Genomic DNA, 113584 nt, shown 5'->3' with positions numbered 1-113584 from the left:
CAATGTGATCCTATACCGCCCTCGCGCGGCCCGGCTCCTTTCGCCCGGCCCGGACGGTCCTGCTCCCCTGCTGCGGCATGAGGCACGGCATGCCAGCCAATATGCGGGCCTCGGGCTGGCGTTCCTGCCCCTGTACTTTGCCGCCGCAGGCCTGTCCGTGCTGCGGACCGGGGATCCTGCGTCGGGCAACGTCTTCGAGCGGCTCGCCGGTCTGGCAGACGGCGGTTACCGCTAACCACCTTCTCGCTGTTTAGAACATGTGTTCTAATGGTGGTCATGAGATGGGAAGCGCAGGAACCCAAGGCGGCGGGCTCGCAGGACGCCCTGCTGGCCCTGCAGGGCGTGGTCCGCAGCGTAAAGACCCCGGAATTTGCCGGCATCACTTTCCATGAGGTGATTTCCAAATCCGCCCTCAATAAAGTCGGCAAAACTTCAGGCATGCCCTTTGGGTGGACCATCAATCCCTACCGGGGCTGCAGCCACGCCTGCGTCTACTGCTTTGCGCGGAAGACACACACCTACCTTGATTTGGACAGCGGTTTGGATTTCGACAGCCAGCTCGTTGTCAAGACCAATATTGCCGAGGTCCTGCGCCGGGAACTGGCACGTCCGTCCTGGCAGCACGAGCACGTGGCCATGGGGACCAACACCGATCCCTATCAGCGGGCCGAGGGCCGGTATCGGCTGATGCCGGACATTATCAAGGCGCTGGCGGCCTCCGGCACACCGTTTTCCATCCTGACCAAGGGCACCCTGCTGGCCAGGGACATTCCCCTGCTGAAAAGTGCCGGACAGGACACCGAGATTGGCATGGGCATTTCCCTAGCCCTGCTGGATCCGGAGTTGGCGCACCGTGTGGAGCCGGGCACTCCTGCACCCAAAGCACGCCTGGAACTGATCAGCAGGCTCCGCGAGGCAGGGCTTCCCTGTTCCGTCATGGCCATGCCCATCCTGCCCTGGCTGACCGACGGGGATGAGTCCCTTGACGCCCTCTTTGGTGCATTGGCCGCTGCCGGAGCCACCGGAGTTACTGCTGGAGCGCTGCATCTTCGGCCCGGAGCCCGGGAGTGGTTTCTCGCGTTCATTGCCCGTGACTACCCGCATTTGTCCGGCAAGTACGCCCGGCTTTACGGAGGCGGAACCTATGCCTCCAAGGAATACCGGCAATGGCTCGCCGGACGGGTGCAGTTCTTCAAGAAGAAGCATGGCTTCACCTCGCGGGCCCAGTTTCTGCCGTCCCGGAGCAACGCGGGTGCCCACCCGGAGAAGCCAACCCGCATCATGGGAACGTCCCCGGCCGCTGACGGCCTGGCGCATGCGGGCACGGCTGCCCAAACGCTGTTCTGAGTCTGCCGCTGTTTCTGGGTCTGCTGCTGTTTCTGGGCTGCTGCGCGGTTCTTACCTGTTGCCTTACGGTCGGAGGGCAGTGTCCAGCATGGCTTCGACAATCGGAAGGTCAGCGGGGATCCAGGAAAGAGACTTCAATTCCCGGGGATCAAGGGCCACCCACCGCAGCTCATCGTGATCCTCGAGCGGGGCCGGAATTCCCTCGGTGACCTCGGCAAGCCACACCCGCATGGCAGCCTTCGCGTTCAGCGGCCACCCCTGGATGCCCGGTCCCGGCACCTCGGCGCCGAGCCGAACCCGGACACCGAGCTCTTCATGCAGTTCCCGGTGCAGCCCTTCCTCGCAGGTCTCCCCGGGTTCCACCTTGCCGCCGGGGAATTCCCACATGCCCGCGTACTGTTCGGGTGCGGTGCGCCGGGCGGCCAGCAGTTTCGTGGGGGCAGCCAAGCTGTCCACGAGCGCGGCACCAACAACTTGCTTCAATTCGGAAATAGACACGGAAAGAGTCTACGGGCCGCCCTGGACTAAGCTTGTCCTGACAGCGCTGTTGCGGTGAACCGCCCAGCTCCCGGAGATCATCAACCCGGGGCCCTGCGCGTCCTTCCCTGCATTCTTTGTTTCGGTCCACGCACCCGGGCGCCGTCCATCCGCTCAACCGCATCCTTTCCGAAAGAGTTCCATGTCTCTAGCACCCGCGCTCAATGCCAAGCGGGCTTCCCTTGCCATCTTCGCCCTCGCGGTTGGCGGTTTTGCCATCGGCACCACCGAGTTCGCGATCATGGGCCTGCTGCAGGAAATGGTCACCGATCTGGGCATTTCCGTGCCTGCCGGCGGCCACGTCATTTCTGCTTACGCCCTGGGCGTGGTGGTCGGGGCCCCCGTCCTCGCAGCACTGGGCGCACGCATGCCCCGTAAAAAGCTGGCCGTGGGGCTGATGATGCTCTTTGCCGTCGGAAACCTGTCCTCGTTTTTTGCTCCCGACTACCAGTGGCTCCTGGTCACCCGCTTTGTTTCCGGGCTTCCGCACGGAGCCTTCTTTGGCGTCGCCGCCGTCATCGCCGCCTCACTGGTCGCTCCCACGCGCCGCGCACGGGCCATCTCCATGGTGATGCTCGGCCTGAGCATTGCCAACGTCGTCGGCGTTCCCTTCGCCACCTGGCTGGGACAGCAGGCCGGATGGCGCTGGATGTTCGTCCTCGTGGGATTGATCGGACTGCTCACAGTCATCCTGATGGTGCGCTTCGTACCGCACCAGGCGACCCTTCCCGGCGCCAGTATCCGCCGCGAACTGGGAGCCCTGCGGCGGGTACAGGTGTGGCTGGCCCTGTTGGTGGGCACGGTGGGCTTCGGCGGGTTCTTCGCCGTGTATGCGTATATTTCCCCGACCATGACCCATGTCGCCGGCTTCAGTACCGACCTCCTGCCCCTGATCGTTGGACTCTACGGTCTCGGCAACGTGGTGGGGAACATCGCCGGCGGACGCCTGGCGGACCGCAGCGTCATGCGGAGCATCTACGGGATCCTGGCCGGCACGGTCGTGATTCTGGCCTCGTATGCCTGGCTGGTCCAGTACAAGGCCGGAGCCCTGGCGCTGGTGTTCCTGGTGGGAGCCATCGGTTCCATGCTGGTTCCGCCGCTGCAGACGCGCCTGCTGGATGTGTCCCCCGACGCGCAGTCCCTGGCGTCATCCCTGACCCACTCCGCATTGAACATGGCCAACGCCCTCGGCGCGCTGCTGGGCGGATTGGTCATTGCCTGGGGCTGGGGCTACCGCTCCCCCGCCGTCGTCGGTGCCGTCCTGGCCCTGATGGGACTGGGCATCGCCCTGATCAGCGGCCGGCTGGACCGGAAGGATCCCCGGCAGCCTGCTGTGGCTGAGGCTGCACGTACACATCCGGTTCCAGGTAAATCACCCGCGCAATAGGAACTGCCTCCCGGATCCGACTTTCGGCTCCGTTAATGGCTTCGGCGATGTGCTCACCCGTTTCACACCTGTCCACGGAAATTTTCGCGGCTACCAGCAGTTCCTCGGGGCCCAGGTGCAGGGTCTTGAGGTGAATGATCCGGGTTCCGTCCGCGGTGATGGCCTCTTCGATGCGGCGAACGTCGCTTGCGGTGGCCGATTCACCCAGCAGCAGTGATTTGGTTTCCACTGCCAGCACTGCCGCGATGGCCACGAGCAAAAGTCCGATCATGGCTGTTCCGGCGGCATCCCAGACACCGTTTCCTGTGACGAGGGTCAGGCTCACGCCGAACAGTGCAAAGAGCAGTCCCAGCAGTGCACCGAAGTCCTCGAGCAGCACCACGGGAAGTTCCGGAGCCTTTGCGGTGCGGACAAAGTCGATCCAGGACTTCTTGCCGCGTGTCCGGTTGGATTCGCGCATGGCTGTCCGGAAGGAGAAACCCTCGGCCAGGATCGCACCCACCAAAACCGCCAGCGGCACCCACCACCACTGTCCCTCGATCGGATGCGGGTCCTGCCACTTGGAGTACGCCTCATATAGGGCAAACAGGCCACCCACACTGAACAGGACTATGGAGACGATGAATGCGTAGATGTACCGCTCGCGGCCGTAGCCGAAAGGATGTTCCGGGCTGGCCTGACGGGCGGCACGCTTGCCGCCCACCAGAAGGAGAACCTGGTTGCCGGAATCCGCCACCGAGTGAATTGCTTCGGCGAGCATCGACGAGGAGCGCGTCAGGGCGAACGCAAGGAACTTCAGGAACGCAATGACGAGGTTGGCAGACAGCGCCGCAACCACCGCCTTATTACCGCCGCTGGCAGACATGATGGAAACCCGCTTCGCAAGTATGGTCTCCCCGCTCTCCGGGGATTTGTCCTGCGGTTACTTTAGCGGTTAGGAAGGGTACTTATCAGTTGCGGACGGCCGCAGCGGGGCTCGAGTCACGCAATGGATTCAGGCAGTGGTTCAGCGGTTTTGCGCACGCGCCGAAGCGTACAGGCAAACGGTGGCCGCGGTTCCCACGTTCAGGCTTTCGGCCCGCCCGTAGACAGGAACGGCCACGCGGTAATCGGCGTCGGCAAGCTGGCCCTCGGACAGCCCCTGGGCCTCATTGCCAAACAGCCAGGCCGTGGAGTTTTCCAGGCGGGGCTGAGCCGGGCCCGCAGAAGCCGCGGAAGCGCCGTCGTCGGCCCCGGCCTGCTGGGGAGCCAGACGGCGGAGGGCGCTTTCGTCCTGCAGCCGGTCAAGGTCCACGCTGCCGTAGCCATCCGCTGCCAAAACGGTCAGGCCGTGGGCGCGGAAGGCTGACATGAGGAAATCGAATTCCACGCCGGTAACCACCGGCAGGTGAAACAGGGAGCCGGCAGTGGAGCGCACGGCTTTGGGGTTGTGGATATCCACGCTTGAGGCCGTCAGCACCACGGCGTCGGCACCGGCGGAATCAGCGGCGCGAAGGATTGTTCCGGCGTTTCCGGGGTCTCGGACTTCACACAAAACAGCAATCAGCCGGGCTCCGGAAGCCAGTACTTCATCCAGGTCGTAGTCCTGGATGCGGCACACGGCCACGATGCCCTGCGGGGAGATGGTGGTGGCCATCGCGCCGATGACTTCATCCGTGGCCAGGCGCAGCGACACGTCACCGGCCAGATCCGCCAGTTCGGGCAGCCGGTCAAGGCACGTTTGGGTGGCGAAGACTTCTAGCACGACGCCGGCGCCGCCGCTTTGGACGTCGTCCCGGTGGGACAGCAGCGCCTCGCGGACGGCCTGCGGTCCTTCGGCGACAAAGCGGCCGGTCTTTAAACGCGCTGGGCGCCCGGCCAGCTTCGCAACATCCCTGACCCGATCTGCTCGGGGGTTGGACATTAACGGAGCCGGCGGGCGCCCATCGATACTCATGATCGGCTAATAACCGATTTCTAGCCCTGGAACTTCTGGCGGGATTCTCCGCCAGCAGGCTCCAGGCCGGCAGCCTTAGCTGCTTCCACGGAGTTGAACCAGTACTCAGCAACGGTCTGCTCGTACCAGGTGGAACCCGGAACGTGGTACTTGCCGGAGCCCAGGTTGCCCTTGATGACAAAGCCCTCGGGAGCGTCGCCCTCGGAAGCCTTGAAGCCACCCTGAGCGTCGGCAACAGCAGCGGCCGGCTTGGCAGCCTTGGCCGGAGCGGCCTTGGCGGCGGGAGCCGGAGCAGCGGCAACGGCCGGAGCCGAGGTGTCGGACGGCAGAGCGTTCTTGGCGATCTGGACCAGCGTGGCGAACGCGGCGGCGTCGTTGACGGCCAGTTCGGCCAGCATGCGGCGGTCAACCTGGATCTCAGCGGCCTTCAGGCCCTGGATCAGACGGTTGTAGGTCAGGCCGTTGGCGCGGGATGCAGCATTGATGCGCTGGATCCACAGGCGGCGGAAGTCACCCTTGCGCTTGCGGCGGTCGCCGTAGCTGTACACAAACGAGTGCAGCAGCTGCTCTTTGGCCTTGCGGACCAGGCGTGAACGCTGTCCGCGGTAACCCTTGGCGCGCTCGAGAATAACCCGGCGCTTCTTGTGGGCGTTTACCGCCCGCTTCACACGTGCCACGTGCGTACTCCTTCAGATAAATCTTCCGTGCACCGCGAGGTGCTCTTGCCTGGTACTCAGGCCCGGAAAAGCTTGGTGTGGTGACGGCGGCCCGGACGGGCCGCCTGTCGAGGGGGAAAGACTAGATGCCCAGCATCTTCTTGATGACCTTGGCATCTGCCGGGGCAACAAGCTTGTCACTGGCGAGGCGGCGCGTCAGCGTGGACGGCTTGTGCTCGAGGTAGTGGCGGCGGTTGGCCTGCTGGCGCTTGAGCTTGCCGGTTCCGGTCAGCTTGAAGCGCTTCTTGGCGCCACTGTGGGTCTTCATCTTCGGCATGACTACCGATCTCCTTTAGGTTTCCGCGGGCCTGGACCCGCGGGGCTTTGGGCACCTTTACAGATGCCAGGGGTTGTTACTGGACGCCGGGACGTCCTGCAGGAAAAGCTGAGACTTACTCGGCAGTTCCGGGCTTGTTCTGGCTTGCTGCACCCCGTGAAGGAGCAGCCTTGCCAGCAGGTTTGGGCGCAGCAGCCGGCTTGGGCCGGGCAGCGGGCTTCGGTGCAGGCTTCATTGCCGTGGGCTTGGGCACTGCGGCCGGCTTCGGGGCGGCTGCAGGCTTAGCTTCAGCGGGTGCAGCCGGAGCTGCCGGCGTTTCAGCGGCCGGCTGCGGAGCCGGAGCCTTGGCAGCCTGAGCTGCGCGGCGTGCGTCGGATGCGGCCTTCTCGGCTGCTGCCTGTGCCCGCTTCTCGGCCATTTCCTTGTCAGCATTTTCCTTCTCTGCGCGCGCCTTATCGGCCTCCGCAGCGGAGGAACCCAGCCGCAGGCCGTCCGGCAGAAGATCTGCCAGACTCTGCGTCAGGGGCGCCTTGTTCTCGGCGGAAGTATCCACCCGAGCAGGAGCCTCGCCGTTCTTGGCGGCCTCGTTGGCTGCCTTGGCGTCAGCGCGCTGCGTTGCACGGCGTGCTTCGGCCTTGGCCTCGGCCTTGTTCTTCAGCGGGCCGATAACCATGACCATATTGCGGCCGTCGATGCGCGGAGTGGACTCAACCACACCCACCTCGGCGACGTCGGCTGCGAACTTGTTCAGCAGCTTCATGCCCATTTCCGGACGCTGCTGTTCGCGGCCGCGGAACTGGATCATGGCCTTGACCTTGTCACCTGCTGCAAGGAAGCGCATGGCATGCCCGCGCTTGGTTTCGTAGTCGTGGGTGTCAATCTTCAGACGGAACCGGATTTCCTTCAGGACGGTGTTCGTCTGGTTCTTGCGTGCCTCACGGGCCTTGACGGCGGCTTCGTACTTGTACTTGCCGAAGTCCATTAGTTTGCACACCGGAGGCTTAGCCTGCGGTGCCACCTCAACAAGATCCAGGTCGGATTCGGCAGCGAGACGCAGGGCGTCTTCGATACGGACAACCCCAACTTGCTCTCCAGCCGGTCCTACCAGCCGCACCTCAGGGACGCGGATTCGATCATTGATTCTTGGCTCGCTAATGTTGCAGCTCCTGTTTTATTCAAAACGGCTACCGCCTGCAACTGAAGAAGGCCCCCAATTGCACGCGCAATCGGAGGCCTCGAGGGGTCGGCGGGTGCCGCATCAGCAGCAACCTCCCGGGTTGGTTGGCCAGGCAATGCCTGGCACCCACCGGGGGCCGACCATACCCGGCAACTCTGCTTCTGCACAGGCGCCCTAGGGCACGTGGACTGAAGATCAGGCTGACGCGGGTGGGAGGAGTCTCCGCTTGCATACTGGCTGATGTGAAACTCTCAACATCCGCCCGGTGAAGGGCGGTGCCTGCAAAAGGCGCTGAAAGTAACGACAACCAGTCGGTCTGTGACAAGCTTACCAGTATGAGTACCCCACAGAGCAACCCGGCGGGCGAGCACACCCGCCATTCTTTCCCCGGAACCACGGAAGAGGTGCACGCCCCGTCCGCTGAAGAGCAGGAAGTGGCGGCCCAGATGCGCGATATCGCCGAGGTTCCCGCTATTGAAGTTATCACCACCGCTGCCGTTCACCTGATGAGCGCTGCGGCCGTCAAGTGCGGTTTGGCCGACGGCGAGGACGCCGAGGAGCTGAAGGACCTGGATGAGGCCCGCAAGCTGATTACGGCTCTGGCCGGTTTCGTGACTGCGGCCGCACCTGAGATTGGCAGCCAGCATGCCGGACCGTTGCGTGACGGACTGCGTTCGCTCCAGCTGGCTTTCCGCGAGGCCTCCGAAATTCAGGACGCTCCGGGCAAGGGCCCGGGCGAGAAGTTCACCGGTCCCGTCAACTAGTTCCTCCGTTTTCCCCTGAGCCCGGTGGGCCCGCCGTTTCCGGCAGGCCCGCCGGGCTTTTCTGTGCCCGTGCCGGTTGAGTAACCTGAACGGGACGTTCATTGGGACGCATAACGGGAGGCGGTGACGCGCAATGGCCGGCGGCGGTGCGGCAGGTTACCGGAAGCGATTGGAACAGGCGGCACGGCTCAAAGCCGCCGGAACAGCCGAAGCAGCCGGATACAAGCTGCCCGAGGGCCTGGGCGCCTCGGAATCCGGGGAAGCACTCGAGAAACGCCGGAAGTTCAGTGAGGCACAGAAGGCGGATTACCTCATCAGGGACGCCATGGGACGCGGCGAGTTCGACAATCTGCAGTACGCCGGCAAGCCGATTCCCGGCCTTGATGATCCCGACCCGGATTGGTGGATCAAGCGGCTGATCAAACGCGAGAATATCAGCGGACTGGGGCCGCCGGCTCTGCTGCTGCGCGTGGAGGACGAGAAATTCGAGGAGCGGCTGGATGAGCTGCCGTCCGAACGCCAGGTGCGCGACGCCGTAGAGGACTTCAACGTCCGCGTCATCGAGGCACGCCGCCAGTTGCAGGGCGGGCCTCCCGTCATCACCAAGCTCCGGAACGTTGACGAAGAGATGCTCGGCTGGCGGGCACGGCGCGGACTGCGGGCAGGCTCGGCCGAGGAGAGCCCCGTAGCCCGATTTGTAGAACCCGGCGGAAGCGGAGTCGCGGGCAAGGCGCAGCAGCCCGGCTTCCGCGGCTGGGTGCACCGTATGGGTGGACGGTTGCGCGGCCGGTTGCGCGGCCCGCAGGGCAATGCCTGACCTCTGAACGCACCGAAAGGGCGCCGCTGGATTCGCTCAAGCCGGCAGTGGACACGCTAGGGAAATGTCCGCTCCGTCCGCCGGCCGACGCGGCAGGATGTACCTCATGCAATTTATCCATGACATCGGCGGCGGCTTTTCCCTAGGACTGCGCACCCTGGACACGGCCGAGGAGATGCATCAGCTGACGCTTCGAAACCTGGACCGGCTCCAGCCCTGGGAACCCTGGGCTCATGAGGAACAGACCCTGTCAGGGTCGGTGGATTTCACCCGCGCACAGCTTGCGGACTTCGTTGCCGGAACCGTACTTCCCGCCGTAATTATTTGTGGGGACTCGCTGATCGGCGCCGCGTCCGTGCGGCTCAACTCCTACCTGAAAACCGCGGAGCTGGGCTATTGGATCCACGCGGACCATGAAGGCAGGGGCGCCGTGACCCGTTCCTGCCGGGCACTGCTGGAGCACGCCCGGAAAGCCGGCATGCTCCGGGTGGAAATCCGAACGGTTGCCGACAACCAGCGGAGTACGGCAGTGGCCAAGCGGCTGGGCTTCGCCCTGGACGGTGTCCTGCGCGCCGCACTGCCGGTGGGGAATCGGCGCATGGACGTGGCTGTCTATTCGCGTCTGAACACCGGCGGTTAACTGCACCCGCCCGAAAGTTTGATGACCCGCCGGGTACTGGGGATTTGCTTCCGAGGCTGCCGTGCAGCTCCCCCGAAGGTCACACCGCTGAGAGCCGCTCGCCGCGCCGGCTGAACTTTCGTACGGTCAGGGTGACCAGCACCAGCAGCGACGCAGAGACCCCGGCGAAGGCAAAGCCTGCCCACGGACCCACAATGTCAATGGCCGCGCCGGCCAGCGGGGCGCCGAGAGCCGTGCCGGACGTCAGCGCGGATCCATACCAGCCCATGGCTTCACCCCGGCGCTCTTCAGAAACCAGATCGGCCACACGTTCGGACGCGGAGGACAGCACCGGAGCGCAGAGCAGCCCGGCCGGAATGGACAGCAGCGCCAAACTGATCGTGTCCGTGGCCAGGGCCATGGGAAGAGTCAGAACGGCCATCGCCAGCAGGAGCAGCATCGGCGAGATCCGCCGGCGCATTCCCCCGTAGATCAGCCCGCCCACCACGGATGCGGCGCACCAGGCGGCAAAGACGATTCCCACTTCCTGCGGGTTGCCGGAGGATTCCACCAGGGCCACGATGCCGACGTCGGAGCTGGACAGCAGCAGTCCCGCGCCCACCGCCACGGCAAAAACCACGGCCACGCTGAGCGTGAACCAGGAGAAACCCGAGCGCAGCCGCGCCCGCCGGCTCAGCACCGCCAGCGGCTGAAGCTCCGAAGAGGCCTCTGCCAGGTGCGCGGGAGCGGCAGCCACGACGGCAGCGTTGGCGGCTTCCCGCTCCTGGACCTCGGTGGCGGCCTTCTGCGGATTCTCGGACCGGGTGGGCGGGTTGAACCAGATCAGGAGCAGGCCGGCGAGCGACGTCGAAATTCCCACCAGGGTCAGTCCCACCACGGAGGAGAGCGAGGTGGCCAGGATGGCGCCCAGTGCCGGTCCGCCCATGAAGACAAGCTCGGTGGCGATGGAGTCCAGGGCAAAGGCCGTTCGGCGCTGCTCTCCCGTTGCCATCACGCCCAGGGACTGCCGCACCACGCTGAAGACCGGAAGCGTGAAGACGCCGCCGATCAGTGCCAGCACCAGCAGCCACTCATAGCTGGCGTGCGGAGCGATGGACCAGATGACCGCCTCGGAAATGACGGAGGGAATCAGGGCCCGGCGCAGGCCCACATTGTCCACCCGGCGGCCGCGCCACGGGGCGCCGAAGGCGATGCCCACCGTGACCACGGCAGCTACGGCGCCGGCCTTGGCATATCCCATGTCCATGGTCATGACCACGTGCAGGGTCAGCAGCACTCCGGCCGCCGAGTGCGGGAACCGGGCAATCATTCCAACCAGCAGCAGCCGGCGGATCGGGGCGACACGGAGCAGCTCCCCGTAGGAGGCAAAATTCACAGCACTTCTCTTCCGGCGGTCCCCCGCCCAACGGGTCAGCGCGTGATCTTGAGTTCCAGGGAATCCACGCGCTCAACAAACAAAGGATCGGCAGCGAGCCGTTGCTGCAGCAATCCGGCGATGCCCTGCACCGCCTGCGCATCCAGTCCCGGTGCCAGGTGAAGAACCATTCTAAGCTCAGGACCGGCACCGCCTCCGGCGATGACCGTTCCGCGCGCCGACCGGGTCGCCGTTGCCGGGGCCTGGACAAGCTCAACTCCGGTAACGGACGGTTCGACGTCGACCGCAGCAGACACGGCCCGGGCGACTTCCTGGTCCGCGTAGGACGGAGTCCAGTCCCGCTGCCGGGCCAGGGCCCACATGGCCGGGCGGCGCACCACGAAGGTAATGTCCGCGCCGGGGTCCACCACCAGCAGCTGCGCCTCCTCCGATACGGCTGAGAGCGCCGCACGGGCGGCATACACAGCAACAGGACGGGCCTTCGGATGCCAGTTCTGCAGCGCGGGAACGGACGTGAACACCGGCAGGGCCTTGCGTCCGTCCGGCGCCGTCAGCGTGACCAAAGCCATGTCTGCTTCCTTGTCCGCAACCAGGCCGTGATCGGATTCCGCTTCCTCGGCCAGGCTGGCGACAATGGGGACAAACACCCGGGCGGTGGCCAGCGTGGCCACCACCTGTGCTTCGGTGCCGCTGCCGTCCTCCAGCGCAGCCAGCGCTGCGAGGTAGCCGGCATCGGCGCTGCCGTCGTCGGCGTCGAAATTATGGAGCGGGTTGCCGTCGCCGGAGAGGTCCCGGCCGGCCCAGGACTGCCCGGCGGAATCGGCCGGACCGCCTGCCCCGGCGAGGGCGGCGGCAATGTGGCCGGGAAGGGCGCGCTCAGCCATGGGTCCTAGCGCTCCGGATGGCCGGCGATGTCGAAGGCCTGCGGCAGGGTGAAGGCGCCTGCATAGAGGGCCTTGCCCACAATCGTGCCTTCCAGGCCCAGGGGAACAAGTTCGCGCAGAGCGGCCAGGTCATCCAGGGACGAGATGCCACCTGAGGCGACCACGGGGCGGTCGGTGCGCTGCAGCACCTCGCGCAGGAGTTCAAGGTTCGGTCCGCGCAGGGTTCCGTCCTTGGTGACGTCGGTGACTACGTAGCGCGGGCAGCCGGCGTCTTCCAGACGGGCCAGGACCTCCCACAGGTCGCCGCCTTCCTTGGTCCAGCCGCGGGCTGCCAGGGTGGTGCCGCGGACATCGAGGCCGACGGCGATGGCCTCGCCGTAGCGGGCAATGGCACTGGCGGTCCACTCCGGGTTTTCCAGTGCGGCGGTGCCCAGATTGACGCGGCTGGCGCCCAGTTCCAGGGCCATGTCCAGGGACGCGTCGTCGCGGATGCCGCCGGACAGCTCCACCTTGATGTCCAGCTGGTCAACAACGCGTTTGAGCAGGGGCAGGTTGGAGCCGCGGCCGAAGGCTGCGTCGAGGTCCACCAAATGAACCCAGGCGGCGCCGTCGTTCTGCCAGGCCATGGCCGCATCGAGCGGATCACCGTAGCTGGTTTCGCTGCCGGCTTCACCCTGAACCAGGCGGACGGCCTGGCCGTCAGCTACGTCAACGGCGGGCAGAAGTTCAAGGACGGGTGTTTCAACAAGTGACATGTTTTGCTTTCCGTGGGAATTCCGGCAGCGGCGATTGGTCAGACGCTGCTGTCGATCAGGAGGTAGGCGCCGAGCAGGGACATTCCCGCAAGGACCCAGAAACTAATGGTGATGATTTTGGACATGCCCTGGCGGCGGAAGGAAATGGCGCCGCCGATCAGAATTCCGGCAAGGCCCATCAGGATGACGCTCCACATAGCCCTAACCCAGCGTCTTCAGCCAGTTTTCCAGCAGCGCCGCACCGGCGTCACCGGACTTTTCCGGATGGAACTGTGTTGCGGTCAGCGGACCGTTCTCCACAGCGGCAATGAAGCGGCTGCCGTGCTCGGACCAGGTGACCTGGGGTGCGCGCATGGCGGGCTGGGTCACGTCGAAGTCCCACTTCTGCACGCCGTAGCTGTGCACAAAGTAGAAACGCTCATCCTCGATGCCGGCGAAAAGCTCGGAACCAGCCGGCGGCTCCACGGTGTTCCACCCCATGTGCGGCACCACTTCGGCGTCCAGGCGTTCCACGACTCCGGGCCACTCCCCCATTCCGGGAGTCCGCACGCCGTGCTCCACGCCCTCGTCGAAGAGGACCTGAAGGCCTACGCAGATGCCCATCACGGGACGTCCGCCGGCAATGCGGCGACCAATCAGGCGCAGCGCGTCAACCTCTTTCAGGCCCTGCATCACCGCGGCAAAGGCGCCGACGCCGGGCACCAGCAGCCCGTCGGCGTTCAGGACGTCGGCGGATTTGGAGCTCAGGGTGACATTGGCTCCCACATGTTCCAGGGCGCGGACAGCTGACCGGATGTTTCCGGAGCCATAGTCCAGGACTGTGACATTGCGGCTCACAGGGCACCCTTGGTGGAGGGGATGCCCTCGACGCGGGGATCCGATTCCACGGCAGCACGCAGCGCCCGGGCGAAGGCCTTGAACTGGGCCTCCACGATGTGGTGGGGGTCGCGTCCTCCGAGGACGGTCATGTGCAGGCAGATCTGGGCGTGCAGGGTGATCGCTTCAAAGACATGGCGGGTAAGCGAGCCGGTGAAGTGCCCGCCGATCAGGTGGTATTCCTGTCCTGCCGGCTCCCCCGTGTGCACGAGATAGGGCCGACCGGAGATGTCCACCACTGCATTGGCCAGTGCCTCATCCAGTGGAACCGTTGCTTCGCCGAAGCGCCGGATCCCAGCCTTGTTGCCCAGCGCCGTCTTCAGCGCCTCGCCGATGCTGATGGCGATGTCCTCGACGGTGTGGTGGACATCAATGTGAGTGTCCCCGGTCGCCTGGACCGTGAGATCCATCAGGGAATGCTTGGCCAGGGCTGTCAGCATGTGGTCATAGAACGGCACGGACGTGCTGATGTTGGACTGGCCGGTTCCATCCAGGTCCAGCTCCACTACCACTGACGATTCACTGGTAACCCGTTCGAGGCGGGCTGTGCGGCCGGTGGTGGTTTCCACGGTCATGGTTTTCCTTTGAAAGAAGATGGTCTCTGCTAACAGTTTAGTGTCTGCCGGCCGGTGCTGTTCCGGCCGCGGCAGCGCGGGCGCCCGGCCCAGTTACCGGATGCCGGCGGCCAGCAGTTCGCGGAGGCGGGCGAGGAAGGCGCTGGTCTCCGGTTCCGTGCCGGCGGTGACACGCAGATGGCCGGGGATCCCGACGTCGCGCACCAGGACGCCTGCCTCCAGCAGGCCTTCCCAGACGGCCCGGGGATCCTCCATTCCGCCGAAAAAGACGAAGTTCGCGTCTGAGGGGGCGGGCTTCAGACCCAGATCCTGCAGCTCGGAGACAATGCGGTCGCGCTGAACCTTGATGTCCTCAACGTTGGCCAGCAAAGCATCTGCGTGTTCCAGCGCAGCGTTGGCGGTGGCCTGCGTGATGGCGGACAGGTGGTACGGCAGCCGCACCAGGCGGAGGGCATCGGTAACCTCGGGGGCGGCTGCCATGTAGCCGATCCGGGCTCCGGCGAGCGCAAAGGCTTTGCTCATGGTGCGTGAGACGATCAGGCGCTCGCGTCCCGGCAGCAGTTCCAGGGCGCTCGGAGTGCCGGCATGGAAGAACTCGCCGTAGGCCTCATCCACGATCACGATGGCCTCTGACGCGGCCCCCGCCTCGTAGACGGCCTCCACAACATCCAGTGAAAGTGCTGTGCCGGTGGGGTTGTTCGGAGTGCAAAGGAAGACGATGTTCGGCGCCTCGGCGCGAACCTGTTCTGCAGCTGACTCAGCCGTAAGCCCGAAGTCGTCGCTTCGGTGTCCCGTGACGTAGCGGGTGCCGGTGCCGCTGGCGAGCAGCGGATACATGGAATAAGTGGGAGGGAAACTCATGGCCGTCCGTCCGGGACCGCCGAACGCCTGGAGAATCTGCTGCAGGACCTCGTTCGAGCCGTTCCCGGCCCAGATATTTTCGGAGGTCAGTCCGTGGCCGAGGTAAGCGGCAAGCCGGTCCCGCAGTTCCGTGAATTCCCGGTCCGGGTAGCGGTTCAGTCCGGCCACGGCCCGCTCCACAGAGATCGCAATCGCCTCCCGCACGGATTTCGGCAGGCCATGCGTATTCTCGTTGACATTCAGCAGGATGGGCACATCCAACTGGGGTGCGCCATAGGGCGTCAGTCCGCGGAGGTCATCGCGCAGAGGAAGTCGGTTGAGTCTCGCCAGCTGTTCAGTCACCTGTACAGCTTAAGACTCGAAGGCGGAGCGGGAAGAATCTGCGGGCTGCACGCCCTGCCTTGTTACGTCCCGCGTTGTTGAGCACTGACTTGTTTGGCTCTGGGTGTTTCGTCCTGAGGTGTTGCGGCTCAGCGTTGTTGCCGGCTCAGCGTTCAACGGGGATGTAAAGCTGAGCACCAACGATGAGGCGGGATTCAGTCAGGTTGTTGAGTTCCATGATGTCTTCCATGACATCCCGCGGGTCACGCTCAGGAGCGAACTCCTGCGCCAGGCCCCACAGGGACTCACCCGCAGCCACACTGACCTGGACGGTTCTTGTCACGTCCGGCCCCCCGCTGGAGGCCATGGCGGGAGCAGTGAAGAAACCCAGCACAATGAGCGCAGCCGCTGCGGCGAGCATCAGCGGGAGGCCGATGAAAACCAGACGGCCCCTGCGAGTCAGGTGCAGCGAGTTCGCCTTGACCGGCAGGGAAGGATTTGAAGGCCGGGAATCGAGGTGCTGTGAGGGAGATGTGTTTGACGCAGCTGTTTTTGACGCAGCTGTATGGATTGAAGCAGCTGTATGACTCGAATCAGCTGTTCGAGCTGTCGGGACTGTTTGGGTTGTCATTGCAACGCCTTTCCGGTTCGATGGCTGCAGGAAATACCCGAAGCCATATTCGAACGATTGGAAGCTGATCGACTTACCCGAACCTCCGCTGAGGGCGGCTGTCGAAAGTATGTTCGATTTCTGCTGAGTTATTTCTAGCACTTATCTACTAATAAAGTCGAGACTCGCTCGAACAAATGTTTGAAAACACCGCACTGCTCGCTTAACGTTGAGGACAAGAGGGAACCTTCAACGGGTTCTGCGGATCGACTCGAAGCCCAGGCGTCGGAGCGGTTCCTCAGGATCACTGAATCAGCTGCCTCTGACATAACCGCCGGAACGGCTTGCACGGCCAATACGTCCCGGCTTGTACCGATTAGACATTTACCGACCAGCCCCGGCATTGCCGGGACCAGCTGACCCGAAGGGAACCCGACGTGGCCCGCAGGACTGCTTCCGAAGACAGCACCAACAAACCAGCTGCCACAGGCACCCGTGCGCGCGCCAAAGGGCTCACCCCCAGGCAGAAGACCGTCCTGGAGATGATTCAGCGGTCCGTGAGCACCAACGGCTATCCGCCCACCATGCGCGAAATCGGCGACACGGTTGGCCTGGCCAGCCTGTCCAGCGTGACCCACCAGCTCATGCAGCTGGAGAAGCTCGGCTACATCCGCCGTGATCCGAAGCGCCCCCGCGCCATGGAAATCCTCATTCCCCTGATGCTCCGTGACGGGTCCTCCGGTACGGCAGCCGAAGAGGGGCCGGGACGCCCCGGCTCCGGCACGGACAACAGCCCTTCAGCCGGCGCTGCGGGGCGCACCGGAGACCAGCATGAAGAGGGCGCAGGCTCAACCCCGGCGCTGGCCTCGGTAACCGAGCTTGCCACCTCCGTTGATACCGCCATGGTGCCGCTGGTCGGCCGCATCGCCGCCGGCGGACCCATCCTTGCGGAGCAGGTGGTGGAGGACATCATGCCGCTGCCCCGTCAGCTGGTGGGACACGGTGACCTTTTCATGCTGAAGGTTTCGGGAGACTCCATGGTTGATGCCGCCATCTGCGACGGTGACTGGGTGGTTGTGCGCCGCCAGCCGACAGCTGAGAACGGTGACATTGTGGCTGCCCTCCTCGACGATGAAGCCACGGTCAAGACCTTCCGGCAGCGCAACGGCCACACCTGGCTGCTGCCGCAGAACACGCGGTACGAGCCCATTGTGGGCGATCACGCCGTCATCATGGGCAAAGTTGTCTCGGTGATGCGCGCTCTTTAGCCGATGTCCCGGCGGGATCCCTGCAGCGGAAAGCACGCAAATGGCGGCCGGAAATATTCCGGCCGCCATTTGCATGTCCATGTCTTTGCTGCCCGGCCTCACTGGGCCGCAGAGTGCCGCGGTTGCCCCCGCAGCCCGCCTATCCCGCCGACAGCTCCTCGGCTGCCGACTGCTCTGCGAGCCGGCCCAAAACGGAGAGCACCACGGAGCGGTCCGTGGTGGACCAGAACGGCGGCAGCGCTGCGCGCAGGAAGCCCCCATACCGGGCCGTGGCCAGCCGGGAGTCCAGGACAGCCACCACACCGCGGTCCCCCGCCGCACGAATCAGGCGCCCGGCGCCCTGTGCCAGACGCACGGCGGCATGGGTCGCCGCCACGGACATGAACCCGTTGCCTCCGGCCTTGGCCACTGCTCGGGTGCGGGCGGTCATCAGCGGGTCATCGGGACGGGGAAACGGGATGCGGTCGATGAGGACAAGCCGGCACGCGGCTCCGGGAACGTCCACGCCCTGCCATAGCGACATGGTGCCGAAGAGGCAGGTGTCCGGCTCTTCAGAGAACTGCTTGACCAGTGAAGACATGGAAGATTCCCCCTGGCACAGGATGGGGAAATCCACCCGGGTGCGCATGGCATCGGCGGCATCTTCGGCCGCTCGCCGGGAGGAGAATAAGCCCAGCGCGCCGCCGTTGGAGGCCTTAAGCAGCGCTTCGATTTCATTCAGCTGAGCCTCGGAGGTACCCCGCTCCGGCTTGGGCAGGTCCTTGGCCACATACAGAATCCCCTGGCGCGGGTAATCGAAGGGACTGCCGACGTCGGTTCCGGTCCAGGACGGTGCACCCGGACCCAACAGGCCCAGGGCACCGGCCACCGGCCCGAACTCGGAGCCGATCGCCAGGGTTGCCGAGGTCAGGACAACGGTGTGCCCGTCAAACAATCCTTCACGCAGCCGTCCCGCTACTGACAGCGGAGCAACGTTCAGGGTGGCGGGGGCGGTCTCGTCGGGCGGTGAAAAACCTCCCGACGGGGAGAAGGAACTGGGCCGGGACGCCCAAATCACCTCGCCGGCCGCCGGTGCCGAGATCAGCCGCTCGCAGACAGTCAGCACGGCCATAAGCCGTGAACGGGCCGTCTGCCGGCCGCCGTCTGCGGTTTCCCCGGGCTCGGGCTTGGAATCAGAGAGCGCCACTCGGCAGGCCTCGCGAACGCGCCCCACGGCCTGTTCCTGCTCTTCGTTCAGCCCGCTGGCCAGCAGGCCGGAGGGAACACCCTCCATGGACTGCTCAAAGGCACGTGCCGCCTGCGCCAGCTCCTCCACGCTGGCAGAGGTGTGTTTGCGCGCTGCGGTAACAGCGGCAGTAATCACCGTGCCGGAGAGCTGGCCGGTGACAGCACCGGTGACGCGGTCCTGCAGTTCGTGCGCCTCGTCAATGACCACCACGTCATAGTCCGGCAGCACGGCCAGGCCTTCGAAGGCAGCAATCGCCAGCATCGCATGGTTGGTGATCACGACGTCGGCCACGGCGGCCTGTGCACGGGCACGCTCGCTGAAGCACTCAGCGGCGACCGGACACTTCTGTGCTCCCAGGCACTCCATGGAAGTCACCGATACCTGCCGCCAGGCCCGGTCACTCACACCCGGGACCAGATCATCCCGGTCGCCGGTGTCCGTTTCCTCCGCCCATTCACGCAGCCGCACCACTTCCCGGCCCATGGCCGAGGTGGGAGCCGGTGAAGGGTGGGCGACGCCATGGTCATCTCCCAGCGTGAACAGGGCACCGGCGGGATCTTCCTCTTCAGGAAATCCCCCGCCGGTCTTGTGCAGGCAGACATAATTGCTGCGGCCCTTGAGCAGTGCCACGTCCACTTCGCGGGGGAGCTGCGGCTGAAGGGTCTTGAGCAGCCGAGGCAGGTCCCGGCCCACAATCTGGGACTGCAGGGCCAGCGTTGCAGTGGACACCAGCGTCGGCTTGGTGCTCTCCAGCGAGTGATGGATCAGCGGCACCAGATAGGCCAGCGATTTGCCGGTTCCGGTGCCCGCCTGAACCAGCAGGTGCTTTCCTTCGTCTATGGCCTGCGTGACCTGTCGGGCCATTTCATGCTGGCCCGGGCGGTTTTGTCCGCCCATGCCGGCAACGGCGGTGTCCAGAAGTTCCAGGACTTCGCCGGTGGTGTCTTTACTCATGGGTGACGAACGGCTCCAGTTCAGCAGCAAGGCCTTCGCGGACCATGACATGCAGCCGGGTTCCGGTTTCGGAGTGGTCCACGGACAGGATTTCAGTGTCCGGGCTGTGCAGCCGGGAGACCACGTCTCCGCGGTCGTAGGGAACCATCAGCGTCAGGTCCACCGCGGGGCGGGGAATCCCTTCGGAGATCGCCTGCAGCAGCTCGTCGATGCCTTCACCGGTACGGGCGGAGACCACCACGTGGCGGCGTTCCTTCTGCCGGAGGCGTTCCAGGACAAACGGATCGGCGGCATCGGCCTTGTTCAGGACGATGATTTCCGGAATCTTGCGGGCATCAACATCCGTCAGCACAGTGCGGACGGCGGCAATCTGGCCCTCCGGGTCAGGATGGGAGGCATCCACGACGTGCAGGATCAGGTCAGCGTCCGCCACTTCCTCCAGCGTGGAGCGGAAGGCTTCCACCAGCTGGGTCGGCAGCGACCTGACAAATCCGACGGTGTCCGCCAGGGTGTAGCCGATCCCGTCTTCGGTCTGGGCCTTGCGGATGGTGGGGTCCAGGGTGGCGAACAGGGCGTTCTCGACGAGGACACCGGCATCCGTCAGCCGGTTCAGGAGCGACGACTTGCCCGCGTTGGTGTACCCGGCGATAGCCACCGAAGGAACCTGGTTGCGCTGGCGGTTGGCCCGCTTGGTTTCGCGTGCAGGTTTCATGCCCGCGATTTCGCGCCGCAGTTTCGCCATCCGGGTACGGATCTTCCGCCGGTCCAGCTCAATCTTGGTTTCACCGGGACCACGTGAACCCATGCCGGCGCTTGCGCTGCCCACCTGGCCGCCGGCCTGCCGGGACATGGATTCGCCCCAGCCGCGCAGTCGCGGCAGCAGGTACTCGAGCTGGGCCAGTTCCACCTGGGCCTTGCCCTCGCGGGACTTGGCATGCTGGGCGAAGATGTCCAGGATGAGGGCCGTCCGGTCGATGACCTTGACCTTGACGATGTCTTCCAGTCCGCGGCGCTGGGACGGGGCCAGTTCGCTGTCCACGATGACCGTGTCAGCGCCGGTGGCGGCCACGATGTCCTTGAGTTCCTGGGCCTTGCCGGATCCCAAGAAGGTGCCCGGATCGGGCTTCAGGCGGCGCTGGATGACGCCGTCGAGCACCTCGGAGCCTGCCGTTTCGGCGAGGGCTGCCAGTTCCTGCAGGGAATTCTCGGCGTCGGCCGCCGTTCCTTCGCTCCACAGTCCGGCCAGTACCACCCGCTCCAGGCGAAGCTGGCGGTACTCGACTTCGGTTACGTCTTCGAGTTCGGTGGACAGGCCGGCCACGCGCCGCAGTGCGTGCCGCTCGCGAAGGTCTTCCTGGTCGCCGTCGTGCACTGAATGCCCGGCGTCCTCGGAAGAGAGAGCCTGGGCTCTGCCGCGCGGGACGTCCCGGGCGGGAGCTTTGGCCTCCGCAGCGCTTTCCTTGGCGAGGATCCTGTCAATGACCCCCTGGATGTCTTCGGGGCTCAGCTCCGGTGTGGGCTGAGCGGAACCGGACGTGCCAGGACGGGAATTGTTGATCGTCATATTCTCCTTATAAGCCGTGTTCTCCATGGTAAGTCAGGGCACGGACATTTGGGGGCGCGATTTGCCCGCCGCTGAATCCGGTTTCCGCTGCCTGCCGCAGACCCACTAATCTGGTTTGTTATGGGTTCAGACCATTACTTCAGTTCACAGCCGTCCGGGCCCGAGGTCCGCCGGCCGCTCCATGTCACGCTCGATGGCCGGGAGCGTACCCTCGTTACCTCCGGCGGCATCTTCAGCCCCGACGGCATCGACAAAGGCACTGTGATTCTGCTGGACGAAGTTCCGTCCCCCTCCCCGGAGGGGAATTTGCTGGACATTGGCTGCGGCTGGGGGCCGGTGGCGCTGACCATGGCCCTGAAATCCCCGGCAGCCCGCGTGTACGCCGTGGATGTGAACGAGCGGTGCCTGGCCCTGACCCGTGACAATGCCGCCGCACTGGGCCTGGACAATGTCACTGCCAGCCGGCCCGAGGACGTCGATCCGCAGCTGCGGTTCGACACCATCTGGTCCAATCCGCCCATCCGCATCGGCAAGGACGAGTTGCATGCGCTCCTGCTTCTGTGGCTGCCGCGGCTGGCGCCGGAAGGAACCGCGTGGCTGGTGGTGCAGAAAAACCTGGGAGCGGATTCACTGCAGAAATGGATGACCGAGCAGCTGGGGTCCGGATACTCGGTGTCCCGGCACAGCACCGCCAAATCCTTCCGGATCCTCAAAATTACCCGCAGTCCCGAAGACAGCTGACTGCTCAGCGGCGGGCCGCACTAACACCGGTTTTGAATTCCATGACAGCTTCAACCGCCCGTCGCAGGGGTTTATTCCGGCCGTTCCTAGAGTAGGGTTCCGCGCGCCACAATGACGGCGGGGCCGCTGAGTTCCACGTGCTCGCGGCCGTCTTCAGCAGTCAGGAAACGGACCCCGACGACGCCGCCGGGCACCGTGACCGCCCAATCGTTCGGGGCATCCCGGCCGGCCCAGAAACGGATGGCAACGGCTGCTGCGCAGGCGCCGGTGCCACAGGAAAGGGTCTCCCCCACACCGCGCTCATGCACGCGCATGGTCAGCAGACCCACGCCGTTTTCCACCAGAGGCTCGGCGGGGACCACAAATTCCACGTTGGTGCCGTTCTCCGGCTCCGGCTGCACCGTGGGCGGCGCCGTCAGTTGAGTGGCTGCGAGTTCGGACAGTTCGGCCAGGGCCACCACTGTGTGCGGGTTTCCCATGCTGACGGACAGCCCGGGGCGCGGAACTTCCAGGCCGTCGGCGTTGACGACGGCGTCCATGGCCTTCGCGGCGGCATGGTCGGGGTAGATGAACTCCCAGGGACCCATGTCCACGGCGTAGCCGCTGTCCACCCGGGTGATTGTTTTGATGCCGGCGCGGGTGCCGATGGTCAGGGTTTCCCCTTCGGCCAGGTTCACCAGCCCCTCGGCGAGCAGGAAGTGCACGAAGACCCGCACCCCGTTGCCGCACATCTCGGAGATGCTGCCGTCCGCATTGCGGTAGTCCATGAACCACTCCGCAGCGGGATCACTTTGCAGCAGGGCCTGGCCTTCAGGCAGGTGCTCGGAACGCACGGCCCTGATGAATCCGTCTGCGCCTATGCCGCGGTGCCGGTCGCATACCGCCGCCACTTCGGCAGGCGTCACTTCGCGTCCCCCGTCGGGGTCGGCCACCAGCACAAAGTCGTTGCCGGTGCCGTGGCCTTTGGCGAAGGGCAAACCGGCAAGAGAAGCGGGTAAGCCGGAAGCGGACAGAGCAGAAGAGAGAGTTGTGTTCACTGTTCAAGGATAGCGGCGGCAGCCTTGCCGGTCAGTTCGGGGTCGTCCCAGTCCAGCCAGGTGATCCGCGGATCTGCGCGGAACCAGGTGAGCTGGCGGCGCGCGAACTGCCGGGTAGCCACCACTGTCTGTTCGACTGCCTCGGCCACTGACGATTCGCCGTCCAGCACGCGCAGGAACTGGGAATACCCCAGGGCGCGGCCGGCAGTCCGGCCCTCGCGCAGGCCGCGGCCGGCGAGGTCTTCCACTTCGGCGAGCAGGCCTCGGTCCACCATCCGGTCCACGCGTGCTGCCAGCCGCTGATGCAGCAGGCTGCGCTCCACGCTCAGGCCGATCTGGACTGCCGGCTGGAAGTACTCCCGGACGGGCATGAAGGAACTGAACGGCCTGCCCGTCAGCTGGTGGACTTCCAGGGCCCGCACCACCCGGCGGCCGTCGCCAAGCCGGTCCGCGGACACCGGGTCCACTGCACGCAGCCGCCCGCGCAGAGCCTCCAGTCCCTGTTCGTCCAGTTGACGTTCCATGGCAGACCGCACTGCCGGATCAGTGCCCGGGAAGTCCAGCACATCCAGGGCCGCACGGACGTAAAGCCCGGACCCGCCCACGAGGATCGGATACTTTCCCCGTCCCTGGATCTCCGTGATGAGACTGCGGGCGGATGCCTGGAACGCCGAAACGCTGGCTTCCTCCCGGACATCCATGATGTCCAGCAGGTGATGTGGAACGCCGCGCCGCTCCGCCTCGCTGATCTTGGCGGTACCGATGTCCATGCCCCGGTAGAACTGCATAGCGTCGGCATTGATGACTTCTCCGCCCAGCTGCAGGGCCAGTGAAACGCCCAGATCCGATTTGCCGGAGCCGGTGGGGCCGACGACGGCGATGACCGGGCGGGCGCGCGCAGCCTCGGCGGCAGTCACCGGACGCACCCGGGAGACGGGGACAGCACTAGGAGCGCGGGGGCAGTGCCGGCATGCCCAGGGAGACACCGGCTTTGCCGCCGGAAGCACCCGGAGCGGGGACTCCGCACGATTCCGCCTGTGAACGGTCCCAGGCGTCACCGGCGCGTGAACGGCGCAGCGAGTAATCCGCTGCCGTCGCAGGGTCCGAGACGAGGTGGAAAGCAGCTGCGGACGTCACGGGCACGGTGACGAGGTCTCCGGGCCGGGGTACCTCGCAGCCCTCGGGCACCGAGAAGTGCACCAGGCGCTGATCACGGGAACGGCCGGAAAGGCGACCTGTTTCTTCGGACTTGCGGCCGGAACCGGCGGTAACCAGAACTTCCACTGTGGTGCCCACCTGTTTGGCATTCTCTTCGGCCGCGATGCGGTCCTGCAGGGCGGTGAGGCGTTCAAAGCGTTCCTGGACCACTGCCTTGGGCAGCTGGTCCGGCAGCTCTGCGGCGGGGGTGCCCGGGCGCTTGGAGTACTGGAAGGTGAAGGCCGTGGCGAAACGGGACTTCTCCACGACATCGAGCGTGGCGGCGAAGTCCTCTTCGGTCTCGCCCGGGAAACCCACAATGATGTCGGTGGAGATGGCGGCGTGCGGCATCCGCTCACGGACACTGTCCAGGATGCCGAGAAACTTCTTGGACCGGTAGGACCGGCGCATGTCTTTGAGGACCTTGTCGGAACCGGACTGCAGCGGCATGTGCAGCTGCGGCATCACGTTGGGGGTTTCCGCCATGGCGTCGATGACGTCCTGGGTGAACGCAGCCGGATGCGGGCTGGTGAAGCGCACACGCTCCAGGCCTTCGATGGTGCCGCAGGCCCGCAGCAGCTTGGCGAAGGCGCCCCGGTCTCCAAACTCCACGCCGTACGAGTTAACATTCTGGCCCAGCAGCGTAACCTCAATCGCGCCGTCGTCCACCAGCGCCTGGATTTCAGCGAGGATCTCGCCCGGGCGGCGGTCCCGTTCCTTGCCGCGCAGGGAAGGGACAATGCAGAACGTGCAGGTGTTGTTGCAGCCCACGGAAATGGAGACCCAGCCTGCGTAGACGGAGTCGCGCTTGGTGGGCAGTGTGGAGGGGAAAACATCCAGGGATTCCAGGATTTCCAGCTGCGCTTCATCGTTGTGCCGGGCGCGGTCCAGCAGGGCCGGCAACGAGCCGATGTTGTGCGTGCCAAACACGGCATCCACCCACGGCGCCTTGCGCTGGATGGTGTCGCGGTCCTTCTGCGCCAGGCACCCGCCCACGGCAATCTGCATGCCCGGACGAGTTTCCTTGACGTGGGCGAGCATGCCCAGGTTCCCGTACAGCTTGTTGTCCGCGTTCTCCCGCACCGCGCAGGTGTTGAAGACGACGACGTCGGCCTCGTCGCCTTCCGCGGGAACATAACCGGCGTTCTCCAGCAGGCCGGAAATGCGCTCGGAATCGTGGACGTTCATTTGGCACCCGAAGGTCCGCACCTGATAGGTGCGGTGATGCTGCTCGGACGGGGTCGGGGAAGATGTCGGGGAAGATACTGTCAAACTCACAGTCCTAGGGTACCTGCCGCGGACCGCCGGAGGAGGCGCCGGCTGATAGCCGGGTTTAGTACCAGTTGTTGGCGTAGTGGAAGTTCAGTGCCGAGCAGGGGCTGCCGTACCGGGATTCGATATAGCCCAGGCCCCAGTTGATCTGGGTCTTGGGATTGGTGAGGTAATCAGGTCCCGATGATGCCATTTTTTCGGCGGGCAGTGACTGGACAATGCCGTAGGCACCGCTGCTGGCGTTGGTGGCGCTGGTCATCCAGTTGGATTCCTTCTCCCACAGGGTGTTCAGGCAGGTCATTTCCGAGGCTGCCCATCCATGGCCGGCGAGGGCAGAGGCAGCGTACGCTTTCGCCCCGGCGGGATCATCCATGGGAACAGACGCTGCTGCGGCGGCCTCTTCCGCGGCGCGGTCCGCGGCAGCCTGGGCTTCAGCTGCTGCCTTGGCTGCAGCTTCCTGCTCGGCTGCAACCCTGGCCTGCTCGGCCGCGGCAGCCTGAGCTGCTTCTTCGGCTTTCAGCTCTTCGGCAGCTCGAGCTTCCTCCGCTGACTTTTCTTCAGCGGCCTTTTGTTCAGCAGCCTTTTCTTCAGCGGCCTTTTGTTCAGCAGCCCTGGCCTCCTCTGCTTTGGCGTCGGCCGCCTTCTTGGCATCATCGGCGGCAGCGGTGTCAGCTGCCTTCTGCTGCTCGTCGCCGTCGGTATCTCCCGCGGCGCCGGCCTCATCAGCCGGACCGGTCTCAGCGGTGTCCGGGGCGGCGGTGGGAGAAGTCAGACTGACGAGGCTGGCCCGCAGTTGGTCATTTTGTACGGAGGCGCCGGCGATTCCGAAGAAGGCCAGTCCGCCGGCAACCGCCACGGCCCCGATGCGGAGCTTGCGGGTCCGGCTGGCCTGCCGGCGTTCCTGGGTAAGGCCGCGCCGGCCGGGACCGTCGTTGGATTTGTGGCTGTCGCTCTGGGTGTCTTCGTTGCCGAGGGCATCTTTTTGGAGGGAAGTCATAGAACCGAGACGGTAACGACCGTCCCTGAGCAGCTATCTCAATTGCATAACGATCCACTTGACATGCGTGTCGCTAACGGGTTCAATACCACCCTTTGTCTTCGGAGTGCTGCCAAGCGGCACAGGGGCTGCCGTACCGGGAGCTGATGTACCCCAGACCCCACTCGATCTGGGTCCGATAGTTGGTGCGCCAGTCTGCACCAACGCTGGCCATCTTGTCTCCGGGCAGTGACTGGGGAATCCCGTAAGCCCCGCTGTAGGGGTTATTTGCGCTGGTCCGCCAGCCGGACTCCCGCTGCCACAGGTTCACCAGACACCGAAACTGATCCTGTCCCCAGCCATAGCCAGGCAGCCGTCCGGCGGCGTAGGCCTGGGCGGCGACCGGGTCGTCAACCGGCCCGGGAGAGGGCACGGGCAGCGGATCCGGTGCGGGAGCAGGCTGTGGGACTGGAGGAGCAGATGGTGCAGGAGGTGGCAGCGGTGCTGGTTGGGGTGCTGGGACCTGGGGCAGCGGAGTGGGATTAATCACCGGATCGGGCTCAGTTTTACCGGGCGGCGGAGCCGGATTCCTGCCGCTGCTGCCTCCGGCGTCGTTTTCTTCAGCCTCCCTGGCGGCTTCTTCGGCGGCCCGCGCTTCCTGTTGCGCTCGATAGGTCTCTTCGGCCTGAAGCCCCCTTAGCCGCTGCGCTTCGGCCTGCACACTGCTGTCCCGCAGCTCGGCGAGCTGCTCGAGCAGCACGGTGCTGCGCTCCTGGGCATCTTGTACTGCTTTGTCAGCTGCAGCCGCAGCTGTTTGCGCCTCAGCAGCCAGCTGCAGGGACGCGGCAACTGATTCTTCCCGACTGTCCAGGGCGGCAGCTTCACGCTCTTCAAGGCTGCCCAGCACCTGCGCAGCCGAGGCGGCCTGCAGCTGGAGGCTGTCAGTGCGGCCGGAAATGCTCTGCAGCGTGGTGAGCCGGTCCATGGCCCCCACCGCGGCATCGGCATCCAGCAGCAAGAGCAGGCTGGAATCCATTCCGCCCGTCTTGTACGTCTGCGCCGCCAGTGCGCCCATCTGTCCGGTCAGCTCCGAAGCAGTCCGGGACGCTTCCAGCCGCTGGGCAGAAAATACTTCGACGGCCCGGCTGTTGATCTCTGCCTCGTCCACGGCACGCTGATGATTTGCCGAGGCCTGTACGGCTTTTGTTCCCAGGCTTCCCGCCTCGGCCGACAGTTTGCCCAGGAGAGCTTCAATTTCAGCGGCCTGCGCTGCTTTGGATTCAACGCTGCGCTTGGCCTGCTCCACCTGCTCCCACGAGGGAAACTCTGTACCGGAGGCAGGCACAGCACTGAAGGCCGAGGCGGCAAGCACCCCGACCAGCACGGCGGAACCCAGGGAAAGACGAGTGAACTTCTTGCCCGGCAGCAACAGAGTCAACATCGTGGCCCAGCATACGGCACCGCCTCAGGATTCCCGCAGGTTTCCTACCACTCGTCCTCGGGGCGCTCTTCAAGGACGTCACCGATGATCTCGTTGACCACGCGGTATCCCACCGACGGCGAGTACCCCTTGCGGGCGAGCATGGAGACCAGCCGCTTTGCCTGCTTGTCCCGGGCTGCCCGATCCGTCAGGTCCACTGACGGCTGCAGCTTCCTGCGCGCCAGCGTCCGGGCAGCTTCCAACTCATCCTCATCGCTGACCTGCTCCAGCGCTTCCGCTGCCAGCTCCCCCGAAATGCCCTTCTCGGCTAGTTCACGCTTCAGCGCACCACGTGCGAGGGACTTGGAACGCGACCGGCTGTCCACCCACATGCGGGCAAACTCAGCGTCGTCCACGAGCCGAACTTCCTCAAAACGGTCCAGTACCGCCTGTGCAACGTCCTGGGGAATGTCCTTTTCGGCCAGCTTCACCGCAAGCTGGTGCCGGCTCTTCGGGGCACTGGTCAGCTGCCGAAGGACAATGGTGCGGGCAGCACCGTACGGGTCACGCGGTTGCTCCCGCGGCTTCGCGTCCGGCTCCCCCGGCGAACCGCCTGCCGGGGGAAATCCACTGGTTTGCTGCTGCACGAATGCCTAGGAGTTCTTCGGAACGGCCTTGAGCTTCGCTTCCGCCGCAGGAGCTTCCTCGGTAGCCGGTCCGTCAATGCCCAGCTTTTCACGCAGGCGGCGTTCCAGCTCATCGGTCAGTTCCGGGTTGTCGCGCAGGAACTTGCGGGCATTTTCCTTACCCTGGCCCAGCTGATCACCGTCGTACGTGAACCAGGCACCGGACTTCTTCACGAAGCCGTGCTCCACGCCCATGTCGATCAGTCCGCCCTCACGGGAAATTCCCGTGCCGTAGATGATGTCGAACTCAGCCTGTTTGAACGGCGGGGCCATTTTGTTCTTGACGATCTTGGCGCGGGTTCGGTTACCCACCGGAACCGTACCTTCCTTGAGCGTCTCGATGCGCCGGACATCGATGCGCACGGAGGCATAGAACTTCAGCGCCTTGCCACCCGTGGTGGTTTCCGGGCTTCCGAACATGACACCGATTTTTTCGCGGAGCTGGTTGATGAAGATGGCGGTGGTATTCGTGTGGCTCAGGCGGCCGGCGATCTTGCGCAGTGCCTGGCTCATGAGCCGGGCCTGCAGGCCCACGTGGCTGTCGCCCATGTCGCCCTCAATTTCCGCACGCGGAACCAGTGCGGCCACGGAGTCGATAACCACCACGTCAACCGAACCGGAACCGATCAGCATGTCCATGATTTCCAGTGCCTGCTCACCGGTGTCCGGCTGGGACACCAGCAGCGAGTCCGTATCCACGCCGAGCCGTGCAGCGTAGATGGGATCCAAGGCATGCTCGGCATCGATGAACGCGGCAATGCCGCCGTTCTTCTGTGCGTTGGCAACAACGTGCAGCGCCAGGGTTGTCTTACCCGAGGATTCCGGGCCGTAGATCTCCACGACGCGGCCGCGGGGAAGCCCGCCTATGCCAAGTGCCAGGTCCAAGGCGATCGAACTGGTGGAGATGGTCTCTGCCGGAGCGCGGACCTCGTCTCCAAGCCGCATGATCGAGCCCTTGCCGTACTGCTTATCGATTTGGGCCAGCGCTGCTTCAAGTGCCTTTGCGCGGTCGACTGCTGCTGCCATTCTTCACCTCGGTTGTTGTGGTTTTACGTGGCCCGGAGGCCGGTTGTCCTGCTCACCTACGACCATAAGCGGCGGCACTGACAAAACAGCGGAGCGGACTGCCGTGGGGATATCAGGGGCAGTTTTGCGGTCGTGTCGCCCCTGTGTAGGAGCTTATCCTCATCCGAACAGGTATTCGAATATCCGCTTCGGCGTGTCCCGCCTTTAACACGGCCAGCCTCATTTTTTGGGCTGGATGTCCCGCCCCAGACGTCGTTCCGCCGGGACATCCTGGACATCACAGACCGCCAGCCAGACAGCCTTCGGTTCGATACCCCCGCTGAGGGCTTCCGTTGCCGTCCTGCCGCCAAGGGAGCCGAGCACGAGGTCCGCGGCAAGCACCCTGGAGTAGGCCGGCCCAAACTCATCATCCATGAGCCGCCAGAAATCACTGAGTCGCATCGCTTAATCTTCTCATGTCCATGCCCCTCTAGAATGGAGACCATGACCGAGCAGGAATCTTCCCCAGAAGCACGGCACCATGAAGCGGCCATCGACACCTTGGAGCAGGCCCTCTCGGTGCTGTGGCGCCGGGCACGGTCCAACTCCTACAAGGTGGCCCGCGAGGTGCATCCGGATATGGAACCGGCAGCCTACGGGCTGTTGGTCCTGCTGCAGAAGCAGCAGGACATGCGGCTAACGGACATTGCCGCCAGCATCGGCATCGGCAAGCCGTCCGTGAGCCGCCAGATTGTCATGCTGGAATCGCTTGGCCTGGTCCAGAAGCACGCAGACCCGCTGGACGGCCGCGCCCAGTCCATCTCCCTCACCCCAGCAGGCTCAGAGGCGCTGGCCAAGACACAGTCGGCCCGCAAAGAGTTGTTCCGGACACTGCTGGAGGATTGGGATGATGAGGAGCTGGAGCAGCTGGGGTCACTGCTGACCAAGCTCAACCACTCCTACGCCCGCGAACGGTAATGGCTGCCCGGAAACCGAGCCAGTGCTGGCTCAACGGCCGCTGAACGGCAAAAAAGACCCCGCCAAAACGGCGGGGTCTTTTTCTTGGCACTGGGCAGGCTGCCCGATGGAGCGGCAGCACTGCGGATGTAGGTCTACGGAGTGCGGGCCAGGTCCCGAGCCATGTCCTCCGGGAAATCGCGGGCAAACTCGCGCGAGAATTCCGACGGCACGGTATCGGGTATGGCGACGCCTTCTGCAGTCGCCACCCGGTCACTGACCTCACGAAGCATCAGGGACAAAGGCACATCAAGCGCGGTGCAAATAGAGGACAGAAGCTCTGATGATGCTTCCTTTTGGCCCCGCTCCACCTCGCTGAGGTAACCAAGTGAAACGCGTGCGCTGTGTGACACCTCGCGCAGGGTACGGCCCTGACGCTGGCGGACATCGCGCAGTACGTCGCCAATTTCATGACGAAGAACAACCATTTTGCGCTCCTTTGGTTCCCGGTGTGCATCTTCCGCCAACCCTACATCCCGCCAGCGAATAACGCCGTTCACGGATACGGGTTGCTTAACCATCTGTATCGTCCTGCTCCCTATGTGTGGTCCGACTGCGGGTGTACCGCAGATATCTAAAGATCGTAATCGGGAAACCTTGGTGGTTCCTGATACTAACAACTCAGCTCCCCCGGGTTTTGTTCCCGGCACCGATTGCCCTGTGTCAGATCCCCATCATGGCCGGTCCGACAGAACCCGGGCAAGCAGTAACAGTGCTTCGTCACGTGTTTGCCGTCGGATGGCTGCTCTGTCGCCTAAAAACAAATATTCTTCAACCAGGGTCCGTTCAGCGGATACGACGGCGATGAACACACAGCCCACAGGCTTCCCGTCGTGCGGTTCGGGCCCCGCAACTCCAGTGGTGGACACTGCCACGTCCGCCTCCAGGGCGCGTCGCACGCCGTCGGCCATTTGGCGGGCAACCTCGGCGTCGACCGAACCTGCGGCAGCCAAAAGCTCAGCGTCGACCCCCAGGGCTTTGTGCTTCACGGCGTTCGAGTAAGCCACCACTCCGCCGGCCAGAACGGCGGACACCCCCGGGACGGTGCCGAGTTCGGCGGCCACCATGCCGGCAGTCAGTGACTCGGCGGTGGCCAGGGTCAGGTCTGCCGCCGAGGCGGCGCGCACCACCGCTGCAGCATCGGCGGTTCCAGCCGTGCCGCCGGGCAGCGTCACCGGCCGCCCGGGTTCTGCAGCGCACTCCGGCGCAGCTGGACTGCCTTGATGACGTAATCGATGCCCGTGACCACTGTGACCACCAGAGCGGCGGCCATCACCACGGCGCTGATCCACCAGGCCCAGCTGCCAAGCCACGTTGTCAGCGGCAGCAGGTACAGGAAGATCGCGAGAGTCTGGATCACGGTTTTCAGCTTGCCTCCGCGCGACGCCGCCATAACTCCGTAACGGATCACCACGAACCGCATCAGCGTGATGCCGATTTCGCGGACCAGGATCACAATGGTGACCCACCACCAGAGCTCACCCAGCGCCGACAACATGACCAGGGCCGAGCCGATCAGCAGTTTGTCCGCAATCGGGTCTGCGATCTTGCCGAAGTCGGTGATCAGGCCCCGGCTGCGGGCGAGATCGCCGTCCAGCTTGTCGGTATAGATGGCGACGGCGAATGTGGCCACCGCCAGCCAGCGGTACAGACCATGGCGGCCGTCATCGGCCAGCAGCAGCCAGATGAAAAGCGGAACCATCAGGATCCGCACGACCGTCAGTACGTTGGCGATGTTCAGAAGGGGGGCGTTCCCGGTAGAAGAGTTGCTCACGCTTCCAGCCTAGCGGGGATTCAGCGCCCGGTCAGACTCCACGCGTCCTCGGATCCGCCGTCTTCGTCGCCGCCTTCCCCGTCGTAATACTCGGTGGCCTGCTGCCGGCCCTCCAGATCCTGGGCCACCAGGTCAACCGGGCCGTCCGCAGAGCCTGGTTCGAAGCCGTGGTTGACGTTGGCGTTTTCCGCCAGCGCTGCGGTTTCAGCGGCCCCGGGGCCGCCGGCGGCCTCTCCCCCGCTGATGGCTGCCAGCGTGGCGGCCAGATCATCGGGCTTGACCAGCACGTCGCGGGCCTTGGAGCCCTCGGAGGGCCCGACGACGCCGCGCGACTCCAGCAGGTCCATCAGGCGCCCGGCCTTGGCGAAACCGACACGCAGCTTGCGCTGAAGCATGGAGGTTGAACCGAACTGCGTGGTGACCACCAGTTCCGTGGCCTGGAGCAGCACATCCATGTCGTCGCCAATGTCGTCTTCGATCTGCTTCTTGGGCGCGCTGACGGTGACGTCTTCGCGGTAGACGGCACCGAGCTGGCCCTTGACGTGCTCCACGACGCGGTGGATTTCCGATTCGGTGACCCAGGCGCCCTGGACACGGATGGGCTTGTTGGCGCCCATCGGAAGGAACAGGGCGTCACCCTGCCCCAGCAGCTTTTCGGCGCCGGGCTGGTCCAGGACCACCCGGGAGTCGGTAACCGACGACGTGGCAAAGGCCATGCGCGAAGGTACGTTCGCCTTGATCAGTCCGGTGACCACGTCCACGGACGGGCGCTGCGTTGCGAGCACCAGGTGGATGCCGGCTGCACGGGCAAGCTGGGTGATGCGCACAATGGAATCTTCAACGTCGCGCGGGGCAACCATCATCAGGTCTGCGAGCTCGTCCACGATCACCAGCAGGTACGGGTAAGCCTTGACCACACGCTTGGACCCGGCCGGCGGAATGACCTTCCCGAGCTTGACGGCCTTGTTGAAGTCATCAATGTGCTTGAAGCCGAAGTTGGCAAGGTCGTCATAACGGGTGTCCATTTCCCGGACCACCCACTGCAGTGCCTCGGCGGCCTTCTTGGGATTGGTGATGATCGGAGTGATCAGGTGCGGCACGCCCTCGTAGGCGGTCAGTTCCACGCGCTTGGGGTCCACCATAACCATTCGCACTTCGTCCGGGGTGGAGCGCATGAGAATGGAGGTGATCATGGAGTTCACGAAGGAGGACTTACCGGCACCGGTGGCACCGGCCACCAGCAGGTGCGGCATCTTCGCGAGGTTGGCAACCACGAAGCCGCCCTCCACGTCCTTGCCCACACCCATGACCATCGGGTGTTCGGTCTTGCGGGCGGCATTGGAGCGCAGCACGTCGCCCAGGGCCACCACTTCCTTGTCCGCGTTCGGGATTTCGATGCCGATGGCGGACTTGCCGGGAATCGGAGACAGGATGCGCACGTCGGAGGACGCCACGGCGTAGGAAATATTCTTGGACAGGGCGGTGACCCGCTCCACCTTGGTGCCCGGGGACAGCTCGATTTCGTAGCGGGTGACCGTGGGTCCGCGGCTGAAACCGGTAACGTGCGCTTCGACCTTGAACTGGTCCAGCGTGTTGGTCAGGGCGTCGACGACGGCGTCATTGGCTTCGGAGCGCTCCTTCGCCGGCGGACCGGCGGGCAGGAACTCGGACGGCGGAAGCGTGTAGGTCACGTCACCCGAGAGCTGCAGCTGTTCAGTGCGCTGCGGAATGGGCGTGGCCGGGGTGAGGTTCCGGACCGTGCGTGCCGGAACCGGCGGCACCGCGGACAGTACGGGGGCGGCAAGGGTCTCGGCAGCTTCGGGGACCATGGCAATGGCTTCGGTGGGCGGCTCGGCGCCGTCGAACACGTTGTCCACGGGGAGTCCCTGCTCGCGGCGGATCTTCTGCGTGGCCAGTTCGGACCGGGTGGGGCGGCGGACTCCCGGCGGGACGGCAGGCTCGGCTTTGGCCGCTGCTGCCGCTTCCTCGTCTTCGTCGGCCAGGACGGCACGTTCGAATGCCTCGTCCCCGGCAAAGCCTTCCACGGGGATCTCTTCACCGGCTTCGGCATTGCGGCCGAACATCCGTGACTTCTTTTTCGGTGCCTTCGCCGGGCGGCGGTCCCGTTCGTAGAGGTAGCTCTGGTCGTGTGCCTCGGGATCATCCGGGGCGAGGTCCTGACCCATGAGGTGCTCATACAGGCCCCGCAGGCGCAGCGGAATATGCCGGAAGGGCGTGGCTGTGATGATGAGCAGGCCCACGAACACCAGGAAGCCGAGCAGGATCGCCACCGGCCAGGCAGTCAGCGCTGCAGAGAGCGGTCCGGCCACCAGGAAGCCGACAATGCCGCCCGAAGCCCACAGCCGGTCAAATCCGTCCGAAAGCGCGGGAGAACCGCCCACAATGTGAGTGATGCCGGAGCCGGCGAAAAGAATAAGGGTCAAACCGATGCTGATCCGGCTGTTGGCGCGGTGGCGTTCCGGGTAGCGGAAGAGCCTGACGGCACCGGTAAGGAGCAGGAAGGGCACGACGACGGCCATCCAGCCGAAGGTGCCGGCCGCGCCGGCATGGATGATGTCGGCCACCGGACCGCGCAGGGCCCACCACTCAACCGTGGCAACGGCCAGCGCCGTGAGGATCAGGAAGAATCCGGTGCCGTCGCGGCGGATGTCGCGGTCAGGACTGACGTCGGCACCGAGTTTGCGGATGCCCGCACCGGCGAGCCTGGCCACTGCCATCCAGGCGCCCTGAACGGCGCGCAGCGGAAGCGGCACCTGTTCGGCGTCGGCCTGCGCTTTGCCGGCGGTTCCGGAGCGGCCGGTCGCCTTGCCCCGGGGCTGGGTTTTGCCGGAGCTTTTTCCTGAGGTGCCCCCGGTGTTCCGGCTGGTGGTCCGGCCGGAAGCACCGCCGCGCGCGGCAGGGGAAGTACGAGTGGCCATACGCTCCACCGTACCCGATGGGGCCGGGCAATCCGCGGATTTGCGCGTCTGCCCGACCCCGTCGAAGTTGATCCCGGCTGCATTCCGGGACGATTCGGAGCTTAGGCTTCCAGGACCACCGGAACGATCATCGGGCGCCGGCGCAGGCGCCGGTTGACCCAGGTGCCCACCACGCGGCGGACCACCTGCTGCAGCTGGTACGTGGTGTGGTCCTTGTTGGAGGTCACCGCTTCTTCCAGCGCCTGGCTGATCTTGGGCTTGATTTCGTCGAACACCGCGTCGCCTTCCGCGAAGCCCCGGGCGTGGATCTCCGGACCGGAGACAATGGTGCCGGTGCTGCGGTTGACCACGGTGATAACGGAGATGAAGCCTTCCTCGCCGAGGATGACACGGTCCTTGATGTCGGTGTCGGTGATCTCGCCGACGCTGGAGCCGTCCACATAGACGAAGCCGCACTCCACGGCGCCCACCACGCTGGCTTTCCCGTCGCGCAGGTCCACCACTGTTCCGTCATCGGCCAGGATCACGTTCTCCGCCGGCACGCCCGTTGCTTCGGCGAGCTTGCCGTTGGCGATCAGGTGCCGGGTCTCCCCGTGGACGGGCATGGCGTTTTTCGGCTTGAGAATGTTGTAGGTGTACAGCAGTTCGCCGGCCGAGGCGTGTCCTGAAACGTGGATCTTGGCGTTGCCCTTGTGCACCACGTCGGCGCCGAGCTTCATCAGGCCGTTGATGACCCGGAAGACGGCATTCTCGTTGCCGGGAATCAGGGACGAGGCCAGGATGACGGTGTCTCCCCTTCCCACCCGGATCCGGTGATCGCCGTTGGCCATGCGGGACAGGGCAGCCATCGGCTCCCCCTGGGATCCGGTGGACATCAGCACGAGCCGGTCATCGGGCAAGTCATCAACATTCTTGAGATCCACCAGGATGCCGTCCGGGACGTTGAGGTACCCGAGTTTCTCGGCGATGGCCATGTTGCGCACCATGGACCGCCCCACGAAGCAGACTTTGCGGTTATGCACGGCTGCCGCGTCCAGGACCTGCTGGACCCGGTGGATATGCGAAGAGAAGGACGCAACAATGATGCGTTTCTTCACCTTGCCGAACAGGGCCTCCAGCACCGGGCCGATTTCCCGCTCAGCCGTGGTGAACCCCGGAACATCGGCGTTGGTGGAGTCCGCCATGTAAAGGTCCACGCCCTCCTGTCCCAGCCGGGCAAAGGCCCGCAGGTCAGTGATGCGGCCGTCCAGCGGCAGCTGGTCCATCTTGAAGTCGCCGGTGTGCAGGACCGTTCCGCCGGCGGTGCGGATGAACACGGCCAGGGCATCCGGAATGGAGTGGTTCACGGCCACGAATTCGCACTCGAACGGCCCGAACTGTTCCACCTGCCCCTCGGTAACCGTGAAGCTGAACGGCTTGATGCGGTGTTCCTGCAGCTTTGCCTCCACCAGGGCCAGGGTCAGCTGGGAACCAATGAGCGGAATGTCCTGCTTCAGCCGCAGCAGGTACGGAACCGCACCGATGTGGTCCTCGTGGCCGTGGGTAAGAACCACGCCCACGACGTCGTCCAGCCGGTCTTCTATGTAGGAGAAGTCCGGCAGGATCAGGTCCACGCCCGGCTGGTTCTCTTCCGGAAAGAGGACGCCGCAGTCCACGATCAGCAGCTTGCCGTTGATCTCAAAGACGGCCATGTTGCGGCCGATCTCGCCAAGGCCGCCCAGCGGAACGATCCGCAGGGTGTCCTCTGCCAGGGCCGGCGGGGTTCTCAGGACGGAATCCGCTGTTTCGATCATGGTGCCCTATGCCTTGCTCTCGGAGCGGGCACGGGAGAAGTCCCAGCCGGCTTCGGCCAGGTCTGTCAGGATCGTCTCCATTTCGACGGCGTCCGGGCCCACGAGCGGCAGCCGGACGGTTGCATTGGGAATGACTCCCTGCATTTTCAGGATCTGCTTGGCGGACACGGCGCCGGGAATGTGGGTCATGACAGCGCGGATCACGGGATCCAGTTCGAAATGGATCCGCCGGGCGGTGGCGAAATCCCCCGCGGCGGCGGCATCCACGAGTGCGCGGAACTGGGCGGTAGCCACGTGGGCGCTCACGCTGACCACGCCCACGGCTCCGGCGGCCATCCACGGCAGGGTCAGGCCGTCGTCGCCGGCGTAGACATCGAGGGTGGTGTTGGCCAGGACGCGGGTGACGGCGGCGAAGTCCGCCTTTGCGTCCTTCAGTGCCAGGACCGAGGGGATGTTGGCGAGCCGGACCAGTGTGTCCGTGGAAAGCGCGATGCCGGCACGGCCGGGAATGTCGTAGATCATGATCGGCAGGTCGGTGGCGGCGGCAACCGCTTCGAAATGCGCGACGACGCCGGCCTGGGTGGGCTTGTTGTAATACGGCGTCACGACAAGCTGGCCGTCGGCCCCTGCCCGGAGCGCCCGCCGGGCCATTTCCACGGAGTGGGATGTGTGGTTGGTTCCGGTTCCGGCAATAACCTTCGCGCGGCCGCCCACGGTTTCGGCGACGACCCGGAACAGGTCTTCCTTTTCGCTGTCCTCCAGGGTGGAGGTTTCACCCGTGGTTCCGGAAACCACCAGGCCGTCACAGCCGTCTTCCACCAGCTTGTTGGCAAGTTGGGCCGTGGCGTCGAAGTCCACGGCTCCGTCCTCGGTGAACGGTGTCACCATTGCGGTGACGAGGGTTCCAAACGGAAGTGCACGAATATCAGAGTCAGCCATGGGTAAAACGTTACCCGGTGCACGCATCCTTGGGACAATGCGCACCCTGTTCGCGGCGCCCGTGAAGCCATCCCGGCGGCGCTGCGGAAGTTGAGGGCCGTTGTGAGACGATCGGATCATGATCGGACGGCGCCTTACGGGCATCGACGCGGCCCGGGGCGTTGCGCTTCTGGGCATGATGGCGACCCACATCTTTTCCCTGTACAACGAGCAGACCGGTGAGCCGAGCTGGACGGGACTGGTGTTTTCCGGCCGTTCCTCGGCCCTGTTTGCGGTAGTGGCCGGGATTGGCCTGGCGCTGCTCACCGGGGGCAGCCAGCCGCGCTCCGGCCGGGCATTGTCAGCGGACCGCCGCGGCATCGCCATGCGTGCCCTGATCATCGCCCTGGTCGGATTGACGCTCGGCGGGCTGGACACCTCCATCGCCGTCATCCTGTTCCATTACGGCGTCCTGTTCCTGCTGGCCCTGCCCTTTGTAGGCATGCGCGCCCCGAAGCTGGCGCTGTGGGCCGGCGGCTGGCTGCTGCTCTCCCCCGCCGTCGCCTATCTGGTCCGGCCCTGGATCTACACCCATGTTTCTCCCGCCACGCTGGGCAGCAATATCGGCTGGGAGGCGTTCCTGGAGCCGGGAACGCTGGCCGCGGATGTCTTCTTCACCGGTTTTTATCCGGTGTTCCAGTGGTTGAGCTACCTATTGATCGGACTGCTCATCGGCCGGTTGAAGCTGGCGGAACTGACAGTTCAGGCGGGTCTGGTTGCGGCCGGGATTGTTGCCGCCGCCGGAGCGAAGTTCCTCAGCTATTACCTGCTGCTGGAGCAGGGCGGGCTGGACGCCATCCTGGACACCAATTCCGGACGCATCTGGCCCCTGGCGCGGATGATGGAAGTCAACCTGGCGGGTGTGGAACAGACCGGATCCTGGTGGTGGCTCGCGGTCAGCGGCCCCCACTCGGGAACACCGCTGGACCTGCTTCACACAGCCGGGACCTCGGCCGCCGTCGTCGGTGTCTGCCTGCTGCTGACCCGGGCCCGGCCCAACCTGCTGCTGCCGCTGTCCGCCGCCGGGGCCATGACACTGACCCTGTACAGCCTGCATGTGTGGGTCATGTCCGTCACCGATGCCTCTCCAACGCCGCCGGATCCGGTGCTGCTGTTCTGGCTTTCAGCCGTCGCGGCTGCCGGCATCGGTATTGGTTTTCTCAAACTCGGTTCCCGCGGACCCCTGGAATTGGTGACCCACGGTGCCTCACAGCTGGTCCGGCAGGGCTCCCGGACCGGCACATAGCCGTATCCCGCGCCGGAGGAAGCGTTCCGGAACCGCTATTTATAAAGGCTTCCGGCGCGGCGCATGGCACTGCGGGCGCGTTTACGGTCCCCGGCGGCGTCGTACGCGCAGGACAGCCGGAACCACGCGCGCCAGGAGGCGGGCTGAGCCTCGACCTCGGCCTGGTATTTCGGGAATTCGGCGTCGGCAGCCTCCCGGATGATCCGGCCGCCGGGCGTGCGCGGAAGATTGTCCACCGGCAACCCGCCCTCGTCAGCGAGAACGTGCGCCATTTTTTCGGTCTTGGCACCGAACTGGAGTTCGCGGATCAGTGCCCAGGCTCCCACGATGGGGAGCACCAAATAGGCTGCACCAAGTGCCTTGGCACTGAGTTCGTCAGCGGTAAGCAGCGTCCAGCCGCGCTGGAACGCGACCACCATGTAAAACACCAGCAGGAGGGTGACCAGCAAAACGCCGATCTTGGCTTTGTTCGTGAAAAGCCCGGAGAAGAAAGACAACGTGTTCCTTAAGCGATCAGGGGTGCGGCGTTCAGGAGTTGGACGCGCTGAGATTGAGATAGCCGTCAAGGCCGACGGTCAGTCCCGGGTGGGCTGCGGCTTCGCGAACGCCCAGCAGGACTCCGGGCATGAAGGATGCCCGGTCGAAGGAATCGTGGCGGATGGTGAGCTGCTCCCCTGCGCCTCCAAACAGCACTTCCTGGTGTGCCACCAGTCCGCGCAGCCGGACGGAGTGCACACGGACGCCGTCAATATCCGCGCCGCGCGCGCCGGGAACCTCCTTGGTGGTGGCATCCGGTGACGGTTCCACTCCCGCGTCGGCACGCGCCTGCGCAATCAGCGCTGCGGTGCGCACCGCTGTTCCGGACGGCGCGTCGATCTTGTCCGGGTGATGCAGCTCAATGACTTCCACCGACTCGAAGTACCGGGCAGCCTGGGCCGCAAACGCCGTGGCCAGGACTGAGCCAAGGGCAAAGTTCGGAGCAATCAGGACGGCAGTGCCGGGATGCTCCTCCAAGAGAGCGGAGAGGCGTTCCAGCCGGTCCGCGTCCCAGCCGGTGGTGCCGACCACGGTATGCATGCCGTGCTCGACGGCGAAGCGTACGTTGGCTTCGGTGCTGTCCGGAACAGTGAGGTCAATGACGTACTGCGCACCGGAGGAGACGAGGGTGTCCAGCGAATCCCCGCGGCCCAGTGCCGCCACCAGCTTGAGGTCCGGTGCAGCTTCAACGGCTTTCACGGCTTCGGATCCCATGCGGCCGGCGGCCCCGAGGACGGCTACGGCTAGTTGCTCAGTCATGCCTCCAGATTACCGGTCACAGCGAAGCCCCCGTGACACCGGCCGGGTCAGCCGCTGACGCCCACCCACTCGGTTGTTCCGTCCTGGAATCCCTGCTCCTTCCAGATAGGCACCCGTTCCTTGACGGTGTCCACCAGTTCGGAGCAGGCGGCGAACGCCACGCCCCGGTGCGCGGAGGCGACGGCGGCCACCAGGGCGGCGTCACCGATCTGCAGCGGACCGGTCCGGTGCCCCACCCAAATCCGGACGCCGTCATATTTCGCCGCAATGTCGGCTGCCACCGCGGCAATGACCTCTTCGGCGCTGGGATGCGCACTGTAGGACAGGCTGGCGACGCCTCGGCCGCCGTCGTGGTTGCGGACGATTCCGCTGAACCCCACCACGGCGCCACAGGCCGGCGACCAGGCTGCGCCGTTTGCATGCTCGGCGTCCAGGGGCAGGTCCGAGACCGTGGCGTTGATGACCTCGGAGGCACTTTCCGTCCCGTTGCCGCCTGTGCTGTCAGTGCTCATTGTGTCCTTCCAGCTGTCCGCAGATATGGCCGATGACCGGTTCCAGCACGGCCAGGCCGTCCGCCACGGCCCCGGGCGAGCCGGGCAGGTTCACGATGAACGTCCGTCCGGCGGTTCCGGCGTGGCCGCGGCTGATGGCGGCCATAGGGGTTTTGGTGCGGCCGTCCGCACGCAACGCTTCCATGATCCCGGGTACTTCCCGGTCCAGCAGCGGGAGCGTCTGTTCAGGGGTGCGGTCGTCGGGGCTGAGCCCGGTCCCGCCGCTGGTGAGGATCACTGCCGGCTCCAGCGCGAGCATCCGCTGCAGCGCCTCCCCCACCGCGTCGCCGTCGGGCACCACCTCGGCGAGCACAACATCGAACCCGAGGGCATAGAGCCAGTCCGCAGCCAGGGGACCGCATTCATCCTCATAGATGCCGCGGGCGGCGCGGGTGGAAGCAATGAGAACGGCCGCGGTGCGGCGCGGCTGCTGATGCGGGTGCTGCGGGACGTTGGGCAGGGTGCTCACAGGCTCCAGTCTCCGCTCTTGCCGCCGGATTTGGCGAGCACCCGGATGTCGCTGATGGAGGCGTGCTTGTCCACCGCTTTGATCATGTCGTAAAGGGTCAGGGCCGCCACCGTCGCCGCGGTCAGCGCTTCCATTTCTACGCCGGTGAGGGCCTTGGTCTTCGCTGTGGCACGGATGACGACGTCGGCTTCCCCGGCTTCGAAGTCCACGGTCACCTTCGTCAGGGGCAGCGGATGGCACAGCGGGATCAGGGTGGAGGTCTGTTTGGCGCCCATGATTCCGGCGATGCGGGACACGGCCAGGGCGTCCCCCTTGGGCAGTCCGCCCTCGGACACCAGCTGCACCACCTCGGCGGTGGTGCGCAGCCGGGCCTGCGCCGTGGCCTCGCGCGTGGTTTCGGACTTGGCGGAGACATCCACCATGTGGGCGGAGCCGTCTTCGCGGACATGGGTGAGCCCGAGCTGCTGCTCGTCGCTGCCGGCCATGAGTATTTCCCTTCGTGTGTGGAGCTGGGCTCCACGCCTGGTTTTGGTGCTGGTATATACAGTCTTGGTTGGTCTTGGAGTCTTGGTGTTGGTCGGAATCCGGGTTTGGGCTAGCGGTCCAACAGCCATACTGTCACTTCGGTGCCGGCGGGGAAGGAATCCCGCCCCGCCGGCAGATGAACCAGGGCATTGGATGAGGCCAGGGCGTGGACGAGATGAGAGCTGGCTCCGCCCAGCAGTTCCACCTGCCCGGTGCCGCCGGGTTCGGCGGGCGGCCGGTACCGGCCGCGCCGGACTTGGTGCTTGCCTGCGGGGCTGTGAACGTCGCCGGTCAGCAGCGCGGACAGTTCCGGGCGCGGACGGGGCAGGCCGGTCACCGAGCCCAGCGCCGGGCGCAGGAACATTTCAAAGGACACCACACAGCTGACCGGGTTGCCGGGAAACGCCAGAAACGGAATGCCCGCAACCCTGCCGATCCCCTGCGGGCCGCCGGGCTGCATCGCCACCGACAGGAACCGCACATCCTGGTCGGCCAGCCCCTGCTTGACCACTTCGTAGGCACCCTTGCTGATGCCGCCGGAGGTGATGACGAGATCAGGCTGCATGGAGGTGAGGTCCTCCTGCAGCCGGGTCCGGAACTCCTCCGGCGAGTCGGCCAGTACCCGGGTGAGCAGCACTGTGGTTCCGGCTTCCTCCAGCAGTGCCCGCAGCAGGGTGGTGTTGGCATCGTGGATCTGTCCCGGCTGCAGCGGCCGGCCCGGTTCCACCACCTCGTCACCTGTGGTCAGCAGGAGGATCCGGGGCCGGGTCCGCACCGCCACCCGCGCCAGACCCAGCGCTGCCAGCAGGCCCAGCTGCCCGGGCCCCAGGACTGTCCCGGCCGGCAGGGCCGCAGCTCCGGCGCGGATGTCGCTGCCGGCGCCGCGCACATACTGTCCGGCGGGAACTTCGGCCGGGAGCGCAACGGTGGGCCGGGCCTCCGCTTCGGCCGTGGTGCCGGCTGCAGGGCTTACTGCAGCGGGCGGAAACGAGTCCGGCACCGCCTGCTCAATGGGCACGACGGCGTCCGCCCCGGACGGGAGCATGGCCCCGGTCATGATGGGTGCGGCTGTGCCCGGTGCCAGGGCAGCCGGCTCGGAGCCGGCAGGAATGGCTGCCGCCACCGCCAGTTCAACGCGCTTCCCCGGCCCGGCCAGATCCGCGGAGGAAACGGCGTAGCCGTCCATCTGCGAGTTCGCGAAGGGCGGCAGGTTTCCGGGGGCAGCGACGTCAGCTGCCAGGATCCGTCCCCGGGCGCTGATCAGGTCAGTGTCTTCCTGGCCCGGCGGGCGCTCGCGGAATCCGGCCGCGAGCAGATCAAGCACGGCCTCCTGGTGCCCGGCCACGCTGCGCGGCGCGCCCGGACCGGCTGGACGAGCCCCCGGCTCATCGGCTGGCGTGGTGGTGGGTGTGGACACCGGACTCCTAGGGGCGGGCGGATTTAACGAGACGGGGACAGCGGGTGTTACTTGGCATTCACTCGAATTGTATGCAGGCCGGTGGCACCGTCGGGTACAACCGGCCGCTGTGTTTCATCCTGTTCGGTGCCGTTGGAGTCGATGGCCCGGACGGTGACTGTGTGTTCGCCCGGGCTCAGATCAACGCCGGCGGACCACTGCACCCAGGTGTCGGCCGAGATCGCGGGAGCCAGGTCAGCGTCCTGCCAGCCGCCGTCGTCGACCCTTACCTGCACCCCGCGGATGCCGGTGTGCTGAGCCCAGGCCATGCCGGCCACAGTGGTTTTTCCGGCGTCCGGAGAAGCACCCCGGGAGGGTGTGTCGATGCGGGAGGACAGCTTGACCGGCCCGCGTTCGGTCCAGCCGCGCTGGGTCCAGTAGGCCACTTCGTCGCTGAACCGGGTGACCTTCAGTTCCGTGACCCACTTGGTCGCCGACACGTACCCGTACAGTCCCGGCACCACCAGGCGCACCGGAAAGCCGTGTTCCAGCGGCAGCGGTTCACCGTTCATGCCGACAGCCAACAGAGCGTCACGGTTGTCCGTCAGGGCTTCGAGCGGGGTGGAAGCTGTCCACCCGTCCCGGCTGGTGGACAGCACCATGTCGGCGCCGTTCTGAACACCGGCTTCGGCAAGCAGGTTCCGGACCGGCCAGCCCAGCCACTTGGCGTTGCCGACCAGGCTTCCGCCCACTTCGTTGGAAACGCACGCGAGCGTGACATAGCTTTCCTGCAGCGGCTTGGCGAGCAACTCGGCAAAGCTGATCTCCACCTCCCGGTCCACCAGGCCCGTGACCTTGAGGGTCCATTCGCCGGCATCGACCAGCGGAACGCTCAGCGCGGTGTCGATGCGGTAAAAATCTGCGGCCGGTGTAATCACGGGGTCCAGCCCGGTGATCCCGAGATCCGCTCCGGCGGGGACCGGCGCTGCCGGGGTCACCGCAGCGGGCAGGACCACACCGTCGCGCAGAGCCACCGCGTTCACCTGTCCCGCGCGTGAACCGCCGGCCAGTGCGCCCGCCACCACGCCCACCGCTGCCCCTCCGCCGATGGTCATTAGAACATCGCGCCGCCTGGCACCGGCTTCTTCGGGGAGCGAATCGCGCCACCGCCCGAGTCGGGTGGTCAGCGCCCGCAGCACCAGGATTCCCACCGCGGCGGCCAGGAGCGGGGGCAGCAGGGACAGCACGCTCATCTGTGCCCGGGTCAGTACGGCGGCCAGGCCGGCCGCACCCAAAAGACCGATCACGACGGCGCCCGCCGGGGGGCGGCGCAGCTGCAGGACACCGGCAGCCGCACCGCACAGCGCGATGACCGCAGACATGGCCACCAGGAACGCCGCCTTGTCCGCCGTTCCGAACAGGCCGATGGCCCAGTCCTTAACCGGCCCGGGCATCCCGTCGATGACCACGGAACCCACCGCGCTCACCGGCGAAAGCGACGGGCTCATCAGCGCTGCCGAAAGCTCCCCGGCAACCACGCCGAGGCCCGCCGCCACGATGCCCCCAGCGGCGGCCCACAGGGAGAGTTTCGAGGCCGTGCGTATCATGCCGCTCGCTTCTGTTGATGTTCCGCCGCCGACGGGTTGTCCATCGCGGTTTTGATTTTTTTCCGCTGGTCTCCTGCTGGTCTGTTCTATCGGTACCGGCTGGGCGGATGCTGAGAAGCCCGGTGCGGCCGGTCAGCGCGGCAGCAGCAGTGCCACCCCGAAGCGTGCCAGCGCCAGCAGCACCAGGTAGAGCGAGATCAGGATCAGGCAGATCCCCAGCGCGATTTCCGGCTGGTTGGAGTTGAGGCTGAGCTCGATCTGCAGCGGCAGGGTCCGGGTGCGGCCCTCGATGCTGCCGGCGAAGGTGATGGTGGCGCCGTACTCGCCCAGGGAACGGGCGAAAGCGAGCAGCGCTCCGACAATGATGCCGGGCAGTGCCAGCGGCACGGTGATGTAGCGCAGGATTGCGGTGGGCCCGGCTCCGGAGGTGGCGGCGGCCATTTCCAGGTCATGGTCAACGGCCCGCAGGCTGCTCAGCGATGCCACCACAAAGAACGGAAGCGAGACAAACACCTGCACAATCAGGACCGCGGCCGGCGAGTAACCCACGCCCAGGCCTGCGGATTCCAGCAACCGGCCGGCGATTCCCTGCCGTCCCCAGAAGTACAGCAGGGCAATACCGGACACCACCGGGGACAGCACCAGCGGAATGAGCAGGATGCCGCGCAGCAACTGCATCCACGGCCCGGACAGCTTGCTGAAGAGCACCGCGAGCGGCAGGCCCAGCGCTACGCAGATCAGTGTGGAGCCCACAGACGTGGCCAGGGACAGTCCCAGCGCGGTGCGGGCTTCGGAGGCGGTCAGCAGTGAGCCCAGCGACGTCCAGGGGACGTTGAGCAGGAGCGCCGCCACCGGGCCGGCGCAGAACAGCAGCGCCAGCGATGCAGGAACCCATAGCCATGCCGGCGTGGTGGCTCGTGCTTCACGGTTCATTGCGCTGCCCCGTTCCGGCTCACGGTCATTGCCTCTCCCACTGCCCCGGTCACTGCCCCGGAGGAAGGAAGCCTGCCTCGCGGAAGATCCGGGCGGCGTCCTCACCTGTAAGCCACTCATAGAATCGGACAGCTGCCTCATGCTTCGCTCCCTCCGCAGTCAGCGCCGCGGGGTACTGGTTCGGTTCGGGATCATTCAGTTCAACATACGTCACCCCTTGGCTCGCAGCCGAGAGCGCGTCGGTTTGGTACACCAGCCCGGCATCCGCCTGTCCCGTTGTCACCTTGGTCAGGACCGCCCGGGCGCTGTCCTCCCGGCTTTCCCCGTCCAGCGCCACGCCGGCACTTTCCAGCACGCGCGCCGCAGCCCGGCCGCACGGCACTGAGGCTGCGCAGACGGCCGTCTGCACTTCTTCCGAAGACAAATCGGCAAGGGACCTCACCTTCCCTGGATTCCCCGGGGCCAGCGCCAGGACAGTGGCATTTCCGGCGACTACCCGGCCGGACGCAGTCAGCCCCTCCTCCCGGACCGCGTCCATGGCCTCCAGATCCGCAGTGATGACGATGTCGGCCTTAGCACCGGACAAAAGCTGTCCACTGAGCTGGGCGCTTGAGCCGAGGTTGATGCGCAGCCGGCCACCGCCGTCGTAGGCTTCATCCATGGCTTCGATCACGTCGGTGAGGGAAGCAGCGGCGAATACCGTGATGTCGGGTGCCTGCGTCCCCGCGCCGCTGTCCGCGGGCGCGGAACAGCCGGCCGCAACAGCCAGCAGGGCAGCGGAGGCAGCCAGAAGCGGCCGGTTATGACGGATAAAACGCATTGATAGAGCCTAACCGTGAAAGGGCGTAACCTCGACCCATGGGTATCCAGCTGGGAATGCCGTCCATCGGCTCGCCTCCAAGCGCGGCCGGCTCCGCCGGGTGCGCCCCCGTTTCGAGTGACTCCGTCGTTCCTGACGGCGGACCCGTTGCCTACGGCTCGGCGGCGGCAGCCGGCATCCGCAGCGCCGACGGGCTCCTGGACCGGTACGGACGCCGGGCCACCGATATGCGGCTTTCCCTAACAGACAAGTGCAATCTGCGCTGCACCTACTGCATGCCCGCCGAGGGTTTGGACTGGCTGGCCAAGGACAGGGTCCTCAGCGCCGGGGAGATTATCCGGCTGGTGCGGATCGGCGTCGACGTGCTCGGAGTCCGGGAACTGCGCCTGACCGGTGGCGAACCCCTCGTGCGCGCCGATCTGGTGGACATTGTCGCGGGAATCCGCAGTAACCATCCGGACCTTCCCATCTCGCTGACCACCAACGGCCTGGGCCTGGACAAAAAAGCGCAGGCGCTCAAGGACGCCGGTCTGACCCGTATCAATGTGTCGCTGGATTCGCTGCATCCGGATACCTTCGCCCAGCTGACCCGCCGGCCGTTCCTGCCCCGGGTGCTGGCCGGAGTGGAGGAAGCGGCGCGCGTGGGGCTGGGACTGATCAAGATCAATGCGGTCCTGATGCGCGGCATCAACGACGTCGAATCACCGGACCTGCTCGAATGGGCCGTCAGCCACGGCTTTGAGCTGCGGTTTATTGAGCAGATGCCCCTGGACGCAGACCACGGCTGGACCCGGGAGGGAATGATTTCCGCGGCGGAGATCCGCGGCTGGCTGGAACGGGACTTCATCCTCACTCCTGATCCGCGGCAGCGCGACGGCGCGCCCGCCGAACGCTGGGAAGTCCGGCGACGCAGCGCTCCCGATGTTGTTGCCGGCATCGTGGGCATCATTGCCTCGGTCACCGAACCGTTCTGTGCGGACTGTCGGCGAACGCGGATCACGGCCGAGGGCAAGGTGCGCAGTTGCCTGTTTTCGCACGAGGAAACCGATCTGATGGAACTTCTCCGGACCGGAACCGGCGATGACGAGGTGGCGGCCCGCTGGCAGGACGCCATGTGGGGCAAGCCCAAAGCCCACGGAATGGACCATGCCGGTCTGGGAGACGCTGACTACGTGCAGCCGGACCGGACCATGAGCGCGATAGGCGGCTAAGTGCAGATTCGATATTTTGGAGCCGCGAAGGCGGCGGCCGGCGTGGAAGAAGAAATCCTGGCCGGTTTGGAGCCCGGCGTGGACGGCGTTGCCGAGGGTGCCCCGCTGAGTGACCTGCTGGACTTTCTGGCCACCCGGCATGATTCGGCCCCCGGGGGCACTCCCCCGCTGAAGAGTGTGATTTCGCGCAGCACGTTCCTGGTCAACGGGTTTGCTTCCCGGGACCGGTCCCTGCCGCTGGCTGCGTCAGACACTGTGGACATTCTGCCGCCCTTCGCCGGCGGCTGAGCCTGCACCTGCCACAACACCACGCGGCAGCACAACAGGAGCACGTCCCCTTCTAGGGAACGTGCTCCTGTTGTGCTGCTGGGGAAAGCCTAGAAGCCCAGTTCCGCCGCGGACTTGAACGGGCCCACCACGGTGATAGTGCGCGGAGCGGCGGCCAGTTCGGCTGCCAGCGCCTGCACTTCCTCCGCAGTGACGGCACCGATCCGCGCGAGGGATTCGTCGATGTCGATGAACTCTCCGCTGACCAATTCCGCCCGGCCCAGGCGTGACATGCGCGAGCTGGAGTCTTCCAGCGCCATGACCATGCCGCCGGCGATCTGGCCGCGGGCTTTCTTCAGCTCGGCTTCGTCCACGCCCTCAGCCGCCAGTCGTTCCAGCTCGCTGCCCATCAGGTCGATGACCTGGCGGGTTTTGGCCGGTGAGCAGCCTGCGTACATGCCGAAGTAACCGGCGTCGGCGTAGGACGCGGAGAAGGAGTACGTGGAGTACACGAGACCGCGCTTTTCACGGATCTCCTGGAACAGGCGCGAGGACATGCCCCCGCCCAGAATGGTGTTCAGGACGCTCATGGCAAAGCGGCGGTCGTCGGTGGCCGTCAGCGACGGGCAGCCCATGACCACGTTCGCCTGTTCAACCGGGCGGTTGATGACCTGGACACCGGCGGTGCCGGTAATGACGGCAGGTTCGGTGTTCCGCCGGGGAGCCGGAACGGCGTCCTCGGACAGATCCCAGCCTGCCTTCTTCAGGGCGTAGAGCACCATGGCGCAGACGTCGTCGTGCTCCAGTCCGCCGGCGGCGGTGACCACCAGCTCGGAGGGGCGATAGTAGCGCCGGTAGTGTTCCAGCACGGCTTCGCGCGGAACACTCTTAATGGCTTCGGGGGTGCCGCCGATGGGCCGGCCCAGGGCGTGGTCGCCCAGCACGGCTTCGGCAAACTTTTCGTGGCACAGGTCGGCGGGGTCATCGGCATCCATGGCGATTTCTTCCAGGATGACGTCGCGTTCCTGTTCCAGTTCCTCCGGGTCCAGGACCGCGGAGGTGATCATGTCCGTGATGACGTCAATGGCCATCGGCAGATCGGTGTCCAGCACCCGTGCGTAATAGCAGGTGCTTTCCTTGGCCGTGGCCGCGTTGGATTCTCCGCCAACCTCGTCAAAGGCCAGCGCAATGTCCAGCGCGGAACGGCGCGTGGTGCCCTTGAACAGCAGGTGTTCAAGGAAGTGGGTTGAGCCGTGCCGGCCCGCGGCTTCATCCCGCGAGCCGACACCAACCCAAAAACCGATGGTTGCACTTCGCTGGCCGGGCATGGCCTCGGTCAGTACGCGCACGCCGCCCGGAAGGACGGAACGGTGCACGACGGCACCTCCCGGAGTTCCCATCACCAGGGACGGTTCGCCGGGAAGAGTGGTCAGCGGAAGGCGGACAACCGTCCCGGATGCCGGAGCATGTCCGGCATCGGGACGGTTTCCATCAGCAAGGTGTGACATTTACTCTGCGGACTCGGCTTCCGCTGCTTCTTCGCCTTCGGCGTCGTCAGCAACAACCGGAGACAGGGAGAGCTTTCCGCGGTCGTCGATCTTGGTGATTTCCACCTGGATCTTCTGGCCGACGGAGACAACCTCGTCAACATTGTCAACGCGCTTGCCGCCGGCGAGCTTGCGCAGCTCGGAGATGTGCAGCAGTCCGTCCTTGCCCGGGGTCAGGGAAACGAAGGCACCGAACGTGGTGGTCTTCACAACCGTACCCAGGTAACGCTCGCCGATCTCGGGGACCTGCGGGTTGGCGATCGCGTTGACCGCCGCACGGGCAGCCTCGGCGGAAGTGCCGTCGGTTGCACCGATCAGGACCGTGCCGTCATCTTCGATGGAGATGTCAGCGCCGGTGTCTTCCTGGATCTGGTTGATCATCTTGCCCTTCGGGCCAATGACCTCGCCGATCTTGTCCACGGGGATCTTCACCGAGATGATGCGCGGGGCGAACTCGGAGAGTTCGTCCGGTGTGTCGATCGCAGCGTCCATGACGCCCAGGATGTGCAGGCGGGCTTCGCGGGCCTGCTTCAGCGCTGCTGCCAGCACGGAAGCGGGGATGCCGTCGAGCTTCGTGTCCAGCTGGATGGCCGTGACGAACTCGGAGGTACCGGCAACCTTGAAGTCCATGTCGCCGAAAGCATCTTCGGCGCCGAGGATATCGGTCAGGGCGGCGTAGCGGGTTTCGCCGTCAACCTGGTCGGAGACCAGGCCCATGGCGATGCCGGCAACCGGAGCGCGCAGCGGAACACCGGCGTTGAGCATGGACAGCGTCGAGGCGCAGACCGAACCCATGGAGGTGGAACCGTTGGAGCTCAGGGCTTCGGAGACCTGGCGGATGGCGTACGGGAATTCTTCACGCGACGGCAGCACCGGCATGAGCGCACGCTCAGCCAGGGCACCGTGGCCGATTTCGCGGCGCTTGGGCGAACCCACACGGCCGGTTTCACCGGTGGAGTACGGCGGGAAGTTGTAGTTGTGCATGTAGCGCTTGCGCGTTACCGGCGACAGCGAGTCGATCTGCTGTTCCATCTTCAGCATGTTCAGCGTGGTGACGCCCAGGATCTGGGTTTCGCCGCGCTCGAAGATGGCCGAACCGTGCACGCGGGGCAGAACCTCAACCTCGGCCGTGAGCTGGCGGATGTCCGTCAGGCCGCGGCCGTCAATGCGGACCTGGTCCTTCAGGATGCGCTGGCGCACAACCTGCTTGGTGACGGAGCGGAATGCTGCGGAGATTTCCTTCTCGCGGCCTTCGAACTGCTCGGAGAGCGAAGCAACAACTTCGTCCTTGAGCTCGTCGGCGGCAATGTCGCGCTCCTGCTTGTCAGCGATCGAGAAGACCTTGGCCAGCTTGTCAGCGGCTGCGGCTTCCACGGCTTCGTAGACATCGTCCTGGTAGTCCAGGAAGATCGGGAATTCGACGGTGGGCTTGGCGGCGCGGGCAGCCAGGTCCGACTGTGCCTCGCACAGAACCTTAATGAAGGGCTTGGCAGCTTCCAGGCCCTCGGCAACAACCTCTTCGGTCGGGGCGGTGGCGCCCTCTTCCTTGATGAGGTTCCAGGCGGCGTCGGTGGCTTCGGCTTCCACCATCATGATGGCAACGTCGTCACCGGCGATGCGGCCGGCAACCACCATGGAGAAGACTGCGCGCTCCAGTTCGGAGTGCTTCGGGAAGGCAACCCACTGGTCATCGATCAGGGCAACGCGGACGCCGCCGATCGGACCGGAGAACGGCAGGCCGCTCAGCTGGGTGGACATGGAGGAGGCGTTGATCGCGACGACGTCGTACAGCACGTCCGGGTTGATCGCCAGGACGGTGACCACAATCTGGACCTCGTTGCGCAGGCCCTTGACGAAGGCGGGGCGCAGCGGGCGGTCCATCAGGCGGCAGGCCAGGATGGCTTCGGTGGACGGGCGGCCTTCGCGGCGGAAGAACGAGCCCGGGATGCGGCCGGCGGCGTACATGCGCTCTTCCACGTCCACGGTCAGCGGGAAGAAGTCAAAGCCTTCACGCGGGGACTTGCCGGCGGACGTTGCCGACAGCAGGACGGTGTCATCGTCGATGTACACAGTGGCTGCACCTGCAGCCTGCTGGGCCAGACGGCCGGTTTCGAAGCGGATGACGCGCTGGCCGTATTTGCCGTTATCAATGACGGCTTCTGAGAACTGAATTTCGGGACCCTCCATAGAGAGTCACCTCCGTTTCTTCGTTGGCGGAGGCATCCAGCATCGTCCCAATAAACGCGTGCACCGCTCATGAAGCGGGTCGGTTCAACACCCGGTCTTCGATCGAGGTCCACGGGCGAAAACTCCCGGAGACCACTACCGAGGACCGCGAATGCTGCGATGCTGGCTGACTCCTGTTGATGTGACTGTTACTGCCGTGGTGCTGTTACTGCTGTAGTGCCTGGATCATTCGAGGGCAGGTGCGCTTCCGGTCGGGCCGGTGTCCATGCCTGCCTGAAAAAGGGCGGCTCCCACGAAACGCAGGGGCCGCCCTCTCCAAAGACTACTTGCGCAGGCCGAGGCGCTCGATGAGCGCACGGTAGCGGGTGATGTCCGTATCCTTGAGGTACGAAAGCATACGACGACGGCGACCAACCATGGCCATCAGGCCGCGGCGGGTGTGGTGGTCGTGCTTGTGCGTCTTCAGGTGTTCAGTCAAGTCGAGGATGCGGCGCGACAGCACTGCAACCTGAACCTCGGGCGAACCGGTGTCGCCTTCGGCCCGAGCGTATTCCTTGATGATTTCCTGCTTGACTACGGGATCAAGTGCCAATGTAACTCTCCTAGAGTTGTGCCGTGAGGCCCGAGTCAGCACTGCGCTGCCGGGGATCTTGGCGCCTTAGGATAAATCCTGAAAGACACAAAGAAATTCAGCCGCCACGGACCGCAGCCGAATTTGATTCCAGTTTACCTGTCCCCGCTGCTATCTGTCGAAAGCACCGCTCTGGTGCGCGCCACGTCAAGGCGCATCTGCTCAATCAGTGCTTCGGGGCCGGTATATGCCACCATGCCGCGGAGCCGTTCCACGAATTCCACCACCACATGCTGTCCGTACAGATCAAAATCAGTGATCTTTTCGTCGGGGCGGTCGATCACGTGGGCTTCCACCTGCCGGCTCACCCCGTCGAAGGTGGGGTTGGACCCAACGGAGATGGCTGCGGGCCAGCGCGTGCCCGCTTCGTCCACCAGCCACCCGGCATAGATGCCGTCTGCAGGAATGAGACCGGTGGATTCAGGAGCCAGGTTTGCGGTCGGGAACCCGAGTTCGCGGCCGCGGGCAGCGCCGTGGACTACTTCGCCGCGCATGCGGTGGGTGCGGCCGAGCAGGCGGGACGCCGTGCGCACGTCGCCGCTGCGCAGGGCTTCACGGATCCAGGTGGAGGAGCAGCGCCGGCCGCCGGACGCTGCAGGACCGTCGGGCAGGGCACCGAAGTCCTCCACGGCCTGAACGTCAAAGCCCAGTTCCTTCCCCAGCCGGCGCATCGTCTCGAGGTCACCGGAATTGCCGCGCCCAAAGCGTACGTCGTGGCCAATGACGACGGCACACACCTGCAGTCCGTCCACAAAGACCTGCCGGACAAATTCCTCGGGGGTCAGGGAAGCCAGCTGCAGGTTGTAATGCAGCATCAGCAGCCCGTCCAGGCCGGTGGCTGCCAGCGCCTCGCGGCGGTCCAGCGGGCCCATGATCAGTTCGGGAGCCGTTTCGGGGCGATGCACCTGTGCCGGATGCGGATCAAAGGAGATGGCCACAGCTGCGGCACCCTTTTCGCGGGCCACCTTCACCAGCCGGTCCAGGACATGCTGATGCCCTAAGTGGACGCCGTCGAAGTTGCCGATGGTGACTACTGTCGGACCGATCCCGGCAGGAACCTCGGCCAGGCCATTCCAGTAGTGCACGCAAACTCCTTTTTAAACTGACGGATCGGGGCGCGGCAGCAGCCGCGAAAAACGTCCGGCACAACTCTTCGCCGCACCGGACGTCTCCATTATTGCTGAAAAAGAATCAGCTCTGCGCCCCGCCGGCGGACGCCGCGCTCCCGCGGGCTGCTCCGCCTTCGCTGTACTCGCGCTTGAGCTCGCTCGTCTTGGCGATGAAACGGTGCCAAACCAGCAGTGCAGGCGGGAAGGCCAGTTCCAGGATCATCAGGATGATCATGGTGAAGTGCGGGGTTCCGCTGAACGCCCAGGACAGCACACGCCCAATGCCGCCGAGGAAGACCATCAGGCAGACCAGCCACAGCATGTTGGCCCACTGGAACTTTACGGCTATGGCGATGAAGGCGGCACCAACGCCCACCATCATGGCCGAGAAGAAGCGGAACTGGGACTCCAGGGAGGCATTGACCTCTCCCCCGCCGGTGTCCGCTACGCCGGCTGTTCCCGTGACCAGGTAATAGACGCCGACGCCGGCAACGAGGATCCCGACCCCAATCACCACGGCCCGGAAAACACCCCAGTCGTCACTGCTTTTGTACGGCTTGTTCTTGGACTTGGCCGCGTCCCGCCCACCGGAAGCGGAGGAGGTCCCCGTGCGCTTTCCGGCAGGCGGAACCTGCAGCTTCTCGGTGGGCCGCGCCGTCTGGCCGGTGGCCGGCACATGGGGCTTCCGTCCCGCCGCGGCGGGCTGAACCGGGGACTGCTGGCCGGCCGGCTGGGCTGCAGGAGCCTGAGCAGGTTGTGAGGGGCCGTTTCCCTCTTGGCGGTCGCCTGGTGTCGAAGCCGGGTTGCTCATTTTTCCCCCTGAAGGAATGGAAAAGGTGAAGGAACACATTCTCCTGCCATCGTCTCACGCATCACCCCGCGTCAGCGGGCACCCGGCCTGCGGGTTTCAGCCGGACCCGGATCAGGGGCGGACGGCGGCATCCGCACGGTGGCGGTACAGCCACCAAAGGCCCAGCACGGGAAGGATCAGCGGAACGTAGCCGTAACCCGCACCGAAGCCGGACCAGACAGTGTCATCGGGCAGTGCGGCCGGGTCCACCAGTCCGAAGATGCCTACGGCCAGCACCCCCACCATTTCAATGCCCACGGCGGCAACGGAAACCTTGTAGGAGCCGGATCCGGATTTCGCCAGCCCCACCGTTGCGACGATGTAGACAACGGCAGCGAAGGCGGACAGGAGGTACGCCACCGGCGCCTGGTCAAACTTGGTGGCAATCTGAAAGACGGCGCGTGCGGTGGAGGACAGCGCAAAGACAGCGTAAACGGCTACCAGCAGGCGGCCGGGTCCGGCGTTGCGGGCACCCGGCTGTTCTGTTTCCGCTGCAGCGCTGCCGTTCTCGGGCTTGTTCGTTTTCATGCGGGGATTACTCCGTCCCAAATCTGTTCCATCCGGAACAGCATGACAAATACGGTGATGCCCACGGCACCAAGGACCAGGTTGGACCAGCGGCTGCGGTCCATGAGTGACCACCACACTGCTCCCACGGGAATAAGCAGGGCGGTGAAGAGGTATCCCCAGAATTCCCACACCTCTCCGGCTACGCCCTCCCCGCCGACCTGACGGATGATGGCAGCCACTCCGTAGACAAGCAGGAACAGCTCCACGGCTGCGGCGGACAGAATGGTGAGGTCGTTGGGGCCGTGTTTGAGAATTGCTGCACCTATGCACAGCACTACGGACACCAGGCACACGATGGTGCCCACAATGAACAGCGGATCGACAACCACTTAGACTGCCTCGTTCCCCGGTGCGAAAACCAGCAGTGCCTTGGCATAAGCTGCCGGGAAGGCTGCGCCCGCCTGACCCCTGTTTTCCAGCAGGCCAACAAGGGTCCCGGACGGCGCAAACGCCGCGACCGGGGTGCCGGCATCGATTCCTGCGATCTCAGACGGCGGGATCCGGCGTCCGTGGGACAGGTCAAGGGCCTCTTCGGCACTCAGCTCACGGACCGGGAACAGTGCCCGGGCGGCGTCGTCGAGGTCCAGTACCTGCAGATCAGAGGCCAGCTGCTCCAGCGTGGCGGCCTGGTCCAGGCTGTACGGGCCCACGCAGGTGCGGCGCAGTGCGGTCAGATGCCCACCGACGCCGAGTGCGGCGCCAAGGTCGCGTGCCAGGGCGCGGATGTAGGTGCCGGAGGAACAATCAACGGTGACGTCGACGTCGCGCAGCCGTCCGCCGCTTTCCCGCCGGATGTCGTGGACCTCAAAGCGGGACACGGTCACCGGCCGGGCCGGCAGGTTCACTTCCCCGCCCGCACGCACTTTGGCGTAGGAACGCTCTCCGTTGACCTTGATGGCGCTGACGCTGCTGGGAACCTGCTGGATATCCCCGGTCAGGTCCGCGACGGCTGCCATGATGTCTTGGTCAGTGACCGCGGCGGCAATGGTCTCCGCGGTAATCTCGCCCTCGGCATCGTCCGTAACGGTGGACTGGCCCAGGCGGATCGTGGCTTCATAGGTCTTGGAGGTGCCCACGATGTAGGTCAGCAGCCGGGTGGCCTTATTGATGCCCACCACCAGTACTCCGGTAGCCATGGGGTCCAGTGTCCCCGCATGCCCCACTTTTCGGGTTCCCGCTAGTTTCCGCAGGCGGCCAACCACATCGTGGCTGGTCCATCCCTGCGGCTTGTCCACAATAATCAGCCCTGAACGGACCTGCCCGGAATTCACGCCTTTCAGTATATGCGGCCTTGGCCTGCGGTTCCTGACCGTGCTCCGCCCGGAAGCGGCTCCCCGGAGGTCAAGGGAACGATACGATGCGGATATGCCTGAGCTCTCGCCCCACGTCCGCAACGCTCCGCCCAACCAGATCCGTGAGATCACGCAGTCAGCCTGGGCCCAGCCGAATTCGATTGTGCTGAGCATCGGTGAGCCGGGTTTCCCCACTCCCGCACACATCCTCGAAGCTGCCGGGGCCACCCTGGCCCGGGACGAGACCGGTTATACGCCCAATGCCGGCATCATGCCCCTGCGTGCAGCGTTTGCCGAGCGGGCCGGCCGGCAGAACGGGGTGGAGGTAGCCCCCGGGCGGGCCTTCGTGACGTCCGGGGCGCAGCAGGGCCTGCATTTGGCGATGAGCATGCTTCTGGACGCCGGGGATGAGATCCTGATTCCCAATCCCGGTTACCCGACCTTCGCTATGACCGCAGAGCTGCTGCACGCCGTTCCGGTGGAGTATCCGCTCTATCCCGAGCATGACTTCCAGCCGCGGATCGCGGACATTGAGGCACTGATTACCCCGCGGACCCGGGTCCTGCTGCTGAACTCACCGTCCAATCCGCTGGGCGCCGTCTTTAGCGAGGATCTGGTGCAGGAACTGGTCCTGCTGGCCCGGCGGCGGGACCTGTGGATCCTTTCCGACGAGTGCTACGAGGCCTTCACCTACGACGTGCCGCACGTCAGCCCGCTGAAGTACGACGGCGGCGGGGCTGGTTCCCCGGCCATCGCCGGCGGAGAACGCGTCATTGTGTCCGTGACGCTCTCCAAGACCTACGGCCTGACCGGACTGCGGATCGGCGCCCTGATCACGCCGGCCGGCCTGGAGAAGCAGATGAGCACGGTCATGGAGTCGATCGTGTCCTGCGTGGCCTCGCCGTCGCAGTACGCAGCGCTCTCCGCGCTCACCGGCCCGCAGGACTACGTCACGGAGGCAGCGGCGCACTACCGGGCCAACCGTGACGCCGCCGCGGCAGTGCTGGACGGCAAGGGAATTCCCTACCTGAAGGCACAGGGTGCGTTCTACCTCTGGGCCGACGTCTCCCACGCCACCGGCGGCGACGTGCGGTCCTGGACGCAGAAGTTTCTCGCCGGGCGGGGTGTTGCCGTGGCACCGGGCACAGCGTTTGGTTCCATCGGCGAGGGCTGGATCCGGATTGCGCTGTGCGGCGACAGCGGTGAGCTGGTCGCCGGACTCGAACGCCTTCCATCCCGTCCGCTGGAGTAACGGCCGCCGCTTTTACGGACCAAATACTCGTCTCCGTCCGGAGGGGTAAAATCCCTTCATCCTGATGTTTACCTGCCAACCAGCCGGACTTAGGCTGTGAATGCCTCGGCCGGGGGCGTGGCTGGGAACCGCGGAGGCCTCGGGGAAAGTCTCGCATTGCACCTGACCAATGCTGAGGAGATCACCGTGAAGAAATCATCGCCCGCCCTTGCCTCCCTGGCCGCAATAGCGGCCCTGGGACTCGTTGCCTCACCGGCTTCCGCCGGAGGAGGGCACCACCCCAAACCGCCGGCCCCGGCCGCTCCCGTCGCCGGAGAGGTCACAACCGTCGCCGAAGGACTGCTCACTCCCCTGAGCTTTGCCGTCGGTAAGAGAGGAACACTGGATGTAACCCAGGATTTCGCCGGGCTGCTCACCCGAATCATGCCTGACGGCACCGCCGAAATCCTTGATGCCGCGGAGCCCGGCTCCGGCTATTCTCTCGGGGCAGTATCCAAGTCATCGAAGCAGCGCGGCATCACCTACTACACCACGGTCATCGGCGCCGCCACGAACGATCCTGCACAGAACATGTCCGCGCTGAAGTCGATCGATCGGAACGGCAACATTAGGACCGTCGCGGACATCGCCGGCTATGAGTTTTCGCAGAACCCTGACAGCGTCAACCACTACGGATTCGACAGCATCGATGCGGCTTGCGCTGAACAGATACCCGCAGGCATTCCGGTGTCCTATACAGGGCTGGAGGATTCCAACCCTTACGCTTCCCTCCCGGTGCGCCGCGGTGTGATCGTTGCTGACGCCGGCATGAACTCCCTGATTCGGGTGGACCGCAACGGCGGCATCTCAACGGTTGCAGTGTTGCCTCCGATTCCCCTCGACCTGACCGCGGAGATAGCGGAAGGACTCGGCCTGCCGCAGTGCACCGCGGGACTCACCTACAACTTGGAACCGGTACCGACCGACGTCGAACGGGGTCCGGACGGCTATCTGTATGTGACATCGCTGCCCGGGGGCGGCGGGCTGAACAACGGGTCCGTGTTCAGGGTGAACGAACGCAACGGCGAGTCAGAACTGGTAGCCACCGGATTCGCAGGGGCAACGGGACTGGCAGTGAACAACCAGGGCGATCTTTTCGTCGCCGAGCTGCTGGGTAACCGGATTTCGGTGGTGCCCGCAGGATCCGACACTCCGGAGCTCTTCTATGAAGTGAACCAGCCCGCAGCCCTGGAGCTCCACGACGGCGCTCTCTACGCCTCGGTGGATGCGCTTCCCCCCGGCGGGGTTCAGGAGCCGGACGCTGAGGAGCCGCCTGTCGTTGAACCGCCCGTTGACCCGGGTCCCCCGGCTGGACGAATAATCCGCATTGGCTTCGAGGACAACTGCGGCGGCGGTCGCGGCCACCACGGCCACCACGGCCAGCACGGATCCGTTGCTGACTCACTGGACGCTGACACTCTGGACGAGGAGCAGGAAGACCAGTAGAACCGCAGACAGACACGAACAGGGCGGTTCCCCCGCAGGGGAACCGCCCTCTTCACTTCATTTCACTGCAAAGAACTACTTGGCGTCGGAGCCGGCCGGAGTTTCCTCGTCGGCTTCGTCCTCTTCCTCGTCGAAGTCCTCGTCCTTGCGGTACGGATCAGCGTCACCGGCGTAGGTGGCGCCCTTCTTGAGGGCTTCGAGCTCTGCATCGCGGGCCTTGGCGGCACGGATCAGTTCTTCCAGGTGGCTGGCATTCACAGGAATCTCGTCGGGGACGAATTCCAGCGTGGGCGTCAGGCGCACCGTGATGTTCTTGCCAACCTCGGCGCGCAGGACGCCGCGGGCGGACTCCAGTGCTGCCTTGGTATCGGCCTGCTGCGCTTCGTCACCGAAAACGGTGTAGTACAACGTTGCATGCTGCAGGTCATTGGTGACGCGGGCGTCGGTGAGGGTCACAAACCCCAGCCGGGGATCCTTGATCCGCCGTTCCAGCGCCTGGGCAACCACAACCTTGATTCGGTCAGCGAGCTTTGCAGCGCGTGCTGGATCTGCCATTACCTCTCCTTAACTCTGATTCTTGGGATCGCACACGACGACGGCGCAGGCCGGCTCATCGTGTACGTCAGGTGTCGGTCAGGGCGCCGGGATACCAGCGGGCCGGGCCGACAGGCCTCAGCGGAGGCCGGCACCGTGGTGCCGGCCCAACCGCCGGGGGCGGGGCCGCCGGAATACCGACGGCCCCACCGGGTTACTGCTAGACGCGCGGCTTCTCCCGCATTTCGAAGGTTTCGATGATGTCGCCTTCCTTGACGTCGTTGAACGAGCCGAGGCCGATACCACACTCGAAGTCCGTGCGGACCTCAGTGGCGTCGTCCTTGAACCGCTTGAGCGAGTCAACGGTGAGGTTGTCACCGATAACCTTGCCGTCGCGGGTGACCCGTGCCTTGGCGTTGCGCCGGATAACACCGGAGCGGACGATCGAGCCGGCAATGTTTCCGAACTTGGAGGAACGGAACACTTCGCGGACCTCGGCGGTACCGAGCTGAACCTCTTCGTACTCCGGCTTGAGCATGCCCTTGAGTGCAAGCTCAATGTCATCGATTGCTGCGTAGATGACGGAGTAGAAGCGCATGTCCACGCCTTCACGCTCGGCCAGGTCGGCAACGCGCTCGGCCGGCTTGACGTTGAAGCCAATGATGACGGCGTTGTCCACCGTCGCCAGGTTGACGTCGTTCTGCGTGATGGCACCGACGCCGCGGTGGATGACGCGCAGCTGCACGCCTTCGCCAACGTCGATCTTGAGCAGCGAGTCTTCCAGGGCTTCCACGGCACCGGAAACGTCACCCTTGAGGATGAGGTTAAGGGTGTCAACCTTGCCGTCGGCGACGGCCTGGTCGAAGTCCTCGAGGCTGATGCGCTTGCGGCGCTTGGCCAGCGCGGCGTTGCGGTCCGCAGCTTCACGCTTCTCAGCGATCTGGCGGGCGGTGCGCTCGTCGTCGGTAACGAAGAACGTGTCACCGGCGCGGGGAACGTTGGACAGACCCAGCACCTGGACCGGACGGGAAGGTCCGGCTTCGGTAACGTTTGCGCCGTTCTCGTCGAACATGGCGCGGACGCGGCCGTGGGCCGTTCCGGCAACGATCGTGTCGCCGACCTTCAGTGTTCCGGACTGGACCAGGACGGTTGCAACTGCACCGCGGCCCTTGTCCAGGTTGGCTTCGATCGCGATACCGCGGGCGTCCTTGTTCGGGTTGGCGCGCATGTCCAGGGCAGCGTCCGCGGTGAGCAGCACGGCCTCGAGCAGGGCGTCAATGTTGAGGTTCTGGCGTGCAGAGACCTCCACGAACATGGTGTCGCCACCGTATTCTTCGGGAACCAGTCCGTATTCGGTCAGCTGGCCGCGGACCTTCTCCGGGTTGGCGCCTTCCTTGTCGATCTTGTTCACTGCGACCACGATCGGCACATCTGCTGCCTGGGCGTGGTTCAGCGCTTCAATCGTCTGCGGCATGACGCCGTCATCGGCTGCGACAACCAGGACCGCGATGTCGGTTACCTTGGCACCTCGTGCACGCATGGCGGTGAACGCCTCGTGGCCCGGGGTGTCAATGAAGGTGATCGGACGCGTGGTGCCCTCGTGATCGAACTGGATCTGGTAGGCACCGATGTGCTGGGTGATGCCGCCGGCTTCACCTTCAACAACCTTGGTGTTGCGGATGGCATCCAGCAGGCGGGTCTTACCGTGGTCAACGTGACCCATGATGGTGACTACCGGAGGACGTGCTTCCAGCTGGTCGTCGCCTTCGGCTTCAAGCTCGGCGTCGAAGTCGATGTCGAACGTGCTCAGCAGTTCGCGCTCTTCGTCTTCCGGCGAGACAACCTGGATCTTGTAGCCCAGTTCCGAACCCAGGACACCGAAGGTCTCCTCGTCCAGGGACTGCGTGGCCGTTGCCATTTCACCGAGGTGGAACAGTACGGTCACGAGTGCTGCCGGGTTGGCCTCAATCTTGTCGGCGAAGTCCGTGATGGACGCGCCGCGGCGCAGACGGACAACAGTGTTGCCGTCACCGCGGGGTACTGAAACGCCGCCCAGCGACGGAGCTGACATCTGCTCCAGTTCCTGCCGCTTTGCCCGCTTCGACTTGCGCTGCTTGCCGCGACCTGCGCCGCCCTTGCCGAAAGCACCGGCAGTGCCGCCGCGTCCGCGGCCGCCCTTACCGAAGCCGCCGCCAACGGGTGCGCCGCCGCCTGCACCGGGAGCTCCGCCCGGAGCGCCGCCCGGTCCCCTGCGGGGTCCGCCACCGGCACCGCCGCGTGCCGGGGCTGCCGGACGCTCGGTGCGGTTGGGCATCATGCCCGGAGTGGGACGGGGGCCGCCGGGGCCTGCAGGACGTGCCGATGCCGGACGCGGGGCGCCCGGACGGGGTGCACCCGGACGCGGTGCGCCCGGACGGGGACCACCGGAACCGGCTGCGGGACGGGGACCGCCGGCGCCTGCTGCTGCAGGACGCTCGGTGTTCTCGTCACGGCGGCCCGGACGGGGCATGCCCTGGGACGGAGCAAACGGGTTGTTACCCGGACGCGGTGCGCCCGAACCACGCTCGTTCTCGCCGCGGCCACGGGGGCGCGGCATGCCCTGGGAGGTTGCAAACGGGTTGTTGCCCGGCCGTGCTGCCGGACGCGGAGCGCCCGGACGGGGCGCGTTGCTGCGTCCGCTGTCGCTGGAAGCGGCAGGCTTTTCAGCCTCCGGAGCCTTGGGGCCCGGACGTGCACCGGGCTTGGCGCCCGGCGACGGAGCGGCAGCGGTGTCTGCTGCCGGAGCTGATGCTGCCGGAGCGGCCGGTGCCGGGGCTGCGGGAGCAGCTGTTTCGGCGGGGGCTGGTGCAGCGGGAGCCGGAGCAGCCGGTGCGGATGCAGCAGGTGCAGGCGCAGAGGGTGCCGGTGCGGGTGCGGCCGGTGCCGGAGCAGCGGGTGCTGCTGACGGGCGGGGGCCGGGTGTTCCGGCCTTCTCGGCCGGCTTGGATTCGGGCTTTGATGCGGACGCCGGGAAAGCGCCGCGAAGCTTCTTGACTACGGGTGCCTCAATCGTTGATGAGGCGGAACGGACGAATTCGCCCAGTTCCTGCAGTTTTGCAACTGCGTCCTTCGAGGTGATGCCGAGCTCTTTGGCGAGCTCGTGTACGCGGACCTTGGCCACATTTCTCCTGTCTCGGTCCGCACCGAGCCAGGTACGAACCGTCTATTTCCTGCGGGCTTCCACTGCAGGTGCAGCAAAGCCCATCACAGAGCACAACAAAGCACTCATCGCTGGGTACTCATCGGGTTTCCATCAGATTTCTGACCCGCTTTCAGGTTGGACGGTTTCGAGTCCACTCCCGGTCGGAGCGTCCTCAAGAGCCTTGAACCAAGCTTCCGCATCTGCCGTGTCAGCCGGCCCCCGAAAGGCCCGGTTGAACGCATGCCGCCGAAGCGCTGCTGCAAAGCATGCTGATCCGCGGTGCACCCAGGCCCCGCGGCCAGACATACGACGGCGTTCGTCAACCCGGACGGCAATCCTGCCGTCCGTGCCAACTGCTGCCAGTCGCACCAGAACAGCCTGGTCATCCGTTTTCCTGCACCCTATGCATGTCCTTTTCGGGACGTGCGCTGCAGCGCCTGAGGCTGCAGGGGACAAAAAGAAAGCGGACGGTGACCCGGCCTTGTCCATTCTAACGCGTTTCTCTCCCTGTGCCGCATCCACGCGCAAGACCCTCGCGCTTAGGCGCTCTTGGCGTCGGAAACGATGTCGATTCGCCAGCCGGTCAGCTTGGCTGCCAGGCGGGCATTCTGTCCTTCTTTACCGATGGCCAGGGACAGCTGGTAGTCGGGAACAACAACCCGCGCCGAACGCGTGTCTTCGTCGGTGATGGTGACGGAGTTCACGCGCGACGGCGAGAGGGAGTTGGCGATGAAGGTCGCCGGATCTTCATCGAAGTCCACAATGTCGATCTTCTCGTCATGCAGTTCGGTCATGACCGCGCGGACCCGCGAACCCATCTCGCCGATGCAGGCACCCTTGGCGTTAATGCCCGGGACGTGTCCCTTGACGGCGATCTTGGTCCGGTGGCCTGCTTCGCGGGCCAGGGCAACAATCTCGACGCTGCCGTCTGCGATCTCGGGGACCTCCAGCTCAAAGAGCTTGCGCACCAGACCCGGGTGGGAACGGGAAAGCGTAATGGACGGACCCTTGAAGCCGCGGCGCACGTCCACAACAAAGGCACGCAGCCGGGAACCATGGGTGTATTTCTCGCCCGGAACCTGCTCCGTGGGAGGCAGCAGCGCCTCAACGGAACCCAGGTTGACCTGGATCATGTGCGGGTTGTTGCCCTGCTGGATCTGGCCGGAGACGATTTCTCCCTCGCGGCCCTTGAACTCGCCCACGATGGCGTCGTCTTCGACGTCGCGCAGCCGCTGCAGGATGATCTGCCGTGCGGTGCTTGCGGCGATGCGGCCGAACCCGGTGGGAGTGTCATCGAACTCACCCACGGCCTCGCCGTCGTCGTCCAGCTCCGTGGCCCAAATGGTGACGTGCCCATTCTTGCGGTCCAGCTCTGCGCGGGCTTTGTCCTGCGCCCCGGCTGTCTTGTGGTAAGCCACCAAAAGCGCCTGCTCGATGGTCGGAATCAGCAGATCCAGGGGGATCTCCCGTTCGCGTTCCAGCAGCCTCAGCGCACTCATATCAATATCCATTTAGGCCTCCTCAGCTGTGGTTTCTTCATCGCTGTCGGCATTGCCGTCCAGCGGTACGTCGTCTATGTGCGCAAATTCGACTTCAACGCGTCCCTTGCGGATGTTGCCGAACGGCAGAGTGGTCTGCGCGCCCTGCTTGGGCTTCATGCCCTTTTTGACCGGCAGTTCCGGAATCAGCGTGATTCCGGTGTCCTCAACTGAGACCAGGCGGCCCATAACGTCGTCGCCGTCCACAATGTTCACGCTGACCATGCGCCCGACGTTGCGGCGCCAGTGGCGCGGCTCGGTCAGCGGGCGGGACACACCGGGAGAGGAAACTTCCAGGTGGTAGGGGCGTCCGTCGTCGTTGGGGTCCGCGTCCATGGCTTCGGAGACTGCGTGGGCCACGTCAGAGATCCGGTCCAGGCTTACGCCGCCGGCCTCTCCTTCGGGGAGGTCCACGATAACGTGCACCGTGCGGGTGACGCCGGCCATTTTGATCTCGATGTCTTCGAGGAAAAGCTGCTGCTGTTCAACCGTGGGGGCGAGGAAGTTCTTGAGACGCTGGGTTTCAGCGGTGATTTCTGCGTGCATGGCCTTCTTGCGGTAATCCGATGACGTGTCTTTTTTGGGGCTGGGCCGAACCGCCATAGGTGCCTCCCACTAGATGATGTTGTACGTACTAGCGTACCGACTTTCCTGAGTCCCCACGGCATCGCAGCAGACGGGGGACCGTTTCATGGCATCATCGAAGGTAGTGAATAAGCCCCCGTCCCGCACAGCGCCCGCGGCCGGCCGCGCCGGACGGGCGACGGCGGTCCTGGGCGGCGTGAGGCGTACCACTGTTCTGCTGGTCCTGGCAGCCGTGGTCCTCAGTTTCAATATGGTCGCCGGAAACGGTACCTCAGAGGATCGCCCCGCCAGTTTTTCCGAGGTTGCGCAGACCGACGCGCGTGCCGCCGCAATGGAACTGGCCCGGCAGGCGCGTGAGCTGTCCGATTTCTCATCCGAGGACTCCCCCAAGGCCGGGCTGTCCCGCCGGGAGGCCAAGGCTCTGGCTGACGAGTTCAGCGGCCAGGCCGATGTTCTCGCTGAGCAGTCGGTTCTCCTGACGCGCACCGGCAGCCTCCGGCGCGGCAGCCCGCCCCCCGCCGTTTCGGCGGAAGGATCGGCATCCGGTGCGGACGCTCACCCTGCTGCCGCGTATGTGCAGGCGCTGGCGGCATCTGCCCGCAGCAGCCTGGATGCGGCGATGCGGGCCGACGGCGGCACCGCACGGTTGCTTGCCTCCACCGGTGCCGCACAGCAGGTCCTGGCCCTGCGTGCAGCCGAGGCTGCGGGCCTGGATGTCCCCGAGGAATGGGAACCTGCCTCAGTTGTCAGCGCGAGCAGCAAATGCACTGACGCGACAACAGACTCCGATGCCGCCGGCCGTGGCAGCGTATCGACGCCGCCATCCGGTGTTGCTTCGCCGGGCGCGAAGGAGTCCCCGGAAGCCGCGCGGGAGGACCAGCCCGATGCAGCCGGCGCCCTCCAAAGTGCCGTCGACACGGAATACGGCGCTGCGTACGCCTACGAGGTTGCCATGGCACGTACTTCCGACGCAGATTCCCGTGCGGCCCTGGCTACGGTCCGCGAAGATCATCTGGCTGCCGGTGAACAGGGTGTGGAGCTGCTGCCCGAACTATGCCTGCCGACGCTTACCCCGGCACCCGCATACTCCCTGCCGGCGTCGTTCGGCGATGATCCTGCCGAGGCGCTGGCGGATCTGGAAGCATCCCTGCCGGCCGTTTATGCCGACCTGGCCGGGCTCGGCACGGGCAGTCTCCGGGGTTGGGCCATTGACCGGCTGGCGGAACTGAGCACGGATATGTACATGGAGGACGCCTCAGTGCCGGCTTCGCCCGGTCTCGACGCCGAGCCGGAGGGGCTGCCGCGGGCAGCCGGCACCCCTTAGCCTGTAGTCATGCCAGAAAGCTCGCCTCTTTTGTCCGACCCCGCTGCCGGCGGGAAGCCGTGACGTTGCCCGTTTCCATTCCCGCTGCGCTGCGGCGGCAGTACAGCAGCTCCAGGGCCGGCCGCGACTGGCTCTCAGGGCTTCCGCAGGTGATTTCCGAGGCAATGGAGCGCTGGGAGCTCTCCTCGGATCTTCCCCCGGGAACCGAACCGTGGCACGGCCACGGAGCGCTGGTGCTTCCGGTGTCCTCTCCCTGCGGTCCCGCCGTCCTGAAAGCCGCCTATCCGCACCCGGAAGCACTCACCGAGCCTGCAGCCCTGGGCTTATGGTCCGGACACGGCGCGGTGCGGCTGCATGCCAGCCATTCCGACAGCGGCACGCTCCTGCTGGAGAGACTGAACCAGCGGCGAAGCCTGACCGGAACGGATATGGACACCGCCGTGGATGTCTGGGGCCAACTCGTGCGGAAGCTGTCCCTGCCGGCGGGGAACTCCCCCTATTGGGCCGGAGTTCCGTCATTGGCGGAACGCGTCGAACAGCTGTCCGACGAGCTGCCCGCTGATTGGGAAGACCTGGGCCGGCCGTTTGACCGGCCGCTGCTGGAAGCGGCCCTGGAAGTGTCCCAGACCCGTGGAGCCGTGGGCAGGCGCAGCAGCAATGACGTGCTGATCCATACCGACCTGCATTTCGAGAACATTCTGTACCGCGACGGCGGTTCCGGCGGAGAACGTGGTTTTGTCGCCATCGATCCGCAGGCCATGGTCGGTGAGCCGGAATTTGCGGCCGCTCCGATGCTCTGGAACCGCTTGGAGGAGCTGGACCGGGACCAGCCCCGGGCAGCGCTGCGGCGGCGGCTCGCCCGGCTGTGCAGCGCTGCCGGACTGGACTATGAGGTTGCCCGGCAGTGGAGCGTGCTCCGGGAGGTGGCGAATGCCCTGGAGTACACCCGGGCAGGACAGCGGGACAGCGCCGGCCGCTCGGTGTGGGTGGCCTCCACGCTCGCGGCCTGACCATCGATAGTGGAGACGGTACGGCTCCGGGCCGCTGAGAGCGGCACCAAAGGGACACTCGAGCCGATCCTAGCCGCGAATGTTCTCCACCCAGACGTCATAGCCGAGCTTGCAGATCAGCGCACTGACCACCACCAGGAACACGATGCGGATGAACTTGCTGCCCTGTTTCACGGCCATCCGCGCGCCGATGTAGCCGCCGATCATGTTGGAAAAGCCCAGGACCAGGCCGATTCCCCACAGCAGCGCACCGTTGGGCAGGAAGAAGGCCAGCGCTCCCAGGTTCGTCGCCATGTTCACGATCTTGGCCTTGGCGCTGGCCGCAAGGAAGTTGTAGCCCAGGAATGTCACCATGGCGATGATCAGGAAGGAACCCGTGCCCGGGCCGATCAACCCGTCGTAGAACCCGATTGCCAGGCCGATGCCGGCGGCGGTTCCGTAGTGCCGCCGGCCGGTGTGCCGCAGCTTGGTCAGCTCCCCCACCGTGGGCCGCAGGGCAGTGAAAACAGCCACCGCGATCAACGCGATGACAATGATTGGCTTAAACACCGAGGACGGCAGCGAAACAGCCAGCGCCGCTCCCCCGAAACTGCCGACCAGCGCGACGGCGGCCATGGGCAGGGCAGTTTTCAGGTCCGGGTGGGCACGGCGGTAGTACGTGATGGCGCTGGTGGTGGTGCCGAAGATGGAGCCCATCTTGTTCGTTGCCAGTGCCTGTACCGGGGTGATTCCCGGGATCAGCAGCAGGGCGGGGAGCTGCAGCAGCCCCCCGCCTCCCACTACTGCGTCAATCCAGCCCGCAGCAAGGCCCGCCACCACCACAAGGAGGATGGTGGCGAGCTGGATCTCCTCGAGACCGGAGACCACGCGGCGTCGTTACTGTGCAGCTGCGCGGCGCACGTATTCCACCGCTTCAGCCACCGGAACGTTTTCGGCATTGCCGGTGGCACGGTCCTTGATTTCCACGACGCCGTCAGCCAGTCCGCGGCCGACCACCAGGATGGTCGGAACGCCGATCAGTTCCGCATCGCCGAACTTCACGCCCGGGGACACCTTGGGGCGGTCGTCATAGATAACTTCCAGTCCTGCGGCTTGGAGTTCCTCGGACAGCTTGGCAGCTGCTTCGAAGATTTCCTCGCCGCGCCCGGTGGCCACCACGTGGACATCGGCCGGTGCGACTGAGCGCGGCCAGACGATGCCCTTGTCGTCATGGTTGGACTCCGCCAGGGCTGCGACGGCGCGGGTGACGCCCACACCGTAGGAGCCCATGGTCACGGTGACCAGCTTGCCGTTCTTGTCCAGCACCTTCACGCCGAGCGCCTCAGCGTACTTGCGGCCGAGCTGGAAAATGTGACCCATTTCAATGCCGCGTGCGGCTTCCAGCGGGCCGGTTCCGTCCGGAGCCTCGTCACCCTCGCGGACCTCAACGGCCTCGATGACGCCGTCCCAGGTGAAGTCACGGCCGGCCACGAGGCCGATGACGTGCTTGCCGGCGGAGTTGGCGCCGGTAATCCAGCTGGTGCCGGAAACCACGCGCGGGTCCACCAGGTACAGCAAGCCGGTGGCCGACTCGGTGCCAAGGACCGGCTCCTCCACGGACAGTCCCGGGCCGATGTAGCCCTTGACCAGACCCGGGTGCTTCTTGATGTCCTCGTCGGTGGCGGCCTCCACCTCCAGTTCACCGCCGATTTCAACGTGCGCGGCAATGTTGGCTTCGATGCGCTTGAGGTCCACGGCGCGGTCGCCGGGAACGCCGACGACAACGATCCGGCGTTCGCCGGTGGGCAGCGTCACGGCCAGGACCACGTTCTTCAGGGTGTCGGCGGCAGTCCACTCGCCGGATTCGCGGCCAAACCGTTCGTTGGCCACAGCCACCAGGGTTTCAATGGTGGGCGTGTCAGGGGTGTCCACCACTTGGGCGGCAGGGGCACCGGAGTAGTCGATCTCGGACGGGGACACGGTGGTGACGGCTTCGACGTTGGCCGCATAACCGCCGGCGGAGCGCACGTAGGTGTCCTCGCCAACCGGCGTCGGGTGCAGGAATTCCTCGCTCTTGGACCCGCCCATGGCGCCTGAGACGGCGGAAACCACAACGATTTCCAGGCCGAGGCGCTCGAAGATCCGGAGGTAGGCGCCGCGGTGTGCCTGGTAGCTGGCCTCCAGGCCGTCGTCGTCAATGTCGAAGGAGTAGGAATCCTTCATGATGAACTCGCGGCCGCGCAGCAGGCCGGCGCGGGGGCGGGCTTCGTCGCGGTATTTGTTCTGGATCTGGAACAGCGAGACCGGCAGGTCCTTGTACGAGTTGTACAGGTCCTTGACCAGCAGGGCGAACATTTCCTCGTGCGTGGGCGCCAGCAGGTAGTCCCCGCCCTTGCGGTCCTGCAGCCGGAAAAGGTTGTCGCCGTACTCGGTCCAGCGGTTGGTGGCTTCGTACGGTTCGCGCGGCAGCAGGGCCGGGAAATGAACTTCCTGCGCTCCGATGGCGGCCATTTCCTCGCGGATGATGGTTTCGACCTTGTTCAGGACCCGCAGGCCCAGCGGCAGCCAGGAATAGATGCCGGGAGCGGCACGGCGGATGTAACCGGCACGCACCAGCAGGCGGTGGCTGGCGACGTCGGCGTCGGAGGGGTCTTCACGCAGGGTGCGCAGGAAAAGAGTGGAGAGTCGAAGGACCACGCTGGGTATCCGTTTCTGCAGCCGGTGGCTGCATTCATGCTGGGACAAATGAGGGAAATACTGCTCCCCTCTAATCTAGCGCCTGCCGCCCCCGCTGCCGGACAAGCGGACGACGACGGCGGGGCCGGACCCACAGCGCAGGTCCGGCCCCGTTCGGGCGGACAGAGGCCGCGGCCCCCGCCCAGAGCCCTTACTTCTCCAGCTCGGCCAGCACTTCGTTAATGATCGTCTCCGCCTGGGCGATTGCTTCCTCGGACTCCGCAGCAGTCGTGAGATTGCCGGTCATGCTGACCTGGACGTTGGTCGTGCCGGACACTGCACTGACCTGAACGGTGTCAGTTACCTGCTCAGCGGCGGTAATAGTCGTTCGGAACGCCTGGGTTGTCTGTCCGTCTGTGGACGCGTCGAGCGAATCAACCGCAGCGCTAATGACCTGCCCGCCGGCTTCCATCTGGAACTGCGCACAGTCCTCCAGCAGCCGGGTGTTGTCTTGAACCTGCTTGTCCATGATGGACGCACTCGGGTGGCTGGCAATAGTGAGGGTGTCCGTTTCGCTGAGCATGATCATGGCCATATTGGCGCTGTCCAGCGTGGCGGCAATGTCAGCGGATGCCAGGACATCGCACTGCTCCGGAGTGATAACCACCCCGGCCAGCTGATCAGGCGCACCTTCAAGCATGGGAGCCAGGTCCTGCTGGGTGATGACTTCACCCGCCATGCCCCGGTCGGCCAGGATGGCGGCCAAAGCGGTTTCAAGCTCAGCCGGCGTGTACTGCTCCTGCCCCACGGCCAGTGTTGGCGTGGGAGTGGGCGTTGCCGACGGTGAGGATTCGGATGCGGCCTCACTGCCCTCGTTTGAACTGCCGCAGCCGGAAAGTGCAAAAACGCCGGCCACAAGCAGTGCTCCGGCCTTCATGGATTTATTCATGGTTGATCCCCCAATATTCTGCTGCCCGGGTTGTCCCCGCCAGCGGTGATGGTTCCGGCACCTTCTGCCTGCGAAGCTACCGGGAGGCTTATTCGGTGCTTTACTTCTCCAGCTCCGCAAGAACCGCGTCAATGAGTTCCGCGGCCTGGGCTGAAGCTTCCTCCGGGTCCGCTGCGTTGCTGTTGGTGAGAACGATGTTGGTGGTACCCGTTGCGGCGGAAACCTTCAAACCGCTCAGGGTAGTGCCCTCGGCAGTCATCGTCAGGCTGAAGGCCTGAGTCTGCGGTGCCCCAGTGGACACATCGAGGCGCTCAGTGGTGCCGGCGGCGGTGAATTCCTCGTCGCCCATCTCGAACTCGGCACATTCGCCCAGCAGGCCGTCATTGTCCTGCATCTGAGCGTCAAGGGCCGAGGCTTCAGGATGGCTGACCACCGTGAGCTTCTGATCGGAACCGAGCTTTACGGACGCAAGGTTGGCCTGGTCCACGTCGCCGAAGAAGTTCGCAAAACCCGCGATTCCCTCACACTCGGCGGGCGTAACCATGATGTCCTCGGGCAGCGACTGGTCGGTCAGGTACGCACGGAAGGCCGCGTCGTCGGATACTTCACCGGTTCCGCCCTGCGCGGTGTTCACGGCTTCGATAGCCGCCAGGAGCTCATCCGCCGTGTACTGCTCTTGCCCGACGGCCAGCGTAGCCGTGGGAGACGGCGAAGCGGACGCCTCTGAGTCCGAGGCGGAAGCTGGCTCATCGGAGCTGCCGCAGGCAGAAAGAGCCAGCATCCCCACAAGCAGCAGGGCGCCGGCTTTCATGGTGTTCTTCATTTTCCCCCCAGGGTTGCACCGTTGCCGGCCAAACCGGCAACGGAACTTGATAGTCAATGCACCTTCTTATAGGCAGTGCACTGATGATCCTAGGGTGGTGATGCGCTTCACGCGAAATCGCCGGTGTGTACTTCGACGAGGATTAGAAGAGGATGGTGGCGAAGGTGCCAACCTGTTCGAAACCCACGGCTTCATAAGTCGCCCGCGCCGGTGCGTTATATGAGTTGACATACAGGCTGACCAGCGGCGCCACCTGCCGGGCTGCCTCAACGACGGCGGACATGTACGGTGCGCTCAGTCCCTGTCCGCGGTAGGCGGGGTTCATCCACACGCCCTGGATTTGAACGGCGCTGCTGGAGACCGTGCCGAGTTCGGCTTTGAAGACCACACGGCCGGAGGCATCGAAGTCCACCAGGGACTGCCCGCGCGCGATCAGGGACTTGACCCGCTGCCGGTAGTGGTGGCTTCCCCCGGAGATGGGTGAATAGCCCACTTCCTCTTCGAACATGGCAGCGCACGCGGGCAGGAGGACATCCAGCTCCGAAGCCTGGCTATAGCGGAGCCCGGGAGCGGGCTGCACCTGGGACACTCCGGTCATCTGCAGCAGAGGCTGGTCGCTGCGCACATCGAAGGGCCGGGGGCTGGAGTGCTGCAGTTCCGACCAGATGGACAACACTGCTTCCGCCGGACCGAAGATGGAGGAATAACGGTTTTTGGACCGGCCAAGGAACTGGCCAATTTCCGGACCGTTCTCCGCCGTCACGCCCACCGGAACAACGTTCACTCCCGCCCAGCAGGCGGCACTGAGTTTCCCGCCGTCGAACACTCCCACAATCCGCCCGCCGGCGGACGTGGGCGCTGCGGTACCCGTGGCCTCAAGGTGGGACAACATAAAAATGTTGGCCACCGGATCCTGCTCGGCAAGTTCCCTGAGGGCAGCGGTGTCGCCCTTGCCCAGAATGCGCAGCTCACCGGAACTGCCGCCGCGGACATCGCGTCCGCTGCGGTCAGTTGTCACGGTTTTAGCCGACGGTAACCATGGGGCCACCCGTGCCAGCATTTTCGCCATCGGACTCCCCCATGCTCTCTGCGATCTTCATAGCTTCTTCAATGAGGGTCTCAACGATCTGGTCTTCGGGAACAGTCTTGATGACTTCCCCCTTCACAAAGATCTGGCCCTTGCCGTTTCCGGAGGCCACCCCGAGGTCAGCTTCACGGGCCTCGCCCGGTCCGTTGACGACGCAGCCCATGACCGCGACGCGGAGGGGAACTTCCATGCCCTCGAGTCCGGCGGTGACCTGCTCTGCGAGAGTGTACACGTCCACCTGGGCGCGTCCGCAGGAAGGGCAGGACACAATCTCCAGCTTCCGCGGACGCAGGTTCAGCGACTGCAGGATCTGGTTGCCCACCTTGATTTCCTCCACAGGCGGGGCCGACAGGGACACGCGGATGGTGTCGCCAATGCCCTTGGACAGGAGGGCCCCGAAGGCGGTTGCGGACTTGATGGTTCCTTGGAACGCGGGACCGGCCTCGGTTACGCCCAGGTGCAGCGGCCAGTCGCCGCGTTCTGCCAGCAGCTCATAGGCACGCACCATGACCACCGGGTCATTGTGCTTAACCGAGATCTTGAAGTCGTGGAAATCGTGCTCCTCAAAGAGGGATGCTTCCCAGACTGCCGATTCGACCAGGGCCTCGGGGGTTGCCTTTCCGTACTTGGCCAGCAAACGGGGATCCAGGGAGCCCGCGTTGACACCGATGCGGATGGATGTCCCGTGGTCTTTGGCTGCCTGCGCGATTTCCTTGATCTGGTCATCGAACTTGCGGATGTTGCCCGGGTTCACCCGTACTGCGGCACAACCGGCGTCGATGGCTGCAAAGACATACTTCGGCTGGAAGTGGATGTCCGCGATCACGGGAATCTGGGACTTTTTCGCGATGATCGGCAACGCTGCAGCGTCATCGGCACTGGGGCAGGCAACGCGGACAATGTCACAGCCCGACGCCGTCAACTCCGCGATCTGCTGCAAGGTGGCGTTGATGTCCGTGGTGGGCGTGGTGGTCATGGACTGGACGCTGATGGGGAAATCGGATCCGACTCCCACGGAGCCCACTTTGATCTGGCGGGTTTTTCGCCGCGGTGCCAAGGTGGGCGGCGGTGCTGCTGGCATTCCAAGGTTGACCGAGGTCAAAACGTCCTCCATGTGCCTTATCGGCATGTATTCGGCAAAAGTGCGGTACGGATCCGCGCTAATCCATTATCCACCCGGACGGGCGCCGGGGGTACGAATATCGTTCAGGGCTTAGACAAGGTGAGCGAAGGCACCTACTGCAGGTGACCACTGAGTGGTCTTCATCCCGGAAATGGCCCCGACTGAGGCAAAGGGGTCCTGCTTGAGCAGGGAGAGCAGGTCCGACTCGTCTTCGGCGGTGAAAATCAGCAGCGCTCCCGCTCCGTCCGCAAACGGACCCGATGCGAGCACGCGGCCCTCTTCCACCAGGCCGGACAGCCACTGGCGGTGGCGGGGACGGTGCTCCTCGCGGATGGAGGCGGAATCGGCGTCGTACACGTATTCAACTGCGAAAATGCTCATTAGCCCAGCCTACGGGATGCCTTTCTCACAACAGGAAGGCGCGCGCTGCCGTGGCCACCGCCACAGCCCACAGCATGGAGGTCAGGGTGCCGATGATGAAACGTTCGGCTGCCGCGGGTGTTTCCTTCAGCTCGGCATACCGCCCCAGGCCCTTGATGGCCACCACATAGGCGATCGCCACCGGTTCGGAGGCGAGGATGGCACCCGCGACGGCCAACCGTTCGAGTACACCTATCACAAGTCCGCCGCGGAGCACGGAACCCGGAGCCGGGGTGCTGCCTGCCCGTACCCGGGGGCCGGCTGCCGACCCTCCGGACCGGATTCCGCCCGGGGCTGCCCGGCTGCCTGCCACGAGTTCGGCATCGAGGTTCTGATCGGCCGCCGGATCGGCTTCGGAGAACGGCGGTCCGGAATTTTCCACGGCACGGGCCAGCCTCAGCACGGCGGCTGTGACCGGCCAGCCCAACGCTGCTGCTGCCAGCAGGGCCAGGACAACCCACAGAAAGTCCATCACGGGAGCACTCCTTGGCCGGTTGCCGAACCCGGCGTGGCGTTAGTGCGGGCCGGGTCAGTAGAGCGGGCCGGATCGTCCGGACCGGCCTGTTCATCGGCGCGGGCCAGCAGCACGGCTGCTGCCGGACGGGCAGCCCATTCTTCCTGCCATCCGGCGCGCGCCGTCGTCTTCCCCACGGACTGCGGGCTGATCCCGAGCTTGCGGGCGGCCGCACTCTGGGAGCCCCAGGTTCCGGGTTCCACATGCTCCAGGATGCGCCACTGCTCGGGGGTGCGGTCCCGGATCAGCCGTCCAATCAGCACCAATACGGCTTCAGCCTCAGCTACTCCCGGCGCTCCGGCGACTGCCAGGGGCGGGCGGTCGCCGGTCTTCTTGGCCCGGTCCACGGCTTCGCGTGCTGCCACAAAGGCGGGGCCCGAGGCTTCCCGGGTGCTGGCCGGCAGGGGCAGATCAACCGCCCCGACCCCGATTCCCACAGACCAGTGGCCGTTGCGCAGGGCGAGCAGGGCGGCTTCCACCGCAGCACCGGCATCGTTGGTGATGCCCTGGACTTCATCGCCGACCGACCGCTCAAAGGGCCGGTCCATCGGCACCGTCCCGAGCAGCTCCAGCAGTTCCGGCACCCGGTCCCGGCCTTTGCGGCTACCCTTTTGATCGATCGTCAACACAAACATATTGAAACCGTATGCGGTTGTAATTGAAATAACAACCGTTTTCGGATTCAATTCTCCGGCGACCCGGCGCAGGCGTTCCGGGGTTGGCGCACCCTAGTTGAAGAGGCTTACCGGTTTCACGATGTCCGCGTAGATCAGCAGCACACTCATCCCCATCAGCAGGGCGAAGACCACGTACGTGACCGGCAGCATTTTCGCCAGGTCAAAGTGTCCCGGGTCCGGACGCTTGAACAGCTTCGCTAGCCGCCGGCGCAGCCCCTCCCAGAGCGCTCCCGCCACGTGGCCGCCGTCCAGCGGCAGCAGCGGGATCAGGTTGAAGACGAACAGGGCCAGGTTCACGCTGGCCACCAGGCCAACGAGGGTGGCCACCTTGCTGGCTACCGGAACTTCCTCCAGGGCTGAGATTTCGCCGGCGATGCGACCCACGCCCACCACGCTGATCGGGCCGTTCGGATCACGCTCTTCCGAGGAGAACGCTGCCTGTGCCACGTCCACCACCCGCTGCGGCAGGTTGATAACCACACCCGCAATGCTGCGCAGATTGTCCCCCACTGCAGGCAGGACCTCAGTACCAGGTTGCCGGACCAGTTCCGTGGCGGCAGCCACGCCGATGAATCCGACTTCCCTGGTGACCGGGTTGCCGGCGTCGTCGGTGACGGGGGCGCCGTCGTCGTCCGTCACGGGACGTTCGGTCAGCAGCGGCGTGATCATGGTGTCCTGCTCCACGCCGTCGCGCACATAGGTGACGGGCACCGACCGGCCGGCCGCTTCCTTGATGCGGGCTGAGAGATCGTTCCAGCCGTCCACCGGCTGTCCGTCGAAGGCGGTGATGGTGTCCCCGGGCAGCAGCCCCGCTTCATAGGCGGGTGCGGCCGGGTCCGCGTCGGTGCATTCCGTCTGTCCCTGGGCGGCCTGGTCGGACGTGATCACGCACTGGTTGACCTCGGCGAGCCGGGTGGTGCTCTGCGCCGTCCCGAACCCCATGAGCAGCACGGCGAAAAGCACGACGCCGATCAGCAGGTTCATGAAGGGCCCGCCGAGCATGACGATGATGCGCTTCCAGATCGGCAGGTTGTAGAACATGCGGTTTTCGTCGCCGGGCTGAAGCTGCTCGGCGGCCGCTGCACGGGCATCCGTGGCCAGCTGCTGAAACATGCCCGTGCTTGAACTGCGGACGGTGCCATCGGCGTCGTCGGCCTTGTTCGGCGGGTACATGCCCACCATCGAGACGTAACCGCCCAGCGGCAGTGCTTTGACGCCGTATTCGGTTTCACCGCGGCGCCGGGAGAACACAGTGGGACCGAAACCGATCATGTACTGCGTCACCCGGACCTTGAAGGCCTTCGCCGGCACCAGGTGGCCCACCTCGTGCAGCGCAATGGACACGGCGATACCCACCGCCACGAACAAGACGCCCAGGATGAAGAGCAGAACGGTCAACGGTTTTCCTTCGGTTCAGCGGAACTGCGGGTCATGGCTTTAGCGTCCGCACCGTTTGCGTGCGGCGGTGCGGGCCCACTTCTCGGCTGCCAGGACCGACTCCAGCGTCAGCGGCGCAGTGTCGGTGTGTTCAGCCAGTACGGCGGCGATCGTATCAACGATGTCTGTGAATCCGATGAGACCGTCATGGAAGGCATCCACGGCTTCCTCGTTAGCGGCGTTGTAGACCGCCATTCCGGTTCCTCCGGCCGCCGCGGTGCGCTTGGCCAGCGCGACGGCGGGGAAGGCCTCCTCATCCAGCGGCTCGAAGGTCCATTCCGCGGCCCGGGTCCAGTCACAGGGTTTTGCCGCTCCGGGAACGCGGTGCGGCCAGCCCATGCCCAGCGCGATCGGCAGGCGCATGTCCGGGGGCGACGCCTGGGCAATGGTGGAGCCGTCCACGAACTGGACCATGGAATGGACCACTGACTGGGGATGGACAACGACGTCGATCCGTTCCAGCGGGATATCGAAGAGCAGGTGTGCCTCGATGACTTCGAGGGCCTTGTTGACCATGGATGCCGAATTGGTGGTGACCATCCGGCCCATCTTCCAGGTGGGGTGGGCCAGCGCCTGGGCGGGGGTGACATTTTGCAGTTCCGCACGCTTCATGCCGCGGAACGGGCCGCCGGAGGCAGTAACCACCAATCGGTCCACTTCCTCCGGTGTGCCGGAACGCAGTGCCTGGGCCAGGGCGGAGTGTTCGGAGTCCACGGGGACCAGCTGTCCGGGGGCTGCGGCCTTCTTGACCAGCTCTCCCCCGACAATCAGGGATTCCTTGTTGGCCAGTGCCAGCAGGTGTCCGGCGGCAAGGGCCGCGAGGGTGGGTTCCAGGCCGATGGAACCAGTGATGCCGTTGAGCACCACTTCGGCTTCGGGCCAAGCGGCAATGGCGGTGGCGGCCGAGGGGCCGGTAAACAGTTCCGGATCGTAGTCGCTCACTCCGGCATCGCGGGCGGCGTCCTGCACCGCTTTGTGCAGGGTGTCTTTGTCCGCCAGGGCGCAGCCGACGGCGGCGGCCCGGGTGTGGACGGCCTGCTGCGCGAGCAGGTCCAGGTTGGAGCCGCCCGCTGCGAGGGCGACGATGGTGAAGCGGTCCGGGGCAGCGTCCGCCACATCGATGGCCTGGGTGCCGATGGAACCGGTGGACCCCAGGAGCACTACGCGGCGGGGCACGCCCTCAGTGCTGCCGAAGGGCCGGTGGGTGGCTGCGGACGGGGTGCCTGAAGTTCCGGGAAGCTGCATGCTTCCAGTATCGCCCACCCGGACGTGCGGCGGCTTCCCCCGGAACCTTCGTAAAGATAACGGGCTCAAACAGCCACCGCACCAATTGGCAAGGCCCGTTATCTGCACGAAAGATCCGGCACAGCCAACGAGGGTGCAGCTTTGGAGGTGGCGGCGTTCGTAGTCACCATATCTGCGCACACGCGGCCTGACAGCGCAGGAACGCCGCTAGAGAGTGATGGGCAGTGCCGCCACGGCGTCCGGAATGTTGGACGGTCCGGAGACCAGCTCCAGGATTTGCCTGCTGCCGCGGCCGCTGGTGACGAGCTCGGCGAGCACGGCTGCGACGTCGTGCCGGGGAATGCTGCCCTGCTCCACCGAGGGCGCCAGATCCACTCGCCCCACGGCCGGGTCATTCGTCAGTCGGCCGGGCCGAACAATGGTCCAGTCCAGGTCCCGGGTCATCAGGTCCTCCTCGGCTGCCAGCTTCGCGGTGAGGTAGGCATACATGACGTCGTCCAGACCCTCCGGTCGGGCACCATCGCGGACCGCGTCCAAACCCACGGAGGAGATTTGAACGAACCGGACCACACCGGCCTGCTCTGCTCCCTCGGCCAGCAGTACAGCGGCGCCCCGGTCAACGCTGTCCTTCCGCTCCGCCCCGCTGCCCGGTCCCGCACCGGCGGCGAACACGGCCGCATCGGCTCCGGTCAGCACCTGGATGACATCGTCCAGGATGCTGTTCTCCAGATCGATCACCACTGGTGCCACTCCGTCGGCCTCAAGGTCCCCTGCCTGATCGGGGTTGCGGATCAGACCGGCCACATCGTGGTCATGGGCCACAAGCAACCGGCCCAGTTCGCGGGCAATCTGTCCATGGGCTCCTGCAATGACTATGCGCATCTTTCGAAGGTAGCGCAGCGCACCGCAGGTGTCCCGGGTGGACATCGCAAATCCGGTTCAAGTACCGCAGTCGTACACAGGCATCTGAGCCGGCGAAGGTGGGGACAGGATCAGCGGCCGGCCCGGTCCAGGGTCTGGCGTGCCTGCTTCAGCAACGGGCCGTCGATCATCTCGCCGCGAAAGTTAAAGACTCCTCCGTGGTTAGCGGCTTCGGCAATCACATCCGCGGCATAAGCCACCTCATCTGCGGACGGCGCATAGGCAGACCGGACCGCCGCCACCTGCCCGGGATGGATGCAGGCCTTCGCAGCGAATCCGGAAGCCACGGCGTCGCGCGCTTCCACTTCCAGTCCCTGAGTGTCCCCAATGTTGCCGTAGATCGAGTCGATGGCTCCCTTGCCGAACGCGCCGGCGGCCAGCAGCACCGCAGCGCGGGCGTGCCGGGCAACACCGCGGTAGGTGCCGTCCGGACCGCGGCTGGAGTCTCCGCCCAGGGACGCCATCAGGTCCTCGGCGCCCCACATCAGAGCGGCAACACAGGACAACTGGGCGATCTCTGCCGCCCGGACCACACCCAGTGCGGTTTCCAGCAGCGCGACGACGGTGAAATCCGCGAGCGCCTGCCCCATGGCGGATGCGTCTTCGGATTTGGCGACCATCAGGGTCCGGTACGGAGTCTGGCGCACAGCCGCCAGGTCCTTTTCGAAGTCTTCGGTGCCCACGGGATTCAAGCGCACCATGGTGGTGGCCGGATCGAGGGTGGAGGCGATGAGGTTCCGGCGGGCGGCTTCCTTGTCTGCGGGGGCGACGGCGTCTTCCAGATCCAGGATCACGGCATCTGCCCGGTCGGCCGCCTTGGCGAACCGTTCCGGCCGGTCCGCCGGGCAGAAAAGCAATGCAGGTCCCATGGGGAATGTAGTCACGCGGAGATCTCCTTGAGTTTGGTTCGTTGCTTCAACCTATCTCAGCGCCCGTTCCGGCGGCCCGGGTCCACACCAGGGCGGTCCGGGTACACCGTCCCACCACCTCGCCGTCCTGGTTCCTGCCCGTGTGGGCCAGGGTGACGATCCCCTGCCCCGGCCGGGAACCGGAGAGCCGCTTGTCCAGTACCTCGGTTTCCGTATACAGGGTGTCCCCGTGGAACAGCGGATGCGGGAAGCTGATATCCCCCAGTCCCAGCTGCGCCACGAGAGTGCCCTGGGTCAGCTGCCCCACGGACTGTCCCACCATGGTGGCCAGGGTAAACATGGAGTTCACGAGCCGCTGTCCAAACGGCTGGTCCGCACTGTAGGCAGCGTCCAGGTGCAGTCCCTGGGCGTTCATGGTCAGGGTGGTGAACAGGACGTTGTCCGCCTCTGTGACGGTGCGGCCCGGCCGGTGCCGGTACACCGTGCCCGGCTCGAACTCCTCAAACCAAAGACCGCGCTGCTCAACGACCCGCGGCGCCATGGTCCGCTCCCCGGTTCCGGCGTCCGGTTCCTCATACGTCAAGGCGAACCTCCAGAGGTGCACCGGTGACGGCAAGGACTTCGTCCACGCTCACTCCGGGTGCGGTTTCTCGCAGTATCAGTCCCTCCGGGCCCACCTCGATGACGGCGAGGTCGGTGACGATCAGGTTCACGCAGGCTCGGCCGGTCAGCGGCAGGGAGCACTCAGAGACGATTTTCGGATTGCCGCTGCGGTCCGTATGGTCCATCATCACGATCAGCCGCTTGGCGCCGAACACCAGATCCATGGCGCCGCCCATGCCCTTGACCATCTTGCCGGGAATCATCCAGTTGGCCAGGTCTCCGTTGGCAGCCACTTCCATGGCTCCCAGCACGGCCACATCCACGTGTCCGCCGCGGACCATGCCAAACGAGGCCGCGGAATCGAAGAACGAGGCACCGGCGTTCACCGTCACGGTTTCCTTGCCCGCGTTGATCAGGTCCGGGTTCAGGTCTTCTTCCAGCGGATAGGGCCCGACGCCGAGCACACCGTTTTCGGAGTGCAGCACCACTTCCACTCCCTCGGGAATGTAGTTGGGGATGAGGGTGGGCATGCCGATGCCGAGATTGACGTACTGTCCGTTTTCCAGTTCGCGGGCCACCCGGGCGGCCAGTTCTTCACGGGTCAGGGCCATGTCAGGCCTCCTTCGGGGAAGTTGAGGCAGCTGCTGGGGTCACGGTGCGTTTTTCAATGCGTTTTTCTCCCGGCCCCACCTCCACCACGCGCTGGACAAAGATTCCGGGAACGTGGACGGATGCAGGGTCCAGTTGTCCGGGTTCCACCAGCTCTTCAACTTCGGCGATGGTGATCTGCCCGGCCATGGCGCAGAGCGGGTTGAAGTTCATGGCGGTGGCAGAGAACACCAGGTTTCCGTGCCGGTCCCCCTTCCAGGCATGCACCAGGGCGTAGTCCGGGGTGAGGGATTCTTCCAGCACAAACGGAGCGTCCCGGAAGGTGCGCACCTCCTTGGGCTCCGATGCCTGCACAACCGCGCCGTCGGCGTCGTACCGCTGCGGCAAACCGCCCTCGCTCACCTGCGTGCCCACTCCGGCGCTCGTATAGAAGGCGGGAATTCCGGCGCCGCCGGCCCGCAGCTTTTCAGCCAGGGTGCCCTGGGGCGTCAGAACGACTTCCAGCTCCCCGGCCAAAAACTGGCGGGCGAACTCCTTGTTCTCTCCGACGTAGGAACTCACCGTGCGGCGGATGCGGTGATCGGCGAGGAGCCGGCCCAGGCCCCAGTCATCCACGCCGCAGTTGTTGCTCACCGTTTCCAGGTCGGTGGCCCCTTGATCATGCAGGGCGTCGATCAGCGCCACGGGGATCCCGCACAGCCCAAAGCCTCCCACAGCCAGCGACGCGCCGTCGGGGATATCTGCCACGGCTTCGGCGGCCGTGGCTATCACCTTGTCAATCATGAATTTGTCCGTTCGTTAATCGTCCTTGACCAACCTGACCTGCACCCCACCGGAGTGTTCCGCCTATCCTAGAGCCCCAGTTCGCGGGCAATGAGCATCAACTGGACCTCTGTGGTGCCCTCGCCGACTTCCAGGATCTTGGAATCACGGTAGTGCCGGGCCACACGGTACTCATTGATGAAACCGTAACCGCCGAAAATCTGCGTGGCGTCGCGCGCGTTGTCCATGGCCGCCTCACCGGCAACCAGCTTGGCCATGGCAGCCTGGGTCTTGAACGGCTTGCCGGCCAGCATCCGCGCCGCTGCGTCATAGTAGGCCAGACGGGCGGTGTGGGCGCGGGTCTGCATGCGGGCGATCTTGAAGGAAATAGCCTGGTTGGTGCCGATGGCGGCGCCGAACTGTTCCCGCTCCCTGGCGTAGCGCAGCGACTCCTCCACGCAGCCCTGTGCCGCTCCCGTGGCCAGGGCGGCGATGGCGATGCGCCCTTCATCGAGGATCTGCAGGAAGTTCGCATAACCGCGCCCCTCGGCGCCCAGCAGGTTTGCTTCCGGGACGCGCACGTTCTCCAGCGTCAGCGGATGGGTGTCCGAGGCGTTCCAGCCCACCTTGTTATAGGCCTTTTCCGCGGTGAATCCGGGCGTGTCAGTGGGGACCATGATGGTAGAGATCTGCTTCTTGACCCGGGTTCCACCCTGCCCGTCCGGGACTTCGGAGGTGCCGGTGACGGCGGTGACGGTGACCAGGCGCGTGATGTCGGTGCCGGAGTTGGTGATGAACTGCTTGCTTCCGTTGATCACCCATTCTCCGTTGTCCCGGTAAGCCTTGGTCCGGGTACCGCCGGCATCGGAGCCGGCTTCGGACTCCGTCAGGCCAAAGCCGGCCAGCGCTTCACCGGAGGCCAGCATGGGCAGCCACTGCTGCTTCTGCTCCTCGGTGCCGAACCGGTAGACGGGCATGGCGCCCAGGGAAACGCCGGCCTCCAGAGTGATGGCCACCGACTGGTCCACCCGGGCCAGCTGCTCCAGCGCCAGGGCGAGGGCAAAGTAGTCGCCGCCCATGCCGCCGTATTCCTCCGGGAACGGCAGGCCGAACAACCCCATCTCGCCCATCTGCGCCACCACCTTGTAGGGGAAGCTGTGTTCCTCGTCGTGCTGCGCGGAGACGGGGGCCACCACGGTATCCGCGAAGTCACGGACCATGTCCACCAGGTCCTGGTAATCCTCACTCAGTTCAAAATCAGGCATGTCCTGCTCCTTCGAGCGGTTCGGCGGTCCCGGCGGCGGAAGCTGCGGCCGGGGATGCTACGGGTTCTTCGGGTGCTGCGGGTTCTTCGGGTTCAGCAGGTTCAGGATCGGGCGTTACCACGGCCAGCACCTGGTCGGCCTTGACCAGGTCACCGGGGCGCAGGTTCAGGGAGACGACGCCGCCTGCCGGAGCAACAAGCTGGTGCTCCATCTTCATGGCTTCCACGCTGAGCAGTGGCTGGCCGGCGGTGACCCTGTCGCCGTCGGCCACTGCCACGGCCACCACGGTGCCGGGCATCGGCGAGCGCAGCACCGGATCGGCGGCGCCTTCGGCCCTGCCGGCCGACGCCCGGTCCGCGGCCAGCAGTTCAGTCCGGGTCCTGCGCCGCAGGGGCGCGGCGTAACCGGCATCGGCGGTCCACAGGATCGGCGTTGCACCGTCCTCGCCGGGAAGAGAGGCCAGCATCAGCGGATACATGACGCCGTTCAGCGTCACCAGGGCATGGTGTCCGTCCCGGCGCAGCGAGGCGCTGCGCTCGGGTCCGCCGTTGACGGTGACCGCAGCGTCGGAGGCACTGCCGCGGAGGATGACGACGTCGTCGGGCAGCTCGGGATCCGCCGCGGCGAACACGAGGGTCAGCGGTGCCCGCACCCCCAGCCGCCAGCCGTCGGCCCGGCCCCAGGGAGACGGTCCCGCCGCGAGATCCTCCGCCGTCGCCAGTGCTGCGGCAGCCAGTTCAGCCTCGCCGGGCCGGCGGAAATCCAGGTCCGGAAGCTTGCGCTCGATCATGGTGGTATCCAGGCGCCCTGCCCGCACGTCCGGGTCATTAATCAGCAGGCGCAGGTATTCAATGTTGGTGCCGATGCCCAGGATGACCGTCTGTGCCAGAGCCGCGTCCAGCCGGCGCAGTGCGGTGTCCCGGTCCGGCCCCCAGGCGATGATCTTCGCCAGCATCGGATCGTAGCTGGAAGACACCCTCAGGCCGGGCAGCAGGGAGGAATCCACCCGGATGCCCTCCCCCGCGGGCTCCTGAAGGACATGAACCCGCCCGGAAGTGGGCAGGAAGTCACGGGCGGGATTTTCCGCGTAGACCCGGGCCTCCACGGCGTGCCCGTCCAGGCGGACGTCGCCCTGGTCCAGGTCCAGCTTTTCTCCGGCAGCAATGCGCACCTGCCATTCCACCAGGTCCAGTCCGGTCACCATTTCAGTCACCGGATGCTCCACCTGGAGCCGGGTGTTCATCTCCATGAAGAAGAACTCCCCGGGTGCGGCATCGGAGACCAGGAACTCCACGGTGCCGGCACCGGTGTAATCCACCGACCGGGCGGCGTCGCACGCGGCCTCTCCGATGCGGGCACGCGTGGCCTCATCCAGCAGGACGGAGGGCGCTTCCTCAATGACTTTCTGGTGCCGGCGCTGCAGCGAGCACTCCCGCTCCCCCAAGTGAATGACGTTGCCGTGCGTGTCCGCCAGGATCTGGACCTCGATGTGCCGGGGCACCGCGATCAGCCGTTCCAGAAAGAGGGTGTCATCGCCGAAGGCCGAAGCGGCCACCCGGCGTGCGGTGGGCAGCACGGCGGTGAGCTGATCCGCCTGCTCCACCACGTGCATGCCCTTCCCGCCCCCGCCGGCGGAGGGCTTGATCAGCAGCGGGAACCCCACCCCGGCCGCTGCGGCGATGAGCTGCTCATCGGTCAGGCCGGGCTCGGCGATGCCGGGAACCACGGGAACCCCGTGGGAGGAGACATGGTTCTTGGACCGGATCTTGTCCCCCATCAGTTCCAGGGCCTTTACCCCGGGGCCGATGAACACGATTCCCGCCTCCTCCAGCGCGCGGGCGAAGTCCAGGGACTCGCTGAGGAAGCCGTAGCCGGGATGGACCGCCTGCGCGCCGGCGGCACGGCAGGCGGCCAGGACGGCCTCCACGTTGAGGTAGCTCTCGCGCGGTGCGGCCGGACCCAGCCGCACCGCAACGTCGGCCTCACGCACGTGCCGGGCGCCGGCGTCGTCGTCGCTGTAAACGGCAGCGGAACGGATGCCCATCCGCCGCAGCGTGGCGATGATGCGGCAGGCAATTTCGCCGCGGTTGGCTACCAGGACGGTGTCAAAGCGCTGTTCAGTCATTAGTGGCTCACATCCGGAAGAGGCCGAAGGAGGTCTCCGGCAGCGGGGCGTTGGCGCAGACGTCCAGGGCCAGGCCCAGGACGGTGCGGGTGTCCGCCGGGTCGATGACGCCGTCATCCCACAGCCGGGCCGTGGAGTAGTACGGGCTGCCCTGGGTTTCGTAGGTGTCGCGGATGGGTGCCTTGAACGCTTCTTCGGCGTCCGCGGCCCATTCCTCGCCGCGGGCTTCAAGCTGGTCGCGCTTGACGGTGGCCAGGACCGAGGAGGCCTGTGCTCCGCCCATGACCGAGATGCGGGCGGCGGGCCACATCCACAGAAAGCGCGGTGAGTAGGCGCGGCCGCACATCGAGTAGTTGCCGGCTCCGAAGGAGCCGCCCACAATCACGGTGAGCTTGGGAACCCGGGCGGTGGCGACGGCGGTGACCATTTTGGCGCCGTTCTTGGCAATGCCGCCGGCCTCGTAGTCCCGGCCCACCATGAAGCCGGAGATGTTCTGCAGGAAGATCAGCGGGATGCCGCGCTGGTCGCACAGTTCAATGAAGTGCGCGCCCTTGAGTGCGGATTCGGAGAACAGGACCCCGTTGTTGGCCACGATGCCCACGCGGTGTCCGTGCAGCCGGGCGAATCCGGTGACAAGGGTGGCTCCGTACTCCTTCTTGAACTCGGAGAACTCACTGCCGTCCACCAGGCGGGCGATCAGTTCCCGCACGTCATAGGGGGTCTGCAGGTCCGCGGGCACCGCCCCGTAGATCTCCTCTTCGGAGTACGACGGCGGCCGGGTCGGCAGGATTTCCCAGGCCGGGGTTTGTTCGGGCAGGGTTTCCACGATGGTGCGCACGATTTCCAGTGCGTGGGCGTCATTGTCGGCCAGATGATCGGTCACGCCGCTGATTCGCGAGTGCAGGTCTCCGCCGCCAAGTTCTTCGGCGGTGACGATTTCGCCGATGGCTGCCTTCACCAGGGGCGGCCCGCCGAGGAAGATGGTGCCCTGGTTGCGCACGATCACGGTTTCATCGCTCATGGCCGGGACGTAGGCCCCGCCGGCGGTGCAGGAACCCAGCACCGCGGAAATCTGCGGGATCTTCCGGGCGGACATCTGTGCCTGATTGAAGAAGATCCGGCCAAAATGCTCCCGGTCCGGAAAAACGTCGTCCTGCTTGGGCAGGAACGCACCGCCGGAATCCACAAGGTAGATGCACGGCAACCGGTTCTCGAGCGCAATCTCCTGGGCCCGCAGGTGCTTCTTGACCGTCATCGGATAGTACGTGCCGCCTTTGACGGTGGCGTCATTGGACAGCACCATCACGTGGCGGCCCTGCACGAGGCCGATCCCTGCAATCAGGCCTGCCCCCGGGCACTCGTCGTCGTACATGCCGTTGGCTGCCAGCGGCGAAATCTCCAGGAACGGGCTCCCTTCATCCAGCAGCCGGTCCACGCGTTCACGCGGCAGCAGCTTCCCGCGTGCCGCATGGCGTTCCCTGGAGCGAACCGGTCCGCCCAGAGCAGCCTGCGCCAGCCGTTTGCGAAGGTCCTCGGCAAGTTCCGCCTGGGCAACGGCGTTTGTCGAGTAGTCGGGTGAGGCGGGATCCAGCCGGGTTGCAAGGGTCTCCATTGACGTCTCTCTGCTTGGTGCGGGCAGCTGTTCGGCACATGTGCCGGAAGCTCCATCGCCAGTTAATGACGGCTAACTCAAATCAGGTTATTGGTTATTAACTCAGCTGTCCACCACAATGGAAGCTGTTTGTGAATCGAATCTGCCGGAAAGGTTGGCATGAACGCAGCCAAAGAAGGAACAACCCCAGCAGCTCCTTCGAAACACGGAAAACCTGTGTCCGCCGCCCGAACCACCGGACGCAGCCTCGCCAAGGCATCCCGCAGGGCAGCCATGCTTGAGGCCGCTGCCTCGCTTTTCGCTGAACGCGGCTACAACGGAGTTTCCATTGAAGAACTCGGTGCAGCCGCCGGTGTCAGCGGTCCGGCCGTGTACCGGCATTTCAGCGGCAAACCCGCTGTTCTGTCCGCCTTGCTCGTGGGAGTGAGCGAGGACCTCCTGGAGGGCGGGAAAGCTGTCATGGCCGAGTCCGCCACCGCTGAAGCGGCGTTGCGGGGACTGGTGGAATTCCAGGTGGACTTCGCCCTGCGACAGGCCAACGTGATCCGGGTCCAGGACCGGGACCTCAACAGCCTGCCCGCCGAGGATGAACGCACGGTGCGGTCCCTCCAGCGCCAGTACGTGGAGGTGTGGGTTGATGCACTGTCCGCCCTGCACCCCGACTGCGGCCTTCCGCTGCTGCGGCACCGGGCCCAGGCGGTCTTCGGACTGATCAACTCCACCTCGCATACCCTGCACGACAAGATGAAGCCCCGGGAGACGCTGCGGCTTCGTTCACTCCTCGAAACAATGGCTTGGGCCGCCCTGAATGCCTAGTAGTCTGATTCAAACCCCTCGAGCAGAAAGACCTGCTGTGATTGAGCTTCGTGCCGTAGTTCCCGCCGACCTGGATGAATTCTTCTCCCATCAGCTGGACCCAAGTGCAAACCATATGGCAGCGTTCGCCGCCAAGAATCCGTCGGACCGCGGTGTGTTTGACCACCACTGGCAGACCATCCTGAACGATCCCAGCGTGACAGTCCGCACCATCGTGGCCGACGGTGACGTGGTTGGCGGCATCATGGCCTACCGCGACGGCGGCGTCCCGGAGATCAGCTATTGGATTGACACCGACCGTTGGGGCCAGGGCATCACCACCAAGGCCGTTGGGCAGTTCCTCGAGGAATTCTCGGAGCGGCCCATCCGGGCCCGGGCTGTTGCGGACAACGCCGGCTCCATCGCCATCCTGGAAAAGTACGGCTTCACCGTGGTGGGCGAGGCCCAGGGTTTCTCCAATGCCCGCGGCGCCGTGGTGCGCGAACTCGAACTCGAACTGCGCTAGCCGCACCGGCAACAACCAAACAGAGACCCGCAGGCCCTGCCAGGGGGCTGCGGGTTTCTGCTGTCCTGCGGAGCTACATCAGCGCAAGCGCCATCGCCGGTTCCTCCAGCACCGCTCCCACATCGCTCAGGAAGCGGGCACCCTGTTCGCCGTCCACCAGCCGGTGGTCAAAGGACAGGCTGAGGGTCATGACCTGGCGCACTGCGAGCGCGCCGTCATGCACCCAGGGCTGCTGGCGGACAGCGCCGAGCGCCAAAATGCCTGCCTCCCCGGGATTGAGGATGGGTGTACCGGCATCAATGCCGAAAACCCCCACGTTGGAAATCGAGAACGTTCCGCCGGAAAGGTCCGCCGGCGTCGTTTTGCCGGCCCTCGCGGTCTGCGCCAGCGTTCCCAGTGCAGCGGCCAGCTCACGCAGCCCCAGCGCCTGGGCATCCTTGACATTGGGAACCATCAGTCCGCGCGGCGTGGCCGCCGCGATCCCGAGGTTCACGTACCGGTACTGCACGATGTCGCGGGCAGCCTCATCCCACCGCGAATTCAGCGACGGATGCCGCTGAAGCGCCAGGCACACGGCTTTTGCCGCCAGTGTCAACGGGGTCAGCTTGACGCCCTCAAACGTCTTCTGCCCGCGAAGCCGTGCCAGCAGCTCCATCGACTCGGTGACATCAACGGTCAGGAAGACGGTCACATGCGGAGCGGTGAAGGCACTGGCAACCATGGCCGCAGCAGTGTGTTTGCGCATCCCGGCAATGGGAACCCGTTCCTCGCGTACGCCGGACGCTCCGGCCCCGGGCGCCGGACCCGGGTCAGCGGACGACGGCGGCAGCAGCCGGGCGCCAACGTTCGGCTGGGTCGCATCCCCCAGCACATCGGCTACATCGGCTGCGTTTTCTTCCGCCGCACGGGTGACGTCGGAGCGGACGATCAGACCGTGGGGACCCGTTCCGCTGATGTCGGCCAGGTCAATCCCCAGGTCCCGGGCGAGTTTGCGCACCGGAGGGGTGGACCTCGGACGTTCAGCTGTCGGTGACACTGAAGACTCTGCCACGACGTTCGGCTCCGCTGCGCCGGCGTTCGGCGAAGCGGGCGCCGGCGCGGGTGCTGAAGCAGCCGCCGCAGGAGCCTGCGCCTGGCCGTCAGTCAGCCAGCGCCGGCGGGCCGGCCTGCCGGTCCTTTCGGGCACGGCGCCGTAACCCACGAGGTTGGGCGTACGCTTTTGCGGTTCCTCCGGGGAGAACGTGACAGGAGCAGTGCCCTCGGCTGTTGCGCCGGACGCACCGGCCCTGCTGCCTGCATCGCCTCCGTTGCCCGTATCGGTTCCCGCTACCTCGAAGGACACAATGGGTGCGCCCACCTCCACCACGGTGCCGGCCTGTTCATGCAGCTGGGCAACCCTTCCGGCATAGGGTGAGGGCAGTTCCACCACGGCCTTGGCGGTTTCGACGTCGGCAATGACCTGATTCAGGGTGACGATGTCGCCCACGGCCACGTGCCAGCTGACGATTTCAGACTCGGTGAGGCCTTCGCCCAAATCCGGCAGCAAAAATTCCTTGATCACAGACCGGCCCCTTCCAGTGCGGGAGCGGCGGCAGCACCGAACGGACTCTGCGAGTTTGGACGGCGCATGGCGCGGTCCACGCCGTCCAGAATCCGGTCCAGGTCCGGCAGATGGTGGTGCTCCAGCTTGGAGGACGGGTACGGAACATCGAAGCCGGTGACCCGCACGGGAGCGTGTTCAAGATAGTCGAAGCACCGCTCGGTAATGCTGGCGGAGATCTCCGCACCCACGCCGCCGGACTGGCCGGCCTCATGGGTGATGACAAGGCGCCCGGTTTTGCGGACGGATGCCTCCACCGTGGCGAAGTCCACCGGCGACAGCGACCTCAGGTCGATGACCTCCACGGAAACGCCCTCGTCCGAGGCTGCCACCGCCGCGTCGACAGCGGTCATGACCAGCGGACCGTAGGTCACCAGGGTGACGTCGGTGCCCTGGGCAACAACGCGTGCCGATCCCAGCGGCATTGCGCCGTCGAGCGTCTCATTGACTTCGCCCTTGACGTGGTACCGGCGCTTGGGTTCGAAGTACAGCACCGGATCATTCGAGGCGATGGCCTGCTGGATCATGGTGTAGGCGTCCTGGGGGTTGGACACGCTGACAACGCGCAGGCCCGAGGTGTGGGTGAAATAGGCTTCCGGGGATTCCGAGTGGTGTTCGGGCGAACCGATGCCGCCGCCAAACGGCACCCGGATGGTCAGCGGCATGTTGACCGTTCCGCGGCTGCGGTAGTGCATCTTGGCCACCTGGCAGACAATCTGGTCGAAGGCCGGATAGATGAACCCGTCAAACTGGATTTCCACCACCGGGCGGTAGCCGCGGAATGCCAGTCCGACGGCGGTTCCCATGATCCCGGATTCCGCCAGCGGTGTGTCGATCACCCGCTGTCCGCCGAAATCCTTCTTGAGCCCGTCGGTGATACGGAAGACTCCGCCCAGGGTGCCAATGTCTTCACCCATCAGGACCACCTTGGGATCGGCATCCATGGCGGCGCGCAGGCCGGCATTGATGGCCCGGCCAAATGTCATGGTGCTCATGCTGATTCTCCGTTCGCTCCGGCGTGCCCCGCCGGGGTGCCGCCGTCCCCCTCCGCGCCGTACAGGGCGAGGTAGCGTTCGTAGTCCGCCCGCTGGGTTTCCAGCCAGGAGTTGGGCTCGGCGTAAACGTGGGCAAAGATGTCCAGCGCCGGAGGCGCGGGCATGTTGATGCAGGAGCTGCGCAGTTCGGCGGCGACGGCATCAGCCGTGGCGGCCACAGAGGCCGCGAAATCGTCGGTGAAGTGACCATCGGCCCGCAGCAGCGCTTCGATCCGGCTGATGGGATCTTTGGCACGCCATTCCTCCAGTTCGGCGGCGTCACGGTACCGGGTGGGGTCGTCGGCGGTGGTATGCGGACCCATCCGGTAAGTCACGGCTTCGATGAAGCTGGGGCCGCCGCCGGTGCGTGCCCGGTCCAGGGCTTCACGGGTCACCGCCATAACGGCAAGGACATCGTTGCCGTCCACCCGGACGGAGGGAATCCCGAAACCCGGAGCACGATTGGCGATAGGAACCTGTGCCTGCAGCCCCACCGGCTCGGAGATGGCCCACTGGTTGTTGGAGCAGAAGAAAACGACGGGCGTGTGGAAACTGGCCGCGAAGACCATAGCCTCGTTCACGTCTCCCTGGCTGGTGGCGCCGTCACCGAAATAGGTGATGACGGCGTCGTCCGTTCCGTCCGCAACCACGCCCATGCCGTAACCGGCGGCATGCAGTGCCTGCGCACCGATGATCACCTGGGTGGGAGCCATGTTGACGCTGAAGGGATCCCAGCCGGCGGCGGCATTGCCGCGCCAGACACGCATGAGGGATTCCGGGTCCACGCCGCGGCACCAGGCAACGCCGTTTTCACGGTAGCTGCCAAACACGAAGTCGCTGGGGCGAAGGGGGCGTGCGGAGCCAATCTGGGCGGCTTCCTGGCCGAGCAGCGGCGGCCAGAGCCCCAGCTGGCCCTGGCGCTGGAGCGCTGTGGCCTCCGTGTCGATCCGGCGGATGACGACCATGTCCTCATAGAGGCTGCGCAGCTGATCGGCGTCGACATCGGAAACCCAGTGGTCGTACGGGGAGGGTGTCCGGGAGCCGTCGGGGCGAACCAGCTGGACGTAGGGGCCGGCCGCGGTGGCGCCGGCATCATGTGGGGGGCGAACAGGAGTATGCAGAGACACGTCGGTACGCATCCTTCCGTGTTGGGCCCCAGGGGTGGCGGGACCGAACCGATGCCCGGGCGACGTTGCCCGGATAGGTGTGACACTACTCACACTCATCAGGTGGCACAACCATCAGCGCTATTGCTGAGCACTATGCCCTACGAGTCGCTGGCGGCCCGTGCTAATCTTTCGCACTATGCGCCTGCTGGACAGTACCGACACCCGACTGCTTCTGGCGATGGCAAAGGATCCCCGGCGCACTGTCGTTGCGCTGGCCACCGCCCTCGGCATCTCCCGCAACACCGTCCAGGCGCGGCTGACGCAGCTGGAAAAGAAGTCGGTGTTCCTGTCCTTTGAGCGCCGGATCAGCCCGGCTGCCCTGGGCTATCCGCTGATGGCCTTTGTTCACGTGCATGTGCAGCAGCAGCGCCTGGCGGAGATTACGGCGCAGCTGGCCGGCATCCCCGAGGTGGTGGAAGCGCACGGTTTGACGGGCGATGCAGACATCCTGCTGCGGGTGGTGGCCGAAGATGCCGAGGACCTGTTCCGGGTGAACAAAGCGATCCTGGCCGTCCCCGGCGTCGAGCGCTGCGACACGAACCTCGCCATGGGCGAACTCATTCCCTTCCGGGTGTCGCCGCTTCTGGAGCGCGGCGAGGCAGGAGCCTGAACCCAAAACACCCGGGTTCCGTACCGAAGTACGGAACCCGGGTGCCCCCCAACGTTTTGAGGCCGGACCGGGTTAGTGGTCCACTGCCTTTTCCGCGCCGACGCCGGTCAGCGAGCGGACTTCCATTTCCGCCTGCTTCTGCGGCGACTCGTCGTCCTTGCCCAGGACAGTTCCGAGCCAGCCAAGGAAGAAGGCCAGCGGGATGGAAACCAGTCCCGGGTTGTTCAACGGGAAGATGGAGATATCGATGCCCGAAACCATGGACGTCTCGGCACCGGAGAAGACCGGCGACAGAATGATCAGCACAATGGCCGAGATCAGCCCGCCGTACATGCTCCAGATGGCGCCCTGGGTGTTGAAGCGGCGCCAGTAGAGCGAGTACAGGATGGTGGGCAGGTTGGCGCTGGCCGCCACGGCGAAGGCCAGGGCCACCAGGAAGGCAACGTTCTGCCCCTGGGCGCCGATGCCGCCGAGGATGGAGACTATGCCGATCACCAGCACCGTGCGGCGGGCAACCTTAACCTCGCCGTCCGCGTCCACTTTGCCCTTGCGGATGACGTTGGCGTAAATGTCATGGGCAAAGGATGCCGCCGCCGTGATGGTGAGCCCGGCCACCACGGCCAGGATGGTCGCGAAGGCCACTGCGGAGATCAGTCCCAGCAGCACCGGGCCGCCGAGGGCGAACGCCAGCAGCGGGGCCGCAGAGTTCACGCCGCCGGGAGCGGAGGTGATGGTCTCGGCCGGGATCAGCGCAGCGGCGCCGTAGCCCAGGATCAGGGTGAACAGGTAGAAGATGCCGATCAGCCAGATGGCCCACACCACGGAGCGGCGGGCTTCCTTGGCCGTGGGCACTGTGTAGAAACGCATCAGCACGTGCGGCAGGGCGGCGGTTCCCAGTACCAGGGCCATGCCCAGGGACACGAAGTCCAGGCGGGTGGTGCCGGTCTTGCCGTACTGCAGGCCCGGGTTCAGGAGCTCCGGGTTGCCGGACATTTCCACTGCGGAACCGAGCAGTTCGGACAGGTTGAAACCATTGATCGCCAGGACCCAGATGGTCATGATGCCGGCGCCGGCAATGAGCAGGCAGGCCTTGATGATCTGCACCCAGGTGGTGCCCTTCATGCCGCCGATCAGTACGTAGATGATCATCAGGGCGCCAACCACGGTGATGACCAGGGACTGGCCGATCTTTGAGTCGATGCCCATCAGCAGGGAGACCAGCCCGCCGGCGCCGGCCATCTGGGCCAGCAGGTAGAAGAAACAGACGGCGAGCGTGGTGATGGCGGCAGCAATCCGGACCGGGCGCTGCTTCAGGCGGAAGGACAGCACGTCGGCCATGGTGAACTTGCCGGTGTTGCGGAGCATTTCGGCCACCAGGAGCAGTGCCACCAGCCAGGCCACCAGGAAGCCGATGGAGTAGAGGAAGCCGTCATAGCCGTTGATGGCGATGGCTCCCACGATGCCCAGGAAGGACGCCGCGGACAGGTAGTCGCCGGCGATGGCAGTGCCGTTCTGGGGTCCGGTGAAGGACCGGCCTGCAGCATAGTAATCGGCCGCAGTTTTGTTGTTGCGGCTGGCCCGCAGCACGACAATGAGTGTCACTGCCACAAACAGGCCGAAGATCAGCATATTCAGCCAGCCGGTTTCCCGGACGGCCTCGGCGGACACCTCGGCCGCCATGATGTTCACCGTGCTCATTTGGTCTCCTCCGGACGGCGGACGCCCTTGGCCTCAAGTTTTTCGCGCAGGTCCGCAGCAATGGGGTCCATCCGGCGGTTGGCGTAGCTGACGTACCACATGGTGATGCCGAAGGTTGTGACGAACTGCAGCAGGCCCAGGATCAGCCCGATGTTGATGTTGCCCCAGACCTGGGTGGACATGAAGTCGTGGGCGTAGTCCGCCAGCAGCACGTACGCGAAGTACCAGAGCAGGAAAACCACGGCCATCGGGAAAATGAAACTGCGCTGCCGCTTGCGCAGCTCCTGCAGCTCCGGAGATTTTTGGACCTCCGTGAAATCGACCGGCGCCGCATGGGCGCCGGATCCGGCGGGTTGCTGTTTTGCCATCGCTCCTCCTTGAGTTGGGCACGTCCCGGCAACCGCCCCTTGGGACAACCGGCTCCGGACAGCACGCACGTACAAATTGTGATCAGCATCACCCTGCTACGAATGGCGCCGGTGCACCAGATTCTCCGGCGCTGCCTCGCTGAACGGTCATTCCCCTGCGGTGAGCGGTCCGGCCTGCCGCGGCGAGCGGTGCTGCCGGCGCCGGCGGCTAGGCTAAAGGGCATGTTCAGCCCCGCCGTCGATATCGCCGTGATCTGCGCCTTCGCAGTGCTCACGGTGGCGGCCATCGCTGCGCTGGGCTACCGCCTCAGCCGCTCGCAGCGGGACCTCGGCTCTGATACTGAACGGGCCGCCTATGCCGCGCTCCACACCGCCACCCTTGCCTCGCGTCATCTGCGTACCGGACTCACGGCCTCCGGCGCTGGCAAGGCGGCCCGGCACCTGCGCGCACTGCTGGGATGCGACACGCTGATCCTTGCCGACGCGGCTGCCGTCCTGGCCTGGGAGGGAACACTGCCGGACGGCCCTGCCTCACGCGCCCGGCTGCTGGCAGCCTCCGCCGCGGTGCTCGAGAGCGGCCGCACCCGGGTCTTCCGCGGCGCATCACTGCGCACGCTGGGGTTCGACGACGACACCGGACAGCTGCTGCTGTGCCCGCTGCAGGTAAACCGGCAGACCGTGGGCACGCTGGCCGTTTTTGCGCCCGCTGTGAGCGCCGGACTGGTCCGGGCCGCCAACGACGTGGCCGGCTGGGTTGCTGCCCAGATGGAGCTGGCCGAGCTGGACACCTCACGCACCCTGCTAATGGAGGCGGAGGTGCGCGCGCTGCGGGCGCAGATCAGCCCGCACTTTATCTACAACTCGCTCAACGCGATTGCCTCCTACATCACCACGGATCCGGTGCGGGCGCGGGAGCTGGTGGTGGAGTTCGCGGATTTCACCCGCTATACGTTCCGGCGCAGCGGAAACTTCACCACTGTCGCCGAAGAGCTGCAGGCGATCGACCGCTATCTGCTCCTGGAGCGTGCCCGTTTCGGTGAACGCCTGAAGATCAGCCTGCAGATCGGCCAGGAGGTCCTCGGCACCGTCATCCCCTTCCTGTCCCTGCAGCCGCTGGTCGAGAATTCGGTGCGCCACGGACTTGAAGCCGCCGACGGCGAGGGACACATCACGATCACGGCCACGGATGCAGGCGCCATGGCGGTCATTACCGTCGAAGACAACGGCGTAGGCATGGACCCCGATTATCTGCGGTCCGTCCTCGCCGGGCATGCGGAGGGCGACCACGTTGGCCTGCGCAACGTCGACGTCAGACTGCGCCAGGTATACGGCGAGGATCACGGGCTGGTCATCGACACCGCCCCGGGCGCCGGCACCCTGATTACCATGCGCATCCCCAAGTCGCAGCCGGGCCACCGCACCCGGGTCTTGTAACCTGATTCACATGTCAGCTCTTGGTAAACCCGGTTCCCGGCAGATTTCCGTGGTTGTGGCCGATGATGAACTGCCTGCCGTCAACGAGCTGGCGTTCCTCCTGGGCAAGGATTCCCGGGTTGGCGAAATCCACCGGGCCTCCAGCGGCGCCCAGGCGCTGAAACTCGTGGAAAGCCATGCCGTGGACGCGGTGTTCCTGGACATTCACATGCCGGCGTTGTCCGGGCTGGATATTGCGCGCGTGCTCGGGGCCATGGAACGTCCGCCGGCACTGGTGTTTGTCACGGCGGATGAGGCACAGGCGCTGGCCGCCTTCGACCTCGCCGCTGTGGACTACCTGCTCAAGCCGGTCCGTCCGGTGCGCCTGGCTGAATCAGTGCGCCGAATCTGTGACCTGGCGGCGGAAGCGGCAGCCGGGGACAGCGACGTCGTCACGGTGGTTCAGGGCGGCACCACCCGCATCATCCGCCGGGAAGACATCCTGTATGTGCAGGCGCAGGGCGATTACGCCCGGCTCCACACGGACACTGCGTCCTATCTGATCCGGGTTCCCCTCACCGAGCTTGAAGAACAGTGGGCGGAGGCGGGTTTTGTCCGCATCCACCGCTCCTATCTGGTGTCCCGTGCGCACATCCGGCAGGTGCGGGTAGCCGGCGGCCGCGCCGGCATCACTGTGGGATCCGCCGAACTGCCGGTCAGCAGGCGCCACCTGCCGGGAGTGCGCAGCACGCTCTCCGCCAGCCGGGTGCGTGCCCGCTCATGAACGGTGAACCCGGCGCGGACACATCCGCTTCCTCCACCAACGCCTCCCCGGCGGCCGGTGGACAACCTCAGCGTGTGCGGGTGAGAGCTGCGCGGTCCGCTCCGGCTTCCGCTGCGCCCTACACCGTCTCGCGGGAACTGGACGAGCAGACCGAAGTGGGTGAGCTGTTTATCGGTTCACTGATCCGTTCCCAGCTGCGGCTCGCGCTGGTGGTGGGCGGGGGTTTCATGGTGATCCTGCTGGGCGTGCCGGTACTGCTGGCGTTCCTCCCGGTAGTTTCCGGCCTGACTCTCTTCACTGTCCCGCTGCCCTGGTTCCTGCTCGGGGTGGGTGTATACCCGCTGGTGATCATCTGCGGTGCACTGTATGTCCGCAGTGCGTCCCGGAACGAGCAGCGGTTCCTGGATTTGGTTGATGACGCCTGATGCCGGTGCTTTCTAATCCAGGACGGGCGGCATGAGCCCGGCGGCAGGCTATGCGGCCCTGGCAGCGGTCACCGCCGCCACGCTGCTGATCGGTGTGTACGGGCTGCGCATTTCCCGCACCACCGGGGACTTCTATGTTGCCTCCCGCACCGTGCGTCCGTGGTGGAATGCCTCGGCCATCGGCGGCGAGTATCTGTCCGCCGCGAGCTTCCTGGGTGTGGCCGGGCTGATCCTGGTCTCCGGCGTGGATGCCCTCTGGTTCCCCATCGGCTACACGGCCGGCTACCTGATGCTGCTGCTGTTCGTAGCCGCACCGCTGCGCCGGTCAGGGGCATACACCATCGCCGACTTTGCCCAGGCCCGGCTCGAATCGCTGCCCGCCCGCCGCATCACCACTCTCCTGGTGATCGCCGTCGGCTGGCTGTACATTGTGCCGCAGCTGCACGGAGCGGCCCTGACCATCCGGATCACCACCGGGCTGCCGGGATGGGTGGGATCCGTGGCCGTGGTGGTGGTGGTCTGCCTGAGCGTGATGACCGGCGGAATGCGCTCCATCACCTTTGTCCAGGCCTTCCAGTACTGGCTCAAGCTGGTGGCCATCGCGGTGCCCGTTCTCTTTGTCCTCTTTCGGCTTTCCCGCGAAGGTTTGCCCTGGACCGACGGCGGTGCGGCCTTTGCCGCTGCGCTGGACCCCCAGACGCATGCGTCCCTCTACCGCAACATATCGCTGAGCATCGCACTGCTCTGCGGCACCCTGGGCCTGCCGCACGTCCTGGTGCGTTTCTACACGAATCCCGATGGAAGCTCGGCCCGGCGGACCACTCTGATCGTGCTGGGCCTGCTCTCGCTGTTCTACGTGTTTCCCATCATCTATGGGGTGCTCGGCCGCATCTACACTCCGGATCTGGCCGCCGGCGGTTCGGATTCCACAGTGCTGCTGCTGCCGGGCCGGGTGTTCGACGGCGCCCTGGGAGACCTGCTGTCGGCACTGGTTGCGGCGGGGGCTTTTGCGGCCTTCCTGTCCACCACAAGTGGGCTCGTAGTGTCACTGGCCGGAGTGCTCAGCCAGGATCTCTTCCGCGGCAGTGTCGGCGGGTTCCGGCTCTCAGCTGTTCTGGCCGCCGTCGTACCCCTGGGGCTGGCGCTGCTGACCAGCTCGCAGGCGCTGGCGGGCAGCGTGGGCATGGTGTTCGCTTTCACCGCATCAACCCTGTGTCCGCTGCTGGTGCTGGGCATCTGGTGGCGGGGGCTCACCGCCCCCGGAGCCGTGGCGGGCATGGTCACCGGAGCGGTGCTGTGCGGAGGCGCCATGGTGGCCGGCGGCGTGCTGGGCACTGCCGGCGGGCCGGTGCCGGTGTGGCTGGAGCAACCGGCGGCCTGGACCGTGCCCGCTGCGTTTCTGATGACCGTGGTGGCCTCCAGGCTGCGGCCGGACCTCGCACCTGCGGGTGCCGCGAAGATCCTGGCACGGCTGCACACGCCGGAACGGCCGCATGCCCCTAAGCGCCGGGGCTGAGGACGGAACTGCGGCGGACCGGCCGTTCCGCCGCCCTTTAGACGAAGCTAGTCGATCGACGCCATCAGTTCCACAACGCGGTCAAGGAACACGTCAACCTGCGTTTCTTCATACCCTTCGGGGCCTTTGGCCTCGCGGAAGACGGCACGCCGCACCACGTCGACGCTCAAGGGCTTGTCATTTTCAAAGTATCCGAGCAGTTCGTTGCAGAGCGCATCGACGTCCTGCACGTTGTAGCTGGGCACCTTGCGCCGGCTGGGGCGGCGGAACCGTTCCCCGGGCTTCCGGTGAAGCCGGCCCCGCAGGACGGCCGAGGTGCGGCCAATCTGCATCAGCCAGGCTTCTTCGCCCTTGTCCTGAATCAACTCATCTCTTTCACGCTGTGCAAAGACGTCTTCGAGCCGGTCCAGCGCGGCGTCCACAGCCTGCGGTTCGTACCCGGCCTTGGCCGGATCAAACGCCATGGACCGGACGTTACGGCTGGTGATGGCCGTTGCGGCTGGATTTTCGCCGTTGTAGTAGCTGCGGGCCTTCGCCAGAAACTCGTCAACCTGGCGTGTGTTGTACCCGTATTCCCGACGCCCCACACGCTCGAAAGGGGCGCTGGCCTGCCGCGCTTCGTCCATGTCTTACTGTTCCTCTGTGGTCATGCCGCTTGCCGAGACTGATGGAAAACCTGTCACTATCCTACGTTGCCGCACCTCAGGGACCTGTTCGGCCCGCCACCGGTGCCTGATGGCTGCGGATCAATCCGCTGCCGCTAAGCCCCAGGCACCAGCAGCACCGAAAGCATGAAGACCACGGGTGAGGCAAAGACCACGGAGTCCAGCCTGTCCATGATGCCTCCGTGCCCGGGCAGCAGGTTGGACATGTCCTTGACGCCGAGTTCGCGTTTGATCATGGACTCGGAAAAGTCTCCCGCCGTTGCCGCGGCAACCGTGGCGACAGCGAGGACAAGGCCAAACCACCACGGCTGGTCCAGGAAATAGAGCGCAGCAATAATGCCCACTACGGTGGCGCCGGCGGCCGAGCCCGCAAATCCCTCCCAGGACTTTTTCGGACTGATCTTGGGAGCCATCGGGTGCTTTCCGAAGATTGCCCCCACGAGGTATCCGAAGGTGTCGTTGGAAACCACCAGCAGCAGCAGCACGGCAACACGGACCTGGCCGCCGGGCTCCCCCAGCAAAAGCATGGCGAAGCTCAGCATGAAGGGCACCCAGAGCAGCACGAAAATGCCGGCGAGGATGCTGCGCACGGCGTCGTCCGCGGTGTCGATGGTGCGCCACAGCAGGAGCGCGACGACGGACGCCACAAGGGCAAAAGCCAAGGCCTCGCTGCCGCCGAAGTAGGCAGCAAAGGGCAATGCCACGGTTCCGACCAGGACCGGAACCATGGGCACCTTGATGCTCCGGACTTCCAGCGCCCGGCTCACCTCCCAGACGCCCACGGCGGCAAAGACCGTGGCGATGGCTACGATCGCGAAGGGAAAGAAGAGCAGCCCGGCCAGCAGTGCCCCGAGCAGGACGACGCCGACCCCAATGGCGGCGGGCAGGTTACGCCCGGCTTTGGAAGGTTTCGCCGGGGCCTTGGGCGTCTTGCCCCGTCCGCGCTTGGATGGCTTTCCCGGTTCAGGGGAACCGGTTCCTTCGGTAGCACTCATGTCCGTGGCCTTTGCTGCCGGATCAGTCTCAAGGGACGCACCGCCAGCCTTGCTGTGAGGCTGGTCGTTGCTCATCAGACCTCGAGCAGCTCGGCTTCCTTGCGCTTGAGCAGATCGTCGATGGCCTCGGTGTGGGCCTTCGTCTGCGCATCGAGGTCCTTCTCGGCACGGGCGCCGTCGTCCTCGCCAATTTCGCCGTCCTTGACCAGGCGGTCCAGGGCATCCTTGGCCTTGCGGCGGATGTTCCGGACCGAAACCTTGGCGTCTTCGCCCTTGGTCTTCACGATCTTGACGTATTCCTTGCGGCGGTCCTGCGTCAGCTCCGGCATGATCACCCGGATGACCTTGCCGTCGTTGGACGGGTTGGCACCCACCTCGGAATCGCTCAGCGCCCGCTCAATGGCCCGGAGCGCAGTGACGTCATAGGGGGTGATCAGCAGGGTACGGGCATCAGGTGTCGCGAAGGACGCCAGCTGCTGCAGCTGGGTGGGAGATCCGTAGTAATCCACCAGAACCTTCGAGAACAATGCGGGGGTGGCACGGCCGGTGCGGATCGTCGAAAAATCCTCCTTGGCCACTTCCACCGCCTTGTCCATTTTGTCGGTGGCCTCTTTCAAGGTTTCGTCGATCATGGTGTCTCCTAACACACAAAAAATGTCCACGCGATGGTGGCTGGGCTCTCTTATTCATCCTAAGCCAAAAGGGTCAGGGTTCCCTGCACCGAGCTTGCGAGGCGGAGGGGGGACCCTCTGGCGCAAAAGGGTCTTAGGTTCCCTGCACCGAGCTTGCGAGGCGGAGGGGTGCTGGGCCTGCAAGGCCTGGAACGGCGGCAACGATATCCCGTCGGCCGCGGACGGCCTCCGGAATAATAAAGCCGCCTTCCTCCAGGCCTCTCCGGCCCCAGGCTCCCGGTCCGCTAGTTCGAAACGACGGTGCCGATCTTCTCGCCGCGGATGGCGCGGGTGACGTTTCCTTCGCCTTCCATGCCAAAGACCACCATGTTCAGGTCATTGTCCTTGCACATGGTCATGGCCGTCTGGTCCATGACGCGGATGTCCTGGCGCAGGGCGTCGTCGTATGTCAGCGTTTCCAGGCGGGTGGCCTCGGGATCCTTGTTGGGGTCCGCGGTGTAGACACCGTCCACCCCGCTCTTGGCCATCAGGACCTCGTCGGCGTGCACCTCAAGGGCCCGCTGGGCCGCCACGGTATCGGTGGAGAAGTACGGCAGCCCCGCTCCCGCACCGAAAATCACCACGCGGCCCTTTTCCAGGTGCCGGATGGCGCGCCGCGGGATGTAGGCCTCGGCAACCTGGCCCATGGTGATGGCGCTCTGGACACGCGTTTCGACGCCGGCCTGCTCCAAGAAGTCCTGCAGAGCCAGGCAGTTCATGACGGTGCCCAGCATGCCCATGTAGTCCGCACGCGAACGGTCCATGCCGCTCTGTGAGAGTTCAGCGCCGCGGAAGAAGTTTCCCCCGCCCACAACGATGGCGACTTCCACTTCACCGACCGTGGCGGCGATCTGCTTGGCTACGGCGCGCACCGTGTCGGGGTCGACACCCAGCTTCCCTCCGCCGAAGACTTCCCCGGACAGCTTGAGCAGTACGCGTCGTCGCGTCAAATCGGTGTCTTTCAGGACGTGGGCCATGGTGCCTCCCGGGCTTAGGAAAGTTCTTAGTACAGAATTTTGAGAAAGGTTTTGGGCAAACAAAAGGGGCGGCCACCTTGGTGACTGCCCCTTTTGCTCATGATGACGTGTCCGTCAGGTCCAGTGCCTTGTGGGCTAGGCGCCTACGCGGAAACGGGCGAAACCGGACGGTGCGGTTCCGGCCTCTTCGAGGACCTTCGCAACGGTCTTCTTTGCGTCCTTCGCGAACGGCTGGTCCAGCAGGACGATTTCCTTGAAGAAACCGGTCAGGCGGCCTTCGACGATCTTGGTCAGCGCGGCTTCGGGCTTGCCCTCGGCGCGTGCCGTCTCGTCTGCGATGCGGCGTTCGTTCTCCACGGTCTCGGCGGGGACTTCGTCCCGCGTCAGGTAGGTGGGAGCGTAAGCAGCGGTGTGCACGGCGATGTCATGTGCAGCAGTCTTGGCAGCATCGCTGTCGCCGTCGACGGCGAACAGGACGCCAACCTGAGCAGGCAGATCCTTGGAGGTCTTGTGCAGGTAGGCATCAACGGCCTTGCCCTCGATGCGTGCCACGCGGCGGACGACAACCTTTTCGCCCAGGATTGCGCCTTCTTCGACAACAACCTCGGACAGCGGCTTGCCGTCAACGTTGTAGGCGAGGAGGGTTTCGGCGTCGGCAGCACCGGACTCAACAGCGGCAGCCAGAACCTTGTCGGCCAGTTCGATGAACTTGGCGGACTTGGCAACGAAGTCAGTTTCGCAGTTCAGCTCGATCATGACGCCGACGGTGCCGTCGATAACCTTGGCAGCAACCAGGCCCTCTGCGGTGGAACGGCCTTCGCGCTTGGTTGCGCCCTTGAGGCCCTTGATACGGATGAGCTCCATGGCCTTGTCGGCATCGCCGTTGGCCTCGTCCAGAGCTTTCTTTACATCCATCATGCCGGCGCCGGTGCGCTCGCGCAGTGCCTTGATGTCAGCAGCGGTGTAGTTCGCCATTTGGACTCCAGTCCTCCCGTTATAAGTTTTGGTGAGATTCCGCCAGAGCGGCTGGCCGGAAAGTTCCGGCCAGCCGCGCCAGCAGATACCCTTGGGTTCCCGCTGGCAGGCAGCCGGAACCCAAGGAACTTCTATTTACTTCTCTGTTGCGTCCGCGGCGGGAGCTTCGGCAGCGGCCTCGGCCGGAGCTTCTTCAGCAGCCGGTGCGGCCTCAGCCGGAGCGGCTTCGGCGGCGGGTGCTGCTGCGCCTTCGAGGAGCTCGCGCTCCCACTCAGCCAGCGGCTCAGCCGCAGCTTCCGTGTTGCCGGACTTGTTGTGGCGGGCGATGAGGCCCTCAGCAACAGCGTCAGCGATAACGCGAGTCAGCAGGTTGACGGAGCGAATGGCGTCATCGTTGCCCGGGATCGGGAAGTCGACGTCATCGGGATCGCAGTTGCTGTCCAGGATGGCGACAACGGGGATGTTCAGCTTCTTGGCCTCGTCAATGGCGAGGTGTTCCTTCTGGGTATCAACGATCCAGACCACGGACGGAGCCTTGGTCAGGTTGCGGATGCCGCCGAGGTTGGTCTGCAGCTTGGTGAGCTCGCGCTTCAGCAGCAGCAGTTCCTTCTTGGTGTGGCCGGAGCCGGCAACGTCGTCGAAGTCGATCTCTTCGAGTTCCTTCAGACGCTGGATGCGCTTGGCAACGGTCTGGAAGTTGGTGAGCATACCGCCGAGCCAGCGCTGGTTCACGTACGGCTGGCCAACACGGGTGGCCTGCTCGGCGATGGCTTCCTGAGCCTGCTTCTTGGTACCGACAAACAGTACGGTTCCGCCGTGGGCAACGGTGGCCTTGACGAATTCGTAGGCGCGGTCGATGTAGGACAGCGACTGCTGGAGGTCGATGATGTAGATGCCGTTGCGCTCGGTGAAGATGAAACGCTTCATCTTCGGGTTCCAGCGACGGGTCTGGTGTCCAAAGTGGACGCCGCTGTCGAGCAGCTGGCGCATTGTAACGACGGGCATGTCGTCACTCCTTCCGGCAGCGGATCGGCGTGCCGAAGCACGTGTTCCCTGCTGCCAATTGACGGTTGATAGCTGTACACCCGGGCGGGCGAAGCTCCTGGTGCCCATCAGCTGGAACAGCATGCATCTCCTGCCGGCTTACCGGACCGATGGAGAGGCACCCCGGCTTTTCCATGGGAAAGGTCGGGATAATTGGGGCACGCGTAGTCAGATTCCAGTGCCGGACACGCGCTTGCGTTTCGGTGAAACACGGGCGGCATCCCCCCTGCGGGCAGGGAACATGGCACAGCAAACTGCTTCGTCAACTATACACCAGCTACGGGGACGTTCGGTCCTCCCCAAGAGCCGGCACCGCGGCCGGAGCGGCAGGGTTTTCCACCGCCGCCCAGAAAGCCCCCGACGGCGCCTGGCCGCCGGTTCATGATGGGGCATGATCACTCGATCCCGGCGCTGCAGCTTACTGGTTGCTCTTCTCATACTGCCCGTGTCCGCCTCGATGCCGGCCCAAGCACTGAGCCTTCCGATGCCGGCTGCAGAACCCCGGGCCGGCGCCTCCCGCGTCGCCACGACAGCCTACGAGCCTGCGTGGAGCTGGCCCCTCTCCCCTGCCCCGCAGGTTATCCGGGCTTTCCTGGCGCCGCCGCAGCGCTGGCTGGCCGGTCACCGAGGAGCTGACCTCGCGGCACTGCCCGGGGCGCAGATCCTCAGCCCGTCTGCAGGGACCGTGGTCTTTGCCGGCTGGGTGGTGAACCGGCCGGTCATGACGGTTGATATGGGCGAAGGGTTGCTGGCGAGCTTTGAACCGGTGGACGCTTCCGTGTCCGCCGGGGACTCGGTCACTGAAGGCGAGGTTATCGGCGTACTGGCGGAGGCACTTCCTCCGGGCCACTGCGCGGTGTCCTGCCTGCACTGGGGCGTGCGGCTGAACGGCGAGTACGTCAATCCGCTGATCTACGTGACGGACCGCAGACCTTCAGTGCTGCTGCCGCTGCAGCGGGGCCCCTGACCGGTCCGCTTCGAGGGAGGACTGATCCGTTAACGCAGTGTGGCCAGCCCCCGGAAGGACTGACCACACGTCAGGTACAGCGCCAGGCCGGGAGATTTCCCGGCGGAAGACCCCGGCCCCGGACCACCCGCAGCATCGGCCTTTAGACGAACGCGGCTACCCCGGTGATGGCACGGCCGGTGACCAGCGTGTTGATCTCGTACGTTCCTTCGTAGGAGTAGATCGCTTCGGCATCGGCGAAGATCTTGGCCATTCCGTAGTCCGTAACGATTCCGTTTCCGCCGAGGATGCTGCGGCCCAGCGCCACCGACTCGCGCATGCGTGCCGTTGTGAAGGCCTTGGCCAGCGCGGACTGTTCATCCTTTGCCCGGCCCAGGTCTTCCAGCTGCGCCAAACGGACCATCATGCCCATGGAGCTGACGGTGTTTCCCAGGATCTTGACGAGCTGCTCCTGGACGAGCTGGAAGGACGCAAGCGGCTTACCGAACTGCTGACGCTCCACGGCGTACTTGCGGGCCACATCGAAGGCGGCCATTTGCTGGCCCACAGCCTGCCATGCCACGGCAAGCCGGGTGACCTTGAGGACCTTGTTGGTGTCCTTGAAGCTGTTGGCTCCCTTCAGGTGGAAGTCATCGCTAACCACCACGTTGTCCAGGACAATATCGGCATTCTGCACCGTGCGAAGGGCAATCTTGTTCTCGATCTTGGTGGCGCTGTAGCCCTCGGTCTTGGTGTCCACGAGGAAGCCCTTGACCTGGTTGTCTGCAACGTCGCGGGCGTAGATGACCACCCAGTCGGAGAACGTGGCGTTGCCGATCCAGCGCTTTTCGCCGTTCAGAATCCAGTTGTCGCCGTCGCGGCGGGCCGTGGTGCGGGTACCGCCGGCAACATCGGAGCCGCCCAGCGGCTCGGTCAGTCCGAAGGCGCCGATCTTCTTCATCGCATAGATGTCGGGCAGCCAGGCAGCCTTCTGCTCCTCTGAAGCCAGCGCTTCGATGGAGCCGGTGAATAGGCCGTCGTGCACGCCCAGGAATGTTGCAAAGGAGGTGTCGGCACGGGTGAACTCGGCGTGGCAGAGACCTGCGAAGAGGTTGGAGTGGCCCTGGCGGTAAACCGGGCTCATGACGTCCAGCTCGGCGATTTTCGGGATCATGTGGTGCGGGAATTCACCGGCATTCCACCAGTCCGCAGCGTGCGGAGTGACCTCTGCCTTCAACCAGGCGCGGACCTCAAGGAGGCGGTCCCGCTCCTTGTCCGAGAGGAGCTCTTCAAATGCGTAGAAGTCGCCGTCCGCGTACGGGAGATTGTCGACGTCGATAGTTGCCATGGAAATATCCTTCGCTGCTGATCATCAGTGATCTGTAGGCTGTGAAGCCGGTCTCATCCATGTTACCCATCAGTAACATGATGTACAACACGATTGCCTTCTGCGGGGACAGGACTGCCGGCCTGCGGTGCAAAAGAAAACACCCCGGTCCGAAGACCGGGGTGTTACCTATGTCGCGACTCATCCGTGAACGATGTCTCGACTCATCACACAAGTAGGGCTGGTGGGGCTTGAACCCACGACCCACGGATTATGAGTCCGCTGCTCTGACCAGCTGAGCTACAGCCCCTCGACGCCCACAAGGGCAGTGCTGCGACGAACGCAACATGGACATCCTAGTGGCAGGCATGTCCCTCCCACCAATCAGGCGGAAGGGACACACGGCGAACTAGAGGGTTCCCTGGCTTAGAGGCCGCCCGTAGTACAGGTCCTCAAAGGTGGACAATGTGGCGTCCAGGCTGTGGCGCTCCACCATCGAGCGGCTGTGCGCGCCCATTGCGGCCCGCTCGGCGGAGTCCAGTTCGAGGATGGATGTCAGCCGGTCGCTGAGTTCATCGCTGTTGCCTGGTTCAAACAGGTAACCGTTGCGCCCCGGGTCCACGAGGTGCGGCAGTGCCATCGCATCGGCCAGCAGTACCGGGGTGGACGCCGACATCGCCTCAAGGGTCACCAGCGACTGAAGTTCAGCGGTCCCGGGCATGACGAACACATCGGCCCGCTGATAGGCCCGCCGCAGGTCAGCGTCGGAAACCAGGCCGTGGAAGACCACCCTGCCCTCCAGTCCCAGCCGCTTCACCTGCGCCTGCAGACTGCTTTTGACCTCGCCGCCGCCAATAATGTCGGCGCGGACGTTCAAATGGGCCGGCACCTTCGCCACGGCATCGATCAGCACGTCAACGTGCTTTTCCTCCGCCAATCGGCCAACAAAAAGCACGGTGGGGTGTTCGTGCGGTTCGATTGTCTCGCCGGGCTGCAGTTCGTAGACCGATGCATCGATGCCGTTGGACAGGGGCAGCACGTCGGACAGGAAGGCATGGTCATGCATGGCCTTCGCAGCCAGCGGCGTCGGGGTGGTGACAACCGCGGCACGGCCCATGACCTTGCCCATGTCCTTCCAGGAGTTCTTGGCAACGATGTCCTTGAACCAGCGGGGGAACGGCAGGAAAGGGTCGAGGTTTGCGGGCATGAAGTGGTTGGTGGCAATGACGCGGATACCCCGCTTTTCCGCCTCGTACAGCGTGTACTCCCCCACCATGTAATGGCACTGGATATGGACCACATCGGGCTGCACCCGGTCGAAGAGCAGGCTGATTTCCTTTTTGATCTCCCACGGCAGGCAGATGCGCCAGTACTCGTGGGTGGGGACACCGTGGGACCGGAGCCGGTGCACGGGCCACTCTCCGTCCAGGTCGCTGCGGCTGCCGCCGTCGACGTCGTTAGGCGCGAGAACGTGCACGTCATGGCCGCGTCCGTTCAATCCGCGCGCCAGCCGGTAGCCGAACTGGGCGGCACCGTTCAGGTGCGGCGGGTAGGTGTCGCACGCAATGAGGATGGTCAGCGGTTTGTCGGCCGATGCGTCGTCGGTCACAGGGAGCCCCTCTTTTGGTCTTTCGAAGTTTTTGCGGCACCTTGCTTTTGCCGGCGCCGTGCCTCTGCCCGCCTTTGAATGACATCCGGATGGTACCGGGACAGGGCAACGACCCCCACGATAGCAATCAAAGCTGCGACCCCCATGGCAACGGCCGCAACAGCAGGTACATCGGGCACCAGTTCATGAAGCACTCCGATGCCGATGGCGATGCCCACCATCGGATCGATCACCGTCAGCCCGGCAATCACAAGATCCGGCGGGCCGCTGGAGTAGGCGCTTTGCACAAACCAGGCCCCGAGCCCGCCGGCGACGGCGATGCCCAGAAGCGTGTACCACGGGACGTTGAACAGGAACCGGCCGTTGGGATTCAGCAGATCCGCCGCAATGACCTTGGTCAGTACCGCCACAAAACCGAACAGGACTCCGGCGCCCACGATGAAGCCGATGGCGCCGATCCGCCGCCCGAACAGTGCATTCAGTGTGCCGAAGAACACGACTGCCACCGCGAGGATCAACACGATGGTCAGCTCCTGTGCGGGCCGCACCTCCTGCTGGTCCCGGGTGACGCCGACGGCGAGGGAGACAAACAGGGCGCTGCCCACCACGCACGCCACGATTGAGACGACGGTAATGCGGTTCATCCGCAGGCCCTGGTCCCTGGAATTTACGATGGTGGTGATCACCAGCGCGATGGAGCCGATGGGCTGGACCACGGTCAGCGGAGCCAGTGTCAGCGCAGTGACATTCAGGGCGGTACCCACCCCCAGCAGGAACAGTCCCAGCAGCCAGCGGGGATTGCGCAGCAGCCGCAGCAGCTGCGAAGACTGCAGCTCCAGTCCGCCCGTGTCGGCGCTGACCGCGCTTCCCTGGCGCTGGGCACCAAAAGCCAGGAACACCGCGCTGGCCAGGGCACACGTGATGGCGATGCCGACCATTAGCCGGTCCCGGCCGCAGCGCGTTCCAGGGCATGCTTATGCCAGGACGCGCGCAGATAACCTGCCGCTGCAAGAATGTGGCCAATGCAGCCGAGCAGAAGCACGGCCGTCCCCGCCGCGGACAGCCAGGCGTAATCGAATCCCTGGACCCGCTGGAGCAGCAGCATCGGGGCGCCGAGCAGAAGCAGGGCAGTCCGTACCTTGCCGATGTTGCTTACGGGGAGATTGGGACTGCCCCGGAACAGCACGAGGGCGTTAATGATGAGGACGGCGTCCGGAATCACGATGGCAAGGACCAGCCATGACGGCGCAATTCCGTCCACCACGAAAGTCACTGCAACAACGATCAGGGCCAGACGGTCAGCCACCGGGTCCAGCCATTTGCCCACCCGGGACACCTGCCCCAGCCGGCGCGCCAGATATCCGTCCACCCAGTCGGTGGACCCCACGGTCACGAGGGTGATGAACGCCGGCCCGTACTCGTCACGGACGATGAACCAGACAAACAGCGGCACTCCGAGAAAGCGGAGGACCGTGATCAGGTTCGGAAGGGTCCAGAAGGTGTCCAGTTCCGCTGGCGCACGGCCCGGACGCGTTCCCGCACCGATCACTCTGATCACGGCCCACTCCCCTTGTCAGCGATGATGGGACCTATTTTTGCGAGAGCCTGCGCATCATGATGACCATGGCCAGCAGTGATGCCGCCAGCACCGTCAGCGGCTGCCAGCGTTCCTTGATCAGGGCCATGATTTCGTCGCTGGACGACCCGGCGCCCTGCCCGTCGGTGCCGGAGCTGCGGTGCTGAGCGGCGCGGCGCGCCTTGAGCTCCCGGATCTGTTCCTTGACGTCGGCTTTCTCGCCCAGCCCATCCCGGACGGCGGCCATGTGCTCGCGGCGCTGCCGGGTGCGGGTGCGCAGTTCCTCGGGCGTGGCCTGCTTGGGGGCGTCGTCGTCGTTCTTCTTCTTGTCTTTGTCCTTGTTCTTGTCCTTGGGCTCCGCAGGTTTCTTCTCCAGCGTGGCCGGGTCGAAGCTGCGTCCTTCCTTGAGGACCCCAAGGTCATACCGAAGGCCATAGATGGCTTCCTCGGGAAGCAGCGGCAGGGTCTTCTTGAACCGGCTGTATCCGACCAAACCACCCACTGCGGCGATGATCAGGAACAGCAGGGCCACCAGCAGCGCGGCAAGCCACCCCGGCATGATGGTGCCCAGGCCAAGGATCGCGGCGACAACCAGCGCAACGGCCAGACCGGCGATAAAGAGCAGCGCAATCACCATGAATGCTGCGGCGATTCCGGCCTTGATGCCCTTCTGCTTCATTTCGGCAGTGGCCAAACCAAGCTCGTCCGTCAGCTGGCGGGGGGTCAGCCGGGCCATTACTTTCGCTAAACCGACCAGCGAGGAGTTCCCTGCGGTCCTTCTTGTACTAGCGGAGCGTTTCATGCGCCCAGCCTCCGTCCCCTGATTATTCTTCGCCGTTGCCATTACCCAAAATTACCATTGTCCTCACCTTTCACATTGTGAACAGGGGGAACCCGCCTACGTGGTTTCCAGACCTTCCCGATCTTCGAGGTCCCGGCCCGAGAACTCCGGCAGCTTTGTCTTGACGAACCAGAACGAGATCACGGCAAAGATGGTGAAGATGGCGTACATGATCCAGACCCCAAAGTTGTCGCTCACCCAGGGGAAGGAAAGGGTGACTATGAAGTTGAAGATCCAGTTGACCATCGCTCCCAGTCCAAGGGCCAGCGAGCGGATGTTGTTCGGGAAGACCTCGCCGAGGGTGACCCACATGACCGGTCCCCAGGTAGCGGCAAAGAAGATGACGAAGAGGTTCGCGCCCACGAGCGCCACGGGTCCCCAAATACCGGTCAGTTCCACGCTGTCGCCAATACCTTCGGCCTGGGAGAAGGAGACCGTTGCCATCAGAAGGCCCACGAACATGCCCGCGGAACCAACCATCAGCAGCTTACGGCGACCGATCCTGTCAACGAAGGCAATGGCCACGATGGTCATGACAACGTTGATAACGGAAGTGATAACCGACGTCGTGAACGAGTCGCTTTCGCTGAATCCCACGGACTTCCACAGCGTCGTCGAGTAGTAGAAGATGGCGTTGATACCCACCAGCTGCTGGAATGCGGCAATGGCCATGCCCACCCAGAGAATAGGCTGGAGTCCGAACTTCGGGCCGCGCAGATCCTTGAACGTGGGTTTTTCGGTGTTGAAGCTCTGGCGAATCTGCCGGATTTTCCGGTCAGTGTCCTGCACCCCGGAGACGGTGCGCAGCACCCGTGCGGCGTCCTCGTCCCGGTTGTGGCGCACAAGGTACTGCGGGGATTCGGGAATGGTCAGGGCCAGCACCCCGTAAACAATGGCGGGGAAGACGCCTACCAGCAGCATCCACCGCCAGGCGGCCAGTCCCCACCAAAGCTCTCCGAGAGCGCTGCCCGCCGAATCGGCAAGGAACGCGTCGGACAGCAGCGCGGCAAAGATGCCGAGGGTGATCGCCAGCTGCTGGACGGATCCCAGCGCCCCGCGCCATTTGCTCGGGGCGACCTCTGCGATGTATCCGGGTGCAATGACCGAAGCCGTGCCGATGGCGAGGCCGCCGACAAGGCGCCACCACATCAAGTCCCACTCACTGAAGGCGTAGGCGGATCCCACTGAGTTGGCGGCAAAGAGTATCGCCGCAGCCACCATGACCTTCTTGCGTCCCAGTCTGTCCGCCAGCTGGCCGGCGAACCAGGCGCCCACGGCGCAGCCGAGAAGGGTGATGGCCACCGTGAAGCCCAGGACACCCGGGCTCAGGGTGAATTCTTCGCCGATTGCGTCCACAGCACCGTTGATGACCGCGGTGTCAAAGCCAAACAGCAGGCCGCCCACTGCTGCCGCCACCGTAACTGCGATCACCTTAAACGGGTGGGCCACCTTCTCGGATTCGCCCGGATTAGGCCCTGGCTGGCTTGCGCCCATGGAAGGTTCCTCTGTCTCTCGTAATAGTTATGTGAAGTCCCGCCCCAAACCTACTAATCCTACGCATAACCCTAGGCACGGAAGGCCTACGTGGGAACAGCGCGGAAGGCAGACCCATTCTCAGCACAGAATTCCACAACCTCCAGGGCAGACATGGGGATTGCCGGCGGTTCCGTGCGGCGGCCTCCGACAGGGCGGTCCGTCCGGCTAGCTGTCCCGGGCAGCGGCAGCTACCGCTGCCGCGACGGCCGGAGCAACACGGGGGTCCAACGGGCTGGGAACAATGCAGCGGGCGGTTAGCTCGGCTCCCACCAGGTCAGCAATAGCCGCAGCAGCAGCCACTTTCATGGCCGAAGTGATTCGCCGCGCGCCGCTGTCCAGGGCACCGCGGAACACCCCGGGAAAGGCCAGCACGTTATTAATCTGGTTCGGGAAGTCACTGCGACCGGTGGCAACCACCGCAGCGTAACGCGCGGCCACCTCGGGATGGACTTCCGGATTGGGATTGGAAAGCGCAAATATCACCGCATCCGCGGCCATGGTGGCCAGTACAGTCTCATCGACTGTGCCGGAGGACACTCCGATAAAGACGTCCGCATCTTTGAGGGCTTCGGCGGCTGTGCCGTCCACCCCGCGGGGGTTGGTGCTGGCGGCCAGCTCAGCCTTGACCCCGGTGAGATCCGTTCGTCGCTCAGAGAGGATCCCGCGCGAATCGAGTACCACAACGTCCCGGATGCCGGCCTCCAGCAAGATGTTGGCGCAGGCGACTCCCGCGGCGCCGGCGCCTGAGATAACTACCCGCAGGCCCTCCAGCGGGCGGTCGACGACGCGCGCAGCATTGCGCAGAGCGGCGAGAACCACGATCGCGGTGCCGTGCTGATCATCATGCATGACGGGGCAGTCCAGGGCTTCGATGAGCCGTTGCTCCAACTCAAAGCAGCGCGGTGCGGCAATGTCTTCGAGGTTCACGGCACCGTAGCTGGGCCGCAGCCGCACCAGCGTTTCGACAATTTCATCAACGTTGGTGGTGTTTAGAACCAGCGGGATGGAATTTAGCCTGCCAAAGGCTTTGAACAGTGCAGATTTTCCCTCCATCACCGGCAGGGAAGCAGAGGGACCGATGTTCCCGAGCCCCAGCACCGCCGTACCGTCGCTGACCACAACCACCAGCCGGGAGGCCCAGGTAAAGGTGTCCGCCAGTCCGGGATCTGCGGCGATCGCCCGGCTCACCTCGGCGACTCCGGGGGTGTAGGCGATGGACAGGTTCCGGATGCTGTCCAGCGGAAGCCGTGATTCAACGGATAGCTTGTCGCCCTCATGCGAACCAAAGATGTCCCCGGTGCTGATGGGCTGCCGGGCGTGTGCGTGTGCTGTCATGACGAGTCTCCTGGCGAGATTGCCGGAAAAGGCAGTGAGACAGCCGGCGGGATAGAACCCGGGGGTGCTCACGGCGGGAATCCGGACCTGAAATCCGGATTCGAGGCAACAGGATATTTTGCCTGCCGCAGGCCGGTGGCGGTCCCCGGGGAATGTCCGGGACTGGCCGTCGTCGGCAAACTACCGGCTCAGTGTAACCGCCGAAGATATAAAAAATGACCCCCTGTGAGGCATTTTCAGCCTCACAGGGGGTCTCTTGCTCCTCCGACTGGACTTGAACCAGTAACCCTTCGATTAACAGTCGAATGCTCTGCCAATTGAGCTACGGAGGAA

113 protein-coding genes and 2 tRNA genes (1 of these 115 running past the window's edge) are annotated in these 113584 nt (G+C 65.2%); 24 read left to right on the top strand and 91 right to left on the bottom strand.

The annotated features are described in order from the left end of the window. Window positions 1-235 carry the 3' portion of a hypothetical protein gene (locus CXR00_RS15635; RefSeq protein WP_104055432.1) on the top strand. Its footprint begins 212 nt before the window's first position, so 235 of the gene's 447 nt are visible here — the last part of the coding sequence; its start codon lies off the left edge, out of view; the stop codon is at window positions 233-235. A 41-nt stretch (window positions 236-276) separates the two neighbouring features. Then, window positions 277-1347 carry an Rv2578c family radical SAM protein gene (locus CXR00_RS15630; protein WP_104055601.1) on the top strand — a complete coding sequence of 357 codons (1071 nt, stop codon included), beginning with the start codon at window positions 277-279 and terminating at the stop codon, window positions 1345-1347. A gap of 63 nt (window positions 1348-1410) precedes the next feature. Here CXR00_RS15630 and CXR00_RS15625 read toward each other — a convergent pair whose 3' ends face one another. Beyond that, complete coding sequence (locus CXR00_RS15625; protein ID WP_104055598.1) at window positions 1411-1839, bottom strand: (deoxy)nucleoside triphosphate pyrophosphohydrolase; 429 nt, start codon at window positions 1837-1839, stop codon at window positions 1411-1413. Between the two features lie 187 nt (window positions 1840-2026). Between CXR00_RS15625 and CXR00_RS15620 the strand changes: the two genes are divergently transcribed. Continuing rightward, window positions 2027-3271 carry an MFS transporter gene (locus tag CXR00_RS15620; protein WP_104055431.1) on the top strand — a complete coding sequence of 415 codons (1245 nt, stop codon included), beginning with the start codon at window positions 2027-2029 and terminating at the stop codon, window positions 3269-3271. Here the strand turns inward: CXR00_RS15620 and CXR00_RS15615 are convergent. The 5 genes from CXR00_RS15615 to infC all read right to left on the bottom strand — a co-directional run bounded on the left by CXR00_RS15615 (window position 3177) and on the right by infC (window position 7341). Further along, window positions 3177-4136 carry a cation diffusion facilitator family transporter gene (locus tag CXR00_RS15615; RefSeq protein WP_104055430.1) on the bottom strand — a complete coding sequence of 320 codons (960 nt, stop codon included), beginning with the start codon at window positions 4134-4136 and terminating at the stop codon, window positions 3177-3179. The two genes, CXR00_RS15620 and CXR00_RS15615, sit on opposite strands and share 95 nt — an antisense overlap. Before the next feature lie 141 nt (window positions 4137-4277). Then, the gene (locus CXR00_RS15610) at window positions 4278-5174 is read right to left on the bottom strand and encodes an RNA methyltransferase (protein WP_258060528.1); all 897 of its coding nucleotides are present in this window, start codon (window positions 5172-5174) and stop codon (window positions 4278-4280) included. 53 nt (window positions 5175-5227) lie between these two features. Next, a complete protein-coding gene (rplT, locus tag CXR00_RS15605; RefSeq protein ID WP_104055428.1) occupies window positions 5228-5884 on the bottom strand; it encodes a 50S ribosomal protein L20 in 657 nt (218 codons plus the stop codon). A 121-nt stretch (window positions 5885-6005) separates the two neighbouring features. Next, window positions 6006-6200 (bottom strand): 50S ribosomal protein L35, encoded by a 195-nt coding sequence (rpmI, locus tag CXR00_RS15600; RefSeq protein WP_104055427.1) that lies wholly within the window; start codon window positions 6198-6200, stop codon window positions 6006-6008. A gap of 115 nt (window positions 6201-6315) precedes the next feature. Next, window positions 6316-7341, bottom strand: a complete 1026-nt coding sequence (gene infC / locus CXR00_RS15595) for a translation initiation factor IF-3 (protein ID WP_258060546.1) — start codon at window positions 7339-7341, stop codon at window positions 6316-6318. Window positions 7342-7712: 371 nt separating this feature from the next. Between infC and CXR00_RS15590 the strand changes: the two genes are divergently transcribed. From CXR00_RS15590 to CXR00_RS15580, 3 genes are all read left to right on the top strand, one after another. Continuing rightward, window positions 7713-8141, top strand: a complete 429-nt coding sequence (locus CXR00_RS15590; protein ID WP_104055425.1) for a DUF1844 domain-containing protein — start codon at window positions 7713-7715, stop codon at window positions 8139-8141. Between the two features lie 133 nt (window positions 8142-8274). Then, on the top strand, window positions 8275-8958 hold the full coding sequence (locus tag CXR00_RS15585) for a DUF1992 domain-containing protein (RefSeq protein WP_104055424.1): 684 nt from the start codon (window positions 8275-8277) through the stop codon (window positions 8956-8958). A 106-nt stretch (window positions 8959-9064) separates the two neighbouring features. Beyond that, window positions 9065-9598, top strand: a complete 534-nt coding sequence (locus CXR00_RS15580) for a GNAT family N-acetyltransferase (protein ID WP_181032585.1) — start codon at window positions 9065-9067, stop codon at window positions 9596-9598. A 79-nt stretch (window positions 9599-9677) separates the two neighbouring features. On the opposite strand, the gene CXR00_RS15575 is transcribed toward CXR00_RS15580, so the two are convergent. From CXR00_RS15575 to CXR00_RS15545, 8 genes are all read right to left on the bottom strand, one after another. After that, window positions 9678-10973: an MFS transporter gene (locus CXR00_RS15575; protein ID WP_104055422.1), complete on the bottom strand. Its 1296-nt coding sequence runs from the start codon at window positions 10971-10973 to the stop codon at window positions 9678-9680. 35 nt (window positions 10974-11008) lie between these two features. Then, window positions 11009-11857, bottom strand: coding sequence for an SseB family protein (locus CXR00_RS15570; RefSeq protein ID WP_104055421.1), 849 nt, complete (start codon window positions 11855-11857; stop codon window positions 11009-11011). Between the two features lie 5 nt (window positions 11858-11862). Beyond that, a complete protein-coding gene (priA, locus tag CXR00_RS15565) occupies window positions 11863-12612 on the bottom strand; it encodes a bifunctional 1-(5-phosphoribosyl)-5-((5-phosphoribosylamino)methylideneamino)imidazole-4-carboxamide isomerase/phosphoribosylanthranilate isomerase PriA (RefSeq protein WP_104055420.1) in 750 nt (249 codons plus the stop codon). A 38-nt stretch (window positions 12613-12650) separates the two neighbouring features. Then, the gene (locus tag CXR00_RS18345; protein ID WP_181032386.1) at window positions 12651-12809 is read right to left on the bottom strand and encodes a hypothetical protein; all 159 of its coding nucleotides are present in this window, start codon (window positions 12807-12809) and stop codon (window positions 12651-12653) included. A 4-nt stretch (window positions 12810-12813) separates the two neighbouring features. Next, on the bottom strand, window positions 12814-13449 hold the full coding sequence (hisH, locus tag CXR00_RS15560; protein ID WP_104055419.1) for an imidazole glycerol phosphate synthase subunit HisH: 636 nt from the start codon (window positions 13447-13449) through the stop codon (window positions 12814-12816). Beyond that, on the bottom strand, window positions 13446-14063 hold the full coding sequence (gene hisB / locus CXR00_RS15555) for an imidazoleglycerol-phosphate dehydratase HisB (RefSeq protein ID WP_104055418.1): 618 nt from the start codon (window positions 14061-14063) through the stop codon (window positions 13446-13448). The genes hisH and hisB overlap by 4 nt, the downstream gene beginning before the upstream one ends. 93 nt (window positions 14064-14156) lie before the next feature. Beyond that, entirely contained in the window at window positions 14157-15266 is a 1110-nt protein-coding gene (locus CXR00_RS15550; RefSeq protein WP_104055417.1) for a histidinol-phosphate transaminase, read from the bottom strand. A 145-nt stretch (window positions 15267-15411) separates the two neighbouring features. Next, entirely contained in the window at window positions 15412-15876 is a 465-nt protein-coding gene (locus tag CXR00_RS15545) for a LysM peptidoglycan-binding domain-containing protein (RefSeq protein ID WP_104055416.1), read from the bottom strand. Between the two features lie 416 nt (window positions 15877-16292). Between CXR00_RS15545 and lexA the strand changes: the two genes are divergently transcribed. Then, window positions 16293-17123: a transcriptional repressor LexA gene (lexA, locus tag CXR00_RS15540; protein ID WP_258060526.1), complete on the top strand. Its 831-nt coding sequence runs from the start codon at window positions 16293-16295 to the stop codon at window positions 17121-17123. Window positions 17124-17262: 139 nt separating this feature from the next. Here the strand turns inward: lexA and CXR00_RS15535 are convergent, their stop codons facing one another. Together CXR00_RS15535 and hflX are read right to left on the bottom strand one after the other, a co-directional pair. Next, window positions 17263-19305: an ATP-dependent DNA helicase gene (locus CXR00_RS15535; RefSeq protein WP_104055414.1), complete on the bottom strand. Its 2043-nt coding sequence runs from the start codon at window positions 19303-19305 to the stop codon at window positions 17263-17265. Beyond that, entirely contained in the window at window positions 19298-20869 is a 1572-nt protein-coding gene (gene hflX, locus CXR00_RS15530) for a GTPase HflX (protein WP_104055413.1), read from the bottom strand. The genes CXR00_RS15535 and hflX overlap by 8 nt, the downstream gene beginning before the upstream one ends. Before the next feature lie 120 nt (window positions 20870-20989). Here hflX and CXR00_RS15525 point away from each other — a divergent pair, with 120 nt between their 5' ends. Further along, window positions 20990-21610 (top strand): class I SAM-dependent methyltransferase, encoded by a 621-nt coding sequence (locus CXR00_RS15525; protein WP_104055412.1) that lies wholly within the window; start codon window positions 20990-20992, stop codon window positions 21608-21610. An 86-nt stretch (window positions 21611-21696) separates the two neighbouring features. Here CXR00_RS15525 and dapF read toward each other — a convergent pair whose 3' ends face one another. The 8 genes from dapF to CXR00_RS15485 form a co-directional block, all read right to left on the bottom strand. After that, window positions 21697-22647 (bottom strand): diaminopimelate epimerase, encoded by a 951-nt coding sequence (gene dapF / locus CXR00_RS15520; protein WP_181032584.1) that lies wholly within the window; start codon window positions 22645-22647, stop codon window positions 21697-21699. Then, on the bottom strand, window positions 22644-23564 hold the full coding sequence (gene miaA, locus CXR00_RS15515; protein WP_104055411.1) for a tRNA (adenosine(37)-N6)-dimethylallyltransferase MiaA: 921 nt from the start codon (window positions 23562-23564) through the stop codon (window positions 22644-22646). The genes dapF and miaA overlap by 4 nt, the downstream gene beginning before the upstream one ends. A gap of 28 nt (window positions 23565-23592) precedes the next feature. Further along, entirely contained in the window at window positions 23593-25122 is a 1530-nt protein-coding gene (gene miaB, locus CXR00_RS15510) for a tRNA (N6-isopentenyl adenosine(37)-C2)-methylthiotransferase MiaB (protein ID WP_104055410.1), read from the bottom strand. A gap of 55 nt (window positions 25123-25177) precedes the next feature. Next, window positions 25178-26113 carry a transglycosylase SLT domain-containing protein gene (locus tag CXR00_RS18125; RefSeq protein WP_146068526.1) on the bottom strand — a complete coding sequence of 312 codons (936 nt, stop codon included), beginning with the start codon at window positions 26111-26113 and terminating at the stop codon, window positions 25178-25180. Between the two features lie 82 nt (window positions 26114-26195). Then, window positions 26196-27533, bottom strand: coding sequence for a transglycosylase (locus tag CXR00_RS15500; RefSeq protein ID WP_104055409.1), 1338 nt, complete (start codon window positions 27531-27533; stop codon window positions 26196-26198). A gap of 44 nt (window positions 27534-27577) precedes the next feature. Further along, window positions 27578-28054, bottom strand: a complete 477-nt coding sequence (locus CXR00_RS15495) for a regulatory protein RecX (RefSeq protein WP_237688712.1) — start codon at window positions 28052-28054, stop codon at window positions 27578-27580. Between the two features lie 111 nt (window positions 28055-28165). Then, window positions 28166-29224, bottom strand: a complete 1059-nt coding sequence (gene recA / locus CXR00_RS15490) for a recombinase RecA (protein WP_104055407.1) — start codon at window positions 29222-29224, stop codon at window positions 28166-28168. Between the two features lie 219 nt (window positions 29225-29443). Continuing rightward, window positions 29444-29665 carry a DUF3046 domain-containing protein gene (locus tag CXR00_RS15485; protein WP_104055406.1) on the bottom strand — a complete coding sequence of 74 codons (222 nt, stop codon included), beginning with the start codon at window positions 29663-29665 and terminating at the stop codon, window positions 29444-29446. Window positions 29666-29707: 42 nt separating this feature from the next. Here CXR00_RS15485 and CXR00_RS15480 point away from each other — a divergent pair, with 42 nt between their 5' ends. Then, on the top strand, window positions 29708-30181 hold the full coding sequence (locus CXR00_RS15480) for a MarR family winged helix-turn-helix transcriptional regulator (RefSeq protein ID WP_104055405.1): 474 nt from the start codon (window positions 29708-29710) through the stop codon (window positions 30179-30181). Between the two features lie 134 nt (window positions 30182-30315). On the opposite strand, the gene CXR00_RS15475 is transcribed toward CXR00_RS15480, so the two are convergent. The 6 genes from CXR00_RS15475 to dapA all read right to left on the bottom strand — a co-directional run bounded on the left by CXR00_RS15475 (window position 30316) and on the right by dapA (window position 37665). Beyond that, the gene (locus tag CXR00_RS15475; RefSeq protein WP_104055404.1) at window positions 30316-30741 is read right to left on the bottom strand and encodes a helix-turn-helix domain-containing protein; all 426 of its coding nucleotides are present in this window, start codon (window positions 30739-30741) and stop codon (window positions 30316-30318) included. Window positions 30742-30894: 153 nt separating this feature from the next. After that, window positions 30895-31350: a CinA family protein gene (locus tag CXR00_RS15470; protein ID WP_104055593.1), complete on the bottom strand. Its 456-nt coding sequence runs from the start codon at window positions 31348-31350 to the stop codon at window positions 30895-30897. Between the two features lie 41 nt (window positions 31351-31391). After that, a complete protein-coding gene (pgsA, locus tag CXR00_RS15465; RefSeq protein ID WP_258060524.1) occupies window positions 31392-31994 on the bottom strand; it encodes a CDP-diacylglycerol--glycerol-3-phosphate 3-phosphatidyltransferase in 603 nt (200 codons plus the stop codon). A gap of 20 nt (window positions 31995-32014) precedes the next feature. Next, window positions 32015-34933 (bottom strand): DNA translocase FtsK, encoded by a 2919-nt coding sequence (locus tag CXR00_RS15460; RefSeq protein WP_104055403.1) that lies wholly within the window; start codon window positions 34931-34933, stop codon window positions 32015-32017. A gap of 101 nt (window positions 34934-35034) precedes the next feature. Further along, a complete protein-coding gene (locus CXR00_RS15455) occupies window positions 35035-36726 on the bottom strand; it encodes a ribonuclease J (protein WP_104055402.1) in 1692 nt (563 codons plus the stop codon). Window positions 36727-36732: 6 nt separating this feature from the next. Then, the gene (gene dapA / locus CXR00_RS15450; RefSeq protein ID WP_104055401.1) at window positions 36733-37665 is read right to left on the bottom strand and encodes a 4-hydroxy-tetrahydrodipicolinate synthase; all 933 of its coding nucleotides are present in this window, start codon (window positions 37663-37665) and stop codon (window positions 36733-36735) included. A 118-nt stretch (window positions 37666-37783) separates the two neighbouring features. On the opposite strand from dapA, the gene CXR00_RS15445 reads away from it, so the two are divergent. Continuing rightward, complete coding sequence (locus CXR00_RS15445) at window positions 37784-38950, top strand: heparan-alpha-glucosaminide N-acetyltransferase domain-containing protein (RefSeq protein ID WP_104055400.1); 1167 nt, start codon at window positions 37784-37786, stop codon at window positions 38948-38950. A 35-nt stretch (window positions 38951-38985) separates the two neighbouring features. Here CXR00_RS15445 and CXR00_RS15440 read toward each other — a convergent pair whose 3' ends face one another. The 9 genes from CXR00_RS15440 to modA form a co-directional block, all read right to left on the bottom strand. After that, window positions 38986-39447 (bottom strand): hypothetical protein, encoded by a 462-nt coding sequence (locus CXR00_RS15440; protein WP_104055399.1) that lies wholly within the window; start codon window positions 39445-39447, stop codon window positions 38986-38988. A 31-nt stretch (window positions 39448-39478) separates the two neighbouring features. Then, window positions 39479-40246 (bottom strand): 4-hydroxy-tetrahydrodipicolinate reductase, encoded by a 768-nt coding sequence (dapB, locus tag CXR00_RS15435; protein ID WP_104055398.1) that lies wholly within the window; start codon window positions 40244-40246, stop codon window positions 39479-39481. Window positions 40247-40293: 47 nt separating this feature from the next. After that, window positions 40294-40758 (bottom strand): molybdenum cofactor biosynthesis protein MoaE, encoded by a 465-nt coding sequence (locus CXR00_RS15430; RefSeq protein WP_104055397.1) that lies wholly within the window; start codon window positions 40756-40758, stop codon window positions 40294-40296. Beyond that, a complete protein-coding gene (locus CXR00_RS15425) occupies window positions 40748-41266 on the bottom strand; it encodes a molybdenum cofactor biosynthesis protein B (RefSeq protein WP_104055396.1) in 519 nt (172 codons plus the stop codon). The genes CXR00_RS15430 and CXR00_RS15425 overlap by 11 nt, the downstream gene beginning before the upstream one ends. Next, complete coding sequence (gene moaC / locus CXR00_RS15420; protein WP_104055395.1) at window positions 41263-41751, bottom strand: cyclic pyranopterin monophosphate synthase MoaC; 489 nt, start codon at window positions 41749-41751, stop codon at window positions 41263-41265. The genes CXR00_RS15425 and moaC overlap by 4 nt, the downstream gene beginning before the upstream one ends. Window positions 41752-41861: 110 nt before the next feature. After that, the gene (gene glp / locus CXR00_RS15415; RefSeq protein WP_104055394.1) at window positions 41862-43208 is read right to left on the bottom strand and encodes a gephyrin-like molybdotransferase Glp; all 1347 of its coding nucleotides are present in this window, start codon (window positions 43206-43208) and stop codon (window positions 41862-41864) included. Between the two features lie 47 nt (window positions 43209-43255). Further along, complete coding sequence (locus tag CXR00_RS15410; protein WP_104055393.1) at window positions 43256-44794, bottom strand: molybdopterin-dependent oxidoreductase; 1539 nt, start codon at window positions 44792-44794, stop codon at window positions 43256-43258. Window positions 44795-44926: 132 nt separating this feature from the next. Next, the gene (locus tag CXR00_RS15405) at window positions 44927-45727 is read right to left on the bottom strand and encodes a molybdenum ABC transporter permease (protein ID WP_104055392.1); all 801 of its coding nucleotides are present in this window, start codon (window positions 45725-45727) and stop codon (window positions 44927-44929) included. Between the two features lie 49 nt (window positions 45728-45776). After that, window positions 45777-46547, bottom strand: coding sequence for a molybdate ABC transporter substrate-binding protein (modA, locus tag CXR00_RS15400; RefSeq protein WP_104055391.1), 771 nt, complete (start codon window positions 46545-46547; stop codon window positions 45777-45779). A gap of 38 nt (window positions 46548-46585) precedes the next feature. On the opposite strand from modA, the gene moaA reads away from it, so the two are divergent. Further along, window positions 46586-47758: a GTP 3',8-cyclase MoaA gene (gene moaA, locus CXR00_RS15395; protein ID WP_258060521.1), complete on the top strand. Its 1173-nt coding sequence runs from the start codon at window positions 46586-46588 to the stop codon at window positions 47756-47758. Continuing rightward, the gene (locus CXR00_RS15390) at window positions 47759-48046 is read left to right on the top strand and encodes a MoaD/ThiS family protein (protein WP_104055390.1); all 288 of its coding nucleotides are present in this window, start codon (window positions 47759-47761) and stop codon (window positions 48044-48046) included. It begins immediately after the preceding gene. 89 nt (window positions 48047-48135) lie between these two features. Here CXR00_RS15390 and CXR00_RS15385 read toward each other — a convergent pair whose 3' ends face one another. From CXR00_RS15385 to truB, 8 genes are all read right to left on the bottom strand, one after another. Further along, window positions 48136-49425, bottom strand: coding sequence for a pitrilysin family protein (locus CXR00_RS15385; protein WP_258060544.1), 1290 nt, complete (start codon window positions 49423-49425; stop codon window positions 48136-48138). Window positions 49426-49533: 108 nt separating this feature from the next. Beyond that, on the bottom strand, window positions 49534-51759 hold the full coding sequence (locus tag CXR00_RS15380; RefSeq protein WP_104055388.1) for a polyribonucleotide nucleotidyltransferase: 2226 nt from the start codon (window positions 51757-51759) through the stop codon (window positions 49534-49536). 322 nt (window positions 51760-52081) lie between these two features. After that, on the bottom strand, window positions 52082-52351 hold the full coding sequence (gene rpsO, locus CXR00_RS15375) for a 30S ribosomal protein S15 (RefSeq protein ID WP_104055387.1): 270 nt from the start codon (window positions 52349-52351) through the stop codon (window positions 52082-52084). A 134-nt stretch (window positions 52352-52485) separates the two neighbouring features. Then, on the bottom strand, window positions 52486-53475 hold the full coding sequence (locus CXR00_RS15370) for a bifunctional riboflavin kinase/FAD synthetase (RefSeq protein ID WP_104055386.1): 990 nt from the start codon (window positions 53473-53475) through the stop codon (window positions 52486-52488). A 106-nt stretch (window positions 53476-53581) separates the two neighbouring features. Then, a complete protein-coding gene (locus CXR00_RS15365) occupies window positions 53582-54310 on the bottom strand; it encodes a DUF4345 domain-containing protein (protein WP_181032384.1) in 729 nt (242 codons plus the stop codon). 111 nt (window positions 54311-54421) lie between these two features. Continuing rightward, window positions 54422-54877, bottom strand: a complete 456-nt coding sequence (locus tag CXR00_RS15360) for a hypothetical protein (protein WP_104055384.1) — start codon at window positions 54875-54877, stop codon at window positions 54422-54424. Then, window positions 54874-55248 carry a hypothetical protein gene (locus CXR00_RS15355; RefSeq protein WP_104055383.1) on the bottom strand — a complete coding sequence of 125 codons (375 nt, stop codon included), beginning with the start codon at window positions 55246-55248 and terminating at the stop codon, window positions 54874-54876. Before CXR00_RS15355 ends, CXR00_RS15360 begins: the two co-directional genes overlap by 4 nt. Then, on the bottom strand, window positions 55249-56190 hold the full coding sequence (gene truB / locus CXR00_RS15350) for a tRNA pseudouridine(55) synthase TruB (RefSeq protein ID WP_258060520.1): 942 nt from the start codon (window positions 56188-56190) through the stop codon (window positions 55249-55251). It abuts the gene before it with no gap. 94 nt (window positions 56191-56284) lie between these two features. Here truB and CXR00_RS15345 point away from each other — a divergent pair, with 94 nt between their 5' ends. Both CXR00_RS15345 and CXR00_RS15340 read left to right on the top strand, forming a co-directional pair. Further along, a complete protein-coding gene (locus tag CXR00_RS15345; RefSeq protein WP_104055382.1) occupies window positions 56285-57463 on the top strand; it encodes a pyridoxal phosphate-dependent aminotransferase in 1179 nt (392 codons plus the stop codon). Window positions 57464-57649: 186 nt separating this feature from the next. Next, a complete protein-coding gene (locus CXR00_RS15340; protein ID WP_181032583.1) occupies window positions 57650-58948 on the top strand; it encodes a ScyD/ScyE family protein in 1299 nt (432 codons plus the stop codon). 75 nt (window positions 58949-59023) lie between these two features. Here the strand turns inward: CXR00_RS15340 and rbfA are convergent, their stop codons facing one another. The 5 genes from rbfA to rimP form a co-directional block, all read right to left on the bottom strand. Continuing rightward, complete coding sequence (gene rbfA, locus CXR00_RS15335; protein ID WP_104055380.1) at window positions 59024-59503, bottom strand: 30S ribosome-binding factor RbfA; 480 nt, start codon at window positions 59501-59503, stop codon at window positions 59024-59026. A gap of 199 nt (window positions 59504-59702) precedes the next feature. After that, complete coding sequence (gene infB, locus CXR00_RS15330; RefSeq protein ID WP_104055379.1) at window positions 59703-62642, bottom strand: translation initiation factor IF-2; 2940 nt, start codon at window positions 62640-62642, stop codon at window positions 59703-59705. A 132-nt stretch (window positions 62643-62774) separates the two neighbouring features. Further along, complete coding sequence (locus tag CXR00_RS15325) at window positions 62775-63152, bottom strand: YlxR family protein (RefSeq protein WP_104055378.1); 378 nt, start codon at window positions 63150-63152, stop codon at window positions 62775-62777. A gap of 50 nt (window positions 63153-63202) precedes the next feature. Then, window positions 63203-64174, bottom strand: a complete 972-nt coding sequence (gene nusA, locus CXR00_RS15320; RefSeq protein WP_104055377.1) for a transcription termination factor NusA — start codon at window positions 64172-64174, stop codon at window positions 63203-63205. Then, window positions 64175-64804 carry a ribosome maturation factor RimP gene (gene rimP / locus CXR00_RS15315; protein WP_104055376.1) on the bottom strand — a complete coding sequence of 210 codons (630 nt, stop codon included), beginning with the start codon at window positions 64802-64804 and terminating at the stop codon, window positions 64175-64177. It abuts the gene before it with no gap. 88 nt (window positions 64805-64892) lie between these two features. Here rimP and CXR00_RS15310 point away from each other — a divergent pair, with 88 nt between their 5' ends. After that, window positions 64893-66110 (top strand): DUF4439 domain-containing protein, encoded by a 1218-nt coding sequence (locus CXR00_RS15310; RefSeq protein ID WP_104055375.1) that lies wholly within the window; start codon window positions 64893-64895, stop codon window positions 66108-66110. A gap of 59 nt (window positions 66111-66169) precedes the next feature. Further along, on the top strand, window positions 66170-67120 hold the full coding sequence (locus tag CXR00_RS15305) for an aminoglycoside phosphotransferase family protein (RefSeq protein ID WP_104055374.1): 951 nt from the start codon (window positions 66170-66172) through the stop codon (window positions 67118-67120). 69 nt (window positions 67121-67189) lie between these two features. Here the strand turns inward: CXR00_RS15305 and CXR00_RS15300 are convergent, their stop codons facing one another. The 19 genes from CXR00_RS15300 to CXR00_RS15210 form a co-directional block, all read right to left on the bottom strand. Further along, a complete protein-coding gene (locus tag CXR00_RS15300) occupies window positions 67190-67987 on the bottom strand; it encodes a TSUP family transporter (protein WP_104055373.1) in 798 nt (265 codons plus the stop codon). Between the two features lie 9 nt (window positions 67988-67996). Further along, entirely contained in the window at window positions 67997-69796 is a 1800-nt protein-coding gene (locus CXR00_RS15295) for a proline--tRNA ligase (RefSeq protein ID WP_104055372.1), read from the bottom strand. 190 nt (window positions 69797-69986) lie between these two features. After that, a complete protein-coding gene (locus CXR00_RS15290; RefSeq protein ID WP_146067277.1) occupies window positions 69987-70724 on the bottom strand; it encodes a hypothetical protein in 738 nt (245 codons plus the stop codon). Between the two features lie 100 nt (window positions 70725-70824). Continuing rightward, complete coding sequence (locus CXR00_RS15285) at window positions 70825-71547, bottom strand: hypothetical protein (protein WP_104055370.1); 723 nt, start codon at window positions 71545-71547, stop codon at window positions 70825-70827. Between the two features lie 142 nt (window positions 71548-71689). After that, complete coding sequence (locus CXR00_RS15280) at window positions 71690-72565, bottom strand: GNAT family N-acetyltransferase (protein ID WP_307859352.1); 876 nt, start codon at window positions 72563-72565, stop codon at window positions 71690-71692. Window positions 72566-72569: 4 nt separating this feature from the next. Next, window positions 72570-73736 (bottom strand): flavodoxin-dependent (E)-4-hydroxy-3-methylbut-2-enyl-diphosphate synthase, encoded by a 1167-nt coding sequence (gene ispG, locus CXR00_RS15275; RefSeq protein ID WP_104055583.1) that lies wholly within the window; start codon window positions 73734-73736, stop codon window positions 72570-72572. Window positions 73737-73847: 111 nt separating this feature from the next. Continuing rightward, window positions 73848-74138 (bottom strand): YciI family protein, encoded by a 291-nt coding sequence (locus tag CXR00_RS15270; RefSeq protein WP_104055368.1) that lies wholly within the window; start codon window positions 74136-74138, stop codon window positions 73848-73850. A 25-nt stretch (window positions 74139-74163) separates the two neighbouring features. Beyond that, window positions 74164-74649 carry a hypothetical protein gene (locus CXR00_RS15265; RefSeq protein WP_104055367.1) on the bottom strand — a complete coding sequence of 162 codons (486 nt, stop codon included), beginning with the start codon at window positions 74647-74649 and terminating at the stop codon, window positions 74164-74166. Further along, window positions 74649-75326, bottom strand: a complete 678-nt coding sequence (locus CXR00_RS15260; RefSeq protein WP_258060517.1) for a MarR family transcriptional regulator — start codon at window positions 75324-75326, stop codon at window positions 74649-74651. Before CXR00_RS15260 ends, CXR00_RS15265 begins: the two co-directional genes overlap by 1 nt. Before the next feature lie 93 nt (window positions 75327-75419). Continuing rightward, a complete protein-coding gene (locus CXR00_RS15255) occupies window positions 75420-76766 on the bottom strand; it encodes an RIP metalloprotease (RefSeq protein WP_104055366.1) in 1347 nt (448 codons plus the stop codon). Between the two features lie 39 nt (window positions 76767-76805). Next, window positions 76806-78050, bottom strand: a complete 1245-nt coding sequence (gene dxr / locus CXR00_RS15250) for a 1-deoxy-D-xylulose-5-phosphate reductoisomerase (protein WP_104055365.1) — start codon at window positions 78048-78050, stop codon at window positions 76806-76808. A 207-nt stretch (window positions 78051-78257) separates the two neighbouring features. Then, window positions 78258-78977: an NAD(P)-binding oxidoreductase gene (locus tag CXR00_RS15245; RefSeq protein WP_258060516.1), complete on the bottom strand. Its 720-nt coding sequence runs from the start codon at window positions 78975-78977 to the stop codon at window positions 78258-78260. 65 nt (window positions 78978-79042) lie between these two features. Further along, window positions 79043-79840, bottom strand: coding sequence for a CoA ester lyase (locus CXR00_RS15240; RefSeq protein ID WP_104055364.1), 798 nt, complete (start codon window positions 79838-79840; stop codon window positions 79043-79045). A 46-nt stretch (window positions 79841-79886) separates the two neighbouring features. Beyond that, entirely contained in the window at window positions 79887-80381 is a 495-nt protein-coding gene (locus CXR00_RS15235) for a MaoC family dehydratase (RefSeq protein WP_104055578.1), read from the bottom strand. A 31-nt stretch (window positions 80382-80412) separates the two neighbouring features. Beyond that, window positions 80413-81054 (bottom strand): CoA transferase subunit B, encoded by a 642-nt coding sequence (locus tag CXR00_RS15230; protein ID WP_104055363.1) that lies wholly within the window; start codon window positions 81052-81054, stop codon window positions 80413-80415. Between the two features lies 1 nt (window position 81055). Further along, entirely contained in the window at window positions 81056-81835 is a 780-nt protein-coding gene (locus CXR00_RS15225; RefSeq protein ID WP_104055362.1) for a CoA transferase subunit A, read from the bottom strand. A 68-nt stretch (window positions 81836-81903) separates the two neighbouring features. Beyond that, on the bottom strand, window positions 81904-83079 hold the full coding sequence (locus tag CXR00_RS15220) for an acyl-CoA dehydrogenase family protein (RefSeq protein WP_104055361.1): 1176 nt from the start codon (window positions 83077-83079) through the stop codon (window positions 81904-81906). Then, window positions 83072-85204, bottom strand: a complete 2133-nt coding sequence (locus tag CXR00_RS15215) for a biotin carboxylase N-terminal domain-containing protein (protein WP_258060515.1) — start codon at window positions 85202-85204, stop codon at window positions 83072-83074. Before CXR00_RS15215 ends, CXR00_RS15220 begins: the two co-directional genes overlap by 8 nt. Before the next feature lie 7 nt (window positions 85205-85211). Next, window positions 85212-86816: a carboxyl transferase domain-containing protein gene (locus tag CXR00_RS15210; RefSeq protein WP_104055359.1), complete on the bottom strand. Its 1605-nt coding sequence runs from the start codon at window positions 86814-86816 to the stop codon at window positions 85212-85214. 273 nt (window positions 86817-87089) lie between these two features. On the opposite strand from CXR00_RS15210, the gene CXR00_RS15205 reads away from it, so the two are divergent. Together CXR00_RS15205 and CXR00_RS15200 are read left to right on the top strand one after the other, a co-directional pair. Then, a complete protein-coding gene (locus CXR00_RS15205) occupies window positions 87090-87632 on the top strand; it encodes a TetR/AcrR family transcriptional regulator (RefSeq protein ID WP_237685500.1) in 543 nt (180 codons plus the stop codon). A gap of 37 nt (window positions 87633-87669) precedes the next feature. Continuing rightward, complete coding sequence (locus CXR00_RS15200) at window positions 87670-88137, top strand: GNAT family N-acetyltransferase (protein WP_104055357.1); 468 nt, start codon at window positions 87670-87672, stop codon at window positions 88135-88137. A 73-nt stretch (window positions 88138-88210) separates the two neighbouring features. On the opposite strand, the gene CXR00_RS15195 is transcribed toward CXR00_RS15200, so the two are convergent. Genes CXR00_RS15195 through pdhA form a run of 3 tightly spaced genes read right to left on the bottom strand, consistent with a single transcriptional unit; the run spans window position 88211 to window position 91892 of the window. Continuing rightward, a complete protein-coding gene (locus CXR00_RS15195; protein WP_104055356.1) occupies window positions 88211-89698 on the bottom strand; it encodes a dihydrolipoamide acetyltransferase family protein in 1488 nt (495 codons plus the stop codon). Further along, window positions 89695-90732, bottom strand: coding sequence for an alpha-ketoacid dehydrogenase subunit beta (locus tag CXR00_RS15190; protein WP_104055355.1), 1038 nt, complete (start codon window positions 90730-90732; stop codon window positions 89695-89697). The genes CXR00_RS15195 and CXR00_RS15190 overlap by 4 nt, the downstream gene beginning before the upstream one ends. Further along, complete coding sequence (gene pdhA / locus CXR00_RS15185) at window positions 90729-91892, bottom strand: pyruvate dehydrogenase (acetyl-transferring) E1 component subunit alpha (protein ID WP_258060541.1); 1164 nt, start codon at window positions 91890-91892, stop codon at window positions 90729-90731. Before pdhA ends, CXR00_RS15190 begins: the two co-directional genes overlap by 4 nt. 184 nt (window positions 91893-92076) lie before the next feature. Between pdhA and CXR00_RS15180 the strand changes: the two genes are divergently transcribed. Beyond that, window positions 92077-92550, top strand: coding sequence for an Lrp/AsnC family transcriptional regulator (locus CXR00_RS15180; protein ID WP_104055353.1), 474 nt, complete (start codon window positions 92077-92079; stop codon window positions 92548-92550). A 72-nt stretch (window positions 92551-92622) separates the two neighbouring features. Here the strand turns inward: CXR00_RS15180 and CXR00_RS15175 are convergent, their stop codons facing one another. Continuing rightward, a complete protein-coding gene (locus CXR00_RS15175) occupies window positions 92623-94248 on the bottom strand; it encodes a cation acetate symporter (protein ID WP_104055352.1) in 1626 nt (541 codons plus the stop codon). Next, on the bottom strand, window positions 94245-94616 hold the full coding sequence (locus tag CXR00_RS15170) for a DUF485 domain-containing protein (protein ID WP_104055351.1): 372 nt from the start codon (window positions 94614-94616) through the stop codon (window positions 94245-94247). The genes CXR00_RS15175 and CXR00_RS15170 overlap by 4 nt, the downstream gene beginning before the upstream one ends. Before the next feature lie 222 nt (window positions 94617-94838). Between CXR00_RS15170 and CXR00_RS15165 the strand changes: the two genes are divergently transcribed. Genes CXR00_RS15165 through CXR00_RS15150 form a run of 4 tightly spaced genes read left to right on the top strand, consistent with a single transcriptional unit; the run spans window position 94839 to window position 98754 of the window. Continuing rightward, a complete protein-coding gene (locus tag CXR00_RS15165) occupies window positions 94839-96050 on the top strand; it encodes a sensor histidine kinase (protein WP_104055350.1) in 1212 nt (403 codons plus the stop codon). Window positions 96051-96060: 10 nt separating this feature from the next. After that, window positions 96061-96813, top strand: coding sequence for a LytTR family DNA-binding domain-containing protein (locus CXR00_RS15160; RefSeq protein WP_104055349.1), 753 nt, complete (start codon window positions 96061-96063; stop codon window positions 96811-96813). Then, a complete protein-coding gene (locus CXR00_RS15155) occupies window positions 96810-97238 on the top strand; it encodes a hypothetical protein (RefSeq protein WP_258060514.1) in 429 nt (142 codons plus the stop codon). The genes CXR00_RS15160 and CXR00_RS15155 overlap by 4 nt, the downstream gene beginning before the upstream one ends. Window positions 97239-97269: 31 nt before the next feature. Further along, complete coding sequence (locus tag CXR00_RS15150) at window positions 97270-98754, top strand: cation acetate symporter (protein WP_104055348.1); 1485 nt, start codon at window positions 97270-97272, stop codon at window positions 98752-98754. A gap of 47 nt (window positions 98755-98801) precedes the next feature. On the opposite strand, the gene CXR00_RS15145 is transcribed toward CXR00_RS15150, so the two are convergent. The 6 genes from CXR00_RS15145 to rpsB all read right to left on the bottom strand — a co-directional run bounded on the left by CXR00_RS15145 (window position 98802) and on the right by rpsB (window position 104042). Beyond that, entirely contained in the window at window positions 98802-99380 is a 579-nt protein-coding gene (locus CXR00_RS15145) for a DivIVA domain-containing protein (protein WP_104055347.1), read from the bottom strand. Window positions 99381-99514: 134 nt separating this feature from the next. Beyond that, entirely contained in the window at window positions 99515-100414 is a 900-nt protein-coding gene (locus tag CXR00_RS15140) for a phosphatidate cytidylyltransferase (RefSeq protein ID WP_237685406.1), read from the bottom strand. Window positions 100415-100488: 74 nt separating this feature from the next. Further along, window positions 100489-101046: a ribosome recycling factor gene (gene frr / locus CXR00_RS15135; RefSeq protein ID WP_104055345.1), complete on the bottom strand. Its 558-nt coding sequence runs from the start codon at window positions 101044-101046 to the stop codon at window positions 100489-100491. Between the two features lie 284 nt (window positions 101047-101330). Beyond that, window positions 101331-102062 carry a UMP kinase gene (gene pyrH, locus CXR00_RS15130; RefSeq protein ID WP_104055344.1) on the bottom strand — a complete coding sequence of 244 codons (732 nt, stop codon included), beginning with the start codon at window positions 102060-102062 and terminating at the stop codon, window positions 101331-101333. Between the two features lie 135 nt (window positions 102063-102197). Further along, the gene (gene tsf / locus CXR00_RS15125) at window positions 102198-103037 is read right to left on the bottom strand and encodes a translation elongation factor Ts (RefSeq protein WP_104055343.1); all 840 of its coding nucleotides are present in this window, start codon (window positions 103035-103037) and stop codon (window positions 102198-102200) included. 135 nt (window positions 103038-103172) lie between these two features. Further along, window positions 103173-104042 carry a 30S ribosomal protein S2 gene (gene rpsB, locus CXR00_RS15120; RefSeq protein WP_104055573.1) on the bottom strand — a complete coding sequence of 290 codons (870 nt, stop codon included), beginning with the start codon at window positions 104040-104042 and terminating at the stop codon, window positions 103173-103175. A gap of 484 nt (window positions 104043-104526) precedes the next feature. Here rpsB and CXR00_RS15115 point away from each other — a divergent pair, with 484 nt between their 5' ends. Further along, window positions 104527-105048: a murein hydrolase activator EnvC gene (locus tag CXR00_RS15115; RefSeq protein ID WP_258060513.1), complete on the top strand. Its 522-nt coding sequence runs from the start codon at window positions 104527-104529 to the stop codon at window positions 105046-105048. A gap of 142 nt (window positions 105049-105190) precedes the next feature. Here the strand turns inward: CXR00_RS15115 and CXR00_RS15110 are convergent, their stop codons facing one another. From CXR00_RS15110 to CXR00_RS15070, 9 genes are all read right to left on the bottom strand, one after another. Continuing rightward, entirely contained in the window at window positions 105191-106375 is a 1185-nt protein-coding gene (locus CXR00_RS15110; protein WP_104055341.1) for an acyl-CoA dehydrogenase family protein, read from the bottom strand. A gap of 215 nt (window positions 106376-106590) precedes the next feature. Then, window positions 106591-106664: transfer RNA gene (locus CXR00_RS15105), tRNA-Ile, on the bottom strand. Window positions 106665-106763: 99 nt separating this feature from the next. After that, complete coding sequence (locus CXR00_RS15100) at window positions 106764-107963, bottom strand: glycosyltransferase (RefSeq protein ID WP_104055340.1); 1200 nt, start codon at window positions 107961-107963, stop codon at window positions 106764-106766. Continuing rightward, window positions 107960-108901: a DMT family transporter gene (locus CXR00_RS15095; protein ID WP_104055339.1), complete on the bottom strand. Its 942-nt coding sequence runs from the start codon at window positions 108899-108901 to the stop codon at window positions 107960-107962. The genes CXR00_RS15100 and CXR00_RS15095 overlap by 4 nt, the downstream gene beginning before the upstream one ends. Then, window positions 108901-109521: a CDP-alcohol phosphatidyltransferase family protein gene (locus tag CXR00_RS15090; protein ID WP_104055338.1), complete on the bottom strand. Its 621-nt coding sequence runs from the start codon at window positions 109519-109521 to the stop codon at window positions 108901-108903. The genes CXR00_RS15095 and CXR00_RS15090 overlap by 1 nt, the downstream gene beginning before the upstream one ends. 31 nt (window positions 109522-109552) lie before the next feature. Then, window positions 109553-110341, bottom strand: coding sequence for a phage holin family protein (locus CXR00_RS15085; RefSeq protein WP_181032581.1), 789 nt, complete (start codon window positions 110339-110341; stop codon window positions 109553-109555). Between the two features lie 96 nt (window positions 110342-110437). Next, window positions 110438-111874: a sugar porter family MFS transporter gene (locus tag CXR00_RS15080; RefSeq protein ID WP_104055336.1), complete on the bottom strand. Its 1437-nt coding sequence runs from the start codon at window positions 111872-111874 to the stop codon at window positions 110438-110440. Window positions 111875-112081: 207 nt separating this feature from the next. Continuing rightward, window positions 112082-113251: an NADP-dependent malic enzyme gene (locus CXR00_RS15075; protein ID WP_104055335.1), complete on the bottom strand. Its 1170-nt coding sequence runs from the start codon at window positions 113249-113251 to the stop codon at window positions 112082-112084. A 259-nt stretch (window positions 113252-113510) separates the two neighbouring features. Further along, a tRNA-Asn gene (locus tag CXR00_RS15070) sits at window positions 113511-113583 on the bottom strand. Window position 113584 lies beyond the last annotated feature (1 nt).

Origin of the sequence: Arthrobacter sp. 9E16 (assembly GCF_002929435.1) — a bacterium.
GTDB lineage: Bacteria > Actinomycetota > Actinomycetes > Actinomycetales > Micrococcaceae > Arthrobacter_B > Arthrobacter_B sunyaminii.
This window is presented reverse-complemented; position numbering and strand designations above follow the sequence as displayed.

Bases quoted from the DNA above. Each gene is read 5' to 3' on its own strand.
- CXR00_RS15630 (WP_104055601.1), top strand. From the start codon at position 277: ATGAGATGGGAAGCGCAGGAACCCAAGGCGGCGGGCTCGCAGGACGCC.
- CXR00_RS15620 (WP_104055431.1), top strand. From the start codon at position 2,027: ATGTCTCTAGCACCCGCGCTCAATGCCAAGCGGGCTTCCCTTGCCATC.
- CXR00_RS15615 (WP_104055430.1), bottom strand. From the start codon at position 4,136: ATGTCTGCCAGCGGCGGTAATAAGGCGGTGGTTGCGGCGCTGTCTGCC.
- CXR00_RS15610 (WP_258060528.1), bottom strand. From the start codon at position 5,174: ATGTCCAACCCCCGAGCAGATCGGGTCAGGGATGTTGCGAAGCTGGCC.
- rpmI (WP_104055427.1), bottom strand. From the start codon at position 6,200: ATGCCGAAGATGAAGACCCACAGTGGCGCCAAGAAGCGCTTCAAGCTG.
- CXR00_RS15590 (WP_104055425.1), top strand. From the start codon at position 7,713: ATGAGTACCCCACAGAGCAACCCGGCGGGCGAGCACACCCGCCATTCT.
- CXR00_RS15585 (WP_104055424.1), top strand. From the start codon at position 8,275: ATGGCCGGCGGCGGTGCGGCAGGTTACCGGAAGCGATTGGAACAGGCG.
- CXR00_RS15580 (WP_181032585.1), top strand. From the start codon at position 9,065: ATGCAATTTATCCATGACATCGGCGGCGGCTTTTCCCTAGGACTGCGC.
- CXR00_RS15570 (WP_104055421.1), bottom strand. From the start codon at position 11,857: ATGGCTGAGCGCGCCCTTCCCGGCCACATTGCCGCCGCCCTCGCCGGG.
- priA (WP_104055420.1), bottom strand. From the start codon at position 12,612: ATGTCACTTGTTGAAACACCCGTCCTTGAACTTCTGCCCGCCGTTGAC.
- CXR00_RS18345 (WP_181032386.1), bottom strand. From the start codon at position 12,809: ATGTGGAGCGTCATCCTGATGGGCCTTGCCGGAATTCTGATCGGCGGC.
- hisB (WP_104055418.1), bottom strand. From the start codon at position 14,063: ATGACCGTGGAAACCACCACCGGCCGCACAGCCCGCCTCGAACGGGTT.
- CXR00_RS15545 (WP_104055416.1), bottom strand. From the start codon at position 15,876: ATGACAACCCAAACAGTCCCGACAGCTCGAACAGCTGATTCGAGTCAT.
- CXR00_RS15535 (WP_104055414.1), bottom strand. From the start codon at position 19,305: ATGAGTAAAGACACCACCGGCGAAGTCCTGGAACTTCTGGACACCGCC.
- hflX (WP_104055413.1), bottom strand. From the start codon at position 20,869: ATGACGATCAACAATTCCCGTCCTGGCACGTCCGGTTCCGCTCAGCCC.
- CXR00_RS15525 (WP_104055412.1), top strand. From the start codon at position 20,990: ATGGGTTCAGACCATTACTTCAGTTCACAGCCGTCCGGGCCCGAGGTC.
- CXR00_RS18125 (WP_146068526.1), bottom strand. From the start codon at position 26,113: ATGACTTCCCTCCAAAAAGATGCCCTCGGCAACGAAGACACCCAGAGC.
- CXR00_RS15500 (WP_104055409.1), bottom strand. From the start codon at position 27,533: ATGTTGACTCTGTTGCTGCCGGGCAAGAAGTTCACTCGTCTTTCCCTG.
- recA (WP_104055407.1), bottom strand. From the start codon at position 29,224: ATGGCAGCAGCAGTCGACCGCGCAAAGGCACTTGAAGCAGCGCTGGCC.
- CXR00_RS15485 (WP_104055406.1), bottom strand. From the start codon at position 29,665: ATGCGACTCAGTGATTTCTGGCGGCTCATGGATGATGAGTTTGGGCCG.
- CXR00_RS15480 (WP_104055405.1), top strand. From the start codon at position 29,708: ATGACCGAGCAGGAATCTTCCCCAGAAGCACGGCACCATGAAGCGGCC.
- CXR00_RS15475 (WP_104055404.1), bottom strand. From the start codon at position 30,741: ATGGTTAAGCAACCCGTATCCGTGAACGGCGTTATTCGCTGGCGGGAT.
- CXR00_RS15460 (WP_104055403.1), bottom strand. From the start codon at position 34,933: ATGGCCACTCGTACTTCCCCTGCCGCGCGCGGCGGTGCTTCCGGCCGG.
- CXR00_RS15455 (WP_104055402.1), bottom strand. From the start codon at position 36,726: ATGATCGAAACAGCGGATTCCGTCCTGAGAACCCCGCCGGCCCTGGCA.
- dapA (WP_104055401.1), bottom strand. From the start codon at position 37,665: ATGGCTGACTCTGATATTCGTGCACTTCCGTTTGGAACCCTCGTCACC.
- CXR00_RS15445 (WP_104055400.1), top strand. From the start codon at position 37,784: ATGATCGGACGGCGCCTTACGGGCATCGACGCGGCCCGGGGCGTTGCG.
- dapB (WP_104055398.1), bottom strand. From the start codon at position 40,246: ATGACTGAGCAACTAGCCGTAGCCGTCCTCGGGGCCGCCGGCCGCATG.
- CXR00_RS15430 (WP_104055397.1), bottom strand. From the start codon at position 40,758: ATGAGCACTGACAGCACAGGCGGCAACGGGACGGAAAGTGCCTCCGAG.
- moaC (WP_104055395.1), bottom strand. From the start codon at position 41,751: ATGGCCGGCAGCGACGAGCAGCAGCTCGGGCTCACCCATGTCCGCGAA.
- CXR00_RS15410 (WP_104055393.1), bottom strand. From the start codon at position 44,794: ATGATACGCACGGCCTCGAAACTCTCCCTGTGGGCCGCCGCTGGGGGC.
- CXR00_RS15405 (WP_104055392.1), bottom strand. From the start codon at position 45,727: ATGAACCGTGAAGCACGAGCCACCACGCCGGCATGGCTATGGGTTCCT.
- modA (WP_104055391.1), bottom strand. From the start codon at position 46,547: ATGCGTTTTATCCGTCATAACCGGCCGCTTCTGGCTGCCTCCGCTGCC.
- moaA (WP_258060521.1), top strand. From the start codon at position 46,586: ATGGGTATCCAGCTGGGAATGCCGTCCATCGGCTCGCCTCCAAGCGCG.
- CXR00_RS15385 (WP_258060544.1), bottom strand. From the start codon at position 49,425: ATGGGAACTCCGGGAGGTGCCGTCGTGCACCGTTCCGTCCTTCCGGGC.
- CXR00_RS15380 (WP_104055388.1), bottom strand. From the start codon at position 51,759: ATGGAGGGTCCCGAAATTCAGTTCTCAGAAGCCGTCATTGATAACGGC.
- CXR00_RS15365 (WP_181032384.1), bottom strand. From the start codon at position 54,310: ATGAGCAACCCGGCTTCGACACCAGGCGACCGCCAAGAGGGAAACGGC.
- CXR00_RS15360 (WP_104055384.1), bottom strand. From the start codon at position 54,877: ATGAAAACGAACAAGCCCGAGAACGGCAGCGCTGCAGCGGAAACAGAA.
- CXR00_RS15345 (WP_104055382.1), top strand. From the start codon at position 56,285: ATGCCTGAGCTCTCGCCCCACGTCCGCAACGCTCCGCCCAACCAGATC.
- rbfA (WP_104055380.1), bottom strand. From the start codon at position 59,503: ATGGCAGATCCAGCACGCGCTGCAAAGCTCGCTGACCGAATCAAGGTT.
- CXR00_RS15325 (WP_104055378.1), bottom strand. From the start codon at position 63,152: ATGGACAAGGCCGGGTCACCGTCCGCTTTCTTTTTGTCCCCTGCAGCC.
- nusA (WP_104055377.1), bottom strand. From the start codon at position 64,174: ATGGATATTGATATGAGTGCGCTGAGGCTGCTGGAACGCGAACGGGAG.
- rimP (WP_104055376.1), bottom strand. From the start codon at position 64,804: ATGGCGGTTCGGCCCAGCCCCAAAAAAGACACGTCATCGGATTACCGC.
- CXR00_RS15310 (WP_104055375.1), top strand. From the start codon at position 64,893: ATGGCATCATCGAAGGTAGTGAATAAGCCCCCGTCCCGCACAGCGCCC.
- CXR00_RS15290 (WP_146067277.1), bottom strand. From the start codon at position 70,724: ATGAATAAATCCATGAAGGCCGGAGCACTGCTTGTGGCCGGCGTTTTT.
- CXR00_RS15285 (WP_104055370.1), bottom strand. From the start codon at position 71,547: ATGAAGAACACCATGAAAGCCGGCGCCCTGCTGCTTGTGGGGATGCTG.
- CXR00_RS15270 (WP_104055368.1), bottom strand. From the start codon at position 74,138: ATGAGCATTTTCGCAGTTGAATACGTGTACGACGCCGATTCCGCCTCC.
- CXR00_RS15265 (WP_104055367.1), bottom strand. From the start codon at position 74,649: ATGGACTTTCTGTGGGTTGTCCTGGCCCTGCTGGCAGCAGCAGCGTTG.
- CXR00_RS15260 (WP_258060517.1), bottom strand. From the start codon at position 75,326: ATGTTTGTGTTGACGATCGATCAAAAGGGTAGCCGCAAAGGCCGGGAC.
- dxr (WP_104055365.1), bottom strand. From the start codon at position 78,050: ATGCAGCTTCCCGGAACTTCAGGCACCCCGTCCGCAGCCACCCACCGG.
- CXR00_RS15245 (WP_258060516.1), bottom strand. From the start codon at position 78,977: ATGTCCACCCGGGACACCTGCGGTGCGCTGCGCTACCTTCGAAAGATG.
- CXR00_RS15240 (WP_104055364.1), bottom strand. From the start codon at position 79,840: ATGGGACCTGCATTGCTTTTCTGCCCGGCGGACCGGCCGGAACGGTTC.
- CXR00_RS15235 (WP_104055578.1), bottom strand. From the start codon at position 80,381: ATGGCGCCGCGGGTCGTTGAGCAGCGCGGTCTTTGGTTTGAGGAGTTC.
- CXR00_RS15230 (WP_104055363.1), bottom strand. From the start codon at position 81,054: ATGGCCCTGACCCGTGAAGAACTGGCCGCCCGGGTGGCCCGCGAACTG.
- CXR00_RS15225 (WP_104055362.1), bottom strand. From the start codon at position 81,835: ATGATTGACAAGGTGATAGCCACGGCCGCCGAAGCCGTGGCAGATATC.
- CXR00_RS15220 (WP_104055361.1), bottom strand. From the start codon at position 83,079: ATGCCTGATTTTGAACTGAGTGAGGATTACCAGGACCTGGTGGACATG.
- CXR00_RS15215 (WP_258060515.1), bottom strand. From the start codon at position 85,204: ATGACTGAACAGCGCTTTGACACCGTCCTGGTAGCCAACCGCGGCGAA.
- CXR00_RS15210 (WP_104055359.1), bottom strand. From the start codon at position 86,816: ATGGAGACCCTTGCAACCCGGCTGGATCCCGCCTCACCCGACTACTCG.
- CXR00_RS15205 (WP_237685500.1), top strand. From the start codon at position 87,090: ATGCTTGAGGCCGCTGCCTCGCTTTTCGCTGAACGCGGCTACAACGGA.
- CXR00_RS15190 (WP_104055355.1), bottom strand. From the start codon at position 90,732: ATGAGCACCATGACATTTGGCCGGGCCATCAATGCCGGCCTGCGCGCC.
- CXR00_RS15180 (WP_104055353.1), top strand. From the start codon at position 92,077: ATGCGCCTGCTGGACAGTACCGACACCCGACTGCTTCTGGCGATGGCA.
- CXR00_RS15175 (WP_104055352.1), bottom strand. From the start codon at position 94,248: ATGAGCACGGTGAACATCATGGCGGCCGAGGTGTCCGCCGAGGCCGTC.
- CXR00_RS15170 (WP_104055351.1), bottom strand. From the start codon at position 94,616: ATGGCAAAACAGCAACCCGCCGGATCCGGCGCCCATGCGGCGCCGGTC.
- CXR00_RS15165 (WP_104055350.1), top strand. From the start codon at position 94,839: ATGTTCAGCCCCGCCGTCGATATCGCCGTGATCTGCGCCTTCGCAGTG.
- CXR00_RS15160 (WP_104055349.1), top strand. From the start codon at position 96,061: ATGTCAGCTCTTGGTAAACCCGGTTCCCGGCAGATTTCCGTGGTTGTG.
- CXR00_RS15155 (WP_258060514.1), top strand. From the start codon at position 96,810: ATGAACGGTGAACCCGGCGCGGACACATCCGCTTCCTCCACCAACGCC.
- CXR00_RS15150 (WP_104055348.1), top strand. From the start codon at position 97,270: ATGAGCCCGGCGGCAGGCTATGCGGCCCTGGCAGCGGTCACCGCCGCC.
- CXR00_RS15145 (WP_104055347.1), bottom strand. From the start codon at position 99,380: ATGGACGAAGCGCGGCAGGCCAGCGCCCCTTTCGAGCGTGTGGGGCGT.
- CXR00_RS15140 (WP_237685406.1), bottom strand. From the start codon at position 100,414: ATGAGTGCTACCGAAGGAACCGGTTCCCCTGAACCGGGAAAGCCATCC.
- frr (WP_104055345.1), bottom strand. From the start codon at position 101,046: ATGATCGACGAAACCTTGAAAGAGGCCACCGACAAAATGGACAAGGCG.
- pyrH (WP_104055344.1), bottom strand. From the start codon at position 102,062: ATGGCCCACGTCCTGAAAGACACCGATTTGACGCGACGACGCGTACTG.
- tsf (WP_104055343.1), bottom strand. From the start codon at position 103,037: ATGGCGAACTACACCGCTGCTGACATCAAGGCACTGCGCGAGCGCACC.
- rpsB (WP_104055573.1), bottom strand. From the start codon at position 104,042: ATGCCCGTCGTTACAATGCGCCAGCTGCTCGACAGCGGCGTCCACTTT.
- CXR00_RS15110 (WP_104055341.1), bottom strand. From the start codon at position 106,375: ATGGCAACTATCGACGTCGACAATCTCCCGTACGCGGACGGCGACTTC.
- CXR00_RS15095 (WP_104055339.1), bottom strand. From the start codon at position 108,901: ATGGTCGGCATCGCCATCACGTGTGCCCTGGCCAGCGCGGTGTTCCTG.
- CXR00_RS15085 (WP_181032581.1), bottom strand. From the start codon at position 110,341: ATGAAACGCTCCGCTAGTACAAGAAGGACCGCAGGGAACTCCTCGCTG.
- CXR00_RS15080 (WP_104055336.1), bottom strand. From the start codon at position 111,874: ATGGGCGCAAGCCAGCCAGGGCCTAATCCGGGCGAATCCGAGAAGGTG.
- CXR00_RS15075 (WP_104055335.1), bottom strand. From the start codon at position 113,251: ATGACAGCACACGCACACGCCCGGCAGCCCATCAGCACCGGGGACATC.